At 72.1% G+C, this 111513-nt stretch carries 102 protein-coding genes and 4 pseudogenes (1 of these 106 only partly in view); 50 read left to right on the top strand and 56 right to left on the bottom strand.

Features of this window, described 5'->3' with window-relative positions; all coding sequences use genetic code 11:
- On the top strand, positions 1–300 hold a 300-nt coding region (locus AC0682_RS05680), incomplete at its 5' end, for a transposase (RefSeq protein ID WP_478531108.1).
- A 150-nt stretch (positions 301–450) separates the two neighbouring features.
- Here the strand turns inward: AC0682_RS05680 and AC0682_RS05685 are convergent.
- The 3 genes and pseudogenes from AC0682_RS05685 to AC0682_RS05695 form a co-directional block, all read right to left on the bottom strand.
- Positions 451–1247 (bottom strand): annotated as a pseudogene (locus AC0682_RS05685) (IS5 family transposase); the annotation flags it as partial.
- Between the two features lie 4 nt (positions 1248–1251).
- Positions 1252–1563, bottom strand: a complete 312-nt coding sequence (locus AC0682_RS05690) for a hypothetical protein (protein WP_478531109.1) — start codon at positions 1561–1563, stop codon at positions 1252–1254.
- Between the two features lie 168 nt (positions 1564–1731).
- A pseudogene (locus AC0682_RS05695) lies at positions 1732–2346 on the bottom strand (transposase); the annotation flags it as partial.
- Between the two features lie 43 nt (positions 2347–2389).
- Between AC0682_RS05695 and AC0682_RS05700 the strand changes: the two are divergent.
- From AC0682_RS05700 to AC0682_RS05710, 3 genes and pseudogenes are all read left to right on the top strand, one after another.
- Positions 2390–3633 (top strand): IS3 family transposase gene (locus AC0682_RS05700; RefSeq protein WP_478531110.1). Its coding sequence is split into 2 segments (ribosomal slippage): positions 2390–2672 and positions 2672–3633, totalling 1245 coding nucleotides; the frame shifts between segments, so codons are not numbered across the junction.
- 27 nt (positions 3634–3660) lie between these two features.
- Positions 3661–3861 (top strand): annotated as a pseudogene (locus tag AC0682_RS05705) (IS5/IS1182 family transposase); the annotation flags it as partial.
- Positions 3858–4256, top strand: coding sequence for a hypothetical protein (locus AC0682_RS05710; protein ID WP_478531112.1), 399 nt, complete (start codon positions 3858–3860; stop codon positions 4254–4256). The pseudogene AC0682_RS05705 and the gene AC0682_RS05710, both read left to right, overlap by 4 nt.
- A 755-nt stretch (positions 4257–5011) precedes the next feature.
- Here AC0682_RS05710 and cas2e read toward each other — a convergent pair.
- From cas2e to AC0682_RS05755, 9 genes are all read right to left on the bottom strand, one after another.
- On the bottom strand, positions 5012–5329 hold the full coding sequence (gene cas2e / locus AC0682_RS05715; RefSeq protein WP_361866182.1) for a type I-E CRISPR-associated endoribonuclease Cas2e: 318 nt from the start codon (positions 5327–5329) through the stop codon (positions 5012–5014).
- Positions 5329–6267 carry a type I-E CRISPR-associated endonuclease Cas1e gene (gene cas1e, locus AC0682_RS05720; RefSeq protein ID WP_478531113.1) on the bottom strand — a complete coding sequence of 313 codons (939 nt, stop codon included), beginning with the start codon at positions 6265–6267 and terminating at the stop codon, positions 5329–5331. Before cas1e ends, cas2e begins: the two co-directional genes overlap by 1 nt.
- A 56-nt stretch (positions 6268–6323) precedes the next feature.
- On the bottom strand, positions 6324–6974 hold the full coding sequence (gene cas6e, locus AC0682_RS05725; RefSeq protein WP_478531115.1) for a type I-E CRISPR-associated protein Cas6/Cse3/CasE: 651 nt from the start codon (positions 6972–6974) through the stop codon (positions 6324–6326).
- Entirely contained in the window at positions 6971–7747 is a 777-nt protein-coding gene (gene cas5e / locus AC0682_RS05730; protein ID WP_478531116.1) for a type I-E CRISPR-associated protein Cas5/CasD, read from the bottom strand. The genes cas6e and cas5e overlap by 4 nt, the downstream gene beginning before the upstream one ends.
- Positions 7744–8907 carry a type I-E CRISPR-associated protein Cas7/Cse4/CasC gene (gene cas7e, locus AC0682_RS05735; protein WP_478531117.1) on the bottom strand — a complete coding sequence of 388 codons (1164 nt, stop codon included), beginning with the start codon at positions 8905–8907 and terminating at the stop codon, positions 7744–7746. The genes cas5e and cas7e overlap by 4 nt, the downstream gene beginning before the upstream one ends.
- On the bottom strand, positions 8904–9515 hold the full coding sequence (gene casB / locus AC0682_RS05740; RefSeq protein WP_478531119.1) for a type I-E CRISPR-associated protein Cse2/CasB: 612 nt from the start codon (positions 9513–9515) through the stop codon (positions 8904–8906). The genes cas7e and casB overlap by 4 nt, the downstream gene beginning before the upstream one ends.
- A gap of 74 nt (positions 9516–9589) precedes the next feature.
- Complete coding sequence (casA, locus tag AC0682_RS05745) at positions 9590–11176, bottom strand: type I-E CRISPR-associated protein Cse1/CasA (protein ID WP_478531121.1); 1587 nt, start codon at positions 11174–11176, stop codon at positions 9590–9592.
- A gap of 599 nt (positions 11177–11775) precedes the next feature.
- Entirely contained in the window at positions 11776–14598 is a 2823-nt protein-coding gene (gene cas3 / locus AC0682_RS05750; RefSeq protein WP_478531122.1) for a CRISPR-associated helicase Cas3', read from the bottom strand.
- Positions 14599–16486: 1888 nt separating this feature from the next.
- A complete protein-coding gene (locus tag AC0682_RS05755) occupies positions 16487–17452 on the bottom strand; it encodes a pirin family protein (protein WP_478531123.1) in 966 nt (321 codons plus the stop codon).
- Between the two features lie 165 nt (positions 17453–17617).
- On the opposite strand from AC0682_RS05755, the gene AC0682_RS05760 reads away from it, so the two are divergent.
- Positions 17618–17977 (top strand): tetratricopeptide repeat protein, encoded by a 360-nt coding sequence (locus AC0682_RS05760; protein ID WP_478531124.1) that lies wholly within the window; start codon positions 17618–17620, stop codon positions 17975–17977.
- 124 nt (positions 17978–18101) lie between these two features.
- On the opposite strand, the gene AC0682_RS05765 is transcribed toward AC0682_RS05760, so the two are convergent.
- Both AC0682_RS05765 and AC0682_RS05770 read right to left on the bottom strand, forming a co-directional pair.
- Entirely contained in the window at positions 18102–18869 is a 768-nt protein-coding gene (locus AC0682_RS05765) for a CbtA family protein (protein WP_478531125.1), read from the bottom strand.
- Between the two features lie 71 nt (positions 18870–18940).
- Entirely contained in the window at positions 18941–19171 is a 231-nt protein-coding gene (locus AC0682_RS05770; protein ID WP_478531127.1) for a CbtB domain-containing protein, read from the bottom strand.
- Positions 19172–19436: 265 nt separating this feature from the next.
- On the opposite strand from AC0682_RS05770, the gene AC0682_RS05775 reads away from it, so the two are divergent.
- Positions 19437–20030: a histidine phosphatase family protein gene (locus AC0682_RS05775; RefSeq protein WP_478531128.1), complete on the top strand. Its 594-nt coding sequence runs from the start codon at positions 19437–19439 to the stop codon at positions 20028–20030.
- On the opposite strand, the gene AC0682_RS05780 is transcribed toward AC0682_RS05775, so the two are convergent.
- The 3 genes from AC0682_RS05780 to AC0682_RS05790 form a co-directional block, all read right to left on the bottom strand.
- Positions 20018–20755: a 4'-phosphopantetheinyl transferase family protein gene (locus AC0682_RS05780; protein ID WP_478531129.1), complete on the bottom strand. Its 738-nt coding sequence runs from the start codon at positions 20753–20755 to the stop codon at positions 20018–20020. The genes AC0682_RS05775 and AC0682_RS05780 overlap by 13 nt on opposite strands.
- Positions 20752–21696, bottom strand: a complete 945-nt coding sequence (locus tag AC0682_RS05785) for a metallophosphoesterase family protein (protein ID WP_478531131.1) — start codon at positions 21694–21696, stop codon at positions 20752–20754. The genes AC0682_RS05780 and AC0682_RS05785 overlap by 4 nt, the downstream gene beginning before the upstream one ends.
- A 152-nt stretch (positions 21697–21848) precedes the next feature.
- Entirely contained in the window at positions 21849–24017 is a 2169-nt protein-coding gene (locus AC0682_RS05790) for a phosphoinositide-specific phospholipase C-related protein (RefSeq protein ID WP_478531469.1), read from the bottom strand.
- A 132-nt stretch (positions 24018–24149) separates the two neighbouring features.
- Between AC0682_RS05790 and AC0682_RS05795 the strand changes: the two genes are divergently transcribed.
- A complete protein-coding gene (locus AC0682_RS05795; RefSeq protein ID WP_478531133.1) occupies positions 24150–25037 on the top strand; it encodes a glycosyltransferase family 2 protein in 888 nt (295 codons plus the stop codon).
- A 77-nt stretch (positions 25038–25114) separates the two neighbouring features.
- Here AC0682_RS05795 and AC0682_RS05800 read toward each other — a convergent pair whose 3' ends face one another.
- Both AC0682_RS05800 and AC0682_RS05805 read right to left on the bottom strand, forming a co-directional pair.
- Positions 25115–26308 carry an MraY family glycosyltransferase gene (locus AC0682_RS05800; protein ID WP_478531134.1) on the bottom strand — a complete coding sequence of 398 codons (1194 nt, stop codon included), beginning with the start codon at positions 26306–26308 and terminating at the stop codon, positions 25115–25117.
- 242 nt (positions 26309–26550) lie between these two features.
- The gene (locus AC0682_RS05805) at positions 26551–28131 is read right to left on the bottom strand and encodes an amidohydrolase (protein ID WP_478531135.1); all 1581 of its coding nucleotides are present in this window, start codon (positions 28129–28131) and stop codon (positions 26551–26553) included.
- A 211-nt stretch (positions 28132–28342) separates the two neighbouring features.
- On the opposite strand from AC0682_RS05805, the gene AC0682_RS05810 reads away from it, so the two are divergent.
- Positions 28343–29287: a methionyl-tRNA formyltransferase gene (locus AC0682_RS05810; RefSeq protein ID WP_254811243.1), complete on the top strand. Its 945-nt coding sequence runs from the start codon at positions 28343–28345 to the stop codon at positions 29285–29287.
- Between the two features lie 18 nt (positions 29288–29305).
- Positions 29306–30118, top strand: coding sequence for a dimethylargininase (ddaH, locus tag AC0682_RS05815; RefSeq protein ID WP_478531136.1), 813 nt, complete (start codon positions 29306–29308; stop codon positions 30116–30118).
- A 533-nt stretch (positions 30119–30651) separates the two neighbouring features.
- Here the strand turns inward: ddaH and AC0682_RS05820 are convergent.
- Complete coding sequence (locus AC0682_RS05820; RefSeq protein ID WP_478531137.1) at positions 30652–32154, bottom strand: SulP family inorganic anion transporter; 1503 nt, start codon at positions 32152–32154, stop codon at positions 30652–30654.
- Between the two features lie 372 nt (positions 32155–32526).
- Between AC0682_RS05820 and AC0682_RS05825 the strand changes: the two genes are divergently transcribed.
- The 3 genes from AC0682_RS05825 (at position 32527) to AC0682_RS05835 (ending at position 36209) form a co-directional block, all read left to right on the top strand.
- Positions 32527–32931: a MerR family transcriptional regulator gene (locus AC0682_RS05825; RefSeq protein ID WP_478531138.1), complete on the top strand. Its 405-nt coding sequence runs from the start codon at positions 32527–32529 to the stop codon at positions 32929–32931.
- An 819-nt stretch (positions 32932–33750) separates the two neighbouring features.
- The gene (locus AC0682_RS05830) at positions 33751–35436 is read left to right on the top strand and encodes a ribonuclease J (protein ID WP_478531139.1); all 1686 of its coding nucleotides are present in this window, start codon (positions 33751–33753) and stop codon (positions 35434–35436) included.
- 32 nt (positions 35437–35468) lie between these two features.
- Positions 35469–36209, top strand: a complete 741-nt coding sequence (locus tag AC0682_RS05835) for a spermine/spermidine synthase domain-containing protein (protein WP_478531140.1) — start codon at positions 35469–35471, stop codon at positions 36207–36209.
- A gap of 69 nt (positions 36210–36278) precedes the next feature.
- Here AC0682_RS05835 and AC0682_RS05840 read toward each other — a convergent pair whose 3' ends face one another.
- The gene (locus AC0682_RS05840; protein ID WP_478531141.1) at positions 36279–37706 is read right to left on the bottom strand and encodes a dihydrolipoyl dehydrogenase family protein; all 1428 of its coding nucleotides are present in this window, start codon (positions 37704–37706) and stop codon (positions 36279–36281) included.
- A gap of 115 nt (positions 37707–37821) precedes the next feature.
- On the opposite strand from AC0682_RS05840, the gene trxA reads away from it, so the two are divergent.
- Positions 37822–38223, top strand: coding sequence for a thioredoxin (trxA, locus tag AC0682_RS05845; protein ID WP_478531143.1), 402 nt, complete (start codon positions 37822–37824; stop codon positions 38221–38223).
- A 104-nt stretch (positions 38224–38327) separates the two neighbouring features.
- Here the strand turns inward: trxA and AC0682_RS05850 are convergent, their stop codons facing one another.
- A complete protein-coding gene (locus tag AC0682_RS05850) occupies positions 38328–38594 on the bottom strand; it encodes a hypothetical protein (RefSeq protein WP_478531144.1) in 267 nt (88 codons plus the stop codon).
- Positions 38595–38648: 54 nt separating this feature from the next.
- The gene (locus AC0682_RS05855) at positions 38649–39671 is read right to left on the bottom strand and encodes a LacI family DNA-binding transcriptional regulator (RefSeq protein ID WP_478531145.1); all 1023 of its coding nucleotides are present in this window, start codon (positions 39669–39671) and stop codon (positions 38649–38651) included.
- A gap of 131 nt (positions 39672–39802) precedes the next feature.
- Here AC0682_RS05855 and AC0682_RS05860 point away from each other — a divergent pair, with 131 nt between their 5' ends.
- Positions 39803–40270, top strand: a complete 468-nt coding sequence (locus AC0682_RS05860; RefSeq protein WP_478531147.1) for a type II toxin-antitoxin system PemK/MazF family toxin — start codon at positions 39803–39805, stop codon at positions 40268–40270.
- Positions 40271–40447: 177 nt separating this feature from the next.
- Here AC0682_RS05860 and AC0682_RS05865 read toward each other — a convergent pair whose 3' ends face one another.
- The gene (locus tag AC0682_RS05865; RefSeq protein ID WP_478531148.1) at positions 40448–41281 is read right to left on the bottom strand and encodes a TIGR02452 family protein; all 834 of its coding nucleotides are present in this window, start codon (positions 41279–41281) and stop codon (positions 40448–40450) included.
- 148 nt (positions 41282–41429) lie between these two features.
- Here AC0682_RS05865 and egtA point away from each other — a divergent pair, with 148 nt between their 5' ends.
- Genes egtA through egtD form a run of 4 tightly spaced genes read left to right on the top strand, consistent with a single transcriptional unit; the run spans position 41430 to position 45872 of the window.
- Positions 41430–42773, top strand: coding sequence for an ergothioneine biosynthesis glutamate--cysteine ligase EgtA (gene egtA / locus AC0682_RS05870; protein WP_478531149.1), 1344 nt, complete (start codon positions 41430–41432; stop codon positions 42771–42773).
- Positions 42774–42775: 2 nt separating this feature from the next.
- A complete protein-coding gene (gene egtB / locus AC0682_RS05875; protein WP_478531150.1) occupies positions 42776–44158 on the top strand; it encodes an ergothioneine biosynthesis protein EgtB in 1383 nt (460 codons plus the stop codon).
- Positions 44158–44913, top strand: coding sequence for an ergothioneine biosynthesis protein EgtC (egtC, locus tag AC0682_RS05880; RefSeq protein WP_478531151.1), 756 nt, complete (start codon positions 44158–44160; stop codon positions 44911–44913). Before egtB ends, egtC begins: the two co-directional genes overlap by 1 nt.
- A complete protein-coding gene (gene egtD, locus AC0682_RS05885) occupies positions 44910–45872 on the top strand; it encodes an L-histidine N(alpha)-methyltransferase (RefSeq protein ID WP_478531152.1) in 963 nt (320 codons plus the stop codon). Before egtC ends, egtD begins: the two co-directional genes overlap by 4 nt.
- On the opposite strand, the gene AC0682_RS05890 is transcribed toward egtD, so the two are convergent.
- The 3 genes from AC0682_RS05890 to AC0682_RS05900 form a co-directional block, all read right to left on the bottom strand.
- A complete protein-coding gene (locus AC0682_RS05890; RefSeq protein WP_478531154.1) occupies positions 45815–46870 on the bottom strand; it encodes a lysophospholipid acyltransferase family protein in 1056 nt (351 codons plus the stop codon). The genes egtD and AC0682_RS05890 overlap by 58 nt on opposite strands.
- Positions 46867–47682 (bottom strand): GNAT family N-acetyltransferase, encoded by an 816-nt coding sequence (locus tag AC0682_RS05895; protein WP_478531155.1) that lies wholly within the window; start codon positions 47680–47682, stop codon positions 46867–46869. The genes AC0682_RS05890 and AC0682_RS05895 overlap by 4 nt, the downstream gene beginning before the upstream one ends.
- Positions 47683–47974: 292 nt before the next feature.
- Complete coding sequence (locus AC0682_RS05900) at positions 47975–49228, bottom strand: extracellular solute-binding protein (protein ID WP_478531156.1); 1254 nt, start codon at positions 49226–49228, stop codon at positions 47975–47977.
- Positions 49229–49431: 203 nt separating this feature from the next.
- Here AC0682_RS05900 and AC0682_RS05905 point away from each other — a divergent pair, with 203 nt between their 5' ends.
- Entirely contained in the window at positions 49432–49647 is a 216-nt protein-coding gene (locus AC0682_RS05905) for a dodecin (protein ID WP_019766825.1), read from the top strand.
- Positions 49648–49671: 24 nt separating this feature from the next.
- Here AC0682_RS05905 and AC0682_RS05910 read toward each other — a convergent pair whose 3' ends face one another.
- A complete protein-coding gene (locus tag AC0682_RS05910) occupies positions 49672–50160 on the bottom strand; it encodes a phosphatase domain-containing protein (protein ID WP_478531157.1) in 489 nt (162 codons plus the stop codon).
- A gap of 146 nt (positions 50161–50306) precedes the next feature.
- On the opposite strand from AC0682_RS05910, the gene AC0682_RS05915 reads away from it, so the two are divergent.
- Complete coding sequence (locus tag AC0682_RS05915) at positions 50307–51308, top strand: MsnO8 family LLM class oxidoreductase (protein WP_478531471.1); 1002 nt, start codon at positions 50307–50309, stop codon at positions 51306–51308.
- Between the two features lie 34 nt (positions 51309–51342).
- Here AC0682_RS05915 and AC0682_RS05920 read toward each other — a convergent pair whose 3' ends face one another.
- Positions 51343–51912: a CGNR zinc finger domain-containing protein gene (locus tag AC0682_RS05920; RefSeq protein WP_478531158.1), complete on the bottom strand. Its 570-nt coding sequence runs from the start codon at positions 51910–51912 to the stop codon at positions 51343–51345.
- Positions 51913–51968: 56 nt separating this feature from the next.
- Between AC0682_RS05920 and AC0682_RS05925 the strand changes: the two genes are divergently transcribed.
- Positions 51969–53192 (top strand): MFS transporter, encoded by a 1224-nt coding sequence (locus AC0682_RS05925; RefSeq protein WP_478531159.1) that lies wholly within the window; start codon positions 51969–51971, stop codon positions 53190–53192.
- A gap of 56 nt (positions 53193–53248) precedes the next feature.
- Entirely contained in the window at positions 53249–55687 is a 2439-nt protein-coding gene (uvrA, locus tag AC0682_RS05930; RefSeq protein ID WP_478531160.1) for an excinuclease ABC subunit UvrA, read from the top strand.
- A gap of 46 nt (positions 55688–55733) precedes the next feature.
- Here the strand turns inward: uvrA and AC0682_RS05935 are convergent, their stop codons facing one another.
- From AC0682_RS05935 to AC0682_RS05945, 3 genes are read right to left on the bottom strand one after another with little or no spacing between them, the layout of a single operon-like run.
- Positions 55734–56480 (bottom strand): succinate dehydrogenase/fumarate reductase iron-sulfur subunit, encoded by a 747-nt coding sequence (locus AC0682_RS05935; protein ID WP_478531161.1) that lies wholly within the window; start codon positions 56478–56480, stop codon positions 55734–55736.
- Positions 56477–58426, bottom strand: a complete 1950-nt coding sequence (locus AC0682_RS05940; RefSeq protein ID WP_478531162.1) for a fumarate reductase/succinate dehydrogenase flavoprotein subunit — start codon at positions 58424–58426, stop codon at positions 56477–56479. The genes AC0682_RS05935 and AC0682_RS05940 overlap by 4 nt, the downstream gene beginning before the upstream one ends.
- Position 58427: 1 nt before the next feature.
- A complete protein-coding gene (locus tag AC0682_RS05945) occupies positions 58428–59096 on the bottom strand; it encodes a succinate dehydrogenase cytochrome b subunit (RefSeq protein WP_478531472.1) in 669 nt (222 codons plus the stop codon).
- A gap of 132 nt (positions 59097–59228) precedes the next feature.
- Here AC0682_RS05945 and AC0682_RS05950 point away from each other — a divergent pair, with 132 nt between their 5' ends.
- Positions 59229–60125 (top strand): LysR family transcriptional regulator, encoded by an 897-nt coding sequence (locus AC0682_RS05950; protein ID WP_478531163.1) that lies wholly within the window; start codon positions 59229–59231, stop codon positions 60123–60125.
- Between the two features lie 141 nt (positions 60126–60266).
- On the opposite strand, the gene AC0682_RS05955 is transcribed toward AC0682_RS05950, so the two are convergent.
- From AC0682_RS05955 to AC0682_RS05975, 5 genes are all read right to left on the bottom strand, one after another.
- Positions 60267–62441, bottom strand: a complete 2175-nt coding sequence (locus AC0682_RS05955) for a putative bifunctional diguanylate cyclase/phosphodiesterase (protein WP_478531164.1) — start codon at positions 62439–62441, stop codon at positions 60267–60269.
- On the bottom strand, positions 62438–63256 hold the full coding sequence (locus AC0682_RS05960) for an SAM-dependent methyltransferase (RefSeq protein ID WP_478531165.1): 819 nt from the start codon (positions 63254–63256) through the stop codon (positions 62438–62440). Before AC0682_RS05960 ends, AC0682_RS05955 begins: the two co-directional genes overlap by 4 nt.
- A gap of 237 nt (positions 63257–63493) precedes the next feature.
- Positions 63494–64450, bottom strand: coding sequence for an SCO0930 family lipoprotein (locus tag AC0682_RS05965; RefSeq protein ID WP_254811248.1), 957 nt, complete (start codon positions 64448–64450; stop codon positions 63494–63496).
- 204 nt (positions 64451–64654) lie between these two features.
- Entirely contained in the window at positions 64655–64879 is a 225-nt protein-coding gene (locus AC0682_RS05970; RefSeq protein WP_478531166.1) for a hypothetical protein, read from the bottom strand.
- Positions 64876–65160, bottom strand: coding sequence for a hypothetical protein (locus AC0682_RS05975; protein WP_478531167.1), 285 nt, complete (start codon positions 65158–65160; stop codon positions 64876–64878). The genes AC0682_RS05970 and AC0682_RS05975 overlap by 4 nt, the downstream gene beginning before the upstream one ends.
- Positions 65161–65201: 41 nt before the next feature.
- Here AC0682_RS05975 and AC0682_RS05980 point away from each other — a divergent pair, with 41 nt between their 5' ends.
- The 3 genes from AC0682_RS05980 (at position 65202) to AC0682_RS05990 (ending at position 66886) form a co-directional block, all read left to right on the top strand.
- Positions 65202–65336, top strand: a complete 135-nt coding sequence (locus AC0682_RS05980; protein ID WP_478531168.1) for a hypothetical protein — start codon at positions 65202–65204, stop codon at positions 65334–65336.
- 28 nt (positions 65337–65364) lie between these two features.
- Positions 65365–66129 (top strand): bestrophin-like domain, encoded by a 765-nt coding sequence (locus AC0682_RS05985; RefSeq protein WP_478531169.1) that lies wholly within the window; start codon positions 65365–65367, stop codon positions 66127–66129.
- A gap of 193 nt (positions 66130–66322) precedes the next feature.
- Complete coding sequence (locus tag AC0682_RS05990) at positions 66323–66886, top strand: hypothetical protein (RefSeq protein WP_478531171.1); 564 nt, start codon at positions 66323–66325, stop codon at positions 66884–66886.
- Positions 66887–66980: 94 nt separating this feature from the next.
- Here the strand turns inward: AC0682_RS05990 and AC0682_RS05995 are convergent, their stop codons facing one another.
- Positions 66981–67460 carry a hypothetical protein gene (locus AC0682_RS05995; RefSeq protein ID WP_478531172.1) on the bottom strand — a complete coding sequence of 160 codons (480 nt, stop codon included), beginning with the start codon at positions 67458–67460 and terminating at the stop codon, positions 66981–66983.
- A gap of 348 nt (positions 67461–67808) precedes the next feature.
- On the opposite strand from AC0682_RS05995, the gene AC0682_RS06000 reads away from it, so the two are divergent.
- On the top strand, positions 67809–68471 hold the full coding sequence (locus AC0682_RS06000) for a class F sortase (protein WP_478531174.1): 663 nt from the start codon (positions 67809–67811) through the stop codon (positions 68469–68471).
- Positions 68472–68530: 59 nt separating this feature from the next.
- Here the strand turns inward: AC0682_RS06000 and AC0682_RS06005 are convergent, their stop codons facing one another.
- On the bottom strand, positions 68531–69382 hold the full coding sequence (locus AC0682_RS06005) for a polysaccharide deacetylase family protein (protein ID WP_478531175.1): 852 nt from the start codon (positions 69380–69382) through the stop codon (positions 68531–68533).
- Positions 69383–69522: 140 nt separating this feature from the next.
- On the opposite strand from AC0682_RS06005, the gene AC0682_RS06010 reads away from it, so the two are divergent.
- The gene (locus AC0682_RS06010) at positions 69523–69984 is read left to right on the top strand and encodes a universal stress protein (RefSeq protein ID WP_478531176.1); all 462 of its coding nucleotides are present in this window, start codon (positions 69523–69525) and stop codon (positions 69982–69984) included.
- Positions 69985–70002: 18 nt separating this feature from the next.
- Here the strand turns inward: AC0682_RS06010 and AC0682_RS06015 are convergent, their stop codons facing one another.
- The gene (locus tag AC0682_RS06015) at positions 70003–71214 is read right to left on the bottom strand and encodes a CapA family protein (protein WP_478531473.1); all 1212 of its coding nucleotides are present in this window, start codon (positions 71212–71214) and stop codon (positions 70003–70005) included.
- Between the two features lie 278 nt (positions 71215–71492).
- On the opposite strand from AC0682_RS06015, the gene AC0682_RS06020 reads away from it, so the two are divergent.
- Entirely contained in the window at positions 71493–72065 is a 573-nt protein-coding gene (locus tag AC0682_RS06020) for a sigma-70 family RNA polymerase sigma factor (protein WP_254811250.1), read from the top strand.
- Here the strand turns inward: AC0682_RS06020 and AC0682_RS06025 are convergent.
- Entirely contained in the window at positions 71999–72196 is a 198-nt protein-coding gene (locus AC0682_RS06025; RefSeq protein WP_254811251.1) for a zf-HC2 domain-containing protein, read from the bottom strand. The two genes, AC0682_RS06020 and AC0682_RS06025, sit on opposite strands and share 67 nt — an antisense overlap.
- A 113-nt stretch (positions 72197–72309) precedes the next feature.
- On the opposite strand from AC0682_RS06025, the gene AC0682_RS06030 reads away from it, so the two are divergent.
- Positions 72310–72831, top strand: coding sequence for a hypothetical protein (locus AC0682_RS06030; protein WP_254811252.1), 522 nt, complete (start codon positions 72310–72312; stop codon positions 72829–72831).
- 44 nt (positions 72832–72875) lie between these two features.
- Here the strand turns inward: AC0682_RS06030 and AC0682_RS06035 are convergent, their stop codons facing one another.
- The 4 genes from AC0682_RS06035 to AC0682_RS06050 all read right to left on the bottom strand — a co-directional run bounded on the left by AC0682_RS06035 (position 72876) and on the right by AC0682_RS06050 (position 76793).
- Positions 72876–74096 (bottom strand): sensor histidine kinase, encoded by a 1221-nt coding sequence (locus tag AC0682_RS06035; RefSeq protein WP_478531178.1) that lies wholly within the window; start codon positions 74094–74096, stop codon positions 72876–72878.
- Positions 74093–75595, bottom strand: a complete 1503-nt coding sequence (locus AC0682_RS06040) for a sodium/solute symporter (protein ID WP_254811254.1) — start codon at positions 75593–75595, stop codon at positions 74093–74095. Before AC0682_RS06040 ends, AC0682_RS06035 begins: the two co-directional genes overlap by 4 nt.
- On the bottom strand, positions 75592–75954 hold the full coding sequence (locus tag AC0682_RS06045) for a hypothetical protein (protein ID WP_254811255.1): 363 nt from the start codon (positions 75952–75954) through the stop codon (positions 75592–75594). Before AC0682_RS06045 ends, AC0682_RS06040 begins: the two co-directional genes overlap by 4 nt.
- Positions 75955–76040: 86 nt before the next feature.
- On the bottom strand, positions 76041–76793 hold the full coding sequence (locus AC0682_RS06050) for a LytR/AlgR family response regulator transcription factor (RefSeq protein ID WP_254811256.1): 753 nt from the start codon (positions 76791–76793) through the stop codon (positions 76041–76043).
- Between the two features lie 71 nt (positions 76794–76864).
- On the opposite strand from AC0682_RS06050, the gene AC0682_RS06055 reads away from it, so the two are divergent.
- On the top strand, positions 76865–77506 hold the full coding sequence (locus AC0682_RS06055; RefSeq protein WP_254811257.1) for a zf-HC2 domain-containing protein: 642 nt from the start codon (positions 76865–76867) through the stop codon (positions 77504–77506).
- A gap of 55 nt (positions 77507–77561) precedes the next feature.
- On the opposite strand, the gene AC0682_RS06060 is transcribed toward AC0682_RS06055, so the two are convergent.
- From AC0682_RS06060 to AC0682_RS06075, 4 genes are all read right to left on the bottom strand, one after another.
- Positions 77562–78422: an Fpg/Nei family DNA glycosylase gene (locus tag AC0682_RS06060; protein WP_478531179.1), complete on the bottom strand. Its 861-nt coding sequence runs from the start codon at positions 78420–78422 to the stop codon at positions 77562–77564.
- A 36-nt stretch (positions 78423–78458) separates the two neighbouring features.
- On the bottom strand, positions 78459–79841 hold the full coding sequence (locus tag AC0682_RS06065) for a wax ester/triacylglycerol synthase family O-acyltransferase (protein WP_478531180.1): 1383 nt from the start codon (positions 79839–79841) through the stop codon (positions 78459–78461).
- Positions 79842–79958: 117 nt separating this feature from the next.
- Positions 79959–82025, bottom strand: coding sequence for a SpoIIE family protein phosphatase (locus AC0682_RS06070; protein ID WP_478531181.1), 2067 nt, complete (start codon positions 82023–82025; stop codon positions 79959–79961).
- Between the two features lie 97 nt (positions 82026–82122).
- On the bottom strand, positions 82123–83301 hold the full coding sequence (locus AC0682_RS06075; protein WP_478531182.1) for a DUF6777 domain-containing protein: 1179 nt from the start codon (positions 83299–83301) through the stop codon (positions 82123–82125).
- A 194-nt stretch (positions 83302–83495) separates the two neighbouring features.
- Between AC0682_RS06075 and AC0682_RS06080 the strand changes: the two genes are divergently transcribed.
- The 3 genes from AC0682_RS06080 to AC0682_RS06090 are packed head-to-tail and all read left to right on the top strand — an operon-like array spanning position 83496 to position 86343.
- Positions 83496–84332, top strand: coding sequence for a YndJ family protein (locus AC0682_RS06080; protein WP_478531184.1), 837 nt, complete (start codon positions 83496–83498; stop codon positions 84330–84332).
- Positions 84329–84862, top strand: a complete 534-nt coding sequence (locus AC0682_RS06085; RefSeq protein WP_478531185.1) for a DUF1990 family protein — start codon at positions 84329–84331, stop codon at positions 84860–84862. Before AC0682_RS06080 ends, AC0682_RS06085 begins: the two co-directional genes overlap by 4 nt.
- Before the next feature lie 29 nt (positions 84863–84891).
- A complete protein-coding gene (locus AC0682_RS06090) occupies positions 84892–86343 on the top strand; it encodes a lipase maturation factor family protein (RefSeq protein WP_478531187.1) in 1452 nt (483 codons plus the stop codon).
- Positions 86344–86358: 15 nt separating this feature from the next.
- On the opposite strand, the gene AC0682_RS06095 is transcribed toward AC0682_RS06090, so the two are convergent.
- Together AC0682_RS06095 and AC0682_RS06100 are read right to left on the bottom strand one after the other, a co-directional pair.
- Positions 86359–86535, bottom strand: coding sequence for a hypothetical protein (locus tag AC0682_RS06095; protein WP_478531188.1), 177 nt, complete (start codon positions 86533–86535; stop codon positions 86359–86361).
- 380 nt (positions 86536–86915) lie between these two features.
- A complete protein-coding gene (locus tag AC0682_RS06100) occupies positions 86916–88400 on the bottom strand; it encodes an SDR family NAD(P)-dependent oxidoreductase (protein WP_478531189.1) in 1485 nt (494 codons plus the stop codon).
- Between the two features lie 235 nt (positions 88401–88635).
- Between AC0682_RS06100 and AC0682_RS06105 the strand changes: the two genes are divergently transcribed.
- From AC0682_RS06105 to AC0682_RS06125, 5 genes are all read left to right on the top strand, one after another.
- Entirely contained in the window at positions 88636–89532 is an 897-nt protein-coding gene (locus AC0682_RS06105) for an RNA polymerase sigma factor SigF (RefSeq protein ID WP_478531190.1), read from the top strand.
- Between the two features lie 234 nt (positions 89533–89766).
- Positions 89767–90999: a PP2C family protein-serine/threonine phosphatase gene (locus AC0682_RS06110; RefSeq protein WP_478531475.1), complete on the top strand. Its 1233-nt coding sequence runs from the start codon at positions 89767–89769 to the stop codon at positions 90997–90999.
- The gene (locus tag AC0682_RS06115) at positions 90996–92663 is read left to right on the top strand and encodes a sensor histidine kinase (protein WP_478531192.1); all 1668 of its coding nucleotides are present in this window, start codon (positions 90996–90998) and stop codon (positions 92661–92663) included. Before AC0682_RS06110 ends, AC0682_RS06115 begins: the two co-directional genes overlap by 4 nt.
- Positions 92660–93103, top strand: a complete 444-nt coding sequence (locus AC0682_RS06120; protein WP_478531194.1) for a response regulator — start codon at positions 92660–92662, stop codon at positions 93101–93103. Before AC0682_RS06115 ends, AC0682_RS06120 begins: the two co-directional genes overlap by 4 nt.
- Positions 93104–93199: 96 nt before the next feature.
- Positions 93200–93655: an ATP-binding protein gene (locus tag AC0682_RS06125; protein WP_478531195.1), complete on the top strand. Its 456-nt coding sequence runs from the start codon at positions 93200–93202 to the stop codon at positions 93653–93655.
- 82 nt (positions 93656–93737) lie between these two features.
- On the opposite strand, the gene AC0682_RS06130 is transcribed toward AC0682_RS06125, so the two are convergent.
- Positions 93738–94913 (bottom strand): PP2C family protein-serine/threonine phosphatase, encoded by a 1176-nt coding sequence (locus tag AC0682_RS06130; RefSeq protein ID WP_478531197.1) that lies wholly within the window; start codon positions 94911–94913, stop codon positions 93738–93740.
- A gap of 95 nt (positions 94914–95008) precedes the next feature.
- Here AC0682_RS06130 and AC0682_RS06135 point away from each other — a divergent pair, with 95 nt between their 5' ends.
- A complete protein-coding gene (locus AC0682_RS06135) occupies positions 95009–95524 on the top strand; it encodes a MarR family winged helix-turn-helix transcriptional regulator (RefSeq protein WP_478531198.1) in 516 nt (171 codons plus the stop codon).
- Between the two features lie 214 nt (positions 95525–95738).
- On the top strand, positions 95739–96110 hold the full coding sequence (locus AC0682_RS06140; RefSeq protein WP_478531200.1) for an STAS domain-containing protein: 372 nt from the start codon (positions 95739–95741) through the stop codon (positions 96108–96110).
- Positions 96111–96164: 54 nt separating this feature from the next.
- Here the strand turns inward: AC0682_RS06140 and AC0682_RS06145 are convergent, their stop codons facing one another.
- On the bottom strand, positions 96165–96860 hold the full coding sequence (locus AC0682_RS06145) for a (2Fe-2S)-binding protein (RefSeq protein WP_478531201.1): 696 nt from the start codon (positions 96858–96860) through the stop codon (positions 96165–96167).
- A 290-nt stretch (positions 96861–97150) separates the two neighbouring features.
- Here AC0682_RS06145 and AC0682_RS06150 point away from each other — a divergent pair, with 290 nt between their 5' ends.
- A complete protein-coding gene (locus AC0682_RS06150) occupies positions 97151–98401 on the top strand; it encodes a DMT family transporter (RefSeq protein WP_478531202.1) in 1251 nt (416 codons plus the stop codon).
- On the opposite strand, the gene AC0682_RS06155 is transcribed toward AC0682_RS06150, so the two are convergent.
- Together AC0682_RS06155 and AC0682_RS06160 are read right to left on the bottom strand one after the other, a co-directional pair.
- Positions 98371–99732, bottom strand: a complete 1362-nt coding sequence (locus AC0682_RS06155) for a transglycosylase family protein (RefSeq protein ID WP_478531203.1) — start codon at positions 99730–99732, stop codon at positions 98371–98373. The genes AC0682_RS06150 and AC0682_RS06155 overlap by 31 nt on opposite strands.
- 545 nt (positions 99733–100277) lie before the next feature.
- A complete protein-coding gene (locus AC0682_RS06160; RefSeq protein WP_478531204.1) occupies positions 100278–101444 on the bottom strand; it encodes a S1 family peptidase in 1167 nt (388 codons plus the stop codon).
- Positions 101445–101731: 287 nt separating this feature from the next.
- On the opposite strand from AC0682_RS06160, the gene AC0682_RS06165 reads away from it, so the two are divergent.
- Positions 101732–102763, top strand: coding sequence for an SCO7460 family lipoprotein (locus tag AC0682_RS06165; protein ID WP_478531205.1), 1032 nt, complete (start codon positions 101732–101734; stop codon positions 102761–102763).
- A 114-nt stretch (positions 102764–102877) separates the two neighbouring features.
- On the opposite strand, the gene AC0682_RS06170 is transcribed toward AC0682_RS06165, so the two are convergent.
- Positions 102878–103753, bottom strand: a complete 876-nt coding sequence (locus tag AC0682_RS06170; RefSeq protein ID WP_478531207.1) for a DUF8017 domain-containing protein — start codon at positions 103751–103753, stop codon at positions 102878–102880.
- A 395-nt stretch (positions 103754–104148) separates the two neighbouring features.
- Between AC0682_RS06170 and AC0682_RS06175 the strand changes: the two genes are divergently transcribed.
- The 7 genes and pseudogenes from AC0682_RS06175 to AC0682_RS06205 form a co-directional block, all read left to right on the top strand.
- Complete coding sequence (locus tag AC0682_RS06175; protein ID WP_478531208.1) at positions 104149–104778, top strand: DUF5709 domain-containing protein; 630 nt, start codon at positions 104149–104151, stop codon at positions 104776–104778.
- A gap of 85 nt (positions 104779–104863) precedes the next feature.
- The gene (gndA, locus tag AC0682_RS06180; RefSeq protein WP_478531209.1) at positions 104864–106306 is read left to right on the top strand and encodes an NADP-dependent phosphogluconate dehydrogenase; all 1443 of its coding nucleotides are present in this window, start codon (positions 104864–104866) and stop codon (positions 106304–106306) included.
- 256 nt (positions 106307–106562) lie between these two features.
- The gene (locus AC0682_RS06185; RefSeq protein ID WP_478531211.1) at positions 106563–107636 is read left to right on the top strand and encodes a Dyp-type peroxidase; all 1074 of its coding nucleotides are present in this window, start codon (positions 106563–106565) and stop codon (positions 107634–107636) included.
- Positions 107636–108433 carry a family 1 encapsulin nanocompartment shell protein gene (locus AC0682_RS06190; RefSeq protein WP_478531212.1) on the top strand — a complete coding sequence of 266 codons (798 nt, stop codon included), beginning with the start codon at positions 107636–107638 and terminating at the stop codon, positions 108431–108433. The genes AC0682_RS06185 and AC0682_RS06190 overlap by 1 nt, the downstream gene beginning before the upstream one ends.
- Before the next feature lie 80 nt (positions 108434–108513).
- Complete coding sequence (locus AC0682_RS06195; protein ID WP_478531214.1) at positions 108514–109899, top strand: type III PLP-dependent enzyme domain-containing protein; 1386 nt, start codon at positions 108514–108516, stop codon at positions 109897–109899.
- 322 nt (positions 109900–110221) lie between these two features.
- A pseudogene (locus AC0682_RS06200) lies at positions 110222–110812 on the top strand (NUDIX domain-containing protein); the annotation flags it as partial.
- A gap of 168 nt (positions 110813–110980) precedes the next feature.
- A protein-coding gene (locus tag AC0682_RS06205) for a PIG-L family deacetylase (protein WP_478531476.1) crosses the window boundary here: on the top strand, positions 110981–111513 show its 5' portion. Its footprint extends 223 nt past the window's final position; 533 of the gene's 756 nt are visible here — the first part of the coding sequence; it begins with the start codon at positions 110981–110983; the stop codon falls past the right edge of the window.

A 111513-nucleotide genomic window follows, 5' to 3' on the forward strand; every position in this document is an offset into this window, starting at 1 on the left:
ACAATCGAACGGCTCTACTTCGTCACCAGCCTCCCGCCCGGAGCCGCCACGGGTGAACAGCTCGCCGACTGGATCCGAGGGCACTGGAAGATCGAGAACCAGCTCCACCATGTCCGCGACACCACCTTCGCCGAGGACGCCTCCACCACCCGGACCGGCAGCCTGCCCCGCGTCATGGCAAGCCTCCGCAACCTCGCCATCAGCGTCCTCCGGCAGGACGGCCGAACCAACATCGCCACCGCTACTCGTCACCACGCCCGTCACCCCAGCCGACCACTGACCGCACTGGGATGGACGTGATCAAGCAGGACTCAGGTGCTCAACCGGGCGGAACGACAACACGCAATGTCCCTGGTTACCGGCGACGCATGTGAGCGCGAGAACGGATTGCGGACACTAATCCGGGGTCAGCACATTTCTCCTTCCTTCGTGGCTTTCCCACTTAACGTGTGCGACTTCGTGTCGCACTTTGAGGCGGTTGATGCATCGCTCGACGGTGTTGCGCTGTTTGTATGCCTCGCGGTCGAAGGCAGGCGGCCGACCGCCGTGGCTGCCCCGACGAAGCCGGTGGCCCTGCTGGTCGGCTGGGACCGGGATGACCGCCCGAATCCCCCGCCGTCGCAGGTGTTCGCGGATGGCCCGGGAGGAGTACGCCTTGTCGGCCAGAACCATGTCGGGCCGAATCCGGGGACGCCCGACACCTCGGGGGACGCGCAGTCTTGCCATCACTTCAGTGAAGGCGGGCGCGTCGCCGGCCTGTCCGGCCGTAAGCACGAAAGCCAGCGGCCGGCAGTTGCCATCGGCGGCGAGGTGGATCTTCGTAGTCAGTCCGCCTCGGGAGCGGCCGATGGCGTGGTCCGCTGGCTCGTCGGCTGGAGCCCCTTTTTGCGGGCTCCAGCCGCATGCTGATGTGCCCGAACGACCGTGGAGTCGACGGATACCACCCAGCTCAGGTCCTCCTCGGCGTCCGCCTGGGTCAGCAGGGTGGTGAACAGGCGCTCCCAGGTCCCGTCGATCGCCCAGTTCCGCAGACGGCTGTAGGCGCCTTTCCACGAGCCGAACTCCGCGGGCAGATCCATCCACGGAGATCCAGTCCGGTATTTCCAGGCGATCGCGTCGATCACCTGCCGGTGATCACGCCACCTTCCCCCTCGGCGGGGAGTCCGGTCCGGCAACAGGGGCTCGATCCTGGCCCACTGGGCGTCGGTCAACACGCTCGATACAACGAGGGGTCGCCTGTGCCGCAACGCCTCAGAACCCAGCCATGGACTTGTCGAGCACCCCGCCCAGCGCACCGTAGACGCTGCAGCGGACCGAGTGCTTTGCCCTGCGACGCAGCGCGAACCCCACGATGAACGACAACGCGAAGAGACCGCCGAGAACCGTCGCTACGAGCGGGTTGTAGACGAAGTACACGAAGCACGCGACTCCGGTCCAGACCAGGATCGGTAGGAGTGAGCCGCGCAGCACTGTCCCGAACCTGATCCGTTCCGGCCCCGACGGCAGCACTCGTCCTTGCCACACCTCGATGTGGTTCCTGGTCACACAGTGCTCAGGTCGCATGAAGCCATCACACCACCAACAGCTCGGGTCTCACGCAGTGATCCGTAAGAAACTGCCTAGGCGTGGGTGGTGTTGTGTCGGCGCTGCCACCGCTTGAGGCGGCGGCCGCGGAAGGGCACCCGGACGGGTGCGCCGGCTCCTTGGTACGCCTTGATGCTCCTATAGAAGTCAAGTTGTTGAGATGGTGCCGCTGGAGTGAGTACGAGTGAGGGCGCGGTAGACCTCTCGGGCGATGAAGCGCTTGAGGCAACGGATGATGTCCCTCTTGGTCAGCCCCTGCTGGGTACGACGTGCAACGTAGGCGCGAGTGCGCGGGCAGTAGCGCATCCGCACCACCGCGATCATGCGGAGAGCGCGGTTGGCCTGGCGGTCCCCGCCTCGGCTGAGTCGATGCCGGTCGGTGCGCCCTGAGGAAGCCGGAACTGGGGCGGCGCCGCACAGTGCGGCGAACGCGGCCTCCGAGCGCAGGCGTTCGGGGTTGTCGCCAGCTGTGACCAAGAGCTGTCCCGCGGTCTCGGTTCCCACGCCGAACAACGCGACGAGCTCGGGCCCGGCGGACGTGGTGAGCATGGTCAGACGTTCGGTGACCTCGTCGATCTCCTCGGTGAGTACGCGGATGCGACGTGCCAGTTGCCGCAGCGCATAGCGGGCGGCGTCAGCAGGACAGCGGAGATCAGCTCCCGGCCGCAGCCGAAGGCAGCACTTGACCAGAGCCTTCCGGGTGAGCCCCGTGAGCGACGCGCGCAGAGGCTCGGGTGCGGTTACCCGCAGGCCGATGAACCGCTCCGGGTCTGATGGAGGCTCGATTCCCTGAGAGGACCGAGTCATGGCACGTCCGTCCCCTTACCCTCCCGAGATTCGTGAGCGCGCGGTGCGCATGGTTGCGGAGATCCGCCCGAACTACCCCACCGAGTGGGCCGCGATGAAGGCGGTCGCGGCCAAGCTGGGGATCGGTGCCGCCGAGACGGTGAGGACCTGGGTCCGCAAGACCGAGGTCGACGCAGGCCAGCGGCCCGGAGTCACGTCGGAAGAGGCCGCGGAGATCAAGCGGCTGCGGGCCGAGAACGCCGAACTGCGACGGGCGAACGAGATCCTGAAGGCGGCCTCGGCTTTCTTCGCGGCCGAGCTCGACCGGCCGTCGAAGCGCTCGTAGCGTTCATCGACGCACACCGCCAGGTGTTCGGGGTCGAGCCGATCTGCCGAGTCCTGACCAGCCACGGACTGAAGATCGCGACGAGCACCTACTACGCCGCCAGGAACCGCACCCCCAGCGACCGGTCGGTCCGCGACAGGGAGCTGAAGACGCAGATCAGCCGCGTCCACGCCGACAATTTCGGCGTCTACGGGGTCCGGAAGGTCTGGCGTCAGCTGCACCGCGAGGGCATACCGGTGGCCCGCTGCACCGTCGCCCGACTGATGCGCGACCTCGGCCTCGAAGGCGCCCGGCGCGGGAAGAAGATCCGCACCACCGTCCGGGACGATGGCCATGAGCGGTCCGCTGACCTGCTGCAACGCGACTTCACCGCGTCCAGGCCGAACGAGCGGTGGGTGGCTGACTTCACCTATGTCGCCACCTGGTCGGGGATCGTCTACGTCGCGTTCGTCGTGGACGTGTTCTCCCGGGCGATCGTGGGCTGGTCCGCCGCCACCAGCAAGCGGGCCAAGCTCGTCCTCGACGCACTCGACATGGCCTTGTGGCGTCGCGATCGCGCCGGAACTCCCGCTGGCCCGGGGCTGGTTCATCATTCGGACGCGGGCAGTCAGTACACGTCTTTCGCGTTCACCGCGCACCTGATCGAGGCCGGCATCGACGCCTCGATCGGCACCGTCGGCGACGCCTTGGACAACGCGCTCATGGAATCCCAGATCGGCCTCTACAAGACGGAGTTGATCAAGCCGCGCAGGCCCTGGCACGGCCTGGCCGACGTTGAACTCGCCACCGCGGAATGGGTCGACTGGTTCAACAACCAGCGCCTCCACACAGCGATCGGCGACATCCCGCCCCACGAGCACGAGACCAACCACTACGCTCAACACCAGCCCCAACCGGCGGCTGGAGTCAACGCATAGAGCCTCCACCGATCCCGGAACGGTTCATTCGTGCCGCAGCCGAAGCGGTGGAGGGTCGAGCAGACCTACGGGATCCTAATACTGCACCGGCGCCTGGTCCGCGGCTACGAGCACCGCCCCTCTTCCTCCGCCTCCCGTGTCTACTGGGCGATGACCCACGTCATGATCCGACGACTCACCGGCACGAACACCCCCACCTGGCGCGAAGAACGGGCGGTAGCAGCGTGAACATCCAGCCTCTGCTCGACGCCCTGGACCTCCAGGAAGACGCCGCCCGGGCCCTGGCCGACGACCTCCGTGCACAGATCGACGACCTGCAGAGCCGGTTGCGGGAGGCCGAGACCCACCTGGAGCACCTCGCGATCACTCGCAAGACCGTCACCGGCCTCGCCGACCGGCTTCCGGTTGTTGCGCCGGACCTGCCAGAGCACCCGGACTACCCGCGCATCCTCGATGCCTTCAACCACGCGACCGGGCCGCTACGGGCCAAGGACGTCTGCGAAGCCCTCGGTCACGAGCTGCTGCCGAAGAACGTCGAGGGCACCCGCGCCAAGCTGAAACGCCTGGTCAAACTCGGTATCCTCACCGAGGCCGACACCGGCAGCTTCGCGAGAAAGCCGTAACCGGACACCTATGTCCCGCAAGCGCTGGCCACAATCTGGCGTGCGTACTGGTCCTCCGGGCCGATGTCCGCAACTACCTTCTGAGCTTCTTGTACCCGACCCGTCTCGCACATCAGTCGAACAAGGACGTATAGGGCGTCACGGTCGCCGTCTTCGGCGCGGCCACACAGCGCCGCCTCCATACCCCGCTCTCGAAGCGATCTGTTAAGTCTTCGACGTGCGTGGCTATCCGTGAGGGCGCGCTCCGTAAGTTCTGAAATCCGTTCCGCTCGGACCAGTAGATCCATGTGCCACAGATGGTTGTCGTGCATGTCCGGATCGCCGGAGAAGCATTCGGCGTGAGCGCTCACGAGCGCGATCGCCTCATCCCAATCTCGAAGTTGTTCCGCCGCCCGAGCTCGCTCCAACCAGTCCACAAGACGAGTATCGCCTGTGGCCCCACCAGACAGCGCCTGTCGAAGTAACCGCTGATGAGCGCCCTTCAAGACAAGAAGTGCTCAAAAGCTCACGAACCGCCCTCTCAGAACGGATCACCCCCGCGTCGGCGGGGAGGACGAACTCCGGCACATGCAACCGACCCTCTGGAGCGGATCACCCCCGCGTCGGCGGGGAGGACCTCGGGGTCGAGGGTGCCCTCGTACTGGGGGTCGGATCACCCCCGCGTCGGCGGGGAGGACGCGGGCGCGCTCGGCGACCAACTGGCCGCGTGCGGATCACCCCCGCGTCGGCGGGGAGGACACTTCCTGACCTGCACCTTAAGAAGGGCTTTGCATTTCCTTTACCTTTGGTGCAGCGGTCATACGGATCAGGGTAAGCCCGTCGAAGTCGGCGGGTACGCGGCGACGGGTGCCAGCGGTTCGGATGGCGTAGCCCTGTTCGGTGGGGGCGGGGTGGACGAGGACAGCAGCGCCGTCGCCCACGGTGTCGGTGACGGCTTGCCAGAGTTGGTCGCGGACGCGGGCGGAGACGCTCCCGACGAAGATGCCGGGGACGACCTCACTGGTCCAACGGCTGAGTGCTCCGCGGAGGTGATCAGGAACGGCCGTGGTGGCAATCACGAGCATGGACGGCATCATTCACCTCGGGCCGCGTAGTTGATGCCCGCGGGAAGGGTGCCGGCCTTGGGGTCCCAGAGGTGGACCAGTTGGACGTCACGCTTCTCCTGTGGCTCGTCTTCTTCGGTGGCATCCGTGGAGCGTGGCGTCAGGAGGCTCTGGACGTCCCGGACGATGCGCGGGAGGAGCTTGAGGAGTCGTAGGTCTTCACGGAAGCGGCGACGTGCTTCCTGTTCGGGGTTGTCGGAATTGTGGAGGGCGAAGGCCAGGGGGAGAGTGGTCTCGGCCTTGTAGAGGTCGGCGATGTCGTAGACGAAGGAATGCTGCTTGCCTGTGTGGACGAACCCGAGGGCGGGAGACAGTCCGAGCGCGAGCAGTGCGGCGTGGACGATGCCGTACAGGCAGGCGCTGGCCGCGGACAGGGCGAGGTTGACGGGGTCCTGTGAGTCCCAGTGGTCGGGTTGGTAGTTGCGGCCGAAGCGGCCGATGCCGTGCTGCTGGGCCAGGATCTTGTAGAAGGCTTTCATCCGCTGGCCCTCGAGGCCGCGGAGTTGGTCGAGGGTGACGGCTTCGGGGAGATCGGCGTCCTGGAAGCGCATGCGGTACATGCGGACGGCGACGTCGAGGCGTCGTTCGGAGTCGGCCCAGCAGGCGACCTGCTGTTCCAGCCAGTGGGTGGTGAGGGAGTCAGGGAGGATGCCGGCGTAGGCGCGTACTCCGCCGGATCCGACGGAGACGACGCTGGTGCCGTGCCGGGCGAGGGTGTTCAGGGCAGGTGTGGTGATGGAGACGCCCGGGCCGAGGAGGAGGCACGACAGTGCCGCAGTGGGGATGTAGACGAGGTCCGTGCGCTGGGCGTCTACCTGGATCTGGGCGCAGACTCCGGTGTCGTCCTGTACCACGCGGACCATGTCAAGGTAGAGAAATGACAGGGAGTCGGCGACGCGGGGCAGCATGGCGAGGGTAGGTGAGGCAAGGCGCCGCCGGGCGTCGCCTCCCCTTCTCGGGGCGCTCATGCGACCGGTGCGGGGGCCAGGCTGAGCAGTCCGGCTCCGTACGGCTTCCCGCGTCCGATACCGGCCAGGACGGCCTCGTGGAGGGCGTCGAGGTCGGTGACGGTTGCGGTGCCGTCGTAGCGGACCAGGCTGTGCCGCATCCCGTCGGCATCCTGCCTGCGGGGGCGGACCGGCGGCATGTTGGTGGGCGTCAGGACATGGACGTGCAGGCCCGATTCGGCCGCCCGGCGTAGCCACCACTGGTCGGCGTCCGCCCCGGACAGTGGCACGATCCGGCCGCGCTTACCTTTCGCCTCGAGCGGGAGGCGCTCGCGCTTGGCGGGGTTGAGGACGATGCGGTAGCGGACGGCCAGCCCTTTGCGCAGGGCAGTGAACATAGGGGTGAGGCTCTTGATGTCTGCCTGCCCGTACCCGGCCGGGAGACGGGCAGGGTCGAGGTGGTGCGCTTGGACGAGGAGGGTGCTGGTGGTGTCGGTCTCGTCGAGGCGGTAGAGCAGGCCCGCCTGGCTGCGGGGCGATTCGCCGAGGCCATCGGGCACCATACGCATCATCGTGCGGTGCATCTCGGTGGCGTCGCGAAGATCCCGCTGTACGTCACGACTGTGCGGGTTGAGGCGGATCCGGGCGATCACCGGCTCGTCGTTCATGCGTGTTCCTCGGCGTGGGCGTAGGCGATCAGACGCGTGAGCAGGCTCTTCTGCGGCCCTGCCAGAGAGCGGTGCACCGGCTCGACGGTGCGGTAGAGACGGCGGCCGGCATGGGCTCGTCCGTGTGGGGCGAAGCTGACCGGCATGTCGTTGACCTCGATGACGTCGGCGGTCGCGCCGGGACCGCCTGCGGGAAGTGCACGCTCTCGGAGGAACGGCACCGCGACCGATTGTTCTGCACCGTCACGGGGTTCGGGAGAAGTAAGCGGTACTCCGGTCAGCAGCTCATTCTCGGGGTCGTCAACGTGCTGGCGCAGGAGGAACGGCTCGTCGGGTGGGCAGGAGCGTCGGCCCAGGTACGGCGCCCAGTAGGGGCGCCGTAGTGCGGCCGCGAGCTGGGCCGTCAGGTCGTCGGGGGCGGTGACGGCGACGACGAAGACCGCGTCGGTCAGGTACTGGCGGCGGGTGATGACGGCCGCGTCCTTGTTGCTGCCGCCGCTGGTGGCGGCGGTGCGTTCCTTGGGGAAGCCGCCACCGACGGTGTGGTAATCCTCCAGCAGCGTGCCCGGTCGGTCGACCCGCACCGTCAGCCGCACCTGCTCGTACTTCTTGAGGCCGGCTGTGTCGCCCCGGGCGATGCCTTGGGCAGCGGCGAACATTCCGACTAGCGCGGAACGGGTCGGGAAGAGGGCGGTCTCCCGCACGGGGGTGAACGCCGAGCGTTCACCCCAGGACTGCAGGGGACCGGCCAGACGCAGCAGCAGTCCACTCACTGCTGGGCTCCCGCGACCGTGCTGTCGGCGGCGCTGATCGCGGCCTCGACGGCTGCGTCCACGAGCATGTAGTAGGACTCGTGGGCGGTGCCGAGTCCCTTGGGGTTCTCCTGCAGGTCGATGACCGTGTGCCCGTGGAAGGGGCGGTTGCGGTCACCGGTGAGCCGGTTGATGTTGACGGTATAGGTGTCGAGTGCCTGGCGGGACGGCTTGGAGAAGCCTCCCTGCCGGTCGGCGGTCACAGGGGTTTCGAACGCGGCGGCCAGCGACAGCGGCCGGTGCTCGCGCACCGCCAGGTACGCGAGGTCCGGCAGCGTGTGCGGAGCCGTCGAGTTCTTCTTGGCCTGCGGCAGTGACATCAGGAAGTGCTCGGCGAACGAGGCCAGCACAGTGCGGGCGGCCTTGACGTCCCCCTCAAGGTTTCTCAGCAGGTCAGTGACGTTGACGGTCCCGTACCGGTAGAAGACGCCGGCGGCGAATTCGGCGGTGTCCAGGTGCCCGCTACCAGTCTCGGATTCGCCCAGCCAGTCGTCGACCGCGGTGAAGTAGTCCCGCTGCGGCTCCGCCGCGTGCGTGGTGAAGGCGTGCGCGACCTGAGCAGCACCATCGACGTTGGCGTCCGGCAGCTCGGCGAGCATGCGTCCCAGCAGGCTGATGGAGGCGGTACGCCGTTTGAGGATCTTTTCGATCGTGTTTGGGGGCAGGGTCTGCGGGGCCTTGGCGCCTTTCTTGGCACTCGCCGCCTTCGTCATGGCGGCCTCCAGTGCCTCGCGGTGCTCGGCACACACGGTGGCGAGCTCCTCTACGGCCGCCTCCGGCAGGAACAACAGCACCGAGGTGTGACCGGCGGTCTCAAGGCCGATGCCCTTCTTGCCGGCGCTCACCGCCACCTGAGAGCCGGCGAACGCAGCCAGCTCGGTGGGCCAGCCCGCCCGCTCAAGCGTCTGCTGCACCTTCACCGGGACGAGTCGGGTCCGGGCCGCCTTCTCCCCGAGGTCCTTCTCCACACCGTGACGGATGGGGCGCTTCCAGGACTGGCTGGAGACCCGGATCCGCAGCGCGTCACCGTAACGCACCTGCTTCGGGGATCCAAGATCGTCGCGGTTCAGGTTCGCGGCCGGAACCGACTGGAGCGCGTTCAGGTCCAGGTAGAGGGTCATCGCTCGTTCTCCTCGGGAAGATCGGTGGTGATGTCGGGGATGCCGACAGGCGTGGAGCAGCGGAAGTACCTGTCGAGCCAGCGGGTAGCAATGACGTCGCGGTCCTGGGTCCACCAGGACAGGTCCTTCAGCAGGACAGACCAGTCGACCGCGGTGCCACCGCTCAGGAGCTGCCGGGTCAGGGAGGGAAGCGTGCGGTGAACGGCATCGCTGCTCTGCCGGGACATCAGGTGCAGAGCGCTCTCGGCCGTGCCCGCCTTCATGACGTCCCTGCGGACAGCCTCGCCGAGCGCGGCCCCCAGATTCGGACGCAGGTACCAGGAAGTGACAGAGGTGGCCGCCGGCTCGGTGTGCCGGGCGGCGCGCGGGCGCGCCGCTATCAGCGAGGCCACCGAGTAGTAGGCGCGGCGGGTGTCCGGATAACTGACGTCGTCGTGCTGGTGGAGCCAGGGGACGAGGTAGCGGTGCATGTAGTTGCACCGCTCGACCGGCAGGCCCAGGCCCCGGCGCAGCTCGGCACGGGTGCGGTTGTCCTGGCAGAGGTCGTGGACGTAGGAGATGAATCTGTCGTGTTTCGGCGGCGCAGCGGCCGCCGTGGAATCGGTCATGAGGCATCCCTGGTAGGGGGAATGGGTGAGAGCGCTGACAGATGATCAGCGTGTGCAGGATGGCCGGGGCCGGCTCAGCCGGTTTTGGGGCCCAGGAGCGCGAGGAGCATCGAGCGGGCGCGGTGCCGGGCGCGCGCCACTCTGATGTCCGCCCGGCTGGAGGGGCCGATCGCTGCGTCCAGCGCCGACAGGGCGGCGCGAACGAACGGCTCCCGGGGTCGGACCACCCGCCGTTCAGGCTTGGTCAGCTGCCAGAACTCGGTCTCGGCCTTCGGCCAGAACTGTGTCAGCGCGGCGGAGGCCCACGGGCCGGGCTTGCGGGCGTCGAGTTTGACCTTCGCCTTCGGCGAGGGATCAATACTGGAGTCCGTGGCGATCTTCCAGGCGACCCTGGCCGCGAAGTCCAGCCGGTCGCCCACCTCTTCCGCGGAAGCGTGACAGCGTTTGATGTGGTGCGCCATCTCCTCGTCGTTCTCCTCCAGCCAGGTCAGGACCCGGGGAGTCGTCGACGCGAACCAGACGCTGTCCTTCTGCTGGCCGTCCTGATCGAAACCGTAGGCCCGCACCCGCAGAGTAGGCAGCAGCGTTTTGGGCAGTGCGCCGAAGGCAGGCGGCCGCTGGGCGTCCTGCCGGTCGTCCTTCAGCAGCAGGGCGTCCAGGTCACGCCACAGCGCGCGGGCACCATCGGCCTCGCGGGGCTGAAAATTCCCGTCCTTGCGCCGGTCGAGGATCTGGTACGGGTCACGCACCACAGGGGCCGGTGCGTGCGTGGACCAGGTGATGTACGCGTCCGTCACCTGTCGGCCGTCAGAGGTCGGAACGAGCAGCACGGCGTGCCGGAACCGGCCGGTCAGCATCCGACCCGGCCACGTCATCGGAATGCGAGGCTCTAGCGGGTGAAGAAGTTCGCCCTCCCACGGGCACAGGTCCTCGTCCTGGTCGAGTTCCTCGTCCGGCAGCCTCGGCACGGCCAGGATCAACGAGGTGAACAGGTCACTACCCGACGGGAAGTACGAGACCGACTTCCGCAGAGGTGCCGCGTCCCCGCTGCCGGCCCTGTTCTCGGTGATGCGCCGGGGAGTGCACTGGCCGGACGGCCCGAAGTAGAGCTGGGCGATCAGATGCCAGACGGCCTCCGCGGCTGGCACGGGGACAGGAGCGGTGTCGGTGAAGTGGCCGAACAGGACCGCGCCGTTGATGCCGGTCGGCCGGCCCATCACCAGCTTGTTCACACCCGACAGGTTCGGCGCGCCGTTGGCGTCCACGCATTCGGTTCGAAGCCTCGGGTCCTGCAGGAACGGCCGCTCCGGGTCAAAAAGGTCGAACCTGCCTGACGGCACGCGCTTGTCGAAATACTCGTCCACGGCATCCGGATCGAATCGGCCCGCCCGCAGAATTCGCCGACGCAGATCGAGCCAGTCCTTGACGTTCTCGGCGACGTCAAGGTCATCGAGACGGTCGTCTCCATCGGCGGCAATCCTGGCCGTGATAGCTGCCAGGATCCGCATCAGTCCAGCTGCTGCCGGCGGCACCGGCAGCTCCAGGTCCTCGATCTCATGAGCCTGCTTGAACATCTGCCGCAGTCCCAGCCGCGCCGACTCCCCCGTCAGCAGCCGAACCGGAATCCACGGCTCGTCCCGCAGGTCGAACCCCCCAGACATCAAACAGCCCCCTCCACGAACATGGTCAGCGCGAAGCAGCACGGCAAGGCCCCAGCGAACCGCCGCCTGAGTAACGCTTCGCATTCAAGCAGCCACCACTGACACAGGGGCTCCGTTCCGTGCTGCCGATGAGTAGAGCACCTTCCGGTGATGTGCGTGACGGATTCTCAGAAGGTTGGGGATCGGGGTGGAGTTAGAGGAGGGGACTTGATCGACTTGCGCCCCAGAGTCAGTATCCAGTAGAACTACCGGCCAACACACCGGAGTTGACCCGAGGAGAGCTCGTGTACCGAGTCCCAACCGCACCGTCGTCCTGGGCTTTACCAGCACCCTGGGTGCTGGTGATCGCCATCATCGTGATCGTTGTCAGCCTGCGACCCGACCTGGCAACCATCGGCTCGTACCTGCTTCTGCTGGCCGGGGCAGGCAAGGCGTACCCCGGCTTCTCCCGATAGCCTCGGGGAAGCAGTCGCCGTACGCACGTGCCACCGCCTTCCCGCCGATGCGGGGGTGTACCAGTTGGAGAGCGCGGGGGCTGAGAACGGCTCAACGCCTTCCCCGCCGATGTGGGGGTGCTCCGTCTGAGGGGCTGTTCCCGTCTATTCGCGGACGAGGCCCAGGTCCTGATGCAGGTGCAGGATTCTGTCGCCGATCTTCACGGCCTGGGCCTTGCCCTGACGGACCGGCTGACGGAGGACTCGGAGGTCTCCCAGCATGGGGTGCTCGGCCCACGAGGCGGGCGGACTGAGGGTGTCCGGCTCGGCGTCACGGACCCAGTCGGCGCGTACGGGGATCGTGCGGCGCATCACCTGTCGGACACGTGGGGCCGGCATTCTGCCGTCCTCGGGCATTTCGGGCAGCAGCTGCTCACCCTCAGCGTCGAGCGTTAGCTGGCCGCCCTCCTGTGCGTAGGCGCACAACAGGCGCACCGAGTCCGCGCCCAGACGAGTCGACACCTCCCACTCGTCCTCTTCGCCCTCCATGTCATGCAGGTCATGGAGTTCGGCAACCTGCCGGGCACGCGGCACGGCGCACAGGGCGGCGATGCTCCGCTCCGCGGTCTCTTTGCCCTGGTGTTCCGCCCAAGCCTTCGCCTCGCGGCTGCCGGAGACGTTCCAGTCGAATTCCTCGCTGTCACCATGGACCGCCTCGACCAGCCCCTGCACGTCGTCCGGAATGGCGATACCGCCACCCTCGACTTCGGCCAGCATCCGGGAGGTCTTGCCGAGCAGGTGCTCGGAGTACACCTCACCCCACTGGACCGGTACCCGCCCACCGCCCGCCAGGGGATCGAGGACAACAAGACGAGGTGCATCCGCCCACCCCGGGCGGCCGCGACCATCGGGGTACCCATGCCTCTGCCAGTGCTTCTCATGCCGCCAGCAACGGCCCGCCCGCTGCAGCAGCAACGCCAGGGGGGCAAGATCGCTGATGACGATGTCCGCGTCCAGGTCCAGGGACTGTTCCACGACCTGCGTGGCCACCACGATCCGCCGAACCGGCCTCGGACCGCTCCGGCCCAGCCCCGCAGTGACCCCGGCCGTGCGCTCCTCCCGCACATCTCCGGGGAAGCGAGCATGCAGCAGCTGAACATCACCCGCTTCCTCATGGGAGCGCCGGTCGATCTCTGCCCGGAGCTGCACATAGGTCTCCTGCGCGTCGCCCACCGTGTTGCACACCACCAAAGCGGTACCGCCGTCACCCGTTGCGACGGGCTCCAGCAGCCGCTTGATCACCGCGATCCGGTCCCCCGCCCCGTCCTTCCCGCTGTGGACGACTCGCTCGACGTCCACCCTGAGCCGCATGCTCCGCGTACGGGCCTGCTCCAGCTGGCGATCCCGGGACATCGGCGCGCATCTGCCGGTCTCGCCGTCCACGTACAGCCAGCCCGGGTAGGGCGCCGGGAAGGTCTGCCGTTTCAGTGCCGACGACTTGTGGCCCGCGCCCCGCAGGTACTCCTTAACCAAGCGGTCGCCGACCGAGCACGGCAAAGTCGCCGACAGCAGCACGACCGGCACCCCGTAGAAGCCCAGCCAGTTCAACAGCCGACCCAGCAGCACCTGCATGTACGGGTCGTAGGCATGCGCCTCGTCCACGATGAAAGTCTTGTTCGAGAGAGCCAGCATCCGCAGAGCGTTGTGCCGAACAGGCAGCACAGCCATCAACGCCTGGTCGATCGTCCCAACGGCGAACTGCGCCAGCAGCGGCCTCTTCGCTCCACGCAACCACCGTCCCGGCCGCATGTCGGCCTCCCGGCGACGGCGCCCGGCAGGCGCCTCGTCACCGTCGCAGGTCACCACCACCTCGCCGTCCAAGTCTTCGTCGGCGTAGGAGCTGCTGAGCCACGCCATGCTGTGAACCAAGGTCAGCCCGGCTTCCTCCCCGGACTGATTTCGCAAGGTCCTGGCGACCCGGTCGTGCATCTGGTCACTGGTGGCCATCGTCGGCAGCAAGAACGCATACCCGTGCGTGCCGAAAATCTTCGACAGGATCCGCTCCGCCTCCAGCGCTGTCTCCGACTTCCCGTCACCAGGCGCGGCGGTCACCAACATGATGCCGCCTCGACTGCCAGCATCCGCCGCAGCCGACAGGTCGTCCATAACCGACCGCTGCAAGGGATTCGGCTCCCCCGCGATGCCGTACGCCTCGGCGAAGTCCTTGCGCTCCAGCTCCACGGGAGCCAGCCCGGCATCCCTCAGCAATCTGGCCGCGTCAGCCTGCGAGCCCCGGAAATGAGCGGCCAATGAGATCTCGAGCGTCCGCTGGCGTATCCGCAGGTATCCCTCCTGACTGACCAGCCAGTCCGCGAGTATCACCACCCCCGTCACCAACACGGCGACAGGAGCCTCGAACGACTCGGGTGCGGCCGGGGCCCCCAGCGCGTCGTGCACCGCTGTGGCATGCGCGGCCCGCTGGCCAGCCCACGCCGCACCGCCGAGAAACGCCGGATAGGCACCGTCCTCCTGACGGTGGAAGCGGCCGTGATGACCGCCGATGATCTCCGCCACTCGATCAGCGGCGCTCATCTCGTCTTCATCCTCGAAGCCCAGCACTTTCAGTACCGCGGCCGCAGCAGTCATGCCCGCCACGTCGTGCCCGGCCCGTTCGGTACTCATCCGCTCGCTGCCCGCCGCCAGGTCGCCGCTGAGGAACCGCGCAGCTTGCCGTGAACAGAATTGGAACCCAGACAGCTTCCCGATGTCGTGCAGGCCGGCACACAGGCCGACGAGCGCCCGAGCGCGATCGGGTTCCCCGGCCAAGCCCATCCCGTCGGCTATACGCGCCCTCTGGTTCTCCGCCAGGTACACGTCCCACAAGTGGAGCGCCATCGCGGCCGCGTCGAGAAGATGCCTCACCAGCGGGTAGGGAGGCAACGCCGGATCCAACCCACGGGACTTTCCCCACACCGACTCATCCACCACGCTCCGCCTATGCAGCACGCCAGCCCTCTCCGCCCCACCACTCGAACCTGATCTGGCAACGGAAGCGAAACCGCCACCCATCGCATACAAGCACCCGGCACTGACATTGATGTCGCTACTTGCGTACCGCGGCCGTTCCTCGATCAGCAACGGGGCGCGGTCCTCGCCTTGGCGACCTTGCCAGCTGCAGCTGGATAGAGTGGCGGCATGCGTCTGACTGAGCGCCTCACCCCCTCACGAATGGCAAAGAAAATGCAAAGCCCTTCTTAAGGCGCAGGTCAGGAAGTGTCCTCCCCGCCGACGCGGGGGTGTTCCGACGCCAGGTTCCGGGTCATCGACCAACTCGACGTCCTCCCCGCCGACGCGGGGGTGTTCCGCTGCGCGGGAGGCAGTCGTCCCAGCCCTTGCTGTCGTTCCCGCCGACACGGCGCCAAGCCGGTCCCGGAGCGCCCCGCCAGCTCGCCGCCGCCACGGGCCGACAGTCAGGGGTGCACTCCGTGCCGACCAAGATCCGGGTCATACGCGGACCAGCCGCCTACAACTTGGCCGCATAGTGGACGTTTCCGCTGGTCAGGACCATGGCGGGCGTGTACCACCAGCAGACGAAGAGCCTACTGGCACGCTGCCCAGGCGGCTGAGTGGGAGCGCTCAGCACCACGAAATGCCCGGCGCCTTGCCACACCTGCGCAGCCAGGAGGCCGCCTGACCAGCGCGGCACCGCACCTGACGAGCCATCAGAACAAGCGTCAAATGAGCGTCAAGATGCCTCGTAGAGCGTCATTTCAGCGTCAAGATATCGCCCGTACGCCCACGCAGCACATAACGCACGCCACCCAAACCCGCAAGTCAGGCGGCCTTTGCGATGGGTTCGAGGATCGCGACGCACTCCACATGATGCGTCATCGGAAAGATGTCGACTTCCGGCGAAAACTCACGCCTGCCGCTCATCCGCTCGGCGCCAGGATTCTTCCCTGCCCGCGGGTAGTCACTCAACGCCCCCTTAACAGCGCCTCCGGCGGCCCGACGCCCCGTGCCACCACGCCCGCCCTCACGGCACCTCCTGGGGAGAATCTGGGGAGTGTCGACGGTCCTGGGGAGCGCGTGGGGAGAATCGACCGCGTAATGCAGCAAGATCCGGAAAGAGCTGAAAGACGTGTCCGCGCAGGTCAGGGGTGGGTACAGCTGCATCGGTGCAGGTCAGCGCCACCCGGTAGACAACTTCATGACGAAGTTCTCTTGTTGTCTCCGCGCCAGCGAACTACCCCGCCGCCAACGATGCGAGTACGCCATTGCTGCGCCGCATCGCGTTCCATGCAGACGGTGGAGGCAGCTGGCAAAGCAGCAATCCGTCCCACCGACCAGCTCTGCGGCGGCCCGAGATCAGCCGCCCAGGCTGGTGACACTGCGAGGCCCGCCGATGCAGCTTCTCCAACGGCGCCCTCGCGAACTCGGCGACTCGCATCATGGTCCCGCACGCACACGCGGTCCCGTCGCGAACTCGCAGCCGAGAGGGCCCTCTTTGTCGACTGCCCACAACTCGCCGGATCAGCGTAGACGCGGAGTCGACCGTTGCCCATCACACGCGACGCAACACATGCCACGACCCTGCTCCATGCACGGGACCTCCTTGCGGGCGGACCCTCGGCCGACTCACTCCTAGCGCGACGACATGGCACGGGCCACCACCAGACGACTGACTATCCGTCAGTAAAGTCAGCATTGAGTCAGCATTCGTTCCACCAAACGTCACCACACCCTGCCCTACATGGGAGTCGCACCCAAGATCAGCAGCGCACACAAAGGGCTAAGTGAGCAGTTGCAAGTCGCCCAGAAACGGAACTCACCCGAAGCCAGCGACCCTGAGGCCGGTTCGGGCGATAACCCCAGCTCAGCGCACCCTCCCCCGCGCCTTCAGCGGCACCGGAGGCAGCTCCGGGGCCGGAATCGGAGGGCCGTCGTAGCCCTTCACCTCACCGAAACGGGTGCCGTTCATCCAGTCGCCACGGGCCTGGGCGATCTCCTCGTGGGAGCGGCCGATGAAGTTCCAGAACATCACGATCTCCTCCTCGAACGGCTCGCCGCCCAGCAGCATCAGCCCCGCGTCGGAGAGGGCGCGCAGCGGCAGCTCCCGGCGCCCGCAGCCGAGGTAGAGCATCGAGCCGGGCAGCACGGGTACGCCGTCGACCTCGGCCTCTCCCGACATCGACAGGACCGCGTACTCGAAGTCCGGGTCCAGCGGGAGACGGGCCTTTGCCCCTTCGGCGAGGGCGAGATCGGCGCCGACGATCGGGGTGTAGGCGGTGCCGGGGGATGCCGCGCCGTCCAGTTCGCCCAGGATCACGGTGGCGGTGAGGCCGGGGGCGGTGACGGCGGGGAGGTCGGCGTGGTGCTGGAAGTGCGGCTCGACGTGGCGGTGTGCGTCGGGGAGGGCCACCCAGAGCTGAGCACCGTGGAGGAACCTGGCGTGCGGCCGGGGACTCTCCTCGGAGTGGCTGATGGCCCGGCCGGAGGTCATGAGGCCCAGTTCACGGGGGCGTACGGTCTGCAGGCTGCCCAGGCTGTCGCGGTGCAGGACCTCTCCGTCGTGGAGCCAGCTGACGGTCTGGAGGCCCATGTGCGGGTGCGGCGGGACCTGCATACCGGGCTCGTCCGCGATGTCGTCCGGCCCGTAGTGGTCGACGAAGGCCCACGCGCCCACCATGCGACGGCCCAGGTTGGGCAGCAGTCGGCGCACCTCGGTGGACTCCCCGAGCGGTACGCGGCGGGGGGAGAGGAGTTCGCGGACCGGCTCGGCGACGACGAAGCCGCGCCCTCCGCAGACGGAAGGAGTGGCCTGGCGATCGAGATTGCTCATGGCGCTCAACCTATTCCCGTACGGGCATGGAGCGTCGGCACCCACGCCGGAGCTTTAGTGGAATGTTCAACCATCATGGAGTGTTGTCACGGCTGAACGTACAGCGGGACGGCACTTCGGGGGCTTGCACCGAACAGGCGGACCGCCCGACGAGGAGGAGCGCACGTGAACGACACCTACTACGAGTTCGGCACGGCCGCCGACCGGTGGGACCGGGCGCAGCTGTTCTTCGAGGCCAGGGAGTACCTCACGGCCGCCCGGATCCTGGGCGGGCTCGTCGAGGAGGCGCCGGAGCAGGTCGCCCCGCGGCTGCTGCTGGCCCGCTCCTTCTACCACTCGGCCCGGCTCGGACGGGCCGAGGAGGAGTTGCGGGCGGTCCTGGAGCGCGACCCGGTGGAGAGCTACGCGCGCCTCATGCTGGGCCGGACCCTGGAACGCCAGGGGCGGCAGGCCGAGGCGGCCACGCACCTGCGGCTGGCCGCCGCCCTCTCCGGCGACTTCGGTCCGCCGGGGAACGAGGCCTGACCCCGGGGGCCTCGACCGCACCGCGGGACAGGGCCGCACCGATCCGGTGCGGCCCTGTCGAGGAGAACGGCGCAACCCGCCGGATGGGCCCGGCGGGTTCCGCTTCTGTGCGGGGCGGGGGCGGTCAGCCCACCGGCGCCGCCGCCCGGGGCGCGTCGGCACGGTCCGCGGGGACGAAGAGCCGTTCGGCGAGACAGCCGAAGATCAGCCCGAAGCCGGTCCAGAACGTGGTCTGGACGGCGAGTGTGGAGAGCCTGAACTTCCACAGGAGGCTGGCCGGGAAGTCCTCACCGACCTCGTCGAACGAGGGCAGGAAGGCATAGGCCAGGCCGATCACCACGGCGAACCCGGCCGCCGCCGCGATGGTCGCGTTCCAGTTGCCCAGGGCGGGGGCGAGCCGCCTGCCGACGATCACGGCGGCGACGGCCAGCAACAGGCTGAGGGCGACCATCAGGAAGAACAGGGCGGTGCGCTTCCCGATGGTGTCGGGGTTGCCGACGGCCGGCGGGTTCGCCGGGTACTTGAGGAACGGCACGACATAGACGGTGAGCAGGGCCGCTCCCGCGATCAGCGCGGCCGTGGCCCGGGGGCCGAAGCTGCCGATGCGGCCCAGCGCATAGGCGACGACGAGCGAGGCGATCCCGCCCGCCGCGACACCGAAGACCAGGAGGGCGGTGGCGAGGCCGCCGGTGGCCTGCATGGTGCGGCTGACGAGTTCCCCCTCCTCCTCACCGCCACCGTGGGCGGCGTGGCTGTGCGCTTCTTCGATCGCGATGGCGGCGTCCACCTGGGACTCACCGAGGAAGTAGGCGACGGCGAGGGCCAGCGCACCCGCGATCACGCCCGCGATCATGCCGCGCACGAGCAGAGCTCTGACAGATATGGAGTTCACGAGACTTTCCCTGTTCGCTGTTTCTCTGGATTCCTTGATCACTTGCCTGCCGGACGCCGCGCGCGGGCAGGTCAGTGGCAGGGGAATCCGAGCAGGTGACGGCCGTCGTGGACCCATTCGTGGACGCCTTCGCCCGAGATCAGGGCGGTGGCGCCCTGTTCGGCGCCGACGAAGTACAGCAGGACGAGCGCCAGAACTCCGACGAAGACCGCCCAGGGGGCTATGGCCTTCGCCGAGATGGGGGTGATCACGGGGGCCCCGGTTGCGGGAGCCCCGGTTGCGGGAGCGGCAGACTGAGCCATGGCAGAACCTCCTGTGGGAACACGCGTCCCTGTCGTGGTGCGCCGGACGAAGGTGCTGGGTCTGACTTCCCGTACAGGTACGGGTACACAGTGGCGCGACCGTGCCGGATTCTCACCGGGCTTCCGTCACACCGTCGTCAAGGTCGACGTGACCATACCGCCTGCACGCAGGCTCCGCCATGGTGCAATCTGCTGGGGCTCGGGGCTTCGATCGCCTGCCCGCCATGGGCGTTGGGGCCGCCACGGAACCAGTTGAGGCAGGAACATGACCGTACGAGTGACCTTGGTCTCACCAGGGATGAACGCGGCGCTCCGAGAGGCCCGCTTCGACGGCGACGCCCCGCTGGACCGGGCCGGTGAGCGGGCCGCGCTGGCCGCGGCTGCCGCCGTGCCCGGGGCCGGCCTGGTCCTGTGCGGCCCATCCCGGCGGTGCCGGGAGACCGCCGCCGCGCTCGGTCTGGCCGCCCGCCCCGAACCGGCGCTCACCGGCTGGGACCTCGGGCGCTGGAGCGGCCGTCGCCTGGACGAGGTGGCCGCCGCCGAACCCGCCGCCGTGGCCACCTGGACCGGTGACCCCACGGCGGCTCCGCACGGCGGCGAGTCACTGCGGGAGCTGGTGGACCGGGTGGGCGGCCGGCTGGACGGGGTCGGCGGCGAAGCCGACCGCGAGACCGTGAGCGTTCTCGCGGTCGTCGAGCCCGCCGTCGTACGAGCGGCGGTCGTACACGGTCTGGCCCTGCCGGCGGCGGCGTTCTGGCGGCTGGACGTGGCACCACTGGCCCTGACGGAGCTGAGCGGCCGCCCGGGGCGGTGGAACGTCCGGCTGGGGCGTCCGCTCGCCACCCCTCAGGGGTTCTGAGAGGGGCCGCCCGCCTCCTCCCGGTCGGGCCGCAGCAGCAGCACCGTGGCGACGATGCCGTCCTCGATCCGCCACCGCCCCTCCAGCACCGGCGGCACGGCCGGGTCGGTGCGCAGCAGCCGCGCACTGAACGTGCCTTCGACCGCCCGGCCCGTCGGCCCACCGCCCACCCGGCCGTCCTCCCGGCTCTCCCGGCTCTCCTGGTGGAAGGTCAGGTCCGCCTCCTCGAAGTCCAGCTCGGTGAGGGTGAGCGGGTACCAGGTCTTGAAGACGCTCTCCTTGGCGCTGAACAGCAGCCGGTCCCAGTGGATCTGGCCCGCCTCGCCGCCCGCCGCGAACCGTTCCCGTTCCGAGGGCAGCACCACCATCTCCGCAACGCCGTCGGGCAGCGGGGCGTGCGGCTCTGCGTCGATGCCGAGCGACAGCACGTCCCCCGCGCGCGCCAGCGCCGCCGCCCGGTACCCCTCGCAGTGCGTGAGGCTGCCGACGACCCCCTCGGGCCACAGGGGCATCCCGCGCTTGCCGTGGAGCACGGCGACGGGTTCCAGGCCCAGCCTGCCCATCGCCCGTCGCGCGCAGGCCCGCGCGGTCGCGAAGTCGTTGCGGCGTTTGGGCACGGCCCTGGCGACCAGCTCCTCCTCCTCGGGGAACAGCTGTCCGTCCGCGACGCTGACCTCGCGCGTCGCGGCGCAGGAGACGTACGCGGGCAGCAGCCGCTCGATCACAGGGTCCCTCCGGAGGTGGCGGTGTCGGTGCGGGCCGGGGGCGCGGACTGCGGTTCGTACGGGAGGATCCGGCGCAGCAGGCCGCGCGGGTGGCCCCGCTCGCGCCACTCCCTCGGGTAGCCGATCGAGACCTCCTCGAAGCGGATGCCGTCGTACCAGGTCGTACGGGGGATGTGGAGGTGGCCGTAGACGACGGCCGTGACGTTGAAGCGGCGGTGCCAGTCGGCGGTCAGTTCGGTGCCGCACCACTGGGCGAACTCGGGATGCCACATGATCGACGTGGGTTCCCGGACCAGCGGCCAGTGCCCGGCGAGGACGAGTGGGACCTTCGGGTCGTGGGCGGCGAGGCGGCGCTCGGTCTCCGCGACCCTGGCCCGGCACCAGTCGTCGCGGGTGGGGTACGGGTCGGGGTGGAGGAGGTACTCGTCGTTGCAGACGATGCCGGCCTGGTGGGCGACGGCGAGCGACTCCTCCTTCGTGTGCGTCCCCGGGGCGCGGAAGGTGTAGTCGTACAGGAGGAACAGCGGGGCGATCGCCACCGGTCCGTCGGGGCCCTGCCAGAGCGGGAAGGGGTCCTCGGGGGTCAGCACGCCGAGTTCGCGGCAGAGGGCCACGAGGTGTTCGTACCGGGCCTGGCCGCGCAGTCGGACCGGGTCCTTGTCCAGGGTCCACAGCTCGTGGTTGCCGGGGGTCCAGATCACCTTGGCGAACCGGTCGGCGAGGAGGCCCAGGGCCCACCGTATGTCCTCGGGTCGCTCCGCGACATCGCCCGCGACGATGAGCCAGTCCGCGTCGGAAGTGGGGTGGAGGGATTCCACGAGGGGCCGGTTGTCGGTTACCGCCGCGTGGAGATCGCTGACCGCCAGCAGACACCCGGTCCCCTGCGGGCCGGTTCTCTGTGGTGCGGATTCCTGCGGTGCGGGGTCGCTGAGAGCGGTCATGTGCGCTGGTTCCCCGTTCTGTCGGCGGTCGCACGGCTCCGTCCGCACGGCGCGGAGAAGCTCGGAAACTCAGCCTCTCATGCGCCTCTGACACCCGGCCCGGGGTTCGTCCGCGAGCCCGTCCCCTCCGGTCGCCTCCGGGTGACCCGCCATCAACCGCCGTCCCGCGCACGGCGGGTGTTCAGCTCCTCCACCGCCCCGAGGGCGTCGCCGACGGTCGTGTAGTCGACGGCGACGAAGTTCACCGGGCCGCCGCGCTCGGCCTCACAGGTGCGGGCCCTCTCCAGCACCCAGTCCCGGGCGTTGACGCGGCCCGCGTCCAGCCGGCTGCCGCCCCCGTTGGTGACGAAGTGGTTGAGGAGGAAGAGGCGTTTGCCGGTGCCGCCCCGGTGCGGATCGCAGCTCATCTCGTCGGGGCTGCGGAAGGCGAACGGGGTCTCCATCCCGTACCGGTAGAAGTTGCGGTACCAGGGCGCCGGTCCGTCCGCCTTCTCGGCGAACACCACCAGACGCCGACCGCTGTCGATCATCTCCTCCAGCGTCGGCCACGGTTCGTCGGGATCCTCGGAAGGGGTATGGAGCAGTTCGTCGAGCCCGGCCTCGCGGAAGGCCTCCTCGGTCTCCTCGGCACCGATCTCGTCCTGGATGATCAGGGTGACGATCTCGGTGGGGTTGGCGCGCAGCCAGGCGCCGATGTCCTCCAGGGTGGGGACCAGTTCGACCGCTCCCGCCCGGCAGACGCTGTGGCAGAGCCAGAGCCCTTCGCGCGGCGGGTTGGCACGGTCGATCGCTGCGGAGATGAGCCGTCGCTGCTCCGGTGTGAACTCGGGGTCGTCGAGCCGGGCGGCGATGTCCTGCGGGCTCTCCCAGTGGTACGTGTCCAGTTGGAGCGCGCGGACGCCGGTGTCGAGCTGGGTGGTGATGTCGGGGTCCTGGAGGGGGCCGATGAACCGGTCGGCGGTGGTGGACATGGCGTTGTGGGCCGTGAGGTGGGCGACTTCGTCGTACCGCAGGTCGCAGAGTTCGGTGCTGCCCTGGCAGCGGCGGGGCGCGGACGGGCCGAGTGCGGGCGGGACCAGCAGGGCGCCCGCCAGCGCGGCGCAGGTGACACCGGCGGCCACCCCCCGTACGGCGGTGGGTGTCGGGAGCGTGCGCGGGCGCACGAGGAACGCCCAGCCGGCGGCGGTGAGCAGGGCCCCGCCGACCAGGGCCGTGAGGGCGGCGGTCAGTCCGGTGGCCACCGCCTGGTCGACGGCGTTGCGCTGGAGGTCCTCGACGAGGGCGGTGACGCTCGGCGGCCAGGAGGGCGGGACGGCGAGGAACCGGCCTCCGGTGACCGGGCGGACCAGGAGGAGGGCCGCGGCCGCGAGGATTCCGCCGCAGGCGATCGCCTGCCCCAGCCCCATGAGCCGCCGGGCCGGGGCGCCGGGGCTGGTCACCCAGAGGGCCGCGAGGGAGACCAGGGCCAGGACGGTGGCGAGGATCTGGAGCTGGGTCAGCCGTTGCACCCGCTCACGGGCCTGCTCCAGGGCTTCGAGGTCGTTGCCCGCGGCCCTCAGGGTCGCGGTGAGGTCCCACGTACCCCCTTGGAGGGCGGTACGGAGATCGGCCGCCGCCGTGCGCGCCCCGTCGGCGAGTGCGACCGCCGCGGTGGCGGCCAGCGCCGACGCCACGTCGCCCCTGCCGAGGGCCACGGCGACCTCGGGGCGCAGCTCCGCCCGCTCCTCCTCCGGCACGAGGCTCAGCAGGGCCTCGGTGGCGCGTGTGGCCTGGTCGTCGGTGAGCGGCAGGGCGGGTAGGGCGGGCGCGCGGCCCTCCCTGAGGGCTTCGAGCGCGGCGGTGAGGTCGTCGGTGAACCGGGCGAAGTCCGGCCGACCCTGGTCCTGGAGGCCGGCGACCAGGTCACCGAAGTAGATACGGGCGAGTTCGGCCAGGTTCCGCAGCACCGGGTCGAGGTCCACGGCCAACCGCAGCTCCTCGGTGTCGCCTCGCAGATAGGCGGTGAGGGCGTGGATCTGCTGGTCGGTGAGCGAGCGGACCGTCGTCGGGGGCAGGACGACCTTGATGTTGGAGGTCACGAGCGCCTCGGGAACCGGCAGCTGAGCCAGGAGGTCACGGGTGACGGGGGCGATGGCCGGGTCGACGAGCACCTCGCTGTAGAGACGGTCGTACGCCGACTCCTCGTCCAGGACGGACTGGTAGTACCCCGGCGACAGGACGGTGGCCCGGACCGTCGAGGTGAGCGCCACCGTCATCACGCCGAGCACGGCCAGCACGAACGCCGCCGCCCGCACGGCCCGAAGGGCCCGGCCCGGGGCCATCGGGCCGGGCTCCGGGGGAAGCAGGTTCTCCGGCGGGACCAGCGGTATCGGTGTAGCGCTCACTCACTCAGCCTATGCAGATTATCTGCTTTCATGCATGAATGATGAGACTTGTGCAGTGAGGAGCCCGCCGTGCACTCCGTCCACCTGGCCGTGCTGATGACGAGTCACAACCGGCGGACGAGGACGCTGTCGGCGCTCGCGGCCCTGCACGCCCAGCGCGGGCTTCCGGCCCACGCCACGCTGGGTGTGCATCTGGTGGACGCGGGCTCCACCGACGGTACTCCGGAGGCCGTCCGCCTGCTCCACCCGTCTGTCGAGGTCATGTCGGTGGGCGCGGACGTCTCCCGCAACCAGGCGCTCCGCATCGCCAGCCGCAACAGTCGCAGCGGCGGTGGAGGGGGCGGTTCGCAGCGGGCCCGACCGGGCGGGCCGAGCCATCGGTGGACGCACCAGCTGTGGCTGGACGACCGGGTCGAACTGCTTCCGGACGCCCTCAGCGGGCTGCTGGGCGCGGCGGACGCGGTCGGGGACGGGGCTGTCGTCGTCGGGGCGGTCCGGGGGCCGGACGGGACCACGCTCTACTCGGGGCGGCGAGGCCGTTCGCTCACGCTCGTGGAGCCCGGCGGGGAGCACCCCGAGCCGTGCGACACGTACGACGGCCGGGTGGTGCTGCTCTCCCGGGCCGCGCACGACCTGGTCGGGGACCCCGACAAGGTCTTCCGCCACCGGATGGGCGACTACGACCACGGGTTCCGCGCCCGGCGCGCCGGGGTGCCCGCCTTCGTCGCCCCGTCCCCGGTCGGCGTCTGCGCGAAGGGGCCGGACGCCCCCGGTTCACTGGAGCCGGGGATCGGCGTGCGGGAGGCGCTGCGCCGGGTGACCTCCGTACGGGAGCTGCCGCCGGGCCAGTGGTGGGTCTACTGCCTGCGCCACACCTGGCCGTGGGCGCCGTTGCTGATGGTGTCCCCGTACGCCCGGACGGCGGCCCGGGCCACGATCGGCCGGTGGCGGGCGTGAGGCGGTGCGGCTTCCCGGTCTGCGGCCGACGGGTCGGGGCCGGTGATCTGTGATGGTTCGTCCGCTGCGGCCCCGGATCAGCTGCGGTCGGCGGTGAGGCCGACGGTGGGGCGGCCGGTGGGCGGCGGGGGCACGGTGGCACGGTGGGACGGGGGCCTGGCCGGCCCGGCGACGCCCGCCGGTGAGGCCGCGCGCGTGACAGGCGCGGGCCTGGGCTCGGGCTTGGGCGGAAGCGTCGTTCCGGTGGGCGGGCGGCGGCGGGCGGCCGTGGCCGGCGGGGCCACGTACACCGGGATCCGCAGCAGCGCGACGACGGCCACCGCACTGCCCGCCGGCGGTACGAGGCCGAAGGCGGGGTGCAGCACCCCCGCGTACACCAGCGTGCCGGTCAGCACCGCCGCACCCGCCCACAGGCCGAGGACGACGGCCACTCCGGGCACGGTGACACGGAGGCGGCGCAGGCGGTGCGTGATGTGGTCGCCGCAGTCCTGGAGCAGGGGGCGAGCGGCGCGACGGCGGGATACCAGTACGAGGGCGGCGTCGGCGAGGGCGACGGCGGCCGGCACGGGGAGGGCGGCCCACGCGACGCGCTCCGGCGGTGCCGCCGCGAGGATCAGCGCGCCGGAGGCGGCCAGGACGAAGCCGGTGAAGAGCGAGCCGCACGCGCCGGGGCGGATGCGGGCGGGGTGCCAGTTGTGGAGCAGGAATCCGATCAGCCCGGCGAGCAGGACGGCGGGCGGCAGGGCGAGTCCGGCCCGACCGTCGAGTGCCGCGCAGGCGAGCAGCCCGGCGGCGGTGACGGCGCCGACCGTCGCCGCTGCTCCGTCGGAGGTGTCGAGCAGGGCGAAGGCCTGGGTCGCGGCGACGATCCCGATCACCGCCAGGACGCCCGCCACCGGCGGCAGCCCGGCAAGGCAGACGGCGAGCGCGGCGGCGGCCGTCTGGACCGCCACCCGCAGCGGCGCTCCGAGCGGCCGCACATCGTGGACCAGTCCCAGGGCGGCGACGACCGCGGCCCCGGCCAGCAGCCCGGTGACCGCCCGTCCGTACCCGCCGGCCGCGCCGAGGCCCGTACCGGCGGCGGCAGCCGCACCGACGCCGAGGACCAGCGTCGTACCGCCGAGTCTGCGCACCACCCCCGCGCGTGAGGGGCGCGCGCCCGGCTCGTGGGCGGCTCCGGCGCGGAGCGCCGTACGGCGGACGGCCTTGGCCAGGACGACCGTGATGAACAGCGCGGCCGCACCGGAGGCGACGATCCCAAGCACGTTCACCTGCCCTGCCTTTCCTCGTTCGTGAACAGCGGCGCACCGGGCGCCGGGCGACCGGTGGAACACGGCGGCCCGGCGCTCGTCCGGTGGCGGTGTCGAAGTGACGTAGGACGCCAGCGGGATGGCGGTTCTCCCCAACCTACGGGGCCAATGTCCCTATTCACCCCGAATAACACGAAAAAGGGGCTGATTACCTGACCTGTTGAGCCGGGCGTGCGGGCAGCGGCTCCGCCCGGCCCTCCTCCTCAGGCCGCGGCCGCCCGCGTGTCGCGGCCGTCCACGTACGTCGCCACGATCTCGATGTCACCGATCCGGCCGGGGTCCACCCGGTGCGGGTCGTCCCCGAGGACCACCAGGTCGGCGCGCTTGCCCGGGGAGATGGTGCCCGCCGCTTCGTCCCAGCGGCAGGCGTGGGCGGCGGCGACCGTGTAGGCGCGCAGGGCCTCCTCGACAGCGATCGCCTCACCGCCGCCGATGATCCGGCCCGTCAGGGAGGCGCGCTCGACCATGAACTGGACCGCGCGCAGCGGCGAACCGTCCGCGACGGGACGGTCCGAGCTGCCCACGAGGGTGACGCCGTGGTCCAGGAAGCCCCGGCCCCGGTACATCCAGTCGGCCCGCCGCTCCCCCATCACCGTCGCGTAGTCGTCGCCGAAGTGGCGCAGGAAGGCCGGCTGGACGACCGCGCTCACCCCGAGTGCGGCGAAGCGGGGCAGCTGGTCGGGGCGGATCAGCCCGGCGTGTTCGATGCGGTGGCGGGCGTCCGGCCGGGGCTTCAGCTTCTGGGCCTGCTCCAGGGCGTCGAGGGCGAGGTCGGCGGCGCGGTCCCCGATCGCGTGGACGGCGAGCTGCCAGCCGGCGAGGTGGCCGTCGACGATCAGGCGGGTGAGCCGACCGGCATCGTCCTGGAACCGGCCGGTGTCGCCGTCCGTTCCTTCGTACGGGGAGGTGAGCGCGGCCGTGCGGGCCATCATGCCGCCGTCGGTGTAGACCTTGAGGGCTCCCAGGGAGAGCCAGTCGTCGCCGAACCCGGTGCGCACGCCGAGGTCCATCGCCCGGGTGAAGCCGTCCTCGGGGTGGGTTGCGCGGGTACGGAGGGTGTCGCCGGACGCCATGAGCTGGACGCGCAGGGGCAGTCGGCCCCGGTCGCGGAGGAGTTGGTAGGCGCCCAGCTCCACGGGGCTGTGACCGAGCAGCCCGCCGCCTATGCCGGCTTCGACGCAGGCCGTGATCCCCTCGGTCAGGCACTCCCGGGCAGCGTGCTCGATCGCGTCGGCCAGCTCCTCCTGCCCGTACGGCAGCCGCAGCCGACGGGCGGCGGTCATGGCGCTCTCGGCGAGGAAGCCCTCCTGGTGTTCCACTCCGTCCGGCAGCAGGTCCAGAACGGCGGAGTTGACGACGCAGGCATGCCCGGAGTCGTGCATCAGGAGGATCTTGCGGCCGTGGCTGACCCGGTCCAGCTCGGCGGCGGTCAGGTGGCGGCCCAGCGCCCGCTGGTCATAGCCTGCGAGATCCAGCCAGGCTCCGGACGGTGCGGGGCGGCGGGCGGCCCGGTCCACGACGGCGAGGATGTCCTCGATCCGGGCGCACGGGGCGATGCTCGGCGTACGGGCCTTCAACCCGGCCCAGGCCAGGTGGACATGACTGTCGATGAAGCCGGGCAGCACGGTGGCCCCTTGGAGATCGACCACCTCGCGGGCCGGCAGGGCGGTCGCCATACCGTCCAGGCCGACGATCCGGCCCCGCCAGACGCCCAGGTCGCGGGCGACGGGGCGGTGCGGGTCCATGGTCAGGATGCGGGCGTTCGTCAGCCTCGTACAGAGCACGGGAGGTCCCTCCCCGTCGTGGTCGAACCCACGGCTCGCGGCCGGGGAGCGGGCCGGGACAAGCTACCCCGGCCCTTCCCTTTCGACGCCAGGGGGCATTTTCAGCCGACCTGAGCAGCCAACCCCCCTGTGAATCATGGGACGTTGTGATCTTAGGTAAGCCTTGCTTTACTAAGTCGCCGGTCCATCGTCCATCCAAGGAGGCACCTCCATGCGGGTCGTCATGTTCGGTTACCAGACCTGGGGGCACCGCACTCTGCAAGCGCTGCTGGACTCCGAGCACGACGTGGTGACGGTCGTGACGCACCCGAGGAGCGAGCACGCCTACGAGAAGATCTGGAGCGACTCCGTGGCCGATCTGGCGGAGAAGCACGGCATCCCCGTGATCATCCGCAACCGGCCGGACGACGAGCTGCTGGACCGGCTCAAGGAGGTGGCCCCGGACATCATCGTGGCCAACAACTGGCGGACCTGGATTCCGCCGGAGATCTACGGCCTCCCGGTCCACGGCACGCTCAACATCCACGACTCCCTGCTGCCCGCCTACGCCGGTTTCTCGCCGCTGATCTGGGCGCTCGTCAACGGCGAGCCGGAGGTCGGCGTCACGGCCCATCTCATGGACGAGGAGCTGGACGCGGGCGACATCGTCGTCCAGAAGTCGGTCCCCGTTGGGCCGACGGACACGTCCACCGACCTCTTCCACCGTACGGTCGATCTCATCGCCCCGGTCACCACCGAGGCGCTGGGCCTGATCGCCTCGGGGCAGACCGAGTTCACCCCGCAGGACCGATCCAGGGCCAGCTTCTTCCACAAGCGGGCCGAGGAGGACATCCGTATCGACTGGAACTGGCCGGCCGAGGACCTGGAGCGTCTGGTCCGCGCCCAGTCCGCGCCCTACCCGAGCGCCTTCACCTTCCACCGGGGGCAGCGGCTCGAAGTCCTCTCCGCCGCCGTGTCCGAGGGCCGTTACGGCGGCACCCCGGGCCGGATCTTCTACCGCGAGGGCGACGGCGTCGTGATCGTCGCCGGAGCCGACGCCCGCACCGGCCGCAACCACGGTCTGGCCATCACCCGCGTACGGACCGGGGACGGCCGCGAACTTCCCGCGACCGAGTACTTCACCTCGATGGGCGGCTACCTCACCGGCCGCCCCTGACGATCGGGACCCACACCCATGCGTACCGCACGTGCCCGGCACTACCTCATGTGCCGGCCCACCTACTTCGACGTGGTCTACTCCATCAACCCGTGGATGGACCCGAAGAAGCCCGTCGACACTCCGCTGGCCATCGCCCAGTGGGAGCGGCTGCGCGAGGTCTACCTGAACCTCGGGCACACCGTCGACACCATCGAGCCCGTCCGCGGACTCCCCGACATGGTCTTCGCCGCCAACGGCGCCACGGTCGTCGACGGACGCGCCCTGGTGGCCCGGTTCCGGGACGCCGAGCGCATCGCCGAGGGCCCCGCGTACCACGACTGGCTGCGCGACAACGGCTTCCCCGACCTGCGCACCGCGAGCGTCGTCAACGAGGGCGAGGGCGACTACCTCCTCGTGGGCGACCTGCTGCTCGCCGGGACCGGCTTCCGCAGCGACCCCCGCTCACACGACGAGGCCCAGGAGTTCTTCGGCCGCCCGGTGATCGGGCTGACCCTGGTGGACCCCGACTACTACCACCTGGACACCGCCCTCACGGTGCTCGACGAGAAGACGGTCGCCTACTACCCGGGCGCCTTCTCGCCCGGCAGCCTCGCCGTCCTGCGGCGCCTCTTCCCGGACGCCGTGATCGCCTCGGCCGAGGACGCGGCGGTGTTCGGCCTCAACGCCACGTCGGACGGCCTGAACGTGGTCCTGCCCCAGAACGCCACCGCCCTCACGGCCCAGCTCCGCGACCGCGGCTTCAACCCGATCGGCGTGGACCTCTCCGAACTCCTCAAGGCCGGCGGCAGCGTGAAGTGCTGCACGCTGGAGCTGCGGGCCGCGGGCTGACTCCGCGCCCCCGCCGTACACCCCTCGGGCGGGTCGTGGGCCCGCCCGAGGGGTCCGGCCGCGGTACGGGGAAGACCTCACCGTGCGGAGGACGGGCTTTCCGGCAGCCCCGGGCGCGGGCCCTGGCGGGCGAGCCGGAGGTCCTGCTCCTGACTGCTCGCCTCCGAGGACCTCGTGGCGGGCTGCGGCGAGGCGTTCGAGGGCCGCGCCCTCTCCTCGCCGCGGTACTGGACGGGACCCCGCCGGTCCACCGCCCGTGCCTGGCGGCACGGCAGGACGATCCGGCGGGGCGGCGCGCGGCGCAACGCCCGTACAGCGCTCGGCTGCGCTGCCGGTCCCTGGTCGAGCCCGGTGCCGCCCCGTCCCCGATCCGGTCATGCGACCCTGCGGGCCGACCCTGCGCAGGAGCTGCCGCGCGAGGTGACAGAGCTGTTCACCGGGTGACGCGGCAGGTCTGGCGCACGCCCCGCACGGCAGAGCCGCCCCTGTCCCCGGCCCGTGCCGGGGCGGTCAGAGGCGGCTTGCGGACCTCCTCAGTGGCCGGCGGTGAGCCGGCCGGCGAGCTTGCCGTGCATCTCGGCGCTGGCCTTGTTCAGGCCGATGATGGTGACCTTCTTGCCACGCTGGGCGTACTTGGTCTCGATGGCGTCGAGGGCGGCGACGGAGGAGGCGTCCCAGATGTGGGCGTCGGTGAGGTCGATGATCACATCGTCGGGGTCGTCCTTGTAGTCGAACTGGTAGACGAGGTCGTTGGAGGAGGCGAAGAACAGCTCTCCGGTGACCGCGTAGACGACCTGGTTGCCGTCCGGGTCGACCACCCCGGAGACCTCGGCGATGTGCGCGACCCGCTTCGCGAAGATCACCATCGCGGTGACGCACCCGAGTACGACACCGATGGCGAGGTTGTGGGTCGCCACCACCGCGGCGACGGTGACGACCATGACGGCCGTCTCACCGACCGGCATCCGCTTGAGCGTCCTGGGCTGGATCGAGTGCCAGTCGAAGGTCGCGAAGGAGACCAGGATCATCACCGCGACGAGAGCGGCCATCGGGATGTCCGAGACGACCGGCCCGAACACGATGCACAGGACCATCAGGAACACACCGGCGAGGAAGGTGGAGAGGCGGGTCCGGGCCCCGGACGTCTTCACGTTGATCATCGTCTGACCGATCATGGCGCAACCGCCCATGCCACCGAAGAACCCCGTGACCACGTTGGCGATGCCCTGACCGACGGACTCACGCGTCTTGTTCGAATGGGTGTCGGTGATGTCGTCGACGAGCTTGGCCGTCATCAGCGACTCCATCAGCCCCACCAGCGCGAGCGCGAGCGCGTACGGGGCGATGGTCGTCAGCGTGTCCATCGTGAACGGCACATCCGGCAGACCGGGAACGGGCAGCGAGGACGGCAGATCGCCCTTGTCGCCGACACTGGGGACGGCGATGCCGGCGGCGACGGTGATCACGGTCAGCGTGACGATGGCGACCAGCGGTGCGGGAATCACGGTGGTGATCTTCGGGAAGAAGATCATGAGGGCCAGGCCGCCGACGACCAGCGGGTAGACGGCCCAGGGGACGTCGCGCATCTCGGGCACCTGCGCCATGAAGATCAGGATCGCCAGTGCGTTGACGAAGCCGACCATCACGCTGCGCGGCACGAACCGCATCAGCTTCGCCACCCCCAGCGCGCCCAGAGCCATCTGCATCAGGCCGCCGAGGATGACGGCGGCGATCAGGTAGCCGAGCCCGTGCTCGCGGTTGAGCGGTGCGATCACCAGCGCTATGGCGCCGGTGGCGGCGGAGACCATGGCCTTGCGGCCACCCACGACCGAGATCACGACGGCCATCGTGAAGGAGGCGAACAGGCCGACCGCCGGGTCGACACCCGCGATGATCGAGAAGGAGATCGCCTCGGGGATCAACGCCAGGGCGACGACGAGACCGGCCAGCACCTCGGTGCGGAAGACCTTGGGGGAAGCGAGCCAGTCAGGCCTGGACATACGCAGCCTGGAGACAGTGGTCAGCGGTGAAGACATGCAACCGTTTCTGTTCGGGCGCACACATCCACCGGTCTGGACACGCACGCATCGTTCTCGACTCCACACAGGGGGAGTTCCGGCAGCCCGGCGCCGACAGGGCTCTGCCGGATCGGGTGGCAGCCTTCGGGGCCGGCAGTCGGGCATCATGGCCCGACAAGCCGCGAGGCCCTGGCCGGGATCCAGCGTCAGCGATGCCCGCCCAGCGGTCTCGACTCACGGGAAATCGTACCCTGACGTCAGGGCAGAGTGCGAGTTGCGGCTTGTGAAATGCAGGTAAACACGTCTGCGGATCATGTGATTCTGGACACGTATGCTGGTTCCCTTCGAGCGTTCGAAGAGCAGCCGGCTACCGAGGAGGCAGGCGCGGAGATGGCAGAGCGGCAGATGCGGATCGGTGAGGTGGCCGAGCGGACCGGCTTGTCGCTCCGCACGATCCGGCACTACGAGGAAGTCGGCCTGGTCATCCCTTCCGCGCGCAGCAAGGGGGGGTTCCGCCTGTACACCGAGACGGACGTCGACCGCCTGATGGTGATCCGCCGCATGAAACCGCTGGACTTCTCGCTGGAGGAGATGCGGGATCTTCTGGAGATCGTCGACCGCATCGGAGCCGACGACGCGGCGCCCGCGGCCGAGGAGCGGGAGCGCCTGCTTGAGCGGCTGGACTCCTACCGCAAGGTGGCGGACGCGCGCTGCGAGACACTGCGCGCCCAGCTCATGGCCGCCGAGGACTTCGCCGCCACACTGCGCCGCAGGCTCGATACCCAGGCTTCCTGACGGCGCGGAGCGGTCGTCGCCCTGCCGGGTCGAACACTCCGTTGACCCCCTGCCCGCAGAAGACGCCAGGCGATACGCCCCGCCGCGGAACACGTGCCGAGGAGCGCTGAACGCATGGGACCGCCCTCGCCCGGCAGGCCGACGACGCGCACCGGCAGCCCGACGCGCTGCCCGCACGCATCGGTTCGCAAGGCGCGTGCCCGGCGAGGACGAGCCCTCCGTCCGCCGCCCGGTCGCACGTCTCGGCGACGGCGAACCAGCCTTCGCCGACCCTGATGACGCATGATGACCGAAGAGGCGCACTCCGCGGCGCGGGCTCTCCGCGGCCCGCCAACGACCCCCCGCCTCCGCCCGGCACGCAGCTCCCCCGCGGGACCAGTCGCCCGTCCACGGCATGCCGCTCGCTTGGCCGCTTCGCGTTGTGCGGCATCCGACCATGGGCAACGGTCTCCCACTTCGCCCGCCTTCCGCATCGAGACACGCGGCACACGGGTCACCACACGCCTTCACTCTACTCTCTCGTAAGGGTAACTTGTGGGCGGCGAACGCTGCTCCGCTCCGGTCCTCCGCATCGCGTGGCCTCCGGCAGATCAGGCTGTCACGGCGCCCCCTTGCCGAGCCCGCACCCATCAGCGGCTACGCGCTGCTGGACTTCGACATGACTCGCCCATGACAGCAGCCGGCGCACCCGCGAGCCTCGTCGGCTTCGCCGGCGATGCGGGCAGTCCTCAGGACTTCTTCCCGCTCACGGCGAGCCGCGAAAAAGCCGGAGCCCGCCCATGATGGATCATCCCCACAACCCTCCGGTAGCGTCAGCGTATGAGCCATCCACATCCTGATCTCAAGCCTGCCCCTCCTCTGGTCTCAGGAGGGCTCAGGGTCGTGGCCCTGGGCGGTCTCGGAGAGATCGGCCGCAACATGACCGTCTTCGAACACGCCGGCAAACTGCTGATCGTCGACTGCGGAGTGCTGTTCCCCGAGGAGACCCAGCCCGGCGTCGACGTGATCCTGCCCGACTTCACCTCGATCCGGGACCGTCTGCACGATGTCGTCGGCGTGGTCCTCACCCATGGACACGAGGACCACATCGGCGGTGTCCCCTACCTGCTGCGTGAACGCCGGGACATCCCCGTCATCGGCTCGAAGCTGACGCTCGCCTTCCTTGAGGCCAAGCTCAAGGAGCACCGCATCAAGCCCACGACGGTACGGGTCAAGGAGGGGGATCGACGCGACTTCGGGCCGTTCGGCTGCGAGTTCGTGGCGGTCAACCACTCCATTCCCGACGGCCTCGCGGTGGCCATCCGTACGGGCGCCGGGATGGTCCTGCACACCGGTGACTTCAAGATGGACCAGTTCCCGCTGGACGACCGCATCACCGACCTGCGCGCCTTCGCGCGACTCGGGGAGGAGGGCGTCGACCTGTTCCTCACCGACTCCACCAATGCCGAGGTGCCGGGTTTCACCACGTCCGAGCGCGAGCTGAACCCCGCCATCGAGCACGTCATGCGGACGGCCCCGCGCCGGGTCATCGTCTCCAGCTTCGCCAGCCACGTCCACCGTATCCAGCAGGTCCTCGACGCCGCCCACCAGCACGGGCGGAAGGTCGCCTTCGTGGGCCGCTCCATGGTCCGCAACATGGGCATCGCCCGCGAACTGGGCTACCTCAGGACACCACCGGGCCTCGTGGTCGACGCGCGGGAGCTGGAGAAGCTCCCCGACCACAAGGTCACCCTGGTCTGCACGGGCTCGCAGGGCGAGCCGATGGCCGCCCTCTCCCGCATGGCCAACCGCGACCACACGATCCGCATCGGGCAGGGCGACACCGTCCTGCTCGCCAGCTCCCTCATCCCGGGCAACGAGAACGCCATCTACCGGGTGATCAACGGGCTGACCCGCTGGGGCGCCAACGTCGTCCACAAGGGCAACGCGAAGGTCCACGTATCCGGCCACGCCAGCGCCGGTGAACTGGTCTACTGCTACAACATCGTGAAGCCCCGCCACGTCATGCCCGTCCACGGCGAGTGGAAGCACATGCGCGCCAACGCCGACCTCGCCATCCGTACAGGCGTCGCACCGGACCGCGTGATCATCGCCGAGGACGGTGTCGTCGTCGACCTCGTCGACGGGCGCGCCTCGATCACCGGCAAGGTCCCGGCCGGCTATGTGTACGTCGACGGCATGACGGTCGGAGGCGCGACCGAGGCTTCTCTCAAGGACCGCCGCGTCCTGGCCGAGGAGGGTGTGGTCACCATCGTGGCGATCGTCGACAGCGACACCGGGGCCCTGGCCGAGCCGCCCGACTTCCTCGCCCGCGGATTCGAGCACGACGACACCACATTCGAGCCCGTCGTCCCGCTCATCGAGAAGACCCTGGCCGCGGCAGCGCAGGAGGGCATCGGCGACCACCACCAGCTCGAACAGCGCATCGCTCGCGCCGTCGCCTCCTGGGCCTCCCGCAGCCACCGCCGCAAGCCTCTGATCATCCCCGTCGTCATCGACGCCTGACACCGCGTCGCGGACCGGAGGAGCCCCCCGCCATGACCACCCGCTTCAAAGAACTCGACTGGAAGCCGACACCGATCGGCGACATCAGCCTGCGGCGCCGACGCGACCCGTTGTCGGGAGACGACGTCTACGAGGTGAAACTCGGGGACGAGTTCCTGATGTCCAGCCTCTTCACCGAGGGCGAGATCGCCCTCGCCCGGCTGGGCCTCGCCCCGCTCGCGCACCTCGATGACCTCGATGTCGCCGTCGGCGGCCTCGGCCTCGGCTACACGGCGCGCGCCGTGCTGGAGGAGCGGAACGTCGGCTCCCTGATCGTCGTCGACACCGTGGGCGAGGTCATCGACTGGCATCGGCGCGGTCTGGTGCCGCTCGGCACGGAGCTCGGCTCGGACGACCGCTGCCGTCTCGTGCAGGGGGACTTCTTCGCCCTGGTGCGCGAGGGCCAGGGGCTGGACCCGCGGGCCGAGGGCCGCCGATTCCACGCCGTCCTGCTGGACATCGACCACTCCCCCAGCCATGTGCTGCACCCGAGCCACGCCTCCCTCTACCAACGGGAGGGCCTGAGCGCCCTCACTCGCCTCCTCCACCCCGGAGGGGTCTTCGCGCTGTGGTCCAACGACCCGCCGGACACCGACTTCGTCTCCCGTCTCGCCGAGGGCTTCCAGAGCACCGCCGCCCACGTGGTGGAGTTTCCGAACCCGCTGCGAGGCGGCACCTCGACCAACACGGTCTACGTGGCCGTGCGAGGAGACGGCCCGGAGCCGAAAGCCTGACCGCCCCGCAGGGATGCGAGCCATACCCTGCATCGGCGTCTCCACGGTCTGTGTCTCCACGGTCTGTACTCAACCGCGGTACGTCTCCAGCAGCCGCAGCCACACCTCGCTGATCGTCGGATACGCCGGGACGGCGTGCCACAGTCGGGCGATGGGGACCTCGCCGGCCACCGCGACCGTGGCGGAGTGCAGGAGTTCGCCGATGCCGGGGCCGACGAAGGTCACACCGAGGAGGATCTCGCGGTCCAGGTCCACGATCATGCGGGCGCGGCCCTTGTAGCCGTCGGCGTAGAGGCTCGCGCCCGCGACCGAGGCGAGGTCGTAGTCGACGGCGCGGACCCGGTGGCCCGCGTGTTCGGCCTCGGCGAGAGTGAGGCCCACGGAGGCGGCCTCGGGGTCGGTGAAGACGACCTGGGGAACGGCCCGGTGGTCGGCGGTGGCCGCGTGCGGGCCCCAGGGGGCCGTGTCCAGCGGCGGGGTCCGCTGGGCCCGGGCGGCGATCGCGGCACCGGCGATGCGGGCCTGGTACTTGCCCTGGTGGGTGAGGAGGGCGCGGTGGTTGACGTCCCCGACCGCGTACAGCCAGTCGGTGCCCTCGACGCGGCAGCTGTCGTCCACCGTGAGCCAGGAGCCGGGTTCCAGGCCGACCGTCTCCAGGCCCAGGTCGTCCGTGCGCGGGGCCCGGCCGGTGGCGAAGAGGATCTCGTCGGCCTCGATCCGGGTGCCGTCGTCCAGGACGACCGTCACCGGGCCGTCCGGTGCGGGGCGCTCGACGGCGGTGACAAGGACGCCGGTACGGATCGTGGCACCGGCCTCCGTCAGCGCCTCGGCCACCGACTCGCCCGCGAAGGGCTCCATCTTCGGGAGCAGGCCGCCGCCCCGGATCAGCAGGGTGACCCGGGCGCCGAGCGCCTGCCAGACGGCTGCCATCTCCACGCCGACCACTCCCCCGCCGACGATCACGAGCCGGCCGGGCACCTCCTCGGCGCTGGTGGCCTCGCGGCTGGTCCAGGGACGGGCCGCCGCGATGCCGGGGAGGTCGGGGACGACGGCTCTGGTGCCGGTGCACACGGCGACGGCGTGGCGGGCGGTGAGGCGGTGCTCGCTGCCGTCGGGGGCGGTGACGGAGACCTCGCGAGGGCCGGTGAGGCGGCCCTTACCCCGGTAGATGTCGGCTCCGATCCCTTCCAGCCAGCCGACCTGTCCGTCGTCCTTCCAGTAGCTCGTCATCCCGTCCCGGTGGGCGAGGACCGCCGGGACGTCGAGGGGGCCCTGTACGGCGGTGCCGAGGCCGGGGACACGGCGGGCGTCGGCGCGGGCGACCACGGGGCGCAGCAGCGCCTTGCTCGGCATGCAGGCCCAGTACGAGCATTCGCCGCCGATCAGCTCGGACTCCACCACGGCCGTGCCCAGCCCGGCCGCACGGGCCCGGTCGGCCACGTTCTCCCCCACGGGACCTGCGCCGATGACCACCACGTCGTACTCGCGAGCGTTCATGGGACCAGTCTCGTCGCGGGTGTGCGCACCGGCCACATGGGCAGGCGGAATAGCGCACGTGCCGTCACCGTTGTGCCGGACGGACCGAACCCGGACAGGAAGAGGTAGCAGGAGTATGAGCACCGTCGAACTCACCAAGGAAAACTTCGATCAGGTCGTCAGTGACAACGACTTCGTCCTGATCGACTTCTGGGCTTCCTGGTGCGGCCCCTGCCGGCAGTTCGCGCCGGTCTACGACTCGGCGTCCGAGCGCCACCCGGACCTCGTCTTCGCGAAGGTGGACACGGAGGCGCAGCAGGAACTGGCCGCCGCCTTCGACATCCGGTCGATCCCCACGCTGATGATCGTCCGGGACAACGTCGCGGTCTTCTCGCAGCCCGGCGCTCTGCCGGAGGCCGCCCTGGAGGACGTCATCGGTCAGGCCCGGAACCTGGACATGGACGAGGTCCGCAAGTCCGTCGAGGAGCAGAAGCGGGCGGCGGAGGCCGGACAGAAGGGGCCGTCCGAGCCTCAGTAGGCCCGGTAGCCAGCCCCGCGCCCCACTCATATCGCGGTTGCCGCCGTACGGGCCCAGTCCACCGGGCGCACGGCGGGTTCGGGCCCGTCCGGCCGACGGCGGATTCAGCCTGTGGGGCGCGTTCCGTCGGCCACGTGCACCGACATGCCCGGGTCCAGTTCCTCGCCGTCGACCAGCACGGCCTCCACCGTGCGGGTCTCCGGGTCGATGTCGGCCTCCATACCCTCGCCCGTGTACCGGGGGTAGCCCGAGGCACCCGTCTCGCCGGTGGCGGAGACGACCGCCGAGCGGAGCGGCCGTCCGGGGGCTCCGGTCCGCGTCCTGCTGTGGTCGGGGATCAGGAGGAGTTCGTAACTCTGCGGGTGGCTCATGGTCCCGACGCTAGACATCCGCCGCGGGCCGCGCATGTCGTCGCACCGGGGCGGTCAGCTGGATTCGCGGTGCACGGCTCCGGTACGCAGCAGGTCGTGGTGGACGGGGGCGGTGCCCGGGTGGCTGACGAGCCGGTCGATCGTCTCGGCCAGTGGCTGGTCCATGGCCAGCTCCATCCGGACCGTGCTCAGGCGGGGCCGCAGCAACCTTCCCAGTAGCAGGTCGTCCGCCCCGATCACCGCCGTGTCGGCGGGGATCGCGACGCCCGCCTCCTGTAGCGCGCGCATCAGCAGCATGGCGTACTCGTCGTTGTACGCGAACACCGCGTCCAGCCCCAACTCCCCCCAGCAGCCCGCTAGTTCCGCCGCCGACTCCTCGTCGTAGCCGAGCGGCAGGGGGCGCACGTACGCCCCGGCCGGCTCGGCCGTCTGCCGGGCTCCGGCGAGGCGGGGTTCGGAGAAGGGGGTGAGGGCCGGCTCCCGGGGCATCACCACCCCGATGCGGCGGCGGCCGCGCGCCAGCAGATGGGCGACCGCGCTCGCGCCGACCCGCCGCTGGTCCATGACCAGCCCGTGGGCGCCCGCCACCGGGTCCGGGCCCAGGGTGATCACCGCCTTGGCGCCGGAACGGGTGAGGACGTCCGTGCCGTGCGGGGTGAGGGTGATGCCCGGCGGTACGACGACGGCGACGGGCCGCAGTTCGGCCCAGGCCCGCACCGCCTCGTCGTCCGCGAGGCCGGCGCTGCCGTACTGGACGACGGTGTAGTCCAGGCGGCGCAGCCCCGCCTGGAGTTCCTGGAAGAAGTACTGGTGGAGGGGGCCGGCGGGTATGTGCCCGGAGGGCAGCAGGACCAGGCGGCTGTGTCCGGCGCGCAGACTGCGGGCGGCGGCGTGCGGGACGTAACCGAGCTGTGTGGCGGCCTCCCTGACGCGGTGCCGGGTGGGTTCGCTGATCCGGACGGCGGCGTTGTTGTTCAGTACGTACGACACGGTGGCCCGGGACACTCCGGCGAGGCGCGCGACGTCGGCGCTGGTCGGTACGGAGACTTCGGTGGGCTGCTTGGGTAACTGGCTCATGGCGTGCGGCAGTCTTCCAGATCCGCCGCACCGGCCGACGCCCCGGGGGCACGGTCGTGCGACGGCTCGCCCGGGCCCCGTTGGACGCCCCCGCTCCCGCGTCGGGGCCTCGCAGGTCATACGGTGTGGCGATGACGTTCCACCACAGCGCAGAGCGCATCGACAGCCCGCCCGTACTCCCCGGCAGCAGCGGTCCCACCGTCACCGTGCAGGCCGACCCGCGCGCGGTGGGCCCGGTCCGCACCACGTACGCCCCCGACCGCGACGGCGACCCGGACCCCGGCGAGATCGTCTGGACCTGGGTGCCGTTCGAGGAGAACGACGGGCGCGGCAAGGACCGGCCGGTTCTCGTCGTCGCCCGGGAGGCGGCGGGCACCCTGCTCGCCGTCCAGCTCTCCAGCAGGCAGCACGACATGGACCACGAGTGGGTGGCGCTGGGCGCCGGTCCCTGGGACAGCTCGGGCCGGCCGTCCTGGGTCGATCTGGACCGGGTGCTGCGGGTCCACGAGGAGGGCATGCGGCGCGAGGCGTGCGCGCTGGACCGGGAGCGGTTCGACACCGTCACCGGGCGGCTGCGGGAGCGGTACGGCTGGAGCTAGCGGTACGGCTGGAGCTAGCGGTACGGCTGGGGCGGGAGGGGCGAGGGCGGGCGGGAGCTGACGGCGGACCGGACTGCTCCCCGCCCGTATCGGCCCAACTGGAGGACCGTCGCGGGACCGGGGACCGGCCGGAAGAACCGCAGGGGGCGGCCCGTGGTGCGGCCCCGCCCGCCCCGGCTACCGTCCCCCGGCTCCGAAGGCCCGGGTGAAGGCCGCCCGGACCGGTGAGTCGGGGGTGCGGTCCAGGATGCCGAACACGATCTGCTCGAAGTGGCCGCCGAACCGGCCGCTCCCGCCGAGCAGGGCCCCGAACGCCCCCGCCACCTGGGCCGGGTCGTTTTGGAAGACCCCGCAGCCCCAGGCGCCCAGCACGAGCCTGCGGTAGCCCTCGGCGGCGGCCACCTCCAGGACCCGTTCGGCGCGGGCGGCCAGGGCGGCGGGGACGCGGTGGGCCTCCTCAGGGGTCTGCCGCCGGATCACTCCGGCGTTGGGCGCCGGGGAGGTCAGGAATCCGGCCTCGTACGGGGTGTCGAGGAAGCGGCCCCGGTCGTCGCGGAAGACGGGGACGCCGGGCGAGTGGATCACCCGGTCGGTGTAGAAGGCGCTGCGTTCGGCGCGGTGGTGCGCATAGTACGCGGGCGCGCGCAGCAGGGTGGTGTGGAGGGCCGAGCCTCGGCAGAGGGCCTCTTCCTGCGCCTGGGCGCCGTTCAGGTAGCCGCCGCCGGGGTTGCGGGCGGAGGCGTAGCTGAGCACCGCGACCTTTCCGGGGGCTTCGTCGGCCAGCCGCCGGGCCGCCCGGAGGCTGCTCTCGCCGGTGGCCTCGAAGCGGGTCGGCCGGTCGGTGTCCAGGGCGGGGACGGGCACCGGCTCGGGGCCGTACAGCCGGGTGCCGGAGCGGGCGGCTGCTACAGCGCGCTCGATGGACACGGTCTGACCTGCGGCGTTGCCATAGTGCCCGGCCTCGACGACGGCTTCGGTCTCCCGCGCGATTCCGCGCAGTCGCGCGCTCACCGGCGCTCCCCTCTGTGGTGCATACGGTGCATGCTGGTCGTGGGACCGGTGTGGCGGCAACTGCATTTCCGGTGGCTTGGGGGCACTCTTGTGCGATCTCTGGGTACGGGTTTGGGTGGTAGGTAGGCAACCGAGAAGGAGGCGCCTCATGTGCCCGGACACACCTGGCGGCCCCGGACCGCGCCCGGAATCCTCCCCCCTCGACGAGGGTGCGGCGCAGGATCTGCTGCGCGGCATCTGCTTCAAGACGGGCCCCCCGCGCACCGTGGGGGTGGAACTCGAATGGCTCATCCACGACCGGGAACATCCCGCCGTGCCGGTGGCCCAGGATCGCCTGGACGGCGCGGTCGCGGCCCTCCGCGAGCTGCCCCTGAGCGCCGCACTGACGTTCGAGCCGGGCGGTCAGCTGGAGCTCAGCTCCCAGCCGGCCGGATCCCTGATGGAGTGCGTCGAGACGACCGCGGCGGATCTGGCCGCCGTCCGGGGTTCGCTCGGCCGGGCCGGGCTCGCCCCGGTCGGGTTCGGCGTGGACCCGTGGCAGACCCCGCACCGCCGGCTCCGGGAGCCACGGTACGACGCGATGGAGGCGGCCCTCGACCGGGCGGGCCCGGCCGGTCGGGCGATGATGTGCACCTCCGCCTCCGTGCAGGTCTGTCTGGACGCGGGCGAGGAGGAGCCGGGGCCGCGCGGTTACGGCCGGCGCTGGCAGCTCACCCATCTCCTCGGTGCGGTCCTGGTGGCGGCGTTCGCCAACTCGCCGTTCCGGCAGGGACGCCGGACCGGCTGGAAGTCCACCCGGCAGGCGCTGTGGGCCGACCTCGATCCCGTACGCACCCTGGCGCCCGGCAGCGGGCTGCCGCCGCGCGAGGCGTGGGCGGCGCATGCGCTGGACACGACCGTCATGTGCGTACGCCGGGAGGACGGCCCCTGGGACGTGCCCGAGGGGCTCACCTTCCGGGAGTGGATCCGCACCGGCGCGCCCCGCCCGCCGCTCCGGACCGATCTCGACTACCACCTCACCACCCTCTTCCCCCCGGTCCGTCCGCGCGGGCATCTCGAACTGCGCATGATCGACGCGCAGAGCGGCCCGGACGGGTGGCTGGTGCCGCTCGCCGTCACCACCGCTCTGTTCGACGACCCGGAGGCCGCCGAGACGGTGTACCGCACGGTGAAGCCCCTGGCCGAGTCGGCCGGCTCCGCCGCCGCGCCGCGCAACGCCCTGTGGACGACAGCGGCCCGCGAGGGCCTGGCCGATCCGGAGCTGCGGGCAGTGGCCGTCCTGTGCTTCGGGGCGGCGCTCGACGCCCTGGACCGGATGGGGGTGAGCACCGCCGTACGGGACGCCGTGGCGGCCTTCCACGACCGGTATGTGGCCCGGGGCCGTTGCCCGGCCGACGATCTGCTCCGACCGGGCGCTCTGGCCGGGCCGGTCCTGCTGACCGGTCCCGCAGACACTCCGACCGCACCGCCGTCCCCGGGAAGGGTGGCCTGAGCATGACCGACGACCGCACCCCCTCCACCACCGCCTCCTCCGCCACGGCCCTGGACGGCTTCCCGCCCTCCCCCGGTGGCCACGATCCCGAGGCGCTCCGGCAGCGCGCCCTCGACGCGCTGCTGACCGCCAGGGCCCGCACCACCGCCCTGACCGACAGCGTGGACGAGGGTGAACTCACCGCCCAGCACTCCCCCTTGATGTCTCCGCTCGTGTGGGACCTGGCCCACATCGGCAACCAGGAGGAGCAGTGGCTTCTGCGCGCGGTGGGCGGGCGTCAGGCGCTGCGCCCGGAGATCGACGGGCTGTACGACGCCTTCGAGCACCCGCGCGCCGTCCGGCCCTCGCTGCCCCTGCTGGCGCCCGCCGAGGCGCGGACGTACGCCTCCGACGTACGCGGCCGGGCCCTGGACATCCTTCAGGCCGCCCCGCTGCACGACGGCGGGCGGCCACTGGAGCGGGCCGGGTTCGCCTTCGGAATGATCGCCCAGCACGAACAGCAGCACGACGAGACCATGCTGATTACCCATCAGCTCCGGTCGGGGCCGGTCGCCTTGACCGCGCCGGCCCCGCCCGATCCCACCGACGCCGCCTTCCTGCCTGCCGAAGTACTCGTCCCCGGAGGGCCGTTCACCATGGGGACCTCAGCCGAGCCGTGGGCGCTGGACAACGAACGACCCGCGCACCGGCGGGAGGTGGCGGCTTTCCATCTGGACACCGCCCCCGTCACCTGCGGGGCGTACCTGCGGTTCATGGCGGACGGCGGGTACACCGACCCCCGCTGGTGGGCGCCTCAGGGCTGGGACATGGTCCGTCAAGACGGCCTGGCCGCGCCGCTGTTCTGGCACCGGGACGGCGGGCAGTGGCTGCGCCGCAGGTTCGGCGTGACCGAGCCGGTGCCGGAGGACGAGCCGGTGCTGCACGTCAGCTGGTACGAGGCGGACGCCTACGCCCGCTGGGCGGGGCGGCGGCTGCCCACCGAGGCCGAGTGGGAGAAGGCCGCCCGGCACGACCCCGCCACCGGGCGTTCGCTCCGCTACCCCTGGGGCGACACGGACCCGACGCCCGAGCAGGCCAATCTGGGCCAGCGCCATCTGCGTCCGGCGCGCGCCGGCGCGTACCCGGCGGGCCGGGCGCCGTCCGGTGCGGGGCAGCTGATCGGCGATGTGTGGGAGTGGACGTCGAGCGACTTCCTGCCCTACCCCGGTTTCGCGGCCTTCCCCTACCAGGAGTACTCGGAGGTGTTCTTCGGGCCGGGACACAAGGTGCTTCGCGGCGGCTCGTTCGCCGTGGACCAGGTCGCCTGCCGGGGCACGTTCCGCAACTGGGACCTGCCCGTGCGGCGGCAGATCTTCTCCGGGTTCCGCACCGCGAGGGACGCCTGATGTGCCGCCATATCGCCTATGTGGGCGCTCCGGTGGCCCTCGGTGCCGTACTCTCCACGCCCCCGCACTCCCTGGTGCGCCAGTCCTGGGCACCGCGCCGCCAGCGGTACGGGACGGTCAACGCGGACGGCTTCGGCGTCGGCTGGTACGCGGACGGCGACCCGGTCCCCGGCCGCTACCGCCGTCAGGGGCCGATCTGGCACGACGAGACCTTCACCGATCTGGCCCGGGTGGTGCGGACCACCGCACTGCTCGCCGCCGTACGGGATGCCACCGAGCCGGGTGCGGACGGGGAGGCCGCGGCCGCGCCATACGCTTCCGGGCAGCTGCTGTTCAGCCACAACGGCGCGGTGTCGGGCTGGCCCGGATCGCTCGCGGGGCCGGCCGCCTCGCTGCCCGCGCGGGAGCTGCTGTCACTGGCCGCCCGCAACGACTCCGCCCTGGTCTGGGCGCTGGTCCTGCACCGCGTGGCCGCCGGTGACGATCTGCCGGGCGCGGTCGCTGAGACCGTCCGGGAGGTCGCGGAGGCGGCACCCGGCGCCCGGCTCAACCTGCTGGTCACGGACGGCACCGTCGTCGTGGCCACCGCCTGGGGCGACACCCTCTGGCACCTCCACGACCCGGGCCGCTCGACGGCCGTGGCCTCGGAGCCCTACGACGACGATCCCCGCTGGCGCGAGGTACCCGACCGCACCCTGCTGGTCGCGACCTCCGCAGACGTCACCCCCACACCGCTCAAGGAGCCCGCAGCGTGAGCCCATTCCTGCTGACCCGCACCCTGCCGGAGGACGCCACGGACGCGGCACTGCGCGCCGACGTCCTCAGCGGGCTGACCCGCCGCCCCAAGACGCTGCCGCCCAAGTGGTTCTACGACGCGCGCGGCAGCGAACTGTTCGAGGAGATCACCCGGCTGCCCGAGTACTACCCGACCCGCGCCGAACGGGAGATCCTGGAGGAGCGCGCCCAGGAGATCGCCGCCGTCTCGGGGGCCCGGACGGTCATCGAGCTGGGCTCGGGCTCCTCGGAGAAGACCCGCCATCTGCTGGAGGCCCTGACCGGGCTGGAGAGTTACGTTCCGGTCGACGTGAGCGAGAGCGCGCTCACCGGGGCGGCCGAGTCGCTGCTCGTCGACCACCCCGGGCTGTCGGTCCACGCCCTGATCGCGGACTTCACCGGCGGCCTCGCCCTGCCCGGCACCCCGGGGCCCCGGCTCGTCGCCTTTCTGGGCGGGACGATCGGCAACCTGCTCCCCGAGGAGCGGGCGGGTTTCCTGCACTCGGTCCGCTCGCTGCTCTCCCCCGGCGACGCCCTGCTCCTCGGCACGGACCTGGTCAAGGACGAGGAGACGCTGGTCGCCGCGTACGACGACGCGGCGGGTGTGACGGCGGCCTTCAACAAGAACGTGCTGAGCGTGGTCAACCGGGAGCTGGGCGCCGACTTCCCGCTCGACGCCTTCGACCATGTCGCCGCGTGGAACCCGGAGCAGCGCTGGATCGAGATGCGGCTGCGGGCCCGCCGGACGCTGAACGTGAAGATCCGGGAGCTGGATCTGGTGGTGCCGTTCGAGGCCGGTGAGGAGGTGCGTACGGAGGTGTCGGCCAAGTTCCGCCAGGAGGACGTGCGCGAGGAGCTGGCCGCGGCCGGGCTCCGGCTCGCTCAGTGGTGGACGGACGCCGCGGGGCGGTTCGCCCTGTCGCTGGCCACGGCGGTCTGAGCGGCCGACCGCCGGACGGTGGTCGCGGCTGCCGGAGCCGGTACGGCTACGGGCAGGGCGGTGGGGGCGGGCGCATCGGCCCTGGCCTGGTCGGGCGGCTCGGCCGGGGCCGATGCCTTGGCCGCTCCCCTGGCCGTCGCCGCTGTCCGCCGCGGCGCCGTACGGTCGCTGCCGAGGACGGCGGCCCGGGCGGCACGGGCCAGTTCACGGCGGCCGGGCTCCCCGTGCGCGGAGACGGCGGCGTAGGCGCGTGCCGGGATGGGGGCGAGGACGCGGACCTCGGCGGTCAGCCCGGCCGCCCGTACCACCCGCCAGAGGGAGGCGGTGAGCGGGTCGTCCCCGACGAACGCGACCGCGCCCGCGGTGCCGTACCTGATGCGGACCGGTCGTACGGAGGCCCCCGCGTCGATGGCCGCCTGGAACACGGCCGGCCGGAACGTACCGCCCCTCCCCCGGCCGCACCAGGTGCTGCCCTCGGGGAAGACCACGACCCGGGCTCCGGAGCGCAGGGCGGTGGTGACCGTACCCACCGCCCGGGGCAGCGCGCGCAGCCGGTCCCGGTCGATGAAGAGCGTGCGGCCGAACCCGGCGAGCCGGCCGAGCAGCGGCCAGTCGCGGACCTCGGTCTTGGCGAGCATCCGCCCGGGCAGCACGGCGGCGACGAGCGGGATGTCGAGCCAGGAGATGTGGTTGGCGACGACCAGTTCGCCGCCGGTGCCCGGTTCGCACGGATGCACGCGGACCGTCACCCGTACGCCGAAGGCCCGCGGTATGCCCCGCGCCCAGTACCGCAGCAGCCGGATCCGCGGGCTCTCCGGCAGCAGCCGGACCGGCGCGGCGCAGACCACCCCCAGCAGCGCCCACGCGCAGCCGCCGGCCAGCCGCAGCGCGGCCCTCAGCGGGCCCCGGACCGCTCCGGTGTGCCGGGCGCAGGATGCCGGGGTGCAGGGGGCGACGGGCAGCCAGGCGCTAGTGCCCGCCGGACGGGGGGCGCTCATGCCTGCGGTACGAGGGAGAGGAAGTGGCGGAGGTAGCGCGGGTCGGTCCGGCGCAGCGAGAGCAGGACGTAGAGGTCCGCCACGTTGAACTCGGGGTCGTACGCCGGTGCTCCGCAGACCCAGGCGCCGAGCCGCAGGTAGCCGCGGAGCAGCGGGGGCAGGTCCGCCCGGGAGCCGGTGCCCGCGTCGGGGTGCGTGGAGGCGTCCCAGAGGCGGTGCGGGGTGACCCAGTGCTCCTCTGGGGCGAGGTGCGCGGTGCGTACGGTGTTCCAGCTGCGGGCGGCGAGGGTGCCGCCGTCGGCCAGCGGGAGGGAGCAGCACCCGGCGAGCCAGGTGTGGCCGGAGCGCTGCATGTAGCGGGCGAGTCCGGCCCAGACGAGGGCGATGACGGCGCCGTCGCGGTGGGCGGGGTGGACGCAGGAGCGGCCGACTTCGACGAGGTCGTCGCGGATGGGGGCGAGGCGGCTGAGGTCGAACTCGCTCTCCGCGTAGAGCCGGCCGGCTATCCGGGCGCGGTCGGGCGGGAGGAGGCGGTAGGTGGCGACGACCTCGTCCGTGGCGGTCTCGCGGACCAGGAGGTGGTCGCAGTACGCGTCGAACGCGTCGCTGTCGAGGCCGGGTTCGGGCCCTTCGAGGCGGGCGCCCAGCTCACCGGCGAAGACCTGGTGGCGCAGGCGCTGGGCGGCGCGCACGTCCTCCTGGCCGGTGGCGAGGGAGACCCGGTAGGCGGCCGGTTCCGGGGATCGGGGGGCGACGGGGGCCGGGGCCGGGGGGACGGGCCGGGTGGGCGGGGCGGTGGGCAGCACGGTCATGGCAGTCTCCGGGGACGGATCAGCGAGGTCGGCTGCCGGGGCTTCGCGAGCGGCGAAGGCCCGGCCCCTTACTTCTTCCGTCACCGACTGGATTCGACGTGACCGCTGTGGAGCGCGGGGATGTGCGACGGCTGAATCCCGGGGGACGCGGGCTGGACGGACTGGGCCCGACGGGGGCTCCGTACCAGGGAGCCGGACCTGTCGCGGACCTGCCCGCCCGGGCGCTGGGGGCGCCGGACGGCACCCGCCGGCACTCCGCCCGATACTCGCCCGGCTGGTCCGGCGGCCCCGGTCAGCTGCCGGCGAGCATGGCCGTGATGCGCTCCGACGCCTTCTTCGCTTCGCGCGCCGGGTCGGCGCCCGTGAGGACCGCCGTCATGTACGGCTTGATCGGGTTCTCCGCCTCGACCTTGGCCCACTGCGAGGAGTTCGGGGTGGCACGGCCCTGGCTCGCCCCCTCGGCCATGGCGGCGGTGCCCTCCTCGCCCTCGACGACATGGGCCAGGCTGGGCTTGTTGGGGACGTAGCTCATGGTCCGGGCCAGCTCGGTCTGCCACTTCTCGCTCGCCAGCGCCTTGACGACGGCGATACCGGCGCTGCGCTGGTCGGCCTTCTTCGGCACGATGAGGTCCGAGCCGCCGGTGAAGACGGAGCCCGGCGCCTTGGCGGACTTGCCGGGAATGGGGAAGTAGCCGAGCTTTCCCTTGAGTTCGGGGTTCTGCTGCTCGATGAGCGCGGCGCTTCCGGGGAGCGAGATGATCTGGGCGACGTTCCCCTTGGCGAATACGTCGTTCTGCGGGGGCTTCTCCTCGTCGGAGTCCATGGGTCCGTCCCCGAGCGCCTGGAGTTCCTTGTAGAAGTTCATTCCGGCGAGCGCCTCGGGGGTGTCCAACGTGCCCCGCCAGTCACCGCCGCCGCCCTCCGCGAGTTCGCCGCCCTCGTCCCAGATGAATCCGGCCAGCACGTACCAGTTCTGACCCGCCAGATAAATGCCCTGGTTGCCCTGGGTGTTGAGCTTCTCGGTGTCCTCGATCCACTCGGCGCGGGTCTTGGGGGCGTCGTCGATGCCCGCGGCCTTGAAGATGTCCTTGTTGTAGATCACCACACGGTTGGCCGCGTACCAGGGGATGCCGTACTGGACCCCGCTGATCTGGCCGGGCTGGGCGAGGCCGGGCAGCCAGTCCTCGCTGCCCAGGTCACGCATCGACTCCAGGGTGAGGTCGCGCAGGTTGCCGCTCTCCGCGTACTGCGCCACCTGCGTGTTTCCGACCTCGATCACGTCCGGGGCGTCGTCGCTCTCCAGGGCGGCCAGGACCTTGGGGCCGATACCGCTCCACTCCTGGATCTTGAACTCCAGCTTGACGGAGGGATTCTCCTTCTCGTACGAGGCGGTGAACTTCTCGAGGAATCCCTGCGAGACGCTGTCCTTCATCAGCCAGACCGTCACCGTACGGTCTCCGCCACCCGAACCGGAGAAGTACCCACATCCGCTGAGCGTGACGGACGAGACGAGCGCGACGGCTCCGACGAGTATGCGGTTCTTCACGTGGTCACCTTCTGCGAAACGGCACGACGAAATCAGGACCCGGTGTGGGGGATTGCGGGCGACGCTCGCACGGGTGTTTGGCTGAATTTTGGTATGGACCATTCGGCAGGTCAAGGCGCGTGCTCGTGCCGGTTCGCCACCGGTCGTCCCCTCGCGCGAGACCCGGGATTGAGGCACCGTGGTCAGCAGAGAGGAGACAAACCATGTCCAATCACACTTATCGGGTCACCGAGATCGTAGGAACCTCCGAGGAGGGCGTCGACGCGGCGATCCGGAACGGCATCGCAAGAGCCGCGGAAACGTTGCACAATCTCGACTGGTTCGAGATTAACCAAGTTCGCGGCCATATCGAGGATGGCCGAATCGCGCACTACCAAGTCGGCTTGAAGGTGGGCTTCCGTCTCGACGAGAACCCCTGACCACCCGCTCGGCCGCCCCTCGGATCAGGTCCGCCCGTCCCGTTCCTGGGCATCCTTCAGCGCCTGCGACGCGTCGAACCAGCGGGCCCGCACCACAGGGAATCCGGCCACTTCGGCCGCATCGCAGACCAGCTCGTCGTCGTCGACCAGCATGCGCACCTCACGCGACCGCCCCAGCCGCCGCAGGATGTCCAGCTTCGTCCGGCGGGCCGGGCGCCGGTCGTCGTCGCGCCGCATGAACAGCTGCCCTTCGGGCAGCCCCTGACGGCCCAGCCACGCCACGGTGTCCCGCCGGCAGCGCTCGGGCCGCCCGGTCAGATAGACGATCTCGCACTCCTCGGCGCTCGCGAGCACGAGCGCCACTCCTTCCGCCAGCGGCGGATCGGCCGGGGCTGCGGCGAAGAAGGCGGCCCAGTCGCGCTTCGGGCCCTGTAGGAAGTGCTGCCGGTGGGCCGTGTCGGCGAGTGTGCCGTCGAGGTCGAACACGGCCAGCGGCCGGGCGTCTTCGTTCATCCGGCCAGCTTAGGGAGGCCCGGCGCAGGCCGCGTACCGAAGACGTCCGGGCACCGGCACCCTGCGCCACACCCTGACCGCTCCGGCCGCCGCTCCGGCTGCGGGAATCCCCGCCGCGTGGGAGCGTTGCACAGGGTGTGAGCTCTCTGATCTCCTCCACCCGCTTCTCGTTCCTGGACCGCTCCCGCACCCGCGAGGGCCACGACGGCCCGCGGGCGCTGCGCGACACCGTGGCGCTGGCGCGGGAGGTGGAGTCCCTCGGCTACCACCGCTTCTGGGTCTCCGAGCACCACAGCGTGCCGGGCGTCGCCGGGTCGGCCCCGACCGTCCTGGCCGCCGCCGTCGCCGCCGCGACCTCCGCCATCCGGGTGGGTACCGGCGGGGTGATGCTCCCCAACCACCAGCCGCTGGTCGTGGCCGAGCAGTTCGGGGTGCTCGCCTCCCTCTTCCCCGGCCGGATCGACATGGGGCTGGGCCGCTCGGTGGGGTTCACCGACGGCGTACGCCGGGCGCTCGGCCACGGCAAGGAGGACGCGGAGGACTTCCCCGGCCGCCTCGCCGAACTGCTCGGCTGGATCGACGGCACCCAGCAGACCCACCCCCAGGTGCACGCCCGCCCGGCGGAGGGCCTGCGCATCCCCGCCTACGTCCTGGCGATCGGCGAGGGCGCGGCGGTGGCAGCCGCCGCCGGGCTCCCGCTCGTCATCGGCGATCTGCGCGGCCGGGAGAAGGTGCTCCGTGCCGTCGAGGTGTACCGCAGGGACTTCCGCCCCTCGGCCCGCGCGGAGCGCCCCGAGGTGATCGTCTCCGGCACGGTCGCCGTCGCGGAGTCGGCGGAGTCGGCCCGGCGCCTGCTGGTCCCGGAGGCCTGGGCCATGGCGTACGCCCGCACCCACGGCAGCTTCCCCCCGCTGGCCCCCGCCGAGGAGATCGAGCTCCGCACGATGGCGGCGAAGGAGCGGGAGCTGTACGAACGCGGGCTCGACGGCCACATCCATGGCACGGAGGACCAGGTCACCGAGCAGCTGGAGCGGGCGATCGAGGAGACCGGGGCGGACGAGGTGCTCGTGACGACGAGTTCGTACGACCGTGAGGCGCTGGTGGATTCGCTGCGGCGGCTGGCCGGGATCGCGAAGCTGCGGCGCTGAGCGCGTACGGGCGCTGAGCTGCGTGTGCGCCGGGCTAGCGCGGGGCCGCTTCCGCCTGCTGCCGCCGGTGGGCCGCGACGCGTTCGCGGGTGGCGCACCGGCGTGAGCAGTAGCGGCGGTCCGGGCCGCTGCCCTGGTTGACGAAGACGTCGGGGCAGCTCGGTGAGGCGCAGATCCGCCCGGGCGGACGCTGACGGTCCCAGACCAGCACGGTCAGCGCCAGGCAGGACGAGGCCAGCAGCCAGGCGCCCCAGGGCGCGTCGTCGTCGCGGTCGATGTGGGGGTGCCAGGGGCTGTCGCCCTCGTGGGAGGTCAGCCGCAGCGGGCCGGTGTGCTCGCGCAGGAGGCGATTGAGGGCGGTGGCCGCGCCGTCGGCGTCGGTGGCGGCGAAAACCTCGCGCAGTCGCGCGGCGGCCGTGCGCATCTCCGCGAGGTCCCGCGGGGTGAGATCGATGGTGCCGCTCTCCCCGTAGGCGTACAGGACCTCGGCGACCTCGCCGGGGTCCGGATCGTCGTCGGTGAGGGCGTTCACCAGGGCAGCGGCGCGGCGGGCGTTGGTCAGCACGGAGTGCCGGGTGGACCAGTCGTCGGCGGTGGAGGGCATCCGCCGAATGTAACGCATATTGTGGAGTTTTACGTTACCTCCGTACCGTCCCGCCCATGGCAGACCGTCACTCCTCTCCCCGCTCCTACCTGGTGGGCGCGCTCGTGGCCCGTACCGGGGACGACATGGCGGGGCCCGCGCTCCTGCTGGCCGCGCTCGCCCTCACCGGCTCGGCCACGGAGGCGTCCTCGCTGCTCGCGGCCGTCACCGTCTCCGCCGGGATCGGCGGGCCGGTGCTCGGGGCGCTGCTCGACCGTTCGGCCCGGCCGGGCCGCCTGCTGGCCGGGGCGCTCGTCCTGTACGCGACGGGCCTGGCGGTCGTCCTCGGCGGGCTCGGCCGAGCGCCGGCCGCCGTCACCCTTCTGGTCGCGGTGGTGACCGGGCTGCTGGGGCCCGCGCTCTCGGGCGGCTGGACGGCCCAACTGCCCCGGACCGTCCCGGCCGGCCGGCTGCCCCGGGCGAACGCGCTCGACGCCATGACCTTCGGCGTGGCGGGCCTCGCCGGTCCGGCCCTCGCGGGCGGTGTGGCCGAGGCGGTGGGGGCGCCGACGGCCGTGGTGGTCTCGGCGGTGCTCATCGCGGCGACCGCGCCCGCGGCCTGGCGTCTGCCCCCGGCTTCCGGACCGGCTCGGGCGTCGCTCTCCGGGCGGACTGCGATGTCACGGGCCGCGCCGTCGACCGGCGTCGTCGCCACGGGCGTCCGGGCCATCGCCGGGAGCCGGTCCCTCGCCCGGGCCACACTCACCTCGGTGCTCTCCTGCGCGGCCCAGGGCATGATGATCGCCTGCCTCCCCCTGCTGGGCGAACAGGCCGTGGGTGGAGCCGGTTTCGGTGCGGCGCTGCTCTCCTGCGCGGCGCTCTCCGCGCTCCTGGCCAACGCCGTCCTCGCCCGGTACCCGCACACGGTCGCCCCCGACACGGTCCTGTGGGCCGCCCCGCTGCTCCAGGCCGCCGCCCTCTGCCTGGCCGCCGCGGGAGGGCCGGTGGCGCTCGTCGTGGCGGTGGCCGTCGTGGGACTGGCCGAGGGGCCCCAGCTCACCGCCCTGTTCGCGGTACGTCACCGGGAGGCGCCACAGGGGTTGCGCACCCAGGTCTTCACGACGGGCGCCAGCCTGAAGATCACCGGGTTCGCCGTGGGTGCCGCCGTCGCCGGGCCCCTGGCGGACCGGTCCCTGACCGGTGCGCTCCTGGTGGCGGCGGGCACGGCGGCCCTCGCCGTACCGGCCTGGTTCGCCCTGCGCCCAGGTGGCCGACCGGCCCGCACAACCGCCCGCGCCTAGAATCGAACCGTTTGTCCACCCCGACACCGCCCCCTCGCCTACGGAGCCCCGCCCCCATGCACTCCCCCCACGATCCGTACGTCCGGGTGCGCGGCGCGCGCGAGCACAACCTCCAGGACGTGAACGTCGACATCCCGCGCGACACCCTGACGGTCTTCACCGGGGTCTCCGGGTCCGGCAAGTCGTCGCTGGCGTTCGGCACGATCTACGCCGAGGCCCAGCGCCGCTACTTCGAGTCCGTCGCCCCCTACGCCCGCCGGCTCATCCACCAGGTGGGCGCACCAGCCGTCGGGGAGATCACCGGACTGCCGCCCGCCGTATCGCTGGAGCAGCGGCGCTCCGCCCCCGGGGCCCGGTCGTCGGTGGGGACGGTGACCACACTCTCCAACTCGTTGCGGATGCTGTTCTCCCGGGCCGGGGAGTATCCGCCGGGGGCCGAGCGGCTGGACTCCGACGCCTTCTCCCCCAACACGGCGGCCGGGGCCTGCCCCGAGTGCCATGGGCTGGGGCGCATCCACCGTACGGACGAGGGACTGCTGGTCCCCGACCCCTCGCTGTCGATCCGGGAGGGGGCGATCGCCGCGTGGCCGGGGGCCTGGCAGGGGAAGAACCTGCGGGATGTGCTCGACAGCCTCGGGTACGACATCGACCGGCCGTGGCGCGAGCTGGACCCGGCGGACCGGGAGTGGATCCTCTTCACCGACGAGCGGCCGGTGGTGACGGTGCATCCGGTGCGCGAGGCAGGCCGCATCCAACGCCCCTACCAGGGAACGTACATGAGCGCCCGGCGCTATGTGCTGCACACCTTCGCCGACACCAGGAGCCGCACCCTGCGGGAGAAGGCCGAGCGCTTCCTGACCAGCGTGCCGTGCCCGGTCTGCGGCGGGAGCAGGCTCCGGCCGGAGGCGCTGGCGGTGACCTTCGGCGGGCGGACCGTCGCGGAGCTGGCCGCCCTGCCCCTGGCGGAGCTGGCGGAGGTGCTGGCCGGGGCACACGCCGGGGCGGGGGCCGAGCCTGCGGGCGCGCAGGAGACGGCCCACGTGCTGACCGCCGATCTGCTGGCCCGGATCGGGACGGTGACCGAACTCGGGCTCGGCTATCTGAGTCTGGACCGCACCGCCCCCACCCTCTCCTCCGGTGAGCTGCAACGGCTGCGGCTGGCCACGCAGTTGCGCTCCGGGCTCTTCGGTGTCGTCTACGTCCTGGACGAGCCGTCGGCCGGGCTGCACCCCGCCGACACGGAGTCCCTGCTCGGGGTGCTCGACCGGCTCAAGGCGGCCGGGAACTCGGTCTTCGTCGTGGAGCACCAGATGGATGTGGTGCGGCGGGCGGACTGGCTGGTGGACGTGGGCCCGCTGGCCGGGGAGCACGGCGGGCGGGTGCTGCACAGCGGGCCGCCGGAGGGGCTGGCCGGGGTGCCGGAGTCCGCGACGCGGCGGTTCCTGTTCGACCGGGACCCCGCGCCGCTACGGGAGCCGCGCACGCCGACCGGGTGGATCCGGCTCACCGGGGTCGAGCGCCACAATGTGCGCGGGGTCGACGCGGCCTTCCCGCTCGGGGTCTTCACGGCGGTGACCGGCGTTTCGGGCTCGGGCAAGTCGACCCTCGTCGGCCAGGTACTCGCCGGGGTACTGGCCGACCGGCAGGCGGGCGAGGAGGCCACCGGGGCGGGCGAGCGGTTCTGCACCGCCGTCACCGGGCTGGAGACGGTGGACCGGCTCATCCAGGTGGACCAGAAGCCGATCGGACGGACGCCCCGGTCCAACCTGGCCACGTACACCGGGCTCTTCGACACCGTACGGAAGCTGTTCGCGCAGACCGGGACGGCACGTGAACGCGGTTACACGGCGGGGCGGTTCTCGTTCAACGTACGCGGCGGGCGGTGCGAGACCTGCCAGGGCGAGGGGTTCGTCTCGGTCGAACTGCTCTTCCTGCCGAGCACGTACGCCCCCTGCCCAGACTGCCACGGCGCCCGCTACAACCCGGAGACCCTGGAGGTCACCCTGCGCGGGCTGACGATCGCTCACGTTCTTGATCTGACCGTGGAGTCGGCCGCCTCGTTCTTCGCCGGGACCCCGGCCGCCGAGCGCGCCCTGGCCACACTGCTCGATGTCGGGCTCGGCTATCTGCGGCTCGGGCAGCCCGCCACCGAGCTGTCCGGCGGCGAGGCGCAGCGGATCAAGCTGGCATCGGAGCTCCAGCGCACCCGGCGCGGACACACCCTGTATCTGCTGGACGAGCCCACGACCGGTCTGCATCCGGCCGATGTGGAGGTGCTGATGCGGCAGTTGCACGGGCTCGTCGACGCGGGGAGCACGGTGGTGGTCGTGGAGCACGACATGGCCGTCGTCGCGGGCGCGGACCATGTCATCGACCTCGGGCCCGGAGGCGGCGACCGGGGAGGGCGGGTCGTCGCGGCCGGGACGCCCCGGGAGGTGGCGCGTGCGGCGGGCAGCCGCACGGCACCGTATCTGGCGCAGGCGCTGGGCAGTTGATCCCGTACGACCCCGGCCCGGGTGCCGTACGGGATCACCTCACTTCTCAGCGGCGGACTTTGCGTGTCGCCCGCAGCCACTCCTTGTTCATGGCCGCGATCGACGGGAGCGGGATGCCCTTCGGGCAGGCGGTGGCGCACTCGCCGGTCAGCGTGCAGCCGCCGAACCCCTCCTCGTCCATCTGGGCCACCATGTCCAGCACCCGGGTCTCGCGCTCCGGGGCGCCCTGCGGCAGGACGTTCAGGTGGTTGACCTTGGCCGAGGTGAACAGCATCGCCGAGCCGTTGGGGCAGGCGGCCACGCAGGCTCCGCAGCCGATGCACTCGGCGTGCTCGAAGGCGAAGTCGGCGTCCGGCTTGGGCACCGGCGTGGCGTGAGCGTCCGGGGCCGTGCCGGTCGGGGCGGAGATGTAGCCGCCGGACTGGATGATCCGGTCGAAGGAGGAGCGGTCCACGACCAGGTCCTTGACGACCGGGAAGGCGGCGGCGCGCCACGGCTCGATGTCGATCGTGTCGCCGTCGGAGAAGGACCGCATGTGGAGTTGGCAGGTGGTGGTGCGCTCGGGGCCGTGGGCGTCGCCGTTGATGACGAGGCTGCACGCCCCGCAGATGCCCTCGCGGCAGTCGTGGTCGAAGGCCACCGGCTCGTCCCCGGCGAGGATGAGCTCCTCGTTGAGGGTGTCGAGCATCTCCAGGAAGGACATGTCGGCCGAGATGTCGTCGACTTCGTAGGTGGCCATGGCGCCGGGCGTCTCGGCGTTCGGCTGGCGCCAGACGCGCAGGGTGAGCTTCATGCGTAGCTCCGCTGAGTGGGGTGGACGTCACTGAAGACGAGGTCTTCCTTGTGCAGGACGGGGGCGCCGCCGGTGACGGTGAACTCCCAGGCGGCGGCGTACGAGAACTCCTCGTCGCGCCGCTCGGCCTCGCCGTCCGGGGTCTGGGACTCCGCGCGGAAGTGGCCGCCGCAGGACTCGGCGCGGTGCAGGGCGTCGAGGCACATCAGCTCGGCCAGCTCCAGGTAGTCGACGATGCGGTTCGCCTTCTCCAGCGACTGGTTGAACTGCTCGCCGGTGCCGGGGACCTTGATGCGGCGCCAGAACTCCTCGCGGATCTCGGGGATCCGGGCGAGCGCCTTGCGCAGTCCGTCCTCGGTGCGGGCCATCCCGCAGTACTCCCACATGAGTTCACCGATCTCGCGGTGGAAGGAGTCGGGGGTGCGGTCGCCGTCGACGGAGAGCAGCAGGTTGAGCCGGTCCTCGGTCTCCGCCACCGCCTCGGCCACGGCGGGGTGTCCGTCGTCGACCTTCTCGGTGTGCGGGTTGCGGGCGAGGTAGTCGTTGATCGTGGACGGCAGGACGAAGTACCCGTCCGCGAGGCCCTGCATCAGCGCGGAGGCGCCGAGCCGGTTGGCCCCGTGGTCGGAGAAGTTGGCCTCACCGATGGCGAAGAGGCCGGGGATGGTGGTCTGGAGGTCGTAGTCGACCCAGAGGCCGCCCATCGTGTAGTGCACGGCGGGGTAGATGCGCATCGGGACCGTGTAGGGGTCCTCGTCGGTGATCCGCTGGTACATGTCGAAGAGGTTGCCGTACTTCGCCTCGACCGCCTTCCGGCCCATCCTCCCGATGGCCTCCGCGAAGTCCAGATAGACCCCCTGCCCGCCGGGGCCCACTCCGCGCCCTTCGTCGCAGACGTTCTTGGCGGCGCGGGAGGCGATGTCGCGGGGCACCAGGTTGCCGAAGGAGGGGTAGATGCGCTCCAGGTAGTAGTCGCGCTCGTCCTCGGGGATCTGGTTGGCAGGGCGGGTGTCGCCCTTGGCCCGGGGGACCCAGATGCGGCCGTCGTTGCGGAGCGACTCGCTCATCAGGGTGAGCTTGGACTGGTGGTCGCCGGTGCGCGGGATGCAGGTGGGGTGGATCTGGGTGAAGCAGGGGTTGGCCATGTAGGCGCCGCGCCGGTGGGCCCGCCAGATGGCGGTGGCGTTGGAGTTCATGGCGTTGGTGGACAGGTAGAAGACGTTGCCGTAGCCACCGGTGGCCAGGACGACCGCGTCGGCGAAGTAGGTGTCGATCTTCCCGGTGACGAGGTCGCGGGCGACGATCCCGCGTGCCTTGCCGTCGACCACGATGAGGTCCAGCATCTCGGTACGGGCGTGGAGTTCGACACCGCCCGCGGCGATCTGCCGGGAGAGCGCCTGGTAGGCGCCGAGGAGGAGCTGCTGCCCGGTCTGGCCGCGCGCGTAGAACGTACGGGAGACCTGGACACCCCCGAAGGAGCGGTTGTCGAGGAGGCCGCCGTACTCGCGGGCGAAGGGGACGCCCTGGGCGACGCACTGGTCGATGATCTCCACCGAGATCTGGGCGAGCCGGTGGACGTTGGACTCGCGGGCTCGGAAGTCGCCGCCCTTGACGGTGTCGTAGAAGAGCCGGCGGATGGAGTCACCGTCGTTGCGGTAGTTCTTCGCGGCGTTGATCCCACCCTGGGCGGCGACCGAGTGGGCGCGGCGGGGCGAGTCCTGGAAGCAGAACTGGACGACGTGGTAGCCCTGTTCGGCCAGGGTGGCGCCGGCCGATCCGCCGGCCAGGCCGGTGCCGACGACGATGACCGTGTGTTTGCGCCGGTTGGCGGGGTTCACGAGTCTGGCTTGGAAGCGGCGGGTGTCCCAGCGCTCCGCGACGGGCCCCTCGGGTGCCTTGGTGTCGACGAGGGGCTCGCCGGTGGCGTAGTCGGTGTAGTCGGGCATGTCAGCTCACCACTCCGGTCATGACGGCGACGGGTACGGAGACGAAGCCCAGGGTCAGCACCGCCGCGAGGACGCCTGCGAGGGTCTTCAGGATGCGGTCGCGGGTCGCGCTGCCGACGCCGAGCGTCTGCGCGGCGCTCCAGAATCCGTGCCGGACGTGGAGGCCCATGGCGAGCACCGCGACGATGTAGATGAGGTTGCCGTACCAGGTGGAGAAGGTTTCCACGACGTTCTGGTACGGGTGTCCGGCCTCGAAGCTGGTGTGGACGGTGCCGGTGGTCAGGTCGAGGACGTGCCAGACGATGAAGAGCGCGAGGATGACGCCGCCCCAGCGCATGGTCCGGGTGGCGTAGCTGGCGCCGGGCCGCTTGTGGGCGTACCTGGCCGGGCGGGCACGGATGTCGCGGCGGCTGAGCTGGTATGCGCAGACGCCGTGCAGCACGACGGCGGCGACGAGCACCACACGGACGATCCACAGCGCCCACTCGTAGTGGAGTACCGGTTCGCCCAGGGTGCGCAGCCAGTGGGCGTACCCGTCGAACGTGCCGGGTCCGAAGAAGATCTTCAGGTTGCCCACCATGTGGACGACGAGGTAACCGAGCATGACCAGACCGGTCGCGGCCATGATCGTCTTCTTGCCGACGGTCGAGTCCCAGAGCGTACGCGTCATCGACGGCCGTCGGTCCGTCCGCGTTGCCAATGCCATGAACACGACGGTAGGGGTGGAGCCACTGATCAGTCCAAGACATGGCCTGGCTCATCTCCATAGCCTCTCTCTATCGAAGGCGGTAGCGTCGGGGGTGTGCACTTCCAGCAGTTGACCTATTTCGTGGCCGTGGCCGAGGCCCGGCACTTCACCCGGGCCGCCGAGGCGGTGCATGTGTCGCAGCCCTCGCTCTCCCAGCAGATCAGGGCGTTGGAGAGCGAGCTGGGCGCCGAGCTGTTCAGCCGGGCCCGGGGCAACATCACCCTCACCGACGCGGGCGAGGCGCTGCTGCCGCTGGCCCGGCGGATCCTCGCGGACGCGGAGACCGCCCGCCATGAGGTGCAGGAGCTGGTGCAGCTGCGCAGCGGCCGGGTGCGGCTGGGTGCGACGCCGAGCCTCTGCACGGGGCTGCTGCCCGATGTGCTGCGCGCCTTCCACGACCGCCATCCCGGGGTGCGGCTGCTGCTGGAGGAGGGCGGTTCGCACGACCTCGTACGGCAGCTGGCGCGCGGGGCACTCGATCTGGCGCTGGTGGTGCTGCCGCTGCCGGCCGCCTCGCCCGCGCTGACCACGGTGGAGCTGCTGCGGGAGGACCTGGTGGTGGTGTCGTCCGCCGCCGGGCCGGCGCCGGGGCGGGGCGGCCGGGTGCGGATCGCGGATCTCGAAGGGGCACCGCTGGTGATGTTCCGTCACGGCTACAACCTGCGGGAGCTGACGCTCGCCGCCTGCCGGGCGGAGGGGTTCGAGCCCTCGTTCACGGTGGAGGGCGGGGAGATGGACGCGGTGCTCGGTTTCGTGCGGGCGGGGCTCGGTATCGCCGTGGTGCCGAGCATGGCCGCGGGCCGGGCGGGCCACGACCTGCGGAGGACCCCGCTGGCCGGGCCGGGGCTGCGGCGCACGATCGCCCTCGCGCACCGCAGCGACGTGGCCCCGCCCCGGGCGGCCCGGGAGCTTCAGCGGATGCTGTTGGAGCACGGGCCGGAGACGGGATGAGCAGGGGCCCGGCACACCGGAGTCGGGGGGCCGGCGAGCGCGGAGCCCGGCACACGGGCCGGAGACGGGGGTCGGCGAGCACGGCGGACGGGGGCCGGAGACGGGGGCCGGAGAGCGCGGCGGACGGGCCGCGCTCGCCGGTCACACCGCGTCGGCGAGGAGCAGCGCGTGGATGCGGTCCGGAGCACCGGGGCGGGCGTAGTACCAGCCCTGGGCCGTGTCGCAGCCCAGTCGGCGCAGCTGCTCGGCCTGGGCCCCCGTCTCCACGCCCTCCACAGTGACGGCCAGCTCCAGGCTGTGGGCCAGCGAGACGATGCCCTCGACGATCTTCAGGTCGACCGGATCGGCCGGGTGCTGCTGCATGCCCCGGGTGAAGGAGCGGTCCAGTTTGAGGACGCTCACCGGCAGCCGCCGCAGGTTGGCCAGGTTCGAGTAGCCGGTGCCGAAGTCGTCGAGCGCGATGTCGACGCCCATCTCCGCGAGCTGCCGCAGCGGCTTGAGGAGATCGTCGTCGGCACCGATCAGGGCGGACTCGGTCACCTCCAGGCAGAGCGCGCTCGGCTCCAGACCGGAGCGTTCCAGGACGTCCACGGTCTCGGCCACCAGCCGGGGGTGGTGCAACTGGGTCGGTGAGAGGTTGACGTTGATCCGCAGCGGGCCGCCGTCGCTGTGCCGCTCCTGCCAGAAGTTGGCCTGCCGGACGGACTCCTCCAGCACCCAGCGGCCGAGCGGCACGATGAGCCCGGTGTGCTCGGCCAGCGGGATGAACCGGTCGGGGCCGAGCACCCCGTGCTGCGGATGGCACCACCGTACGAGCGCCTCGGCGCCGTGCACGGTCCCGTCGCCCAGGTGGACGAGCGGCTGGTACTCGATGAAGAACTCGCCCCGGTCCAGCGCGGCGGGCAGGGCGGTGGTCAGCCCGTGGCGGGTGATGGCCCGGGCGTCGGCCTCCGCGTCGGCCAGCTCGAAGCGGTTGCCACCCGCCGCCTTGGCCCGGTACATGGTGATGTCGGCGCTGCGCAGCACCTCCGCCGCGCCGCGCACCCCGGAGGGGCCCTCGACGACGCCGATCGAGCCCCGGACGGTCAGCTCCCGGCCGTCCAGCCGGATCGGGGTGGCGAGCACGTTGAGGATGCGGGCGGCCAGCTCGTCCACCGCGTCGGCACTGCGCGTGTCCGTGGTCAGGGCCACGAACTCGTCGCCGCCCAGCCGGGCCACCATCTCGCCGGGCGCGGTCGCGCAGCTCTGCAGCCGGTCCGCGACCTCCACCAGAAGCCGGTCGCCGGCCGCGTGGCCCAGGCTGTCGTTGATGGCCTTGAAGCCGTCGAGGTCCAGGTAGCAGAGGCCGAAGCGGGCTCCGTCCTTGGCGGCGAGGACCTTCTCCAACCGCTCGAAGAAGAGCGTCCGGTTGGGCAGTCCGGTGAGCGCGTCGTGCGTGGCCTCGTACCGCAGCCGCAGGTTGAGCAGGCGCCGCTCGGTGGTGTCCTCCATCAGCGCCAGCTGGTACTGCGGGCGGCCCTCGGCGTCGCGCAGCAGGGAGACGGTGAGGTTGGTCCACAGAACCGTGCCGTCGTTGCGGTAGTACGCCTTCTCGACCCGGTAGTTGTCGCGCTCCCCCCGTACCAGCTCGTTGTAGTACTTCCACACCTGCGGTGAGTCCTCGGGGTGGACCCACTCGTTCACCTTGTGGCTGCGGACGTGGTGCTCCAGGCCGCCGAACATCTTGGTGAGGGTGTCGTTGACCTCCAGGACGTTGCCGTCCAGGTCCGCGATACCGATGCCGACGGCGGCGTCCTCGAAGACCGCGCGGAAGCGGGCCTCGGTGGTGTGCAGGGCCTGTTCGGCGTCCGAGCGGGCGGTGAGCGCCGAGCGGGCGATGGCCTCCTGCTCGGCCAGGGTCCGCTCGCGCAGGGCCTGGGAGAAGCCGGCGGCCAGGGTGTGCTGGATCCGGGCGCACCGGGCGCGGGCGTCCTCGGTGGAGAGTTCACCGGGGCCGCTGCCGCCGCAGTAGAGCACGAGGTAGGAGTCGACGACGCCGAGTGTGGAGCTGAGGGCGTCCGGGTCGGTGCAGTGCGCGTCGACCAGGGCCGCGCCGATCCGGGCGGCGGGCGAGGCGTCGAACGGGTGGGCGTGCAGGGCGAGGCTGAGTTCACGGGCCAGCGGCAGCAGGTGCCCCTCGAACTCGGGACGGGTCAGGGAGGTGGCCGTCAGAGGGAAGATGGCCCGGCTCCAGATCGTGGCGAATCTCCGGAGCCGGCCCTCGGGACCGTCGGGTTCCGCGTCCTGCTCGTCGGAGGGCTGGGCGGGAATGCTCACGCCTTACGCCCAACCCCGCCGAAGCCCGAGAAGGCGTACGGGTCCTCCTGCTCCGGGGACTGCGGGGTCTCCGGCCGCCATTCGGGCATCGACACCAGGCCGGGGTCGACCATCTCGTACCCCTCGAAGAACCCGGCGATCTCCTCGTGCGTGCGCATGATGAGCGGGTTGCGGATGTTCCGGTAGACGCCGACCGTGCCGTCCGCCTCCTCACGGGAGAGCGGGATCCCGTCGTACGCGGCGTGGGTCAGGATGACCAGGCTGCCGGGGACCAGGGCCTCGCGCAGTTCGGCGACGGCGCCGTACGGGTCGTCGGCGTCCTCGATGAAGTGGAGCACCGCCACCAGCAGCAGCGCCACCGGCCGCTCCAGGTCGAGGAGTCCGGTGATCTCCGGGTGGGCGAGGATCTCCTTGGGCCTACGCAGGTCGGCGGCGGCGATGACGGCGCGGTCGTTGCCCTCCAGCACCGCCTGGCTGTGCGCGACGGCGACCGGGTCGTGGTCGACGTAACCCACCTTGGCGCCGGGGTGGGCGGCCTGGGCGACCTCGTGGACGTTGCCGAAGGTCGGGATGCCGGAGCCGATGTCCAGGAACTGGTCGATGCCCTGGTCGACGGCGTACCGCACGGCCCGGCGCATGAAGGCCCGATTGGCCTGCATGATCTTGGGAAGGCCCGGGAGGAACTCCATGGCCTTCCGCGCGGCTTCCCGGTCCACTTCGAAATTGTGCGATCCGCCCAGATAGAAGTCGTACATGCGGGACACGCTCGGCACCGAGATATCTATGCCTTGCGGTGCCCAGGCGGGACGCTCCATCGATGTCTCCAACAAGTTCGCCACGGCGATCCGGCCATGTTCATGGTCAGTGTTGACCAGAGGCTACTGATCGGCCGCCAGGAGAGCGAGTGGAAACGGAAATTAGGGATCCGTTATTGGTCACACTCCGGTGGCAACAACGGCCGGTCCGTCGCTGCGCGTACACATGCAGCGACGGACCGACATGTCACTCGCCGATTCCCGGCGGTTCGGGGCTACTTGGGGGCTGCTGGGCGGTTACTCCGCGCCGACCAGGCCGGAGTCCGGCGAGACCGCGAACCAGGTGCCGCCGACTCCCTGCCCGTTCACGTCACCGGGCTTCTCGTCCCCGGCGAACGTATAGAGCGGCCAGCAGTCGATGGTCTGCTGCTTGATGCCGTCGGGTCGGTCGAAGGTGACGAATCCCTTCTTGGTCACGCCTTCCACCGAGTTCTTGGACACAGGGGCGACTACCGGCCACTTCTTGAGGCACTCTCCGGTACAGGCCGTCTTCATCGGCCATGCGGAGTCCTTCGTGAAGCGGTACACCGTCATACCGCGCTTGTCCACGACGATGTCACCGAGTTCGGGGTCCTTGCGGACCGAAAGCCCCGCCGCGTCGGCCGGTTCGGCACCGGACGTGCTGTCGGCGTTCGCCGCCGCCTTCTTCCCGTCGGGGGCGGAGGCGAACCAGGTGCCCCCGACACCCTGGCCGTTGGTCTGGCCGGGTGCGGTGTCCTTCGCGTACCGGTACATCGGCCAGCCGTCGACGGTGAGTTGCCTGGAACCGTCGGTCCGGACGACCTCGCCGAGCAGGTCGGCGTCGGTGCCGGCAGCGGCGGTGGCGCCGCCCGCGGGCACCACCGGCCAGGCCTTCTCGCAGTCGCCGTCACAGTTCGACTTCGGCGGCTTCGCGGTGTCCTTGTCGAAGCGGTAGAGCGTGAACCCCTCGCTGTCGGTGAGGACCTTCCCCAGCTTCTGACTGTCCTGCACGCCGAGTCGACCCGCCGCCTTCGGTGCCGAGACATCCGCCCCGGAGCCGTAACCGCCGCCGGACGAGCCGTAGCCGCTCTCGGCCGGCTGCTGCGCCGGGGCCGCGTTGCCCACCGCCTGGCCGTTGGGAGAGGCCGTGCCCTGCTCCTGACCGCACGCCGTCGTCAGCGTCAACAGGGCCGCCGCGGTGACCGCGAGCGAGGCGTTGCGCCAGGTATTCATGTCGACTCCCGTAGTACGTCGTCTTGTTGTGCGCTCCGATGCGGCGCGAAGCCGCGCCGTCCACGTCCCTAGGTACGGGGCGTCGCGGGGGTCGCGTTCAACGCGGTGCGGGAAGAGTTCGACCGTCGCACGGCAGGGGTCGGCGGCCGGGCGGACGCCGGGCCGTCAACCCGATGCAAACATGAACGGCGGATTGTCCCACCATCAGGCGAATCGGTCGCGGAGTCGCGCGTGTCTCCGCGCGGCATGGATCATGCTCCCGGTCGTGTACGGATCCCGCATCGGGCGGCTCTCGACAGCCGCCGCACTCGTCTGGCTGGTCGCCGTACCGCCGTCGGCGCACGCCGACAGCTGCGCGGTGGCCATCGTCGGGCAGGGGGACGGCAGTACGGCGGTCGCGGTGGCGGGCGGCAGGGGCTGCGTGGTCACCACGCCGGAACCCCCACCCCCTCCGCCTCCGCCCCCGCCGCCCCCTCCGCCGCCGCCCCCGCCTCCACCGCCCTCTCCGGAGCCGCCACCCTCCCCGGAGCCGCCGCCACCTCCTCCCCCGCCTCCGCCACCCCCGGAACCGGCGCCACCACCCCCACCGCCGCCACCTCCTCCCCCGCCCCCCGTACCGAAGGCCGCGCCCGTGCCCGCACCCGTGCCCGCGCCCCCGCCACCACCCGCACCACCCCCGCCGACGCCGACGCCGACGCCGACGCCGTCACCCACCCCCTCGGTGACGCCGAAGCCGCCGGAGGCCCGGCCCGTGGCGCTGCCCACATACCGCAAGGCGACCCGCAAGGAGCCCCGGAGCAGTCCGTCCCTGGTGTCCACGACCCTGCTGATCACCGCCCCGGCGGTCTTCGCCGTCGCCGTGCTGCGGCCGCGATCGTCCCGCTGACACCGTCCCCGCTGACGAGGAGATATCCATGTCCGAATGGCTCGTCCTGAGCATTGCCATGGCGTCGGCCTGTGCGGTCGTGCTCACCATCGCCGTGCTCAACAACCGACGGGTCGCCGACGACGACGATCCGTCCGAGACGCCGGACGTCATCGAGTACATGACGATGATGATCGGCGTGGTCTACGCGATCGTGCTGGGCCTGGCCATCGCCGGGGTCTGGGAGGGCCGCAGCGCCGCCCAGGAGTCCGTACGGCTGGAGGCGCAGGCGCTGCACGAGGTGCGGGAGCGCTCCTCCGTCTACCCGGCGGAGGTCCGCGACCGCATCCGCGCGGATCTGGACGCCTACGTCGGCCATGTCGTCGGTGAGGAGTGGCGGGTGATGGCCGAGCAGGGCGCCCTCACCGAACGGGGCACGGAGCTGCTGGCCCGGGTCCGGGCCGACGTCACCGACTACGAGCCGCAGACCGAGCACGAGGGGCAGGCCTACCAGCCGCTCGTGGACCAGGTGGCGGCGGCGGACGACGCCCGCAGCTCACGGGGGGAGAACGCGGGCGCCACGATGCCCGGGGTGGTGTGGTTCGGCCTGATCATCGGGGCGCTGGTGACCGTCGGGCTGATCTTCACCCTCCAGATCCGCAGAACCTTCCGGGAACTGCTGCTGGCGGGGCTCTTCAGCGCGCTGATCGCGTTCCTGCTCTTCCTGATCTGGTCCTTCGACTCCCCCTTCGGCCGGGGCGTCTCGGCCACCGCCTCCCCCTTCATCGACCTGTTCCCGGGGGCCGCCCCCTGACCTCCGCCCCGGACGGCGCCGCCTCCGGTGGGGACGGCGGTGCCGCCGTCCGGGGTACAGGATGACCCGTTCGCCGGACCCCGATAGCGGCCGGTCCACGCCGCTCCTAGCGTGTCGCGCATCGAGGTGCATTTTTCCTGCTATGTGGAAATTCATTCCGCAGCTGCCCCTCGGGGAACCCGGAGGATCCACCATGCGCGCGATACGTGTCGCACCCCTCGCACTCCTGGGCGCCGCCGCCCTCACCCTGCTGGCCCCGCCCGCCGCCCATGCCGCGCCGGACGGGGCCATCAACACGTTCAACCCGACCATCACCCCCTCGGTCGTCGCACCGGGCGGCCGGGTGACCCTCGGGGGCGGCGGGTGCACCGGCGAGACGACCGTCACCTCGGGCATCTTCGACACGACCGTCATCCCGAGCGGCAGCACCACGGCCACCGCGACCGTCGACACGGACGCCCGCCGGGGCGCGGTCTACGCGGTGACGTTCTCCTGCGGCTCCACGGGCACCACCCGCAACGTCAACCTCACCATCACCGCGGGACCCACCGTCCCCCCCGCCCCCACGGCCGTCCCGACCACGGCCCCGACCGTCAGCTCCACGGCCATCGCGCCGAGCGGGGTGCGCGGCGGGCTCGGCGGCAGCGCCGGGACCACGGACCCCGTGCAGATCGCGGCGGGCGCCGCCCTGGTGCTCGTGGCCGCCACCGGCACCCTCTACTTCGCACGCCGCCGCTCCACCGGCCGCCGGCGCTGACGGCCACGGCATGGGGTCGCACGGCAGTCGCCCCGGGTCCTGGTCCAGGACTCGGGGCGACGGGCGTATCGGGCCGGGCGGGAGGTCGGACGTCCTAGAACGCCGCATGGCTCGTCCGCCGACGCCGGACGAGGAAGACCGCGCCACCGACGGCCGCCGCGGCCACCAGGCCGCCGCCGACCTGCATCTCCACGGAGCTCGGGCCCATCGAGCCACCGAGCCCGCCCTGCGCGCCGTGGCCGGCGAGCACGGTGAACTTGTGCGTGGCGATCTTGTCGTTGTCGCTGCACTTCACGGAGAGGTGGTAGTGCCCCGGCGTGGTGTTGTGCCGGATGTGGGCGGTGGCGTGGTTGGTGCCGCCCGCCGAGAGCTCCGTCGTCGGGAAGGCGTTCGACCAGACCTTGCCGCCGTGGCCGCAGCCCTGCGCGGTGACCTTCATGGTCGCGCCCTGGTGGACCGACTGCGGGTTGACGCTGACGTTGACCGGGCCGTTGGTGGCGGCGGCCATGGGTGCGGCGAGCCCGACGGCCGCGAATGCGGTCGCGGTGACCGCGAGAACGCGTGAAGCACGCATTGTGTGGACCTCCAGCGGGGGACGCCCCGGAGGCCTGTCCTCCGGGATGGATCGACGTGAACGCCTCCCACGACGAACACTCACCAGTCCCCCTTCGGCTCGCACTTCGGCACTGCTCCACCCCGGTGACGCGACACGCCGTACGGAAAGCCCTGGATCTGACGGAGCCGCAGGTCACAGGGTGTCAGAACTTTTATCTGCTCATTACTCCGAAGGGCAGTCACCCCGAGGGCACCGCATCGCGTGCCCTCGGGGCCCGGTCCGCGCCCGCCACCCGTTCGCCTCTCCCTGATCGCCGCCCGGCCGCACCGCCCCTAGCGTTCCAAGCGTCGCGACGAAGGGAGCACCATGGGCCGGGACTACGCTGGCGCCGGGCGGACCAGACGCGTGCCGTGGGGGGCCGTCGCCCTGGTCATGCTCACGGGCCTCGCCCTGCTGCGCAACGGCGCGGAGTTCGGGGAGGAGGGCCCGCCGCAGCCCGCTGCCGCCGCCTCGCTGGATCTGGGCAGTGACACCGCGGGGCCGCCGGTGGAGGGCGAGCCGGTGCAGCCGCTGCCGTACGCCCCCGCCTCCCGGGTACGGATCCCCACCATCGACGTGGACGCCCCGATCATCGACGTCAACCTGGACACCGACGGCTGGATCGACGCCCCGCCGGCCGAGGACCCCAACCTGGCCGGCTGGTACCAGAACGGCATCGCCCCCGGCGAGCGCGGCACCTCCGTGGTCGTCGGCCATGTCGACAACACCTCAGGCCCGGCGGTCTTCTACGGCCTGGGCTCGCTCCAGAAGGGCCACCGGGTCGAGGTCGAGCGCTACGACGGCCGGATCGCGGTCTTCGAGGTGTACGGGGTGGAGGTCTTCGCCAAGAACGACTTCCCCGGCGCCCGGGTCTACGGCGACACGGGCCACGCGGAGCTGCGGGTGATCACCTGCGGCGGTTCGTACTCGAAGGCGGGCGGCTACGAGGGGAACGTGGTGGTCTTCGCCCGGCTGGTGGAGACGCGCTGACCGGTGCGGCGCCGTCGCCCCCGGCGGCGGTCCGCCGGGGGCACCGCCGCGCGCGGTCATCAGATCCGCTGCGGCACCGTGACGCGGTAGCCCTCGTCGATCAGCCGGGGGAGGTAGCGGCGCAGGGCCGCCACGCTCTGGGAGCGGTCGCCGCCCGCGTCGTGGGAGAGGACGACGACACCGGGGGCCGCGCCGTCGAGCACCCGGCGGACGATGGTGTTCGTGCCCGGGGTGGTCCAGTCGAGGGTGTCGACGGTCCAGGCCATCGGCTCCATGCCCAGGTCGGCGCCGATCTCGAACGAGTTGCGGTTCCACGCGCCGTAGGGAGCGCGGTACCAGAGCGGCGCGGTGCCGAGCGTGGCCTCCACGACGTCGCTGGTACGCCCCAGCTCGTCGCGGATCGCGGCGCGCGAGAGGCCCGGGATCAACGGGTGCGACCAGGAGTGGTTGCCCACCACGTGGCCGTCGTCGGCCATCTCGCGCAACAGGTCGCGGTGGGTGTCGGCCATCTCGCCGCAGACGAAGAACATCGCGCGGACCCGGTGCTTGCGCAGGGTGGCCAGGATGTCGGGGGTGTAGCGCGCGTCGGGTCCGTCGTCGAAGGTGAGCACGACGGAGCGGCCGAGGTCGGGGAGCTTCTCGAAGGGCCGGGTGCGTACGGGAGGTACGGCCGGCCGGAAGCGGGGCGGTGCGGCCGCCGTCATGGGCTGGAGGCGGTACGCGGGCGGGCGGCCCGGTAGCCCGGCGGGCGGCCCCGCGGCCGCGGCGGGCGGGGTGCCGGCGGCCCGCGCGGGGCGGGTGGGCGTGGAGGCCGGATCAGCGGCGACGAGGTGGACGGTGGCGGCGGCCCCGAGGCCGACGGCGACCTTCAGCAGCGTGCGGCGGTCGGTCCGGAGGTGATCACTTCGCATCACCAACTGCTCGCACGGCCGGGCGTCCTCCCCGGTCGGCGACACCGAGGGTCGCCCGTTTTGCACCCGTTCGTCGCAGCGACCGGCGGAGGCCGGGCCCTTCCGGCCGCGCCCTCGCTCCACCGGATAGCCTCGGGAGCGTGACAGAGCAGCAGTCCCACCGGTTCGAACGGGGAACGGACGGGCCCAAGGTGATCGTCGCGGGGCTCGACGGGTCCGACTCGTCCATGCGTGCCGCCGCCTATGCCGCCGGTCTCGCCCGGCGGCAGAACGCCCGGCTGGCCCTGGTCTACGTGCAGCCCGTGGTCCCCGCGGGCGCCGCGCTGGGCGTGCCCATCGGGGACACGACGGGTGAGGTGGCGCAGGAGCTGGCCGAGGAGATCCGGGAGTCGGCGGAGCGGCTGAAGGACACCTGGGACGTGCGCTGGGAGTTCCACACGTTCCGGGGTGATCCCTACAGCGGGCTGGTGTCGGCGGCCGAGGAACTGACGGCGGACGCCGTGGTGGTGGGGGCTTCGGAGTCGGCGGGGCACCGGTTCATCGGCTCGGTGGCCGTGCGGCTGGTGAAGGCGGGGCGCTGGCCGGTCACCGTGGTGCCGTAACCCCTCGACGGCTTCCGACTACTCCCCCATGACCAGGCCGTCCTGCTCCGCGCCCCGGCCGAGGGTCACGTCCCGGATGCGGTCGCGGACCGGGCGGTGGTGGTCGGCTCCGGCCTTGACGGAGGCGTTGAGGTTGACGGTGCGTCCGGCGGTGGTGTCGTACCACTGCGGTACGAACTCGGCCTTCGCGACCGTCCAGCGCCCGCCGGGCCGCACGGGCGGGGCGAAGGTGAAGCGGCCCAGCGTGCCCTGGTTGCCGCGCGGGTCCTGGACGCCCCGGTAGTTGATCATCGCTCCGGCGATCTGGTCGCCCATGCCGTAGACGACCCAGGTGCCGTTGACCTTCTCGTACGCCTGCGGGACGTGGGCATGGGTGCCGATGATCAGGTCGATGTCGGGGCGGCCCGCGTCCCGTGAGGCGGTGAGGCGGTCGGCCAGCTCCAGCTGCCGGGCATCCGGTTCGTCCTGCCATTCGGTGCCCCAGTGGACGGAGAGCACGACGACGTCGGCGCCCGCCCGGCGGGCCGCCCTGGCCTCGGCCACGATCTTCCGCTCGTCGATGAGGTTGACCGCCCACGGCTTCCCGGCGGGCAGCGGAATACCGTTGGTGCCGTAGGTGTACGCCAGGTGCGCGACCTTCGCCGCTCGCTTCCCCGACCCCGCTGAGAGGATCGTGGGCGTCGCGGCCTCGGCGGCGGAGCGGGCCGATCCGGCGTGCCGGATGCCCGCCGCGTCCAGGGCCCCGAGGGTGCGGACGATGCCGTCGGCGCCGTCGTCCAGGGTGTGGTTGGAGGCGGTGGAGCAGGAGTCGTATCCGGTGGCGGCGAGGGCGGTGGCGACCTCGGGCGGCGACTTGAAGGTCGGATAGCCGGTGTACGGGCCACCGTCCCTCCCGTACACCGTCTCCATGTGGCAGAGGGCGAGGTCGGCGCGGGAGACGACCGGCTGGACGCCCTTGAGCATCGGGGTGAAGTCGTAGCCCTGCCCGCCCGCGTCGGCCGCCGCACGGTCGATGACGGAGGAGTGCGGCAGGACATCACCCGAGGCCAGGAGAGTGAACGGACGCGGTACGTCGGTCTCCTGGCCGCCCGCGCCCGGCGCGGCGGAGGACGGCGCGGCCGGTGGTGCGCTCGGGGCGGGTGCCGGTGGCGGCTGCCCGGTGCAGCCGGTGGCCGCGGCGAGCAGGAGGGCGAGGGCGGTCACGGCGCCCGGTCGGACGCACCGCGTCATCTGCATCTGCTCGACTCCCTGCTCGGATGGTTGCGACCATCCGACTACACAGATCGTCATACCGGTGAAGCAAGGATCATTGCCGCATATCTAGCTGAACTGGTCGTACCGTCCGACCCCGACGGCCCCTCGACCGTTCGCCGCACCATTCGCCGCACTGAGCGACCGCTCGTCGCACGCCTCGGCGCACCGGGTGTTCCCGCGCCGCCGAATGCGTTCGGATACGCCAGGCGGCAGCGAGGCCGTCGGGGGCCTCCCGCGGGAAAGGACGGACGTTCATGAAGACCACGACGACGACCGATGAGCGGGCCATCGCGGAGTTGCAGCGGGAACACGGCCCCGCCCTCTTCCACTTCCTGCTCGGGCTGACCTTCGGGGACCGGCAGCGGGCCGAGGACCTGGTGCAGGAGACCCTGGTGCGCGCCTGGCAGCACCCGGAGGCCTTCGACGCGCCCTACGACTCGATGCGCCCCTGGCTCTTCACCGTCGGCCGCCGCCTCGCCATCGACGCCAGGCGCTCCCGCCAGGCGCGCCCCACCGAGGTCAGCGACCTGGTACTGGAGAGCACCCCGGCCGAACAGGACCCCGCCGACTCGGCCGTCCGCGCGCTGGACGTCCGCGAGGCGGTCCGCACGCTCAGCCCCGAACACCGCGCGGTGCTGGTGCAGCTCTACTTCCGGGGGCTGAGCGTCGGCGAGACCGCCGAGACACTGGGCATCCCCGCCGGGACCGTCAAGTCCCGTTCGTACTACGCCCTGCGGCTGCTCTCCCGAAACCTGCCCGGCTACTCCCCGAGGTCCTCCGCCCGCAGCAGGGAGAGCAGGAGCGAGGCCTCCGCCGTCTCCACGTAGTCGCGGGCACAGGAGTCGCAGGACCGGAGGTGGCGGGCCACCCGGCAGGTCTCCTCCGGGTCCAGCGCGTCCAGGACGTACGCGCCCAGCAGCAGGCGCACATGCGGGTCATCGCCGGGGTCGGTGGTCATTCGCAAGCCTCGCATCTCCTGGGCGATCCTCCGCTTCTGCCCACGCGGGGCGTCCGCCCCCGGTTCAATGCTGCGTGAAGCCCGGCAACGAGCAAGGAAAGAGGCGAGAGGGGATGCGTCCCGAGGATACGGCTGGGACCGGAGGGGACGGGCTGCCGGTACCGATGGCCTGGCTGTGCACGGAGTACGTCGCGGACGAGCTGTTACGCACCGGCGACCTCATGGAGCCGACGACGCTGGAGTTCCGGGCCGGGCGCGACGCGCTCGCGCTCACGATATTCCTCTCCGGCCTCCTGGGGAACGCCCCGGTCCCCGGCGTGCTCTCCGAGGCGCGCGTCGACGAGCTGCGGCTGCTCACGGCGTACGGGACCACCTGGCGGAGCTGGATCTGCGAGCGCCTCGCAAAGGGGGAGCTGCGGGCCGGGCCGGGCGACCCGGACCTGGCCCTGGCGCGGGCGGCCTGGAGGTGGCTGGAGGAGACCGAACTGCTCGCCGCCGACCTGGACGCGATCGTGACCTCTCCCCGGGAGCCCGTGGCCGGGGGCGGGCACGAAACCGAGGGGGAGGTGCAGGTGTGGACCCCGGCGTGGCAACTGGGCCTGCCGCTGGTGCACTTGGCCGTCCATCTGTGCTGAGAGGCACCGGAAGGCGGGGGGCGGACCCGGGCAGGGCTCGGACGTCATGAACCGTGCACCCCCGCACGGTACTTGGGCAGCCGCAGCGTGATCCTCATGCCCGCGCCGACCCCGGTCTCGATGACGAGCCCGTACCCGTCCCCGTACACCTGGCGCAGCCGCTCGTCCACGTTGAGCAGGCCGATGCCGGTGGAGGGGGTGGTGGCCTCGCCGCGCAGGATGCGGCGCAGCCGTTCGGGGTCCATGCCGCCGCCGCTGTCCTCGATCACCACCTCGGCCTCCGATCCGGCGTCGAGCGCGCTGATGGTGATCCGGAACGGGGTGTCCGCCGGCCGCTCGCGCGCCGGGGTGACGGATCCCTCCAGGCCGTGCTTGACGGCGTTCTCCACCAGCGGCTGGAGGCAGAGGAAGGGCAGGGCGACGGGCAGCACCTCGGGGGCGACCTGGAGGGTGACCGAGAGGCGTTTGCCGAAGCGGGCGCGGACCAGCGCCAAGTACTGGTCGATGGAGTGGAGTTCGTCGGCCAGGGTGGTGAACTCGCCGTGCCGCCGGAAGGAGTAGCGGGTGAAGTCGGCGAACTCCAGGAGGAGTTCGCGGGCCTGCTCGGGGTCAGTGCGGACGAACGAGGCGATGGCGGCGAGGGAGTTGAAAATGAAGTGCGGGGAGATCTGGGCCCGCAGCGCCTTGATCTCGGCCTCGATCAGCTGCGTACGGGAGCGGTCCAGCTCCGCCAGCTCCAGCTGTACGCAGACCCAGCGGGCGACCTCCCCCGCCGCCCGGGCCAGCACCGCCGACTCGCGCGGGGCGTAGGCGACGAGTGCGCCCAGGACCCGGTTCTCGACGGTGAGCGGGACGGCGACCGCCCAGCGCAGCGGGCAGTCGAGGTCGGCGCAGCCGCTGTCGAAGGCGGTGCCGCGCCCGCCCTCCAGCAGCTCCTGGATGTGGCCCAGCACGTCCTTGCCGTGGTGGTGTCCGGCGCCGTCCCAGGCCAGGACGCGTTCCCGGTCGGTGAGGCAGAGGGCGTCGGTGCCGAGCAGGGACCGCAGCCGCCGGGCCGAGCGCCGGGCGCTCTCCTCGGTGAGCCCGGCCCGCAGCGGGGGCGCGGCGAGGGAGGCGGTGTGCAGGGTCTCGAAGGTGGCGTGTTCGACGGGGGTGCCGACATCGCTGGGGCGCAGTGGCCGCGCGGTCCTGCGGCCCAGCAGGAACCCGGTACCGAACAGCAGGGCCACGAGCACGGTGAGGACGGCGATCGCGGCCCCGGTCATCGCTCCCGCCCGGGGGCCCGTGCCGAGGTGAGGGCCTCGGGGAGGTGGAAGCGGGTCATGGCCGCGTTGGTGCCGGGCGGGATCCGCCCCGGCGTGGCGAGCGAGACGAGGATCATCGCGAGGAACCCCACGGGGACGGACCAGACGGCGGGCCAGGCGAGCAGGGCGTGCGGCCAGCCGGGCGGGGTGACGGCCCCGCTCACGGTGATGGCGACGGCGAGGAGGGCCGAGCCGCCGCCGAGCAGGAGCCCCGCTGCCGCGCCGGGCGGGGTGAGGCGGCGCCACCAGATGCCGAGGACGAGCAGCGGGCAGAAGGAGGAGGCGGAGACGGCGAACGCCATGCCCACCGCGTCGGCCACCGGCACCCGGCTGACCAGCAGCGAGCCGGCGAGCGGCACGGCGATGGCGAGGACGGTGGCGAGGCGGAAGTGGCGCACCCCGCGCGAGGGCAGGACGTCCTGGGTGATGACCCCGGCGACCGCCATGGTGAGTCCGGAGGCGGTGGAGAGGAAGGCGGCGAACGCCCCGCCCGCGATGAGCGCGCCCAGCAGATCGCCGCCGAGCCCGCCGATCACCCGGGCCGGCAGGAGCAGCACGGCCGCGTCCGCGTCTCCGCCGTGGCGCAGCTCGGGTGCGTACAGCCGGCCGAGCGCCCCGTAGACGGGCGGCAGCAGATAGAAGAGGCCGACCAGGGCGAGGACGGCGACGGTGGTGCGGCGGGCGTCGCGGCCGTTGGGGCTGGTGTAGAAGCGGACGACGACGTGCGGCAGGCCCATGGTGCCGAGGAAGGTCGCCACGATCAGTCCGTAGGTGGCGTAGAGCGGGTGGTCGGCGCGGAAGACGGCGAACTGGTCGTCGAAGCTGACCCGGGGGCGGCCGTCGCCCTGCCAGGCGAGGACGAGGAAGAGGGCGGGGACGAGGAGCGCGGTCAGCTTCAGCCAGTACTGGAAGACCTGGACGAAGGTGATGGAGCGCATTCCGCCCGCCGCCACGGCGACCATCACCACGGTCGCGACGAGCACGTCGCCGAGCCAGCCGGGCGCCCCGGTGAGGATCTTCAGCGTCAGCCCGGCTCCCTGGAGCTGCGGGACGAGGTAGAGCCACCCGGCCCCCACCACGAGGACGCTGACCAGGCGGCGGACGTGAAGGGATTCGAGCCGCCCCTCGGCGAAGTCCGGCAGGGTGTACGCCCCCGAGCGGCGCAGCGGGGCGGCGACGAAGACCAGCAGCACGAGATAGCCGGCGGTGTAGCCGACCGGGTACCAGAGCATGTCCGGTCCGTGCAGCAGGACCAGCCCCGCGACGCCGAGGAAGGAGGCGGCCGAGAGGTACTCGCCGCTGATCGCGGCGGCGTTCAGCCGGGGCCGCACGGTCCGGGAGGCGACGTAGAAGTCGGAGGTCGTACGGGAGATGCGCAGGCCGAAGCCGCCGACGAGGACGGTGGCGAGGACGACGAGGGCGACCGCCACCCAGGACGCCGTGTGGTCGGGGGTGCTCACGGCGTCGGGCGGCCCTCCACCAGCCGGGCGAAGTCGCGCTCGTTGCGCTCGGCCCGGCGCACGTACCACCAGGCGGCCAGGGTGAGCGGCGGGTAGGTGGCGAAGCCGAGCACCGCCCACACGAGGGGGGCGCTGTTCAGGGCTGCGAAGAGGAGCGGGAGGGTGCCCGCGACGAGGGCAAGGACGGCGAAGACGGTGAGCCCGGCGCGGAGCTGGCTGCGCATCAGCGAGCGGACGTAGGCGCCGCCGAGTGCGGTCTGCTCCTCGATCTCCGACTGGGTCCGGTAGCGGGGCAGGGGACGCACCCGGCGGGGCTCTCCCGTGACGACTTCGCGCCGGGGTGAGGTCTCCTGTGACATGGGCTCGGAGTCTAGGCGGCGAGGGCCGGTGCTGGGAAGGTTTCACCGAAGGGGCCGCAGGTCACGGGGGTGGGCCGGGGCTCCGTTCAACGGCCGCCCTGGCGCATCAGCAGGTCGCGCAGGGCGCGGGTGTGGCGGCGGCTGACGGCCAGCTCGGCCTCCCCGATGCGGACGCTCATGCTCCCCGCGTCGAGCCGCAGTTCGTCGATGCGGCCCAGCGCCACCAGGTGGCGTCGGTGGATCCGGACGAAGCCGCGCGAGCGCCAGCGCTCCTCCAGGGTGGTGAGGGGGATGCGGACGAGATGGCTGCCGCTCGCGGTGTGCAGCCGGGCGTAGTCGCCCTGGGCCTCGGCGTACGCGATCTCGTCGATCGGGATGAAGCGGATGACCCCGCCCAGCTCGACCGGGATCTGGTCGGCGGAGGTGTCGTTGACCGGGGCGGACCGGTCCGCCACCTGTTCCGCGACCCGGCGCACCGCCTCGGCGAGCCGTTCGCGGCGGACCGGTTTCAGGACGTAGTCCACGGCCTTGAGGTCGAAGGCGTGGACGGCGAAGCCCTCATGGGCGGTGACGAAGACGATGAGCGGGGGCGCGGCGAATCCGGCGAGGAGCTGGGCGACGTCCAGGCCGGTGAGGCCCGCCATGTGGATGTCCAGGAAGACGACGTCGATGGCGGAGGGGTCGTCGGGGCCCGCGTCCACGGCGCTGCCGATGCGGCGCAGCGCCTCGGTCGCCCCGGTTGCACCTTCGGCACTGCGGATACGGGGGTCGGCGCGCAGGAGGTAGAGCAGCTCCTCCAGGGCGGGTGGTTCGTCGTCGACGGCGAGTACGCGCAGCATGAGCCCGGAGTTTAGGGGCTCCGGGGCCTCCTGGCTTGAGTGAATCCCGGCTTGTTCCCGTACCGCAGTACATGCTGACGACCGAGCCCCACATCCGGGTGGGGGCCTATGCGCTGGGCGTGCTCGGGAGGGCCGACGCCTTCCGGTTCGAGGAGCATCTGGAGGAGTGCGGTCCGTGCCGCGCCCGGGCGCGCGAGCTGGCTGCGGTGGCGGCCCGGCTGGCGGTGGCCGGTCCTGTGGTCCGGCCCTCGCCCGGCCTCGCGGTCCGGCTGGTCGCGACGGTGGCGGCCCGGCGGCGGCGGGCGGGCCGACGGCGGATCGTGCTGGTGGCAGCGGCGGCGGTGCTGGCGGTGGCGGGTCCGTCGGCGGTGGCGACCGGGTCCTGGGGCGGTCCGGGAGAGGGGGCGGTGGCGGAGCGGTGGGCGGGGGCGGATCCGGGGTCGGGGGCGGCGGCGGTGGTGACGGCGGCGGGGCGCGAATGGGGGACGGCGGTGGCACTGGAGGCGGTGGGGGTGGAAGCCGTCGGGGTGTGCGCGCTGGTCGCGGTGGGCCGGGACGGCAGCGAGGAGACGGTGAGCAGCTGGTCGGCCGGGGGTGCGGGGGCCGGGGGCCTGGTGGAGGTGGCGGGCGGGGCGGCGCTGCGGCCGGAGGGCATCGACCGCTTCGAGGTACGGACGGCGGACGGGCGGCGGTTGGTGACGGTGGGGCGGTGAGGGCCGGAGCCCGTACGGGGGAGAGTCCGGGCCTCACGTCAAGAACCCCCGAGTCTCACTTGAGGAACTTGGACATCCGCCGGTCGGCCAGGGGTTTGCCACCGGTCTGGCAGGTGGGGCAGTACTGGAGCGAGGAGTCGCTGAAGGAGACCGACAGGACGGTGTCGCCGCAGACCGGGCAGGCCTCGCCGGTGCGGCCGTGGACCCGCATCCCGCTCTTCTTCTCGGACTTGAGCTTTCCGGCCTCCACCCCGCCGGTACGGGCCACGGCGTCCTGGAGGGTCGTGCGCATCGCGGTGTACAGGCGGGTGGTCTCGTCCTCGTCCAGGTCGGCGGTCCGCTTGAACGGGGACATCTTCGCCACGTGCAGGATCTCGTCGCTGTAGGCGTTGCCGATGCCCGCGATGAGCGCCTGGTCGCGCAGGGCGCCCTTGATCTGGCGGCGCGCTCCGGCGAGGACGGCGGCGAACGCGTCGCGGTCGAAGGTGCCGGCCAGCGGGTCGGGGCCCAGGCGGGCGATGCCCGGGACCTCCATGGGGTCGCGGACGAGGTGGACGGAGAGGCTCTTCTTGGTGCCCATCTCGGTGAGGTCGAAGCCGTCGCCGTCCGCGGTGACCAGCCGCAGGGCGAGCGGGCTCTTGCCGGGGCGCGGGGGGGCGGCGGGGAAGGAGTCCTTCCAGCGGAGCCAGCCCGCGCGGGCCAGATGGGTGCAGAGGTGCAGCCCGCCCGCCTCGATGTCGAGGAACTTGCCGTGGCGGTCGACCGAGGTGACGGCGGTGCCTTCGAGAGCGGTCAGCGGCGGGTCGTACGTCTTCAGGACGCTGATCGCCAGCGGGAGGACGCGGGCGATCTCCTTGCCGACCAGGTGGTCGTCGAGGAAGAGCCGCAGGGCTTCGACTTCGGGCAGTTCGGGCATGGCTCCAGCCTGGCGCAGGCGGCGTACGGCTGCCTGTCAGACGACCGGCCCGGGCGCTCGGGCGCCGGAGCGGAGGCGGCCCGTCACCAGCGCCTCCAGGTCCGCGAACTCCTCCGCCACCGCCTCGGCCAGCCGGTCCAGGTCCGGCAGCGCCTTGCCGTCCGCTACCAGGCCCACATGCACCCGGCCGCCGTACGTCGACAGGGCCACGGCCAGCGACTGGCCCCGGGCCAGCGGGGCCATCGGGTACAGGGCGCTGAGCGGGCAGCCGCCCAGCGAGAGCGCGGAGCGGGGCAGCGGGACGCTGGTGACGAGCAGGTCGAAGAGCAGCCGGGCGGCGTTCGCGGCCAGGGGCGCGCCGAACCGGTGGGCCAGCGGGTGGAGTTGGTCCGCGAGTACGGCGACGGCACCGGCCCCCTTCAGCGGTCCGGCCGCCTTGTTGCCCTCCATCGCGGTCCGCACCGCCCGGAGCCGCTCGCGGGGGTCGGCCGCGCCGACGGGCAGGTCCAGCAGATAGGCCGAGAGCCGGTTGCCGGTGACCGCGCCGCCGGGCCTGCGCCGGGAGACGGGGACCAGGGCGCGCGGGTCGGCGCCGGGGAGGGCTTCGCCGCGTCCGGCCATCCAGCGGCGCAGGGCCCCGGCGACCACGGCGAGCAGGACGTCGTTGGCGGTGCCGCCCTCCGCGCGGCGGACGCGCTGGAGGGCGGCTGCGTCCAGGTCCGCGGTGGCCAGGCGCCGGGTGCCGCTGGAGGGGGCGGTGAGGGCGGTGGAGCGGAGGTCGAGACGGCCCGCGCGGACGACGGACGCGCCGACGCCCAGGGCCCGGCCGACCTCACCGATCCGGCCGAGCGCCATACCGGCCATCTCGCGGGGGTCGGGGAGCCAGGAGCGGGGCGGGAGGGCGGGCCGGCCTCCCGGGGTGGGCCGGGTCGTGGCCGCGGCGATCTCGTCGAAGATCCCGGCGCCGATGGCGACCGCCCGCATCCCGTCGGCCAGCGCGTGGTGGAGCTTGACCAGGACGGCGAAGGGCCCGTCGTCGGCACCGCCGATCAGATACATCTGCCAGGGCGGCAGCCCGCGCTCCAGCGGCTGTTCCATCAGCTCCCCGGCCAGCCGGGTGGCCCCGGCCGTGAAGTCGCCGCCCTCCACCGCCACGTGCCGTACGTGCCGATGCACGTCGAAGCCCTTGTCGACCGTCCAGGCGGCGCCGCCGACCGGCAGCAGGACGTCCCGTACGCACATGCGCAGCCGGGGGATGGCGGCGGCCCGGGTGCGGAGCAGCTCCAGGACGCGGTCCGGGGTGGCGCCGGGCCCGGGCGCCGGGGCGAAGACGGCGAGAGCACCCAGGTGCATGGGGTGGGCGTCGGATTCGAGGTGCCAGAAGGCCAGGTCGAGCGGGGCCAGGAGTTCGGTACCCAACAGGGGCCTCATGTCGTCGGGGGCGGAGCATCCGTACCCTCGCAGTCAATCGCTTGCGGTCGGTTACGGTCAAGCACAGACATGTTACTTACTGTTACGAAACGGGTCGCCCGCACATCACGATCGCTCGGGGATCAGGAACTCGCACCAGACGCACTTGCCGCTGCCCCGGGACTCCACGCCCCAGACGTCGGCCAGCCGGTCGACGAGCATCAGGCCGCGCCCGGAGACCCCCTCCGTCCCCGCGTCCCGACGCCGCGGCAGGGCGCTGGAGTGGTCCTCCACATCGACGCGCAGCCGCCGCTCGGACCCGGCCATCACCCGGATCGTCACCACGGCCCCGCCGTCGGTGTGCATCAGGGCGTTGGTGGTCAGCTCGTCGGCGGCCAGCTCGATCTCGTCGGCCCGCTCCTTCGCCCCCCAGGCGCGTACCGCCGCCCGGATCATGTGCCGGGCCGAGCTGAGCGCCTCGGGGTCGTTCTGGGCGACGTGCTGGCGGAGCCTGCCGCCGGGCTGCGGGGCCTGGGCGGCCCGGCGGCGGAGCAGCAGGAGCGCCACGTCGTCCTGGCCACCGCGCACGTCGACGGCGTCGCAGAGGTCGTCGGCCAGCTTCTGGAGGTCCTGGGGGCCGTTGGAGACGAGCGTGGTCAGCAGCTGCATGCCCTCGTCGAGGTCGGAACCGGGCAGCTCGACCAGTCCGTCGGTGAAGAGGATCATCGTCTGGCCGGGGTCCAGCTCGGCCGTGGAGACCGGGTACTCCAGCCGCCCAAACTCCGCCGAGAGCCCCAGCGGCAGGCCGCCCTCGGCCGGCATCCGGCGGCAGCTCCCGTCCACGTCCCGTACCAGGGGGTCGACATGGCCGGCGCGGACCACCTGGACCACCCCGGTGGTCAGGTCGGCCTCGGCGTAGGTGCAGGTGGCGAAGCGGTCAGTGTCCAGTTCGTGGAGGAAGACGGAGGCCCGGGCCATGACGGTGGCGGGGCTGTGCCCCTCGGCGGCGTAGGCCCGCAGCACGATACGGAGCTGCCCCATGACGGCGGCGGCGTGGGTGTCGTGTCCCTGTACGTCCCCGATGACGGCGCCGACGCGGCCGCCGGGCAGCGGAATCAGGTCGTACCAGTCGCCGCCGATGTCCCGGCCGAGCCGGGCCGAGCGGTAGCGGACGGCGACCTGGGCCCCGGGGACGGCGGGGATCCGGCGGGGCAGCATCGCCTGCTGGAGCCCCTCGGCGAGGTCGTGCTCCTGTTCGTAGAGCATCGCGCGCTGGAGGCTCTGGGCGATCGAGGTGCCGAGCGCCATGAGGAGGTTGCGCTCGTCGGGGGTGAAGCCGGCCTTGTCCCGGTAGAGCAGGCCGAGCGCGCCGATCGGGCGGGCCTGGGCGATCAGCGGCATATAGGCGGCGGAGGTGATGCCGAGGTGGCTGATGTGGGGCCAGAGGACGGGGTAGGAGGTGGCGAAGTCCTCGGCCGACTCGATGAAGCGCGGGGTGAGCGTGCGGACGACCTCGCTCATCGGGTACTGCTCGTCCACCCGGGTGAACCGGGTGCCGGGGACGTAGGCGCCCTCGGGTCCGTCGGCCACCAGGTGGATGCGCCCGGACTCCAGCAGCCCCATGACCAGGCTGGTGGCTCCCAGGTGGGCGAGGCCCTGGGAGTTCTTGAGGACGGCGATGACGTCCTTGACCGTACGGGCGTGGGCCAGCGCGGCGGTGGTGCCCTCGACCAGGCTGGTGCGGTGGCGGCGCTCCTCGTCCAGCTCACGGCGGGCGTCGGAGTCGGCCAGCTCCTGGGTGGCGTCGCGGACGATGCCGATGATCCGGTGGGGCCGCCCGGTCTCGTCGCGGCGGACGAAGCCCTGGGTGTGGGTCCAGCGCAGGCTGCCGTCGCGGCGCTGGATGCGGAAGTAGGCGCCGTAGTTGGTCCGGCCGCTCTTGAGCGCCTGCGAGACCATGCCGTCCAGCCGCTGGGCCTCGTCGGTCGGCACGCGGTGGGCGAGGGAGGCCGGCCGGTTGTCGTACTCGTCGGCGGTCAGGTCGAACACGTCGAGGGCGGCCCGGTCCATGTGCATGAGGCCGGTGTCCAGATCCCAGTCGAAGCTGCCCATTCGGTTCAGGGCGAGGCTGAGGTCCGGGTGGGCGGGCCAGTCGTCCGGGAGTGACAGGGCACCCGCTACCCGATCATCCATGTGGGCCACTCTGCCATCATTCATCCGATTCTTCGAGCGATCCGTACGCCGACCGGAGGAGGCGCCGCACGGCCTGGCGAGGGCCCGGGGCGGCTGGTCAGCCGGGGAAGGGCTCGGGGACATCGGCATCCGCGTACATCGGCTCGTCCGGCCCGCCGAAGTCGTCCGGCCCATCCGGCTCGGCCGGGTCGGCCGGGTCGGCCGGGAAGACCTGGGTCGGCTCCGGCACCACGCCGAAGTCGTCCTCCTCCCACCCCCGCGGCCCGTCGTCCGGCGGCCCGTCGAAGTCGTCCGGCGCCTCGGTGCCGGGGTCGGGCTCCATCGGCGGCGGACAGCCGGGGGGCAGTTCGCCGGGGCCGTCGGTGGCCGAGGGAGCGGGGCACTCCGGTTCGGCGGGGGCAGGGGCCGACGGGGTGGGACGCGGCGGTACGGCCTCGGGAGGGCGGGCGGGCGAGGGGAAGAGCAGGTCCACGCTCGGCTCGAAGGGCGGTGGATCGGCCGGGGCCCGGTCACGTCCGCCGCTGTCGCCGAGGGCCCGCTCGATCCAGGTGTTGTCGGCGGCGTCCACGATGACCAGGGCGGTGAGCGGCCGCACGCCGGGGTCGATCGCCAGGATCCGCGCGGGGTCGTAGCCGGCCCAGCGCTCGCCCCGATGGGCGACCTGCCCCTTCGCGGCCACCGGCCGGCCCAGGGGGTTGCCGCAGGTGCAGCGGACCCGGGGCAGCCCCCTGCTGTCGACCAGGACGGCGGTGCCCGCCTGGAGCACGGCCTGGAAGGCGGTGGTGGAGCCGGCACTGAATCCGTGGTTGGTCACCTGGGTGTCGGCGCGCAGGACCACCGGGGTGAGCGAGCGCAGATAGCCCGGGACCTGCACGGCCTCGACCCCCACCACCTCGGCGAAGGCGCGCGCCCTGTCCTGGTCGGCGGTCAGCAGCCGCGCCTGCTCGTCGACGTCGCAGGCGGCCTCGGACCGGACACCGCCGTAGAGCCCGGGGACGGCACCCGAGACCCGATGGACCGTCCGGGTGGCGGCCCCGCCGTCCTCCTGCGGCGAACGGGTGGCCGGGGGCGGGGGCGCGGACCGCGCCGTCGACTCCGTGAACGGCCCGGGGCCCGGCTCCGCGAGCGGCTGGAGGAGGACGTCCTCGGCCTCCGCCGTACCCGTGGTGCCCTTCGCGGTGCGGTCGACGGCGCTCTCGCAGCCGACGACGGCGAGCAGGACCCCGGCGGACAGCGCGACGAGCGCTCCGCGCCGGAAACGTCTGGGTGAGCGCACGGGGCTCTCCTGCCTGTCCATGGCGAACGGTCCGATCCAGGCGGACCTCAAAGGATTCGTCACCATCTGTGCCGCATCGGGCGGCGGCCCGCAAGCGGACACCCGCACCCCACCGGACCTCGTCTTGAACGCGTTCAAGAAAACCCTTAGGCTCACCCTGCTGGTTGAACGCGTTCAACATGGGGGGCGGGGACATGACCGTACTGGTCAACGCGATCGTGATGGCGGGCATGTTCCTGGTCGTCCCGGCCGGGCTGCGGCTGACCGGACTGGCGGAGCTGGACCGGATCCGCGGGCTCTGGCCCCTCTTCGCCGCCCCCGGCGCGGCGGCCCTCTGGCTGCCGCGCGGGCCCGCCGCCACCGGGCTCGCCCTCTGCTACGCGGTGGGCACCGTGCTCCTCGCCCTGCACGCCCCGCGCCGCGCGTTCCGCGACCGGGACTTCTCCCCCGCCGGGATCGCCCTGCTCACCGCGCTCGTCGCTCCGGCCGTCGCCGCGCTCGCTCTGGTCGCGGAGCGATGGGGCCATGAGCTGTTCGGCTTCGAGCTGGAGATCCTCGGACTGACCGTGCCGCACTTCCACTACGCCGGATTCGCCGCAGCCCTGGTCGCCGGGCTGGTCTGCCAGGTCTCCGGCGGGCCCGCGGGCCGGTTCGCCGCGCTCAGTGTGCCGCTGGGCACCCTGCTGGTCCTCGTCGGCTACTTCATCGGGGACTGGGCGGAGCTGGCCGGGGCCGTGGTCCTGACGGCCGGTATGTGGACGGTCGGCCTGCTCACCTGGCGCCTGGGCCGGGCGGAGGGGCGGGACCGGACGACCCGGCTGCTGCTGCTCACCTCGGCCGCCGTCCTGGTGGCGACCATGCTGCTCGCCCTGAGCTGGGCGGTCGGCGAGGCCACCGGACTGCCCCACCCCACCCTGACCTGGATGGCCGCCACCCACGGCCTGGGCAACGCGCTGGGCTTCGCCCTCTGCTCGCTCCTCGCCTGGCACCGCATCCGTGCCCTGAACCCTTCGGAAAGCAGGACCGCATGAGCACCCTCACCTACCCCGAGACCGGCGCCACCCGCCTCGGCCCGCTCCCTAGGGGCTACCACCACCTGCACCACCGCACCCGGGTCGGCCGGGGCGCGGACGACTTCGCGGCGGCGGGCGCGGCGCTCACCGAGTGGCGGCTGCACCGGGCCTCGGGAGCCGGGATCGACGCCTCGGCCGTACGCGCGGAGCCCGGGGCCTTCGTCCGGGTGTCGCTCGGCGTGGGACCGCTGCGGTTGACCGCCCCGTGCGAGGTGATCTGGACGGAGTACGGGGAGGAGGGCCGCACCGGGTTCGGTTACGGCACTCTCACCGGCCACCCGGAGCGGGGTGAGGAGTGCTTCGTGGTGGAGCTGGCGGACGACGGCACGGTCTGGTTCACGGTCATGGCCTTCTCCCGGCCCGCCGCCTGGTACACCCGGCTCGCCGGACCGCTCGTACCGCCCGTGCAGCTCTGGTACGCGCGCCGACTGGGGCGGACGCTGCGCCGGCTCATCGCGGCGGGCCGGACGGCCCCGGCGACGGGCTGAACGCCGGTGCCGGGCCGATACTGGCAGGGATGGAGTGGTTCTCCGCCGACGGTTACTGGCTGAGCAGGCTGATCTTCCAGCGGACGCTGGCCGTGGTCTACCTGGTCGCCTTCCTCGCCGCCGCCCTCCAGTTCCGTGCGCTGATCGGTGAGCACGGCATCCTGCCCGCACCGGAGCTGCTGCGCCGCACGCCGTGGAAGGCGGCGCCGGGGCTGTTCCGGCTGCACTACTCCGACCGGTTCTTCGCCGCCGTCGCCTGGACCGGCTGCGCGGTCTCGGTGGCCCTGATCGCCGGGCTGGACGGCCTCCTTCCGCTCTGGGGCGGAATGCTGCTGTGGGCGCTGCCCTGGGTGCTGTACCTGTCGATCGTCCAGGTGGGGCAGGTCTGGTACGGGTTCGGCTGGGAGTCGCTGCTCCTGGAGGCGGGGTTCCTGGCCGTCTTCCTCGGTACGGGGGACACCGCGCCGCCCGTGCTGGTGCTCTGGCTGCTGCGGTGGCTGCTGTTCCGGCTGGAGTTCGGCGCCGGGCTGATCAAGATGCGCGGGGACACGTGCTGGCGCAAGCTCACCTGCCTGGACTTCCACCACGAGACCCAGCCGATGCCGGGGCCGCTGAGCTGGTTCTTCCACCGCCTGCCCCGGCCGGTCCACCGGGTCGAGGCGGCCGCCAACCACGTCACCCAGCTGCTGGTGCCCTTCCTGCTCTTCACCCCGCAGCCGGTGGCGAGCGCGGCCGCCGCCCTGATGGTCCTCACCCAGCTCTGGCTGGTCGCGTCGGGCAACTTCGCCTGGCTGAACTGGCTGACCATCGCGCTGGCGCTCTCGGTGATCGACTGGACCCCGCTCGCAGGGCAGCCGCCCGCGCTCACCGCGCCACCGCTCTGGTACGAGGTGGTCGTCATCGCGGTGACGGCCCTGGTGGTGGTCCTCAGCTACCGCCCCGCGCGCAATCTGCTCTCGCGCCGGCAGGTGATGAACCGCTCCTTCGACCCGCTCCACCTCGTCAACGCGTACGGGGCGTTCGGCTCGATCAGCAGAATGCGGCTGGAAGTCGTGGTGGAGGGCACGGCCGACCGGGTCCCGGACGAGAGCGCCGACTGGCGGGAGTACGGGTTCCGCGGCAAACCGGGCGATCCGCGGCGGCTGCCGCGCCTGTTCGCCCCGTACCATCTGCGGCTGGACTGGATGATGTGGTTCGCCGCGCTCTCCCCCGCGTACGCGCGCTCCTGGTTCGGGCCGTTCACCGAGCGGCTGCTGCGGGGCGACCGGGACACGCTCCGGCTGCTCGCCCGCGACCCGTTCCCGCAGGGGCCGCCCTCGCACGTCCGCGCCCGGGTCTTCCACTACCGGTTCACAGAGCCGCGCGAGCTGCGGGCGACCGGCCGCTGGTGGGACCGTACCTACGTCCGGGAATTCATGCGGCCCGTCTCCCGGCCGCTCCCGCCGGAGCAGGAGGACCGGGAGACGGGCCGTGGGACGTGAGCCGCGCCGGGGCGGTCAGTCGATGCCGGGCAGGATGTGGGGCTCGGCCAGGTCGTCCTCGTAGCCGGCCAGCCGGATCGGTGCGGACCTGGCCCACACCTCGATGTTCCGGAGCTTCTCGGGCCGGGCGGTCCGCTCCCCGTACCGTTCGGCGGGTCGCTTCTCGTGCAACGTCAGTTCCGGTGTCGTCACCGCGCACTCCTCTGTGTCGCGTCACCCTGGGTTCTCCGACGCTCCGGCTGCGACGCCGGAGATCGACCGCCCAGTGGTGGGGCAGGGGCTGGGGATATGTCGGTCGCGGTGGCGCCGTGTCGGGGCGGGACGGCGGTCGGGTTGCAGACCTGTCCCGGGACGGTCGGGGAGTTTTCGTGGGCTCCTCGATGGCGTCCGTTCGCCTCAGAGTAACCAAATGAGCAGCTTCGCGCTCGATAGAACGTGTGCAGTGGGTCACTTCCGGCCACTTTGGAGCACGAAAACCCGGCCCAGGATCCATCCTGGGCCGGGTCTGCGGCCGTCGCACGGAGGGCGTGATTCCGATTGGGCCGGTCGGGTGCCGCCGACGAGGGCGGGATCTACCAGTTCGCGGGGGCGTAGTCCTTGAGGAAGCAGCCGTGGAGCGGCTCGCCGGCCTCGCCCCGCACGATCGGGTCGTAGACGCGGGCCGCGCCGTCGACCAGGTCCAGGGGGGCGTGGAAGCCCTCCTCGGCGAGGCGCATCTTGTCCGGGTGGGGCCGCTCGTCGGTGATCCAGCCGGTGTCCACGGCCGTCATCAGGATGCCGTCCTTCTCGAACATCTCCTGGGCGCTGGTACGCGTGAGCATGTTGAGCGCGGCCTTGGCCATGTTGGTGTGCGGGTGGCCCGCGCCCTTGTAGCCCCGGCTGAAGACGCCCTCCATCGCGGAGACGTTGACGACGTAGGAGTGCTGGGCGGCGGTGGCGGCCATCGCCGGTCGGAGGCGGCTGATCAGGATGAACGGCGCGGTGGAGTTGCAGAGCTGGACTTCCAGCAACTCGATCGGCTCGACCTCGTCCACGGTCTGGATCCAGCTGTTGGTGTCGTGCAGGTCGGGGACGAGCCCGCCCGCGTCGATCGCGGTGCCCGCGGCGATCCGGGCAGGCGAAGCGGAGCCGGTGACCAGGGCGAGGTCGGTGACCTCCTGGGCGCTGAGGCCCTCCTTGCGGGCGGCGGGCAGGGCGGCCACCCGGTCGACCGTGCCGCTGTTGAACGTGCCGATGACCTCGGCGGCGGGAAGGACGCCCGCGGGCAGCGGGGCGGACTCGGCGGAGACCAGCTCGCTGTAGGCCTGCGGGGAGCGGCGCACGGTCTGGGCCGCGTTGTTGATGAGGATGTCGAGCGGGCCCTCGGCGGCGACGGAGTCGGCCAGTGCGACGACCTGGGCCGGGTCGCGCAGGTCGATGCCGACGATCTTCAGCCGGTGGATCCACTCGTCGCTGTCCTCCATCGCCTTGAAGCGGCGGATCGCGTCGTTGGGGAAGCGGGTGGTGATCGTGGTGTGGGCGCCGTCGCGCAGCAGCCGCAGCGCGATGTACATGCCGATCTTCGCCCGGCCGCCGGTGAGCAGCGCCCGGCGCCCGGTGAGGTCGGTACGGGCGTCGCGGCGGGCGCGGTTCTCCTTGGCGCAGGGCTGGCAGAGCTGGTGGTAGAACGCGTCCACCTCGACGTAGCGGGTCTTGCAGATGTAGCAGGAGCGGGGGCGCTGGAGTATCCCCGCGATCTCCCCGACGGTGGAGGAGGAGGGCAGGACACCCTGCGTCTCGTCGTCGATGCGCTCGGCCGAGCCGGTCGCGGTGGCCTCGGTGACGGCCCGGTCGTGGGCGGTCTTCGCGGCCCGGCGCTCCTGCCGGCGGCGCTGCTTCACGGTGCGGTAGATCCCAGCGGTGGCCCGGCGGACGGCGATGGCGTCCGGGTGGTCGACCTCGATGCGGTCGAGTTCGTCGAGCACGCTCAGGCAGACGGCGAGCCGCTCCGGGTCGATTCCGGGACCGAACTCGTCGATTCCGGGAGCGAACTCCGGGCTGTCCTCTGTCACCGTCATTGCCGTTCCTCTGCCGTCTTCTCTCGCCGCGGGTCGGTATCACCGCAGGCCGAAACACCCCGCTCAAGTTTGCCATGCGCGCGAGGCTGCTCCGCGCGGGTGGAGCACCGAGGGCTCGCGGGGGCCGACCGCTCCCGGGAGCCGGCCCGGGAACTTTCCCGAAACAGGGGGCATGACTTCCGGATGACCGGGCAGGCGACCGTCCGACACATTGGACAGCAGGGAGGGTGACACCATGACGGCGATGTCAGTGCGAGCCACCGTGGCGACGGCGCCGCTGAGCGACGAGTCGGTGGGCACGCGGACGGACGTCGACGCCGAGGAGCTGCCCTGGATCGAGGACGCCGGGAAGGTCGCGCCCAAGGACGCCCGGGCCCTGTCGAAGGTCTTCTTCGACCGTCTCCAGGTGCTGGAGGAGGGCACGCACGAGTACCAGTACGCGCGCAACACCCTGATCGAGATGAACCTCTCGCTGGTCCGGTTCGCTGCCTCCCGGTTCCGCAACCGCGGCGGTGACGACACCGAGGACATCATCCAGGTCGGGACGATCGGGCTGATCAAGGCGATCGACCGCTTCGACCTCTCCCGCGAGGTCGAGTTCGCCACCTTCGCGGTCCCCTACATCGTGGGCGAGATCAAGCGGTTCTTCCGCGACACCACCTGGTCGGTGCACGTGCCGCGCCGCCTGCAGGAGCTGCGGGTCGAGCTGGCCAAGGCGAAGGAGCAGCTCTCCGCCGAGCTGGACCGCGACCCCACGGTCAAGGAGCTGGCCGCCCATCTGGAGCTGCCGGAGGAGGAGGTCATCGAGGGGCTCGTGGCCGCCAACGGTTACTCCGCGGGCTCGCTCGACACGCCTTCGGCGGACAGCGAGTCCGGCCAGGAGCAGCGCGCGTACGCCGATGTGCTCGGCGAGAGCGATCCGGCCATGGAGACCGTCGAGAACCTGCACACCCTGGCCCCGCTGCTGGAGCAGCTGGACGAGCGGGAGCGTCGGATCGTGCAGATGCGGTTCGGGGCGGAGATGACGCAGGCGCAGATCGGCGCGGAGCTGGGGGTCTCGCAGATGCATGTGTCGCGGCTGCTGAACCGGATCGTCAAGCGGCTGCGCCAGGGAATGAGCGTGGAGGCGTGAGCTCGCGCACGGCCCCCGGCGGCTGAGCCGGGGATGCCGGCTCCCCTCCGGCCGGGCACCCTCCCGGGTGCCCGGCCGTTCCTGTCCGCTGCTGTTTCCGCACGTCGGCCGGCGGCCTTCGCCGGGGTCGTGGATCACATATGCTTCCCGACGGTCGGCCGGACGGTCCGACGCCGTTCGTACGAGGGGGTGGAGGGGTTGGCCGAGTCACCCATGGGGACGTCTCTCAAACCTGTGGGCGCCACCGGCATCCCGGCTCAGCCCGACCCCCTCGAAGACCCCTCCCCCAGCGCTCTCCTGTGGAACGTCGACGCCACGATCCTCCTGGTGGAGGACGACGCGGGCGACGCGCTGCTGGTCGAGGAGATGCTCACCGACAGCGAGCTGGACTCCGCGCTGACCTGGCGCAAGACGCTCGCCGAGGCCCGCGCCTTCCTGGGCACCTGCACCACCCCGGTCTGCGTCCTGCTGGACCTCCACCTCCCGGACGTCCACGGCCTGGACGCCGTACGCCAGATCCTGGAGTCCGACGGCGACGCCGCGATCGTCGTCCTCACCGGCCTGGAGGAGTCGGGCACGGGGCTTCGGGCGGTCGCCCAGGGCGCCCAGGACTACCTGGTCAAGGGGCGGCTGGACCCCGAGGTGCTCTCCCGGGCGGTCCGCTACGCCCTCCAGCGCAAGGAAGTGGAGCGGGCCGCCGCGGCGCTGCGCTCCAACCAGCTCATCGCCCAGGAGAACGCCCGGCTGGAGCGCGGTCTGCTGCCCGTCCCCCTGCTGCGCGACGACCGGTTCCAGGCCCGCGCCCGGTACGAGCCGGGGCGCGTCCACGGGCTGCTGAGCGGGGACTTCTACGACGTCGTGCAGACCTCCGACGGCACGGTCCACGCGGTGATCGGTGATGTCTCGGGGCACGGAGCGGCGGAGGCGGCGCTCGGGGTCTGCCTGCGGGTGGCCTGGCGCACGGCCGTGCTGTGCGGGACCTCCCAGCTGGAGCAGATCGAGCTGCTGGAGGAGATCCTGGTCGCCGAGCGCTCGGACGCGCATGTCTTCGCCACGATGACCTCCCTGAGCTTCGCACCCGACGGACGCGGCGCCAGGATCGTCCGGGCGGGCCACCCCGGTCTCCTGCTGCGCCGGGGGGCCGAGGTCCAGTGGGTGGAGCCGGAGGGCGGCATGGCGCTCGGGCTGCTGCCCGGCATGGGCCGGTGGACGACGGTCGACCTGCCGCTGGCCCCCGGTGACAGCGTGGTGCTCTTCACCGACGGGCTCTTCGAGGGGCGCGACGGCCCGGACAGCCGCCTCGGGGAGGAGGGGTTGCTGGAGATGGCCCGGGCCCACACCGGGCTGCCGGGCCGCGCCTTCATCGACGCACTGGTGGCGGGCGCCGCCGAAGGAGCCGCCCCCTACGGGGGTCTCGCGGACGACGTGGCCGTACTGCATCTGGGCTGGGGGGCGGAACTCTCATGACTGCGGAACAGTCCGCACCGACGGAACGGTCCGCGCGTACGGGCGGGAGGGCCGCCACGGCACGTACCGGGGTGGCCGCCCGGCTCTCCGTGCAGAACTGGGTCCACCTGCTCCTCGGCGGGTTCGTCGTGGTCGTCTGCGGCTGTCTGGTGACCGGCGGCCTCGTGCTGGCCCGGATGTCCGACCTCAGCACCGACCTGGTGGACCGAATACAACCCGCCCGCTCGGTCTCCTTCCAACTGCAGAACGCCCTGCTGGACCAGGAGACGGCGGTCCGCGGATTCGCCCTGACGGGCGACGAGTCCTTCCTCGAACCGTACGAGGCGGGGCAGGCGGCCGAGCGGGAACGACTGGCCGCCGCGCGCCGGTTGGTGGGCGGTCACCGGCAGTTCACGGCGGACCTCGACGCCATCGACACCGCAGCACAGCGGTGGCGTGAGCAGAAGGCAGAGCCGCTGCTGGGGCTGGTGCGCGCGCAGGGCCCGAACGGCCCGGGCGCCGCGGCCCTGTTGCAGAGCAGCAAGAGCGACTTCGACGCGCTGCGGCAGGCCTACGGTGCCCAGCAGACCCACCTCTCCGAGGCCCGGGACGCCGTCCGGGCCGAGCTGAACGAGGCGCGCACCACCCGCGACCAGGTGCTCTTCGCTCTGGTGGCCGTCTTCGTCCTGACCGTGGTGGCGCTCAGCGTCCTGTTCCACCGGGTGGTGGGCATTCCGCTGAACCGGCTGCGGTCCGCGTCCGAGCGCGTCCGGTCGGGCGCCTTCGACCGGCGGATCGAGATCAAGGGGCCCGCCGACGTCCAGGCGGTGGCCCTGGCGGTCGAGGAGATGCGGCGGCAGCTGGTCGACGAACTGGAAGCGGCGCGGAGCCGCGAGACCCTGCTCGCGGAGCAGACCCAGGAACTGCGCCGCTCCAACTCGGAGCTGGAGCAGTTCGCGTACGTCGCCTCGCACGACCTCCAGGAGCCGCTGCGCAAGGTCGCCTCCTTCTGCCAGTTGCTGGAGAAGCGGTACGGCAAGGAGCTGGACGACCGGGGCAGGCAGTACATCGCCTTCGCGGTGGACGGCGCCAAGCGGATGCAGGTGCTCATCAACGATCTGCTGACCTTCTCGCGGGTGGGCCGGGTCCACGAGGGGTGGAAGCCGGTCGATCTGGGCCGGTCCCTGGACCGTGCGCTCGGCAACCTGGCCGCGGCGGTCGAGGAGTCCGGGGCCGTGGTGGAGCGGCCGGAGGAGTTGCCGGTGCTGGTCGGGGACTCCACGGCCCTCACGATGGTCTGGCAGAACCTCGTCGGCAACGCGGTCAAGTTCCGCCGGGCCGGCGTGGAGTGCCGGATCACCGTCGGCTGTGTACGCGAGGGCGAGGACTGGCACCTGACCGTCGAGGACAACGGGATCGGGATCGCGCCGGAGTTCGCGGACAAGGTCTTCGTGATCTTCCAGCGGCTGCACGCGCGCGACGAGTACGAGGGCACGGGCATCGGTCTCGCGCTCTGCCGGAAGATCATCGAGTTCCACGGTGGCCGGGTATGGCTGGACGCCGGACCGGGCGAGGGCACGCGCATACACTTCACCCTGCCCGCCGCACCCGACGCGCCCCAGCACACCACAGCGGAGCTGCTCGCTCCCGCACCGACCACCAGCCAGCCCGGAGACGCATCGTGAACAGCCCCGTAGAGCCCATCGAGGTCCTCCTGGTCGAGGACGATCCCGGCGACGAGCTCATGACCCGTGAGGCGTTCGAGGACAACAAGATCCGCAACACCCTGCACGTCGTGCGCGACGGCCAGGAGGCGCTGGACTTCCTCTACCGGCGCGGCGACCACGCCGACGCCCCACGCCCCGATCTGGTGCTCCTCGACCTGAACCTGCCCAAGTACGACGGCCGGCAGGTCCTGGAGCAGATCAAGGGCGACCCCGAGCTGGCGTTGATCCCCGTGGTCGTGCTGACCACCTCCTCGGCCGAGGAGGACATCCTGCGCAGCTACAAGCTGCACGCCAACGCGTATGTGACCAAGCCGGTGGACCTGGACCAGTTCATCGCGGCGGTCCGCCAGATCGACGAATTCTTCGTGACCGTGGTGCGGCTGCCCGGACGTGCGTAGGATCGGTCCGGACCGCCTGGAGTGGGATGCTTCGACGCGGGTAGACGAAGGGCTGAACACGGTCTTGGACCTCACTGCGGCGCCTGGCTGGAGCACATGAACACAGAGGTCACCTCGCCACCGGAGGACCCGGGCCGGGGTCTGCCGCCCACCGGGGTACTGCTCAGCGCCGAGGTCTTCGACGGCGAGCCGGGCTGCATCGCGCTCGCGCGCGGCCTGGCGGACCGTTTCCTCACCCGCCTCGCGGTCGAGTGCCTGGCCCCGATCGGAGAGCACACCCGCAGCGATCTGATGCTGGCCGTGAGCGAACTGGTCACCAACGCCGACCGCTACAGCCACGGCCCGTACCTCCTGGAGCTGGAGGGGAACGCGGAGCTGATCAGCGTCACGGTCTACGACAGCAGTACGGCGATGCCCGTGCTGTACGGCCCCGACCCCTCCCGGCTGGGCGGGCACGGCATGGAGATCGTGGTGGCCCTGTGCGACCGGCTCGTCGCGGAGCGAGTGCCCGTCGGCAAGCGGATCCGCGCGGAGTTCCAGCTCTCCACCTGATCCGGACCACCGGACGAGCGGCACGGGAAGGCCCCGGAGCGCGTGCTGCGTCCCGGGGCCTCCGTACCGTCGCGTCTCCGGCTCAGCCGCCGTCGTCCTGACGCCCGAACCAGTCCAGACAGACCACCAGCGCGTCGTCGAGCGTCTCGGTGACGCGGTACTCGGACAGTTCACCGAGGATGGCGCGCGGGACGGTGGCGGCGGGAAGCAGCCGCGTCGACTGGATGGACCGGACCAGCGCCCGTTCGCCGTACGCCTCTCCCGCCGGGGAGACCGCCTCGTAGACACCGTCGCTGAGCAGCAGGAGCCGGTCGCCGGGCTCCACGTGGAACTCCTGGACCGTGTACTGCGACTCCTCGAACATGCCGAGCGGGAGCTGGGCGTCCAGTTCCATGCGCCGGACCGTGCGGCCCCTTTGCATCCAGAGCTGCGGCGATCCCGCGTCGACGACCCCGACCCGGCCGGTCGCCAGCTCGAAGCGGAGCAGCAGCGTGGAGACGTGCGAGGCGCCGCGGTGCTGGTCGTACAGCGCCTGGTCGGCGAGGGCGGCCTGATCCGCGATGCCTATCCCGGCCCGGCGGGCGTTGCGCAGGGCGTTCACGGCGAGGTTGGTGAGCAGGGAGGCCTGTATCCCCTCACCCATGCCGTTGGTCACCGCGAGGGTCAGCGTGTCGCCGTCCGCCGCCCAGTCGAAGTTGTCGCCATGGATGGAGTACGCGGGCTCCAGCTGGGCGCCGATGGCGAACTCGGCGGCGGTGCAGGCCCGGGCGGGGAGCAGCTGCCACTGCATCTCGGCGGCGAGTGTGAGCCGGGTGGTGCGGCGGGCGCGCTGGTAGACGTCGGTGTCCCGTTCGGCGACGAGGATCTCGTGGCCCAGCAGATCGGCCACGTGGGTCAGCTCGCCCACCATCTGCGGGGTCGACCGCTCGGCGGGCAGCCGGACGGTGAGGATCCCGAGGCGTTCGCCGCGTACGGTCACCGGAAGGTAGTGGTCGACCGCGTCGCCGTGCCGCACCTGCCGTTCGCGGGGTTCCTGGCTGCCGAAGGCCCGGCCCTCGGCGCTGTTGTGCAGGGAGAGCGGCTCCTCCTCGCCGTCGGGCCCGTCCATGCGGTTGAGGACGCGCAGACCGTAGTCGGCCAGGTGCAGTTCCACCGCCAGGGCACCGTAGGCGTCGGCCAGTATGGTGCGCAGCGTCGTCAGCAGGGCATGCGGAGCGGCTGCCCTGACAGCCGACTCGATGTCCGGTCTTCTGTTCACGGGCTCTCGTGCATTCTTCGTTCTGCGACGCGGTGGACGTGGTGAGGGGCCGGGCCGGGCTGACAAGTGGGGCCGACGGATGACAGAGTGGAGCGATGCCCCACCGTGCCCGCCGCCCGCGCAGCCGCGCAGAGGTGTCCGCCGACGCCACCGCCGCCTCGGAGCTGCTGGAAGTGCTCTGGGGCCGCGGCCAGGAAGCGGCCGCGTCGGGCACGGTCTCGCCGTCCCAGCTCCGGGCCCTGCTCGTGATCGAGAAGCACGAAGGCACCAATCTGCGCTCGCTGGGCGAGGCCCTGGGCTCCCGCGCGCCGTCGGTCAGCAGGCTGTGCGACCGCATGGAGGCGATGGGGCTCGTGCAGCGGGCGCAGAGCCCGACGAGCCGACGTGAGGTGGAGCTGCGGCTGAGCCTGCGCGGCCGGACCCTCCTCGAAGAATACCGGGAGCTGCGGGCGCGCGAGGTGAGCGCCGTGCTGGACCGGATGGAGCCCGCCGCGGTCACCGCGCTGGCGGAGGGACTGGCCGCCTTCCACGTGGCCGCTTCGGAGCGGCTCTCGCCGGAATCGGGGACGGCGGCTCCCCTGCTCCGTGAAGATGTCGCCGACAGCGCCTAGCCTCATCCCAGCCCCTGCTTCCGCTTCTCTCGGTGCGTCACCGCAGACGGCTGGTCCTTCAACCGTTGCGGATCAGATTGTTACCCAATGGAGAATGTTGTCAAATGGCAACTGTTCCTTCTATCGTTGCCCTGTACCCCGCCGTGAGCAGGGACGGAACGAGGCCGAGCCGTCCGGCAGACCGGCGTCCTTCATCCGCCCGAGCCCGCCCGAGGTGCCTTCCGTGCAACCACCGCCCAGCGAAGACCGAGCAGTCAGCGTCATTTCCCGTCGGGAACGGGGTGCTCTGGTCCTCACCGTGTCGGGTGACCTCGATATCGACAGCGTCCCACCGCTCGGCCGGGCCCTCGACCAGGCGGCCGAGGAGGGTTCCGGTCCTGTGGTCGTCGATCTCTCCGCTGTGGGCTTCGCCGACTCCACCACGGTGAACGTGCTGCTCCAGGGGCAGAGCGCCCTGGGCGGTCGGCTGCGGCTGGCCGCGCCCTCGCCGTTCGTCCAGCGGCTCATCGGGATGATCGGGCTCGACAGCGCGATCCCCGTCCTGCGCGATGTGGACGAGGCCATAGACGCGGCCCTGCCCTCCTGACCCGCCTCTGCTCGCGTTAGCCGTGGTGGGGGTCCGGCCGCACCCCCACCACGGCTAACGCGCTGCCCCGGGCGGCCGGTCGAAGACGCAGTCGCCGCAGAGCCCGCCACCCGGACAGCGCCAGTAGAGGCAGCAGCTGCGGCGCCGGAACGCCGGAGTGCGCGGGGCGCCGGTGGCGCCCAGATCGGGATGGTCGAACAGCTCGGCCCCCAGGGCACGAGCCCGGTGCGCCACATCCGGGCGGTCCTGTCCGCGCGACCAGGTGACCAGCTCCCGCACGGCCCCGGCCAGCGCCGAGCCGGCGTTGCCCCACAGCAGCTGCCGCGAGATGTTCCCGTCCCGCCGGACGGCCTCGGCCAGCGGCTCCAGGTGCCCGTACTGCACCTGCTCCCGGATCCGGTCGGCCGTCCCGGGCAGTTCCTCGGGGCCCGCCAGCCAGAGGTCGTCGGGCGAGGTGTGCTGCGGGTCCCAGTGCAGGGTGTCCGGTGCGAGGGCGGGAAAGCTGCCGAAGAGCGCGGCCGGGCCCAGTGCGAGCGACCAGAGCCGGGCGGCCAGGCCGAGATGGGCGATGGAGGCGGCGACCCTGCGCTCGGGGGCGGAGAGCCGGGCGGCGACCTTGTCGATCCGCGCGGTCAGGGGGCCCGTCCCGCCCGCGTAGAGCTCCGCCAGCGGCCGGTGGGCACCGTCGGGGACCGGCTCCGTCCGTACGGCGAAGAACCCGCCCACCGACGCCGCCTGTGCCAGGTCCATGCCCCGCTCCTCCCTCGCCGTGTCACCGGTGCGGCGACTCGCTGTGGTCACCGGTGGTGCGACGCTCCGGTCCCCGGTGGTGCGCCGGAGCGCGGCCGGTCTCCGGCGACCGCGTGTACCGGCTGCGAAGCTCACCGTATCCGCCGGTCCGCGACTTCTGACGGCCGGGCCCGGCGGGGCTACCGTCGAGGGGAGGACCTCGGTCCCCCGCCCGTCCTGCTGGGGCAGTACGCGGGATTGACGTCCCGAGGCCGACGACGCGCCACCCCGGACAGGACATCGTGGTGTACATGAGCCCCCTCGCGCTGTCTGTGCTGCTGTCACTGGTCTCCGCGGTCGCCTACGCGGCCGGGGCGATCATCCAGGAGCGCGTGGCCGCGCGCGGCGACAACGCCCCGCACGCGCTGGTGCGCAACGGGGTGTGGTGGGTGGCCGTGCTGCTCAACGGGGCCGGTGCGATCCTGCACGTGGTCGCCCTCGCCCACGGTCCGCTCAGCCTGGTCCAGCCCCTCGGCGCGCTCACGATCGTCTTCGCCCTGCCGATGGCCGCCCTCTTCGTCGGACGCCGGGCGGGAGCGCGGGCCTGGCGGGGTGCGCTCATGGCGACGGCCGGTCTGGTCGGGCTGCTGGCCCTCACGGGCAGCACCGAACCGCACACCCTGCGCGGCCCCGAGCAGCTGGCGCTGGCCACGGCGACCTTCGGGACGTTGGGCGCGCTGCTCCTCCTCGCCCGGTCGCTGAGCCGGCCGGTGCTGCGGAGCGCGGTGCTGGCCGCGGCGGCCGGCGGGGCGTTCGCCATGGCCTCGGTCTTCACCAAGACCGTGGCCGTGGAATGGACCTCCGGCGCGGTGCGCTCGGGGCTGCCGACCCTGCTGGTGATCGCCGCCCTCGCGGCCGCGGGCCTGCTCCTCTCCCAGGCCGCCTACCGGGGCGCGGGGCTCGCGGCTCCGCTCGCGACGGTCACGGTGGTCAACCCGGTGGTCGCCGCCGCGATCGGGCTCACGCTCTTCGGCGAGCACTTCCGCCACGGCGCGGCGGGGACGGTTCTCGCGCTCGCCAGCGGGGCGCTGGCAGCGGCCGGTCTGGTCCTGCTCACGAGGGAGCGGCTGAGCGCCGAGCGGGCCCGGGCGGGGCGGCTGCGGCCCGAAGGCGCGTCGGGTGTGGTCCCGGCGGCCGGGAACGTCGGTGTGGTGGGCGCGGGGGCGACCGGGGTCGGTGTGGGTGCGCGGACGCGGGGCACGGGGATGCCGGGCGTGGGCGCGGTGGCTGCCGGGGCCCCGGGCTCGGCGCCGACGGGGGTGGCGGCGGTGGTCGCCGAGGTGTGGTCCGGCGGTGCACGGTCGGGCGGGGCGCGGTCCCACGGTGCGCCGGGCGGCACCGGGTCCACGTACGTGCCGCCGCTTCCCGCGCCGCTGCGGCGGGGCAGCGCGGTACCGCGGGTGGGGTTCGGTGGTTCGCGCCGGGCGGGCCGCGGTCGGCGCGCGGCCGCTCCGTGCCCCGAGCGGTCCGTTCAGACGCTGACCCCGCCCGCCCTGAGGTAGGCCAGCGGGTCGATGTCCGTCCCGTAGCCGGGGCCGAGGCGGACCTCGAAGTGCAGGTGGGGGCCGGTGCTGTTGCCCGTGGAGCCGGAGCGGGCGATGCGCTGCCCGCCGGAGACCGCCTGCCCCTCCTTCACATGGAGCGCGGAGAGGTGGGCGTACTGGCTGTACTTGCCGTCCTCATGGCGGATGACGACCTCGTAGCCGTACGCCCCGGCCCAGCCGGAGGAGACCACCCGGCCGGGGGCGACGGCCTTGACCGAGGTGCCGGTCGGCACGGGGAAGTCGACGCCCGTGTGATAGCCGCTGGACCAGCCCCCGGCCTGGCGGTACGCGGTGCCGGTGGAGGCGGCGACGGGGGCGCTCATACCGGAGCGCTTCGCGGCGCGCTCCGCGGGGGCCTGCCGGGGCGGTTCGGGCGCGGCCTTCTTCGCCGCCTCGGCCTGCGCGGCCGCCGCCTTCCGCTGTGCGGCCCTCTCCTCCTCGGCCTTCTTCTGCCGTTCGGCCCGGGCGAGGGCCGCCCGCTGCTCGGCCGTGCGCTGCTCGGCCTGCTGCGGCGCGGTCCTCGGCGCGGTCTTCTGGGGTGTGGCCTGCTGGGGGGCCGTCTGCTTCTTCGGCGCCTGGCGCGGCGCGGCCTTCCCGGCGCTCGCGCCGTCCCCGCCGCGCGGAGTGAGACTCAGCCGCTGGCCGGGGAAGATCAGGTCGGGGTTGTCACCGACGACCGTGCGGTTGGCCGCGTAGAGCTTCGCCCAGCCGCCCCGGACCCGCTGGGCGTCCGCGATGCCGGAGAGCGAGTCGCCGGCGGCGACGGTGTACGAGTCGCGCTTCCCCGGCACATGCGTCGGCGTCGCCGCGGCGGGCGTCGCCTTCGGCTGCCGGGGCGGGGCGCTGCGCGGCACCGCGGCCTGGACGGGCCGGCCGCCCGCGCTCTGCACGGTGGGGCCGGGGGCGTCGCCGCCCCGGGTCAGGCCGGCCTTCACGGAACAGGTCGGCCAGGCGCCCGGCCCCTGCCCGTCGAGCACCCGCTCGGCGATGGCTGTCTGCTGCTCCCGGGTGGCGAGGTCGGCGCGCGACGCGTACTCCGCACCGCCGTAGGCCGCCCAGGTCGAACCGCTGAACTGGAGCCCGCCGTAATACCCGTTGCCCGTGTTGACGGCCCAATTGCCGCTGGATTCACAGGCGGCGACCTTCTCCCAGACCTCGCCGGAGGCCGCCCCCGCCGGGGCCGCGGTGATGAGCGGGAGCGCCAGGCCCGCACCGCCCGCGGTCACCGTGAGCGAGGCACGGTTGATCCGGCTGGGCTGATATCGGCGGTGCCGACCGTTTGCGGCCATGACTGGTCTCCCCCACTGGCGTTGGGACACGTCGCAAGCGGCAAACGTAGGACGGCGCGAAGGCTGATCACAAGCGAAACGTGACAGTCGGCCGCCACGGTCGAAGGTGTGGCCGGATTCCGCCCCCACGGACCGGCCGCCCGGCTGAGGAGAGCGTTGAACCGAGGCACATCCAGGTCGAGTTCGGGGCTGACCGGCGCTGCTCTCCCGAGGAGCATCCGACCCGGGCCACCGGGGCCGTTCGGGAGTCCGGCGGCTCCTCCACTGCGGCCGAGTCTCTGGAAACCGGGGGCACGGTACGGACGGTGAGCCCGCGGCGGCCACGGGTTTCCGTGGCCGCCGCTGACCTCCAGGCGCACCGGCAGCGGTGTGCGCCCGGTGCGGCAGGCCGCGCCGTCGCCAACCGGTGGGGCAGCCGGGCAAGTTGTTTTGACGGGCGTGCGAACTGCTCCCCCTGCCCCGTGGGCGGGAAGTCCGCCGCGTACGTCGTCACCCCGTACGCCGTCGGGAACCGGCCGCCCCGCCGGACGGCCGGCTCCCCCGGATCACGCGGTGTGGAGCCTCAGGCCGTACCGGTTGAGGATCTCGTTGACCGGCTGGTACCAGGTCTCACCGCCGCTGGAGCAGTTGCCCCAGCCGCCCGACGTGACGCCCTGAGCCTGGTCGCCGCTGATGAACGAGCCGCCGGAGTCGCCACCCTGGGCACAGACGCTGGTCTTGGTCATCTGGTGCACGGCGCCCTGGCTGTAGTTGACGGTCTCGTTCTTGGCGAGGACCCGGCCGCAGTGCCAGCGGGTGGTGGAGCCGGAGCGGCAGATCGAGGCACCGATCGGGGCCTCGTTCGAGCCACGGACCAGCTGGTCCGGGACGGTGCCCCAGCCGAGGACGACGGGGACGGTCCACCAGCCGCTGCCGACATTCACCCAGGCGTAGTCGTCCCCGGGGAAGGACGAGCCCTGGAAGTTGCCGATGTACGAGTTGTCCCAGCCACGGACCTGCTGGCCGGCCCTCCCGCAGTGACCGGCGGTGACGAAGCCGCCGTGGACCGAGAAGCCGATCGAGCAGCGGACGTTGCCGGTGTAGTACGGGTCGCCGCCGACGGTTCCGGCGGCGAAGGTCTGCGGAGCCTCGGCCGTCCGCTCCACCGTGACGGGACCGGCCTCGCGGGCCTTGGCGACGAAGGCCCGGACATCGTTGTCACCCTGTGCGGACGCGACGACGTTCACGACGACGCGACTGGCCTCGGGGTCGACGCGCCAGCTCGCCACACCCTTCGGCGCGCTCAGTGCGTCGATGCGCTTCATGGTGGCGTCGAGCTGGGCGGCCGAATGCTCCACGATCCGGGTCTGCGCGCCCGCGGCCCGTACGGCGGCGGCCTTGCCGACGTCCGTGACGGCGACGGTCAGCCTGCCGGTCGTGGCGTCGAACCAGGATCCGCCGTAGGCGGAGCCCGCGGCGCGCTGGGCCTTCGGCTCCAGGGCCGCGGCTGCCTTCTCCTCCGCCAGCCGCGTGCGGGCCTGCCCCTCGGTCAGACCGAGGTCACGCCGCATGGCGGAGAGCAGGGCCGCGGAGGCGGGGAGTTCCGCGACGGAGGGGGCCGAGGTGGCGGAGTCGACGGGGGCCGCGGAGGCGGTCGCCGGGACGGCGGCCGTCCAGGCGCCGGCGACCAGCAGCGCGGACAGGGCGGTCCGCAGGGCGGTTGCGTGTCTCAAGGGAGTGGCCCTTCCTGTTGTTCCAACGACGTGGGGGCGGAACGGGTGCATCCGGGAGCGCACGGGGTCGAGGCGCTGAGAGCGCTCTCACCTGGCGCCGTCCCGGACTGTAGCGGAGTCAGGTCATCAGGTCCATGCCAATAGCAGAAGGCGGTCCGGGGGGCATGCGGAGAGCGATCCGCGCCGGGTCTGAGTAGGCGTACTCATCCGGAGCGCCCGGCCCGGTCCTACGGTCACAGCAACACGGAACAGGACAGGTCGGCAGGACCCCTTCGAAGGAGCGGATCATGGCTGGAACACGCCTCAGGGGTCGGAGGGCCGCAGCGGCCTCCGTGCTGGCAGGTGCGCTGGTGATGACGGCCGGGGCGTGCGGGGTGCTGAGCACCGACGACGACCGCCGGGCGGCGGAGCAGCTGGCCGAGAGGCACTACCCCGGGCAGCTCAAGGTGATCGGGGCACGCACGCTCTACCCGGGCACAGGAGGCTCCGAAGTGACCCTCGCGGTGGCCGACGACCGGGACGCGGTGGTGCGGCTGCGCATCGACGGGTCGAAGGGCACCTGCGACGGCAAGGAGTGCGCCGGAGTGCTGACCGAGGCGGTGGCGCGCGCCCGGACGGACGCGGCGGCGTTCCGAACCCTGCGGGACGCGTTCGACGGATGCGGCTACGAGGTCGTCGCTCTCGGACTCTCCGGCGAACCCCCCTATGTGGTAGCCGAGTTGACCAATGACACGGTGGAGAAGGTGCTCGCGGAGATCGGCGGCTGCGTCCAGCGGTGGGTCACGGCGAGCGGGCCGGAGAGCCGGATGGGGCAGGCGAAGGGCTCGCACGTGAACGTGGTCTCCCCCGCCGTCGCCGCCAAGCGCAAGCGGGGCAAGGACTCCTGGCCCACCCTGATGCGGCTGACCCGGGTGGATCTGGTCAGCTCCCTCACCAAGCACACCCACCACTCGGCCAGTTACGAGATCGAGGCCGGGCAGGTCGGGACGGCGGGCCGCGCCCGGGTCCTGCGCTCGTTCGAGCAGCGCCAGGAGTTCGGCAGGACGGTCCGGAAGGCGGTGGCGGACGAGCTGCGCGCCACCTACCCGGACGTGGTGATGAGCGACTACCAGTGGGTGTGGCGCCTGGAGCCGGGCCGGGTCGACCGGCAGACCGGCTATCTCCTCTTCTGCCCCCGGCCGGACGAGCGGGGGCGCTGTGTGAACAGCGACGACGCGGTCCTGGTGACGACGGACGAGCACGGCAACCCGGTGGAGAAGCCGCGCATCGTCCACGACGTACGCGAAGGCACGGGGGCGCTGCGGCTGCCGCCGTACTGAGGGCCTCGACGAGCGGCGCGCTCCCACTGCGGCCCGGCCACCGCTGCCCACGGGGGCGGTCCGGAGACCGCTGCTGACGGGCGGGACGGGACAGGGCCGAACGGCTGCCGCCGCTCAGTCGGCGGCCGGTACGAGCCGGACCGTGGCGAGGATCTTCCGTACCGTCTGATCAGGCACTTCGTCGGTGACACCGCGCACCCCGACGAACGTCCAGGACACGATCTGTCCCTTCGCGTCCCTGAAGGCGAACGCGGTTGCGCGGCCGTCGACATCGCACCGGCCCTTCGCCTCGACACCGGACGAGGTGGCCGTCGCGACGCTGCCGGTGAGGCCGGACCTGGTGGTGAACGGCTCGGCGGGGCCGGTGGTGACCTTGTCCCCGTGCGGCTGGGCGTAGTTGCCGTAGGCCCAGAGGCGGGCGTTCTCCCGGGCGGCCTCCGCCGTGCTCCGGGCCTGGCGCTCGCCCCGGGAGCCCGCGGAGGCGAGCGCGGTCTCCTCCTGGGTGCCGTTGTGGTCGTCGTCGGAGAGGCACCACTTCTCCTTGAGGACCGCGGGGGCCGAGAAGCCGACGAGCGGCTTCTCGTCGGGGTCGCTGTCCTCGGCGACATAGCTGATCCAGCCGGCCGGCTTCGGCGCCCACTCGGCCGGTACGTCGAAGGCGATGCCGCGCGCGGGGTTGACCACGGTCTTCCAGCCGGGCACGAGAGGCGCTTCGGGGGCTGCGGGGCCGTCCGACGGGGCCACGGAGTCGGCGGGCGCCGGCCCGGCGGCCGGCTTCGCGCTGTCTCCCCCGCCGAACACCAGGAACCCGGCGATCCCGGCCGCGGCGACCACGGCGGCCACCGCGCACACGGCGACGGCCGCGGTCCGCCGACCACCACCCCGCGACGGCGGGGGCGGGGCCGCCGGGAGCGGCGGGCGGGCGGGCATGCCGGACGGGGCGGTCGGCGCGGCCGACCGGGGAGGGGGCGCGGTGCCGGCAGAGGGCACGGCGGGGAGGAAGGGATCTGCCCGGGCAGGGGGCTCAGCCGGGGGAAAAGACTCAGCCTGCGGAAGGGGCGCTGCGGCCCCGTGAGAGGGCTCGGCCCCTCCGTACTGCTGCTGTCCCGGCCACCGGGGGTGCGGGTGCCCGCCACCGGGTGGCTGCGGTCCGTTCGTCATGGGTGACCATCCTATTCATGTGCCCGTTGGACGAAAACGGCACCCTGTGGTGCGGCTTCCCGCCTCCGCACGGCAAGGGCCTCGCCCCTCCGTACGGGGCCGGTCGGCACCCCGCGACTCGCCGCGCCGGAAGGCCGCAATCCGATCTTCCCTTTGCGGCCGGAGCGGGACCGGAGTGGAATTGCGTACAGGGGACAGTGGTTCTCCCGAGGAAAGGACGCGCCATGAGCGACACCGACTGGGGGGACAACGTCTACCAGCCCCAGGAGCCGGAGGCCTCCGACCCCGAGGAACAGCTCGGCGCCGAGGACACCCTGCTGGACCCCTCCGGCACCGGCGATCCCCTGGACGAGGGCTACTCGCCGCCGGACCGGCCCTGGGTGGTGGAGGGCCTCGGCACCACGGCCCCCGAGACCGTCACGGGTGAGTCCCTCGACGCCCGACTGAGCAGGGAAGTTCCCGAGAGCCCCGGTTTCACCGGCGACGGGGTGGGCGATCTCGCGGGCGGGGACGGCGAGCTGTGGAACGGCGAGGTCGGCGTCGCCCGTGCCGGGCGACTGACCCAGCAGGCGGACGGTCGGGTACCGGCCACGCTCACCGCCAGCGATGTCGGCATCGACGGGGCGGCGGCGTCGGCCGAGGAAGCCGCGATGCATGTGATTCCGGAGGACGGGGACGACGAAAGCCTGCTGGACGGCGCGTTCGTGGACGGCGCCTCGGCTCGCGAGGCCCGCTCCGAGGGTGCTTCCGGCGACCGTTCTCCCGGCGGCGGCTCTCCGGTCGAGGGCTCTCCCCTCGACGGTGCTTCCGGGAACCGCTCCCCCGCCGACGGCCCTCCCGCCCCGGACGCGTGAACGCCGCCGCGCCCCCCTCCCGTACTCCCTGTCCGACCCTGAATCCCCCTGACGAACACGCCCCCGGCCCCGCAGGAGCACACAGATGAGCGGCACCGCCCAGATCGGCGTCACCGGACTCGCGGTGATGGGCCGCAACCTGGCCCGCAACTTCGCCCGCAACGGCTTCACCGTCGCCGTGCACAACCGCACCACCTCCCGCACCGACGCCCTGGTGGAGGAGTTCGGGGACGAGGGGGCCTTCGTCGCCGCGCACACCCCCGAGGAGTTCGTCGCGGCGCTGGAGCGCCCCCGGCGGCTGGTGGTCATGGTGAAGGCCGGGGATCCCACGGACGCGGTGATCCGGGAGTTCGCGCCGCTGCTGGAGGACGGGGACGTCATCATCGACGGCGGCAACGCCCACTTCGAGGACACCCGCCGCCGGGAGAAGGAGCTGCGCGAGCACGGTATCCACTTCGTCGGGGCGGGCATCTCCGGCGGCGAGGAGGGTGCTCTGCACGGCCCGAGCATCATGCCGGGCGGCTCCGCCGCGTCGTACACCTCCCTGGGCCCGATGCTGGAGAGGATCGCCGCCCGGGCGAAGGACGGCACTCCGTGCACCGCGCACATCGGCCCCGACGGGGCCGGGCATTTCGTGAAGATGGTGCACAACGGCATCGAGTACGCGGACATGCAGCTCATCGCGGAGGCGTACGACCTGCTGCGCAGGGTGGCCGGGTACTCCCCCGCGCAGATCGCGGAGACCTTCCGGAGCTGGAACACCGGGCGGCTGGACTCGTATCTGATCGAGATCACCGCCGAGGTCCTCGCCCATACGGACGCGGCCACCGGCGAGCCGTTCGTCGACGTCGTGCAGGACCGCGCGGAGCAGAAGGGCACCGGGCGCTGGACCGTGCAGATCGCTCTCGACCTGGGCGTTCCCGTCTCCGGGATCGCGGAGGCGGTCTTCGCCCGCTCCCTCTCCGGCCACGCGGACCTGCGCGAGGCCTCGCGGGCGCTGCCCGGGCCGGTGCCGGAGCCGTTGGAGGGGGCGGAGGCGTCGGCGTTCGCGGACCGGGTCGAGCAGGCCCTGTACGCGTCGAAGATCGTCTCGTACACCCAGGGCTTCCACCAGATCCGGGCCGGGAGCGAGGCGTACGGCTGGGACATCGATCTCGGTTCGGTGGCCGCGATCTGGCGTGCGGGCTGCATCATCCGGGCGGCGTTCCTGGACCGCATCCGGGTCGCCTACGATTCCCGGCCCGGGCTGGTGAGCCTGCTGTCCGACGAGGGGTTCGGGCGGGAGATCGGGGCCGCGCAGGACGACTGGCGCGCGGTGGTGGCCGAGGCGGTGCGCCAGGGGGTGCCGACGCCCGGCTTCGCCGCCGCGCTGTCGTACTACGACGGTCTGCGTGCGGACCGGCTGCCGGCGGCGCTCACGCAGGGGCAGCGGGACTTCTTCGGAGCGCACACCTACCGGCGTACGGACCGCGGGGGATCGTTCCACACGCTGTGGGGCGGGGACCGCTCCGAGGTGGAGACCCGCTGACCGGGACGGAGACCGGGCAGGGGTACGGGTGCGTGTCCTTCGGGGACCCGTTAAGCACGCAGGCGCCCTCGGCCCGGTGAGGCACCCGGGGAGGAGGGCCTCCCGGCCTGGTGACGCTCCCCCGCCCGGTCCACCCCGCATGCGGTCGCCCGCCGGACGTGGCTGAGTGGAGTGCGGGCCCCGTTCACGCGGTCCGTGAACGGACAGCCCGCCCTGTTCGCCCGGCCCACCCGCCCCGATGCCTGGAGTTGCGCGCATGCCCGACGCCGTCCCCGACCCCGTCTCCGTCCAGCCCGTGGTGGCCCCGCTCACCAGGGCGGCGCTCTTCCTGGTCGGCACGGTCGAGCCGGGCGGCGAGGAGGCCGTGCGGGAGGTGCTGCCGGACCTCGGGGCCGTCGCGCGCTCCCTGGGGTTCCGCTACCCGGACGCCGGTCTGGCCTGTGTGACGGGGTTCGGCTCCGCCGTCTGGGACCGGCTGTTCCACGGGCCGCGCCCGGCCCACCTGCACCCGTTCCCGGAGCTGCGCGGCCCTCTCCACCACGCCCCGGCGACCCCGGGCGACGTACTGCTGCACATCCGGGCCGAGCGGATGGACGTCTGTTTCGCGTGGGCGGCGCAGCTGCTCGACAAGCTCGGCGGGGCGCTGCGGATCGTGGACGAGACGCACGGCTTCCGCTATCTCGACCACCGGGATCTGCTCGGCTTCGTGGACGGTACGGAGAACCCGGTGGGCGACGACGCCCGCGTGGCCGCGCTCGTCGGGGCGGACGACGATCCGGAGTTCGAGGGCGGCAGCTATGTCGTCGTACAGAAGTACCTCCACGACCTGACCTCCTGGAACGCGCTCTCCGTGGAGGAGCAGGAGCGTGTCATCGGCCGCACGAAGTTCGACGACGTGGAGTTCCCCGACGACGAGAAGCCCGCCGACTCGCATCTGGCGCTCAACACGATCACCGACCCCGACGGCACCGAGCGGGACATCCTGCGGGCGAACATGCCGTTCGGCAACGTCGGGCAGGGCGAGTTCGGTACGTACTTCATCGGGTACGCGGCCGACCCCGACGTCACCGAACGCATGCTCCGCAACATGTTCCTCGGCGACCCGCCCGGCACGCACGACCGCATCCTCGACTTCTCCACGGCGGTCACCGGGGGTCTCTTCTTCGCGCCCCGCGCCGACTTCCTCGACGACCCGCCGCCCCCGCCCGCCGGGGTCCGCTCGGCCGACCGGCCGGAACCGGTACCCCTACCGCTTATCGGGGAACCGGCCGCGACCGAGCCGGACCACGGTTCGCTGCGCATCGGCAGCCTGCAGGAAAGCGCCCAGTGATGAACAATCTGCACCGCGAACTCGCACCGGTCACCCCCGCCGCCTGGGAGGAGATCGAGGAGGAGGCCCGGCGGACCTTCCGCCGCCATGTGGCCGGCCGCCGCGTCGTCGACGTGTCCGATCCGGACGGTCCGGCACTGGCCGCGGTGGGGGACGGTCACCTGCGCGACATCGACCCGCCGACACCGGACGTGCTGGCCCGGGCGCGGACGTCGATGCCGGTCATCGAGTGGCGGGTGCCGTTCACCGTGAGCCGGCAGGCGGTGGACGACGTGGAGCGCGGATCCGCCGACAGCGACTGGCAGCCCGTCAAGGACGCCGCGCGCACCTGTGCGTTCGCGGAGGACATGGCGATCATCGACGGGTACGCGGCCGCAGGGATCGCCGGTCTGCGGGACGGTTCCTCGCACGACCCGCTGCCGCTGCCCGCGGACGCGCGGGACTATCCGGTCGCCGTCAGCCAGGCGGTGACACGACTGCGGCTGGCCGGTGTCGACGGACCGTACCGGCTGCTGCTCGGCGCGGACGCGTTCACCGAGGCCGCCGAGACCTCTGACCACGGGTATCCGGTCAAGACGCATCTGAGCCGCATCGTGGACGACGAGATCCTGTGGGCGCCCGCGGTCAGGGGCGGGGTGCTGCTCTCCACCCGGGGCGGGGACTTCGAACTCCGCCTGGGCCAGGACCTGTCGATCGGGTACACGAACCATGACGCCACCAGCGTCCACCTCTACTTCCAGCAGGCGTTCACCTTCCGGATGCTGACGGCGGAGGCGGTGGTCGGGCTCATCGCGTGAGGGGCCGGCCGTGCTCATCGCCGCGCCTGAGGCGCTCTGTGCCCGTATCCTCGGCCGTGGACCTCTTCCGCCGGAGACCTGTGGGGGCAGCCATCACCGACTCCGCCCGTACGACACCGTCGTCCTCCGCACCGTCCGCTCCCTGCGCGCGCCCCGCCGTCCGTTTCGACGCCGCCGTCCGGGCGGCCGTCCGGCAGGGGCTGCTGGGCGAGTCCCGCCCCGTGGCCGGGTTCGTGGACACGGACGGCGTGCGGTCGTCCGTCGCGGCACTGCGGGAGGCGTTCGCGCACAGTCCCGGTGTGCTGCACACCTTCGCCGCCAAGGCCTCCTCCCTCGTCCCGGTCCTGCGGCTGCTCGCCGACTGCGGGATGGGGTGCGAGGTGGCGAGCCCGGGGGAGCTGCGGCTCGCCCTGGAGGCCGGGTTCGCGCCGGGTTCGATCGTGCTGGACTCCCCCGCCAAGACCCGTGAGGAGATCCGGCTGGCGCTCGCCCTCGGCGTGGCCGTCAACGCCGACAGCATCGACGAACTCCACCGCGTGGACGCGCTCCGCACCCGGGACTCCGCCGCCGTCCTCGGGCTGCGGGTCAACCCCCAGGTGGGCGGTGGCACGATCGGCCCGATGTCCACGGCGACGGACACCTCGAAGTTCGGAGTGGCGCTGCGCGATCCGGGCGCCAGGGACGCGGTGGTGCGGGCCTTCGAGGCGCGCCCGTGGCTGACCCGGCTGCACGCCCATGTGGGCTCCCAGGGCTGCCCGTTGGAACTGATCGCGGAGGGCGTGGCGCGGACGTACGAGCTGGCCGAGGAGATCAACGAACGCCTCGGCGCCCGGCGGGTCACCAGCCTGGACATCGGCGGCGGACTGCCGGTCAACTTCACGGACGACACCACGCACCCGACGTACACGGCGTACGTGGACGCGCTGACGGCGGCGGCCCCCGGGCTGTTCTCCGGCAAGTACGCTCTGGTCACCGAGTTCGGCCGGTCGCTGCTGGCGAAGAACGGCTTCATCGGGGCGCGGGTGGAGTACACCAAGGACGCGGGCGGACGCCGGATCGCGCTCACCCACGCGGGGGCGCAGACCGCCACCCGTACGGTGTTCATGCCCGGCTCCTGGCCCCTGCGGATCGGTGCGTTCGCGGCCGACGGCACGCCGAAGCACGGCCCGCCGCTGGCGCAGGACATCGCGGGCCCGTGCTGCTTCGCGGGCGATGTGGTGGCCTACGGCCGGGAGCTGCCGGAGCTGGCCGAGGGCGACGTCGTCGTGCTGTACGACACGGGGGCGTACTACTTCTCCACCCCGTGGGCGTACAACAGCCTGCCGCGCCCGGCGGTGTACGGCTTCCGTTCGTCGGCGGCGGAGGGCGAGGTGGTGTTCGCGACGGTGCGGGAGGCGCAGACGATGGACGCGATCGCCGCGGAGAGCGGTGCGGCGTACGCGGACGCGCTGACCGTGCTGGGCTGAGCGGGAACTCCGTACGCTCCGCACGCCCGGAGTCCCCACTCCCCCGTCCTTCCCGTGTCTGCCGCTCCTTCCCGTGTCTACGACCCGGCGGGCTCGGGCTGCGGCTCCGGGTCGGGTACGGGGTCGGGGCCGGGCGCAGGGGGCTGCGGGATCGGGTCCGGCGCCGGGCCGGGCGGCACCGGGGCGGGGCCCGGCGGCACCGGCGGCGGGCTCGGTACGGGGGTGGGCGGACCCGGCACGGGCGGAGGCGTCGGCGAGGGCGGGACGGGGTCGGGGTACGGGTGGGTCATTTCGATCCTCCACAACGACATGAAACGGACAGATGGAGCTTGCCTCCACCGTCTCCCGGTGCGGCTGCCCGCGCCTGCCGAGTCCACACGTACGGGTCGACCGGGTGGCACGCCGCCCGTCACCCGCGGGACTGGTCCCCCGCCGAACCCGCCGCCCCGCCTCCCCGCCTCCCCGCCTCCCCGCCTCCCCGCCTCCCGCCCGACGCTACGGTCGCCCCGTGACCGACCACCCGCCCCGCCCGCCCGAGGCCCCCCTGCCCGTCCCCGGCCCCCCGGCCGCCGAACCGGCGAACGCCTCGGCGCTCATCCGCAACGACGCCGGGCAGTACCTCATGCACCTGCGCGACCATCTGCCGGGCCTGATCCGGGAGCCGGGCGCCTGGTCGCTCCTGGGCGGCGGCCGCGAACCGCAGGACCGGTCGCTGGAGGAGACGGTCCGGCGGGAGCTGTGGGAGGAGGCGGGCCTCGACCTGCCGGTACTGGAGCCCTACGCCGTCGAGATCGCGACGGGCACCGACGGTACGCCGGTCCCGGTGGCCCTCTACTCCGGCCGGTGGAACGGGGACCCCGCGCGGCTCCCGCTGACGGAGGGGGTGATGCTGCACTGGTTCGCCCCGGAGGTGCTCCCCCGCCTCCGGCTGAGCCGCTCGACCCTCGACCTGGTCCTGCGCCACGCGGCCGAGGTACGGGGTGATGGACCGCCCGGCGCCCCCTCGGCAGGGTTCCCCGCAGCCAGTACGGCCGCGGCCTCGGCCCCGCAGCACGAAGAGCCGTCCCCTCCCCTGCCGAGCGTGCTCGCGGTCCACGGACACCCGGACGACGAGTCCCTCTTCTCGGGCGGCGTACTCGCCCGGCACGCGGCCGCCGGCGCGCGGACCGCGGTGGTCACCGCGACCTGGACGGAGGGGACCCACCGGGCCGAGGAGCTGGCGCGGGCGCTGGACATCCTCGGCGCGGGGCCGCCCCGGCTGCTCGGCTACGCGGATGCCAAGGTTCCGGAGTCGGCGCCCGGCCGCCCCCGGTTCCTCGACGCCCCGCTGGACGAGGCCGTGGGCGCCGTGGTGGCCCATATCCGCGCCCTCCGGCCGCAGGTGGTGATCGCCCCGGACCCCTGTGGCGGCCTCACCGGCCACCCCGACCACGTGCACGCCCATCGGGTCACCGCCTTGGCCGTCCGGGCCGCGGGGCTCGCCCGGCTCCACCCGGAGGCCGGTGACCCCTGGCAGCCGAGCGCCCTCTACCTGGCCACCCACCCGCGCTCGGCCGCCGAGGCGGTGGGCGGTCGCCTGGGCCGGCGGGGCACGCCCGTCGACGCGTTCCGTGT

Source organism: Streptomyces sp. NPDC043746, assembly GCF_056436485.1.

What these genes read in the sequence shown, in the direction of transcription:
- AC0682_RS06070 (WP_478531181.1), bottom strand. Translation starts at nt 82,025, where the DNA reads ATGGATGATCGGGTAGCGGGTGCCCTGTCACTCCCGGACGACTGGCCC.
- egtA (WP_478531149.1), top strand. Translation starts at nt 41,430, where the DNA reads ATGTGCCCGGACACACCTGGCGGCCCCGGACCGCGCCCGGAATCCTCC.
- AC0682_RS06060 (WP_478531179.1), bottom strand. Translation starts at nt 78,422, where the DNA reads ATGCCCGAACTGCCCGAAGTCGAAGCCCTGCGGCTCTTCCTCGACGAC.
- AC0682_RS05770 (WP_478531127.1), bottom strand. Translation starts at nt 19,171, where the DNA reads ATGGCTCAGTCTGCCGCTCCCGCAACCGGGGCTCCCGCAACCGGGGCC.
- AC0682_RS06000 (WP_478531174.1), top strand. Translation starts at nt 67,809, where the DNA reads ATGGGCCGGGACTACGCTGGCGCCGGGCGGACCAGACGCGTGCCGTGG.
- AC0682_RS06015 (WP_478531473.1), bottom strand. Translation starts at nt 71,214, where the DNA reads ATGACGCGGTGCGTCCGACCGGGCGCCGTGACCGCCCTCGCCCTCCTG.
- AC0682_RS06025 (WP_254811251.1), bottom strand. Translation starts at nt 72,196, where the DNA reads ATGACCACCGACCCCGGCGATGACCCGCATGTGCGCCTGCTGCTGGGC.
- cas2e (WP_361866182.1), bottom strand. Translation starts at nt 5,329, where the DNA reads ATGCCGTCCATGCTCGTGATTGCCACCACGGCCGTTCCTGATCACCTC.
- AC0682_RS06055 (WP_254811257.1), top strand. Translation starts at nt 76,865, where the DNA reads ATGCTGACGACCGAGCCCCACATCCGGGTGGGGGCCTATGCGCTGGGC.
- AC0682_RS05775 (WP_478531128.1), top strand. Translation starts at nt 19,437, where the DNA reads ATGACCGTACGAGTGACCTTGGTCTCACCAGGGATGAACGCGGCGCTC.
- gndA (WP_478531209.1), top strand. Translation starts at nt 104,864, where the DNA reads ATGAGCGGCACCGCCCAGATCGGCGTCACCGGACTCGCGGTGATGGGC.
- casB (WP_478531119.1), bottom strand. Translation starts at nt 9,515, where the DNA reads ATGACCGATTCCACGGCGGCCGCTGCGCCGCCGAAACACGACAGATTC.
- ddaH (WP_478531136.1), top strand. Translation starts at nt 29,306, where the DNA reads ATGCGTACCGCACGTGCCCGGCACTACCTCATGTGCCGGCCCACCTAC.
- AC0682_RS05755 (WP_478531123.1), bottom strand. Translation starts at nt 17,452, where the DNA reads ATGAGCAATCTCGATCGCCAGGCCACTCCTTCCGTCTGCGGAGGGCGC.
- AC0682_RS05935 (WP_478531161.1), bottom strand. Translation starts at nt 56,480, where the DNA reads ATGAAGCTCACCCTGCGCGTCTGGCGCCAGCCGAACGCCGAGACGCCC.
- AC0682_RS06115 (WP_478531192.1), top strand. Translation starts at nt 90,996, where the DNA reads ATGACTGCGGAACAGTCCGCACCGACGGAACGGTCCGCGCGTACGGGC.
- egtC (WP_478531151.1), top strand. Translation starts at nt 44,158, where the DNA reads ATGTGCCGCCATATCGCCTATGTGGGCGCTCCGGTGGCCCTCGGTGCC.
- AC0682_RS06030 (WP_254811252.1), top strand. Translation starts at nt 72,310, where the DNA reads ATGCGTCCCGAGGATACGGCTGGGACCGGAGGGGACGGGCTGCCGGTA.
- uvrA (WP_478531160.1), top strand. Translation starts at nt 53,249, where the DNA reads ATGCACTCCCCCCACGATCCGTACGTCCGGGTGCGCGGCGCGCGCGAG.
- AC0682_RS05945 (WP_478531472.1), bottom strand. Translation starts at nt 59,096, where the DNA reads ATGACGCGTACGCTCTGGGACTCGACCGTCGGCAAGAAGACGATCATG.
- AC0682_RS06005 (WP_478531175.1), bottom strand. Translation starts at nt 69,382, where the DNA reads ATGCGAAGTGATCACCTCCGGACCGACCGCCGCACGCTGCTGAAGGTC.
- AC0682_RS06175 (WP_478531208.1), top strand. Translation starts at nt 104,149, where the DNA reads ATGAGCGACACCGACTGGGGGGACAACGTCTACCAGCCCCAGGAGCCG.
- AC0682_RS05895 (WP_478531155.1), bottom strand. Translation starts at nt 47,682, where the DNA reads ATGACCGTGCTGCCCACCGCCCCGCCCACCCGGCCCGTCCCCCCGGCC.
- AC0682_RS05820 (WP_478531137.1), bottom strand. Translation starts at nt 32,154, where the DNA reads ATGTCTTCACCGCTGACCACTGTCTCCAGGCTGCGTATGTCCAGGCCT.
- AC0682_RS06145 (WP_478531201.1), bottom strand. Translation starts at nt 96,860, where the DNA reads ATGGACCTGGCACAGGCGGCGTCGGTGGGCGGGTTCTTCGCCGTACGG.
- AC0682_RS05860 (WP_478531147.1), top strand. Translation starts at nt 39,803, where the DNA reads ATGACGTTCCACCACAGCGCAGAGCGCATCGACAGCCCGCCCGTACTC.
- AC0682_RS05810 (WP_254811243.1), top strand. Translation starts at nt 28,343, where the DNA reads ATGCGGGTCGTCATGTTCGGTTACCAGACCTGGGGGCACCGCACTCTG.
- AC0682_RS05925 (WP_478531159.1), top strand. Translation starts at nt 51,969, where the DNA reads ATGGCAGACCGTCACTCCTCTCCCCGCTCCTACCTGGTGGGCGCGCTC.
- AC0682_RS05910 (WP_478531157.1), bottom strand. Translation starts at nt 50,160, where the DNA reads ATGAACGAAGACGCCCGGCCGCTGGCCGTGTTCGACCTCGACGGCACA.
- AC0682_RS06105 (WP_478531190.1), top strand. Translation starts at nt 88,636, where the DNA reads ATGACGGCGATGTCAGTGCGAGCCACCGTGGCGACGGCGCCGCTGAGC.
- AC0682_RS05835 (WP_478531140.1), top strand. Translation starts at nt 35,469, where the DNA reads ATGACCACCCGCTTCAAAGAACTCGACTGGAAGCCGACACCGATCGGC.
- AC0682_RS06085 (WP_478531185.1), top strand. Translation starts at nt 84,329, where the DNA reads ATGAGCACCCTCACCTACCCCGAGACCGGCGCCACCCGCCTCGGCCCG.
- egtB (WP_478531150.1), top strand. Translation starts at nt 42,776, where the DNA reads ATGACCGACGACCGCACCCCCTCCACCACCGCCTCCTCCGCCACGGCC.
- AC0682_RS06050 (WP_254811256.1), bottom strand. Translation starts at nt 76,793, where the DNA reads ATGCTGCGCGTACTCGCCGTCGACGACGAACCACCCGCCCTGGAGGAG.
- AC0682_RS05850 (WP_478531144.1), bottom strand. Translation starts at nt 38,594, where the DNA reads ATGAGCCACCCGCAGAGTTACGAACTCCTCCTGATCCCCGACCACAGC.
- AC0682_RS06150 (WP_478531202.1), top strand. Translation starts at nt 97,151, where the DNA reads ATGAGCCCCCTCGCGCTGTCTGTGCTGCTGTCACTGGTCTCCGCGGTC.
- cas1e (WP_478531113.1), bottom strand. Translation starts at nt 6,267, where the DNA reads ATGCTGCCCCGCGTCGCCGACTCCCTGTCATTTCTCTACCTTGACATG.
- AC0682_RS06100 (WP_478531189.1), bottom strand. Translation starts at nt 88,400, where the DNA reads ATGACGGTGACAGAGGACAGCCCGGAGTTCGCTCCCGGAATCGACGAG.
- AC0682_RS05985 (WP_478531169.1), top strand. Translation starts at nt 65,365, where the DNA reads ATGTCCGAATGGCTCGTCCTGAGCATTGCCATGGCGTCGGCCTGTGCG.
- cas6e (WP_478531115.1), bottom strand. Translation starts at nt 6,974, where the DNA reads ATGAACGACGAGCCGGTGATCGCCCGGATCCGCCTCAACCCGCACAGT.
- AC0682_RS05825 (WP_478531138.1), top strand. Translation starts at nt 32,527, where the DNA reads ATGGCAGAGCGGCAGATGCGGATCGGTGAGGTGGCCGAGCGGACCGGC.
- AC0682_RS05690 (WP_478531109.1), bottom strand. Translation starts at nt 1,563, where the DNA reads ATGCGACCTGAGCACTGTGTGACCAGGAACCACATCGAGGTGTGGCAA.
- AC0682_RS05995 (WP_478531172.1), bottom strand. Translation starts at nt 67,460, where the DNA reads ATGCGTGCTTCACGCGTTCTCGCGGTCACCGCGACCGCATTCGCGGCC.
- AC0682_RS06035 (WP_478531178.1), bottom strand. Translation starts at nt 74,096, where the DNA reads ATGACCGGGGCCGCGATCGCCGTCCTCACCGTGCTCGTGGCCCTGCTG.
- AC0682_RS06185 (WP_478531211.1), top strand. Translation starts at nt 106,563, where the DNA reads ATGCCCGACGCCGTCCCCGACCCCGTCTCCGTCCAGCCCGTGGTGGCC.
- cas7e (WP_478531117.1), bottom strand. Translation starts at nt 8,907, where the DNA reads ATGACCCTCTACCTGGACCTGAACGCGCTCCAGTCGGTTCCGGCCGCG.
- AC0682_RS05990 (WP_478531171.1), top strand. Translation starts at nt 66,323, where the DNA reads ATGCGCGCGATACGTGTCGCACCCCTCGCACTCCTGGGCGCCGCCGCC.
- AC0682_RS06090 (WP_478531187.1), top strand. Translation starts at nt 84,892, where the DNA reads ATGGAGTGGTTCTCCGCCGACGGTTACTGGCTGAGCAGGCTGATCTTC.
- AC0682_RS05890 (WP_478531154.1), bottom strand. Translation starts at nt 46,870, where the DNA reads ATGAGCGCCCCCCGTCCGGCGGGCACTAGCGCCTGGCTGCCCGTCGCC.
- trxA (WP_478531143.1), top strand. Translation starts at nt 37,822, where the DNA reads ATGAGCACCGTCGAACTCACCAAGGAAAACTTCGATCAGGTCGTCAGT.
- AC0682_RS05960 (WP_478531165.1), bottom strand. Translation starts at nt 63,256, where the DNA reads ATGGAGCGTCCCGCCTGGGCACCGCAAGGCATAGATATCTCGGTGCCG.
- AC0682_RS05940 (WP_478531162.1), bottom strand. Translation starts at nt 58,426, where the DNA reads ATGCCCGACTACACCGACTACGCCACCGGCGAGCCCCTCGTCGACACC.
- AC0682_RS05840 (WP_478531141.1), bottom strand. Translation starts at nt 37,706, where the DNA reads ATGAACGCTCGCGAGTACGACGTGGTGGTCATCGGCGCAGGTCCCGTG.
- AC0682_RS06125 (WP_478531195.1), top strand. Translation starts at nt 93,200, where the DNA reads ATGAACACAGAGGTCACCTCGCCACCGGAGGACCCGGGCCGGGGTCTG.
- AC0682_RS05785 (WP_478531131.1), bottom strand. Translation starts at nt 21,696, where the DNA reads ATGACCGCTCTCAGCGACCCCGCACCGCAGGAATCCGCACCACAGAGA.
- AC0682_RS06080 (WP_478531184.1), top strand. Translation starts at nt 83,496, where the DNA reads ATGACCGTACTGGTCAACGCGATCGTGATGGCGGGCATGTTCCTGGTC.
- AC0682_RS05905 (WP_019766825.1), top strand. Translation starts at nt 49,432, where the DNA reads ATGTCCAATCACACTTATCGGGTCACCGAGATCGTAGGAACCTCCGAG.
- AC0682_RS06165 (WP_478531205.1), top strand. Translation starts at nt 101,732, where the DNA reads ATGGCTGGAACACGCCTCAGGGGTCGGAGGGCCGCAGCGGCCTCCGTG.
- AC0682_RS05830 (WP_478531139.1), top strand. Translation starts at nt 33,751, where the DNA reads ATGAGCCATCCACATCCTGATCTCAAGCCTGCCCCTCCTCTGGTCTCA.
- AC0682_RS05965 (WP_254811248.1), bottom strand. Translation starts at nt 64,450, where the DNA reads ATGAATACCTGGCGCAACGCCTCGCTCGCGGTCACCGCGGCGGCCCTG.
- AC0682_RS06045 (WP_254811255.1), bottom strand. Translation starts at nt 75,954, where the DNA reads ATGTCACAGGAGACCTCACCCCGGCGCGAAGTCGTCACGGGAGAGCCC.
- AC0682_RS06020 (WP_254811250.1), top strand. Translation starts at nt 71,493, where the DNA reads ATGAAGACCACGACGACGACCGATGAGCGGGCCATCGCGGAGTTGCAG.
- AC0682_RS05855 (WP_478531145.1), bottom strand. Translation starts at nt 39,671, where the DNA reads ATGAGCCAGTTACCCAAGCAGCCCACCGAAGTCTCCGTACCGACCAGC.
- AC0682_RS06135 (WP_478531198.1), top strand. Translation starts at nt 95,009, where the DNA reads ATGCCCCACCGTGCCCGCCGCCCGCGCAGCCGCGCAGAGGTGTCCGCC.
- AC0682_RS05920 (WP_478531158.1), bottom strand. Translation starts at nt 51,912, where the DNA reads ATGCCCTCCACCGCCGACGACTGGTCCACCCGGCACTCCGTGCTGACC.
- AC0682_RS05790 (WP_478531469.1), bottom strand. Translation starts at nt 24,017, where the DNA reads ATGGCCCCGGGCCGGGCCCTTCGGGCCGTGCGGGCGGCGGCGTTCGTG.
- casA (WP_478531121.1), bottom strand. Translation starts at nt 11,176, where the DNA reads ATGTCTGGGGGGTTCGACCTGCGGGACGAGCCGTGGATTCCGGTTCGG.
- AC0682_RS06190 (WP_478531212.1), top strand. Translation starts at nt 107,636, where the DNA reads ATGAACAATCTGCACCGCGAACTCGCACCGGTCACCCCCGCCGCCTGG.
- AC0682_RS06155 (WP_478531203.1), bottom strand. Translation starts at nt 99,732, where the DNA reads ATGGCCGCAAACGGTCGGCACCGCCGATATCAGCCCAGCCGGATCAAC.